Origin of the sequence: Pseudomonas sp. C9, from assembly GCF_002000165.1 — a bacterium.
Taxonomy (GTDB): Bacteria; Pseudomonadota; Gammaproteobacteria; order Pseudomonadales; family Pseudomonadaceae; genus Aquipseudomonas.
Window position 1 is genome coordinate 2014548 of sequence record NZ_MPAK01000001.1, and the last position, 115091, is coordinate 2129638.

General features: G+C 59.0%; 106 protein-coding genes and 2 pseudogenes (2 of these 108 cut by a window edge). 56 read left to right on the forward strand and 52 right to left on the reverse strand.

Annotation, left to right across the window (positions count from 1 at the left end; all coding sequences use genetic code 11):
* The 4 genes from rhlB to BMS17_RS09570 all read left to right on the forward strand — a co-directional run.
* Window positions 1–1151, forward strand: the 3' portion of a protein-coding gene (rhlB, locus tag BMS17_RS09555; RefSeq protein WP_077430831.1) for an ATP-dependent RNA helicase RhlB. The gene continues 337 nt to the left of window position 1, outside the view; the window shows 1151 of its 1488 coding nt (coding positions 338–1488); its start codon lies beyond the left edge, outside the window; the stop codon is at window positions 1149–1151.
* 138 nt (window positions 1152–1289) lie between these two features.
* Window positions 1290–2237: an ornithine cyclodeaminase family protein gene (locus BMS17_RS09560; RefSeq protein WP_077430832.1), complete on the forward strand. Its 948-nt coding sequence runs from the start codon at window positions 1290–1292 to the stop codon at window positions 2235–2237.
* Window positions 2238–2380: 143 nt separating this feature from the next.
* A complete protein-coding gene (locus BMS17_RS09565) occupies window positions 2381–3508 on the forward strand; it encodes an FAD-binding oxidoreductase (RefSeq protein WP_046028964.1) in 1128 nt (375 codons plus the stop codon).
* 89 nt (window positions 3509–3597) lie between these two features.
* Window positions 3598–4224 (forward strand): transcriptional regulator, encoded by a 627-nt coding sequence (locus tag BMS17_RS09570; protein WP_077430833.1) that lies wholly within the window; start codon window positions 3598–3600, stop codon window positions 4222–4224.
* A 124-nt stretch (window positions 4225–4348) separates the two neighbouring features.
* Here BMS17_RS09570 and BMS17_RS09575 read toward each other — a convergent pair whose 3' ends face one another.
* The 6 genes from BMS17_RS09575 to BMS17_RS09605 form a co-directional block, all read right to left on the reverse strand.
* Complete coding sequence (locus BMS17_RS09575) at window positions 4349–5125, reverse strand: ABC transporter substrate-binding protein (protein ID WP_077430834.1); 777 nt, start codon at window positions 5123–5125, stop codon at window positions 4349–4351.
* A gap of 306 nt (window positions 5126–5431) precedes the next feature.
* Window positions 5432–5884, reverse strand: a complete 453-nt coding sequence (gene moaE / locus BMS17_RS09585) for a molybdopterin synthase catalytic subunit MoaE (RefSeq protein ID WP_046028957.1) — start codon at window positions 5882–5884, stop codon at window positions 5432–5434.
* A 3-nt stretch (window positions 5885–5887) separates the two neighbouring features.
* Window positions 5888–6130, reverse strand: a complete 243-nt coding sequence (gene moaD, locus BMS17_RS09590) for a molybdopterin converting factor subunit 1 (protein ID WP_077430836.1) — start codon at window positions 6128–6130, stop codon at window positions 5888–5890.
* Window positions 6127–6600, reverse strand: a complete 474-nt coding sequence (gene moaC / locus BMS17_RS09595; RefSeq protein ID WP_077430837.1) for a cyclic pyranopterin monophosphate synthase MoaC — start codon at window positions 6598–6600, stop codon at window positions 6127–6129. The genes moaD and moaC overlap by 4 nt, the downstream gene beginning before the upstream one ends.
* 237 nt (window positions 6601–6837) lie before the next feature.
* On the reverse strand, window positions 6838–8232 hold the full coding sequence (locus BMS17_RS09600) for a PhoH family protein (RefSeq protein WP_046028950.1): 1395 nt from the start codon (window positions 8230–8232) through the stop codon (window positions 6838–6840).
* 335 nt (window positions 8233–8567) lie between these two features.
* Complete coding sequence (locus BMS17_RS09605; protein ID WP_077430838.1) at window positions 8568–9692, reverse strand: polysaccharide deacetylase family protein; 1125 nt, start codon at window positions 9690–9692, stop codon at window positions 8568–8570.
* Between the two features lie 212 nt (window positions 9693–9904).
* Between BMS17_RS09605 and yaaA the strand changes: the two genes are divergently transcribed.
* From yaaA to BMS17_RS09670, 13 genes and pseudogenes are all read left to right on the forward strand, one after another.
* On the forward strand, window positions 9905–10684 hold the full coding sequence (yaaA, locus tag BMS17_RS09610; protein ID WP_027924847.1) for a peroxide stress protein YaaA: 780 nt from the start codon (window positions 9905–9907) through the stop codon (window positions 10682–10684).
* Between the two features lie 825 nt (window positions 10685–11509).
* Window positions 11510–12826, forward strand: a complete 1317-nt coding sequence (locus BMS17_RS09615) for a nucleotide sugar dehydrogenase (RefSeq protein WP_046028946.1) — start codon at window positions 11510–11512, stop codon at window positions 12824–12826.
* Between the two features lie 151 nt (window positions 12827–12977).
* Complete coding sequence (gene alg8, locus BMS17_RS09620) at window positions 12978–14459, forward strand: mannuronan synthase (protein WP_077430839.1); 1482 nt, start codon at window positions 12978–12980, stop codon at window positions 14457–14459.
* Between the two features lie 36 nt (window positions 14460–14495).
* On the forward strand, window positions 14496–15665 hold the full coding sequence (locus BMS17_RS09625; RefSeq protein ID WP_046028942.1) for an alginate biosynthesis protein Alg44: 1170 nt from the start codon (window positions 14496–14498) through the stop codon (window positions 15663–15665).
* 9 nt (window positions 15666–15674) lie between these two features.
* The gene (gene algK, locus BMS17_RS09630; protein WP_077430840.1) at window positions 15675–17186 is read left to right on the forward strand and encodes an alginate biosynthesis TPR repeat lipoprotein AlgK; all 1512 of its coding nucleotides are present in this window, start codon (window positions 15675–15677) and stop codon (window positions 17184–17186) included.
* On the forward strand, window positions 17183–18670 hold the full coding sequence (locus BMS17_RS09635; protein ID WP_077430841.1) for an alginate export family protein: 1488 nt from the start codon (window positions 17183–17185) through the stop codon (window positions 18668–18670). Before algK ends, BMS17_RS09635 begins: the two co-directional genes overlap by 4 nt.
* 26 nt (window positions 18671–18696) lie before the next feature.
* Window positions 18697–20286: a mannuronan 5-epimerase AlgG gene (gene algG, locus BMS17_RS09640; protein ID WP_077430842.1), complete on the forward strand. Its 1590-nt coding sequence runs from the start codon at window positions 18697–18699 to the stop codon at window positions 20284–20286.
* A gap of 10 nt (window positions 20287–20296) precedes the next feature.
* Window positions 20297–21745, forward strand: coding sequence for an alginate O-acetyltransferase (locus tag BMS17_RS09645; RefSeq protein WP_077430843.1), 1449 nt, complete (start codon window positions 20297–20299; stop codon window positions 21743–21745).
* Between the two features lie 8 nt (window positions 21746–21753).
* On the forward strand, window positions 21754–22878 hold the full coding sequence (locus BMS17_RS09650; protein WP_077430844.1) for a mannuronate-specific alginate lyase: 1125 nt from the start codon (window positions 21754–21756) through the stop codon (window positions 22876–22878).
* A 210-nt stretch (window positions 22879–23088) separates the two neighbouring features.
* Window positions 23089–24654 (forward strand): MBOAT family protein, encoded by a 1566-nt coding sequence (locus tag BMS17_RS09655; protein WP_077430845.1) that lies wholly within the window; start codon window positions 23089–23091, stop codon window positions 24652–24654.
* Window positions 24655–24665: 11 nt separating this feature from the next.
* Window positions 24666–25784 (forward strand): annotated as a pseudogene (locus BMS17_RS09660) (alginate O-acetyltransferase); the annotation flags it as partial.
* 215 nt (window positions 25785–25999) lie between these two features.
* Window positions 26000–26656 (forward strand): alginate O-acetyltransferase AlgF, encoded by a 657-nt coding sequence (locus BMS17_RS09665; RefSeq protein WP_046028929.1) that lies wholly within the window; start codon window positions 26000–26002, stop codon window positions 26654–26656.
* Between the two features lie 255 nt (window positions 26657–26911).
* Window positions 26912–28363: a mannose-1-phosphate guanylyltransferase/mannose-6-phosphate isomerase gene (locus tag BMS17_RS09670; RefSeq protein ID WP_077430846.1), complete on the forward strand. Its 1452-nt coding sequence runs from the start codon at window positions 26912–26914 to the stop codon at window positions 28361–28363.
* Between the two features lie 93 nt (window positions 28364–28456).
* Here the strand turns inward: BMS17_RS09670 and BMS17_RS09675 are convergent, their stop codons facing one another.
* Window positions 28457–31198 carry an RHS repeat domain-containing protein gene (locus BMS17_RS09675; RefSeq protein WP_077430847.1) on the reverse strand — a complete coding sequence of 914 codons (2742 nt, stop codon included), beginning with the start codon at window positions 31196–31198 and terminating at the stop codon, window positions 28457–28459.
* A gap of 166 nt (window positions 31199–31364) precedes the next feature.
* On the opposite strand from BMS17_RS09675, the gene BMS17_RS09680 reads away from it, so the two are divergent.
* The 3 genes from BMS17_RS09680 to BMS17_RS09690 all read left to right on the forward strand — a co-directional run bounded on the left by BMS17_RS09680 (window position 31365) and on the right by BMS17_RS09690 (window position 33200).
* On the forward strand, window positions 31365–31829 hold the full coding sequence (locus tag BMS17_RS09680; protein ID WP_046028924.1) for a hypothetical protein: 465 nt from the start codon (window positions 31365–31367) through the stop codon (window positions 31827–31829).
* Between the two features lie 29 nt (window positions 31830–31858).
* Entirely contained in the window at window positions 31859–32683 is an 825-nt protein-coding gene (locus tag BMS17_RS09685; protein WP_077430848.1) for an SDR family oxidoreductase, read from the forward strand.
* Window positions 32684–32801: 118 nt separating this feature from the next.
* Window positions 32802–33200 (forward strand): DUF4440 domain-containing protein, encoded by a 399-nt coding sequence (locus BMS17_RS09690; RefSeq protein ID WP_077430849.1) that lies wholly within the window; start codon window positions 32802–32804, stop codon window positions 33198–33200.
* 143 nt (window positions 33201–33343) lie between these two features.
* On the opposite strand, the gene BMS17_RS09695 is transcribed toward BMS17_RS09690, so the two are convergent.
* The 4 genes from BMS17_RS09695 to BMS17_RS09710 form a co-directional block, all read right to left on the reverse strand.
* A complete protein-coding gene (locus BMS17_RS09695; RefSeq protein ID WP_046028920.1) occupies window positions 33344–34192 on the reverse strand; it encodes an HlyD family secretion protein in 849 nt (282 codons plus the stop codon).
* Between the two features lie 25 nt (window positions 34193–34217).
* On the reverse strand, window positions 34218–34418 hold the full coding sequence (locus BMS17_RS09700) for a DUF1656 domain-containing protein (protein ID WP_077430850.1): 201 nt from the start codon (window positions 34416–34418) through the stop codon (window positions 34218–34220).
* On the reverse strand, window positions 34408–36600 hold the full coding sequence (locus BMS17_RS09705; protein ID WP_046028910.1) for an FUSC family protein: 2193 nt from the start codon (window positions 36598–36600) through the stop codon (window positions 34408–34410). The genes BMS17_RS09700 and BMS17_RS09705 overlap by 11 nt, the downstream gene beginning before the upstream one ends.
* Before the next feature lie 139 nt (window positions 36601–36739).
* Window positions 36740–38251: an efflux transporter outer membrane subunit gene (locus tag BMS17_RS09710; RefSeq protein WP_077430851.1), complete on the reverse strand. Its 1512-nt coding sequence runs from the start codon at window positions 38249–38251 to the stop codon at window positions 36740–36742.
* Between the two features lie 272 nt (window positions 38252–38523).
* On the opposite strand from BMS17_RS09710, the gene BMS17_RS09715 reads away from it, so the two are divergent.
* The 3 genes from BMS17_RS09715 to BMS17_RS09725 all read left to right on the forward strand — a co-directional run bounded on the left by BMS17_RS09715 (window position 38524) and on the right by BMS17_RS09725 (window position 42751).
* Window positions 38524–39492, forward strand: coding sequence for a LysR family transcriptional regulator (locus BMS17_RS09715; RefSeq protein WP_077430852.1), 969 nt, complete (start codon window positions 38524–38526; stop codon window positions 39490–39492).
* Window positions 39493–39829: 337 nt separating this feature from the next.
* Window positions 39830–40207, forward strand: coding sequence for a DUF6124 family protein (locus BMS17_RS09720; RefSeq protein ID WP_077430853.1), 378 nt, complete (start codon window positions 39830–39832; stop codon window positions 40205–40207).
* A 1569-nt stretch (window positions 40208–41776) separates the two neighbouring features.
* Window positions 41777–42751: a D-glycerate dehydrogenase gene (locus BMS17_RS09725; protein WP_077430854.1), complete on the forward strand. Its 975-nt coding sequence runs from the start codon at window positions 41777–41779 to the stop codon at window positions 42749–42751.
* Window positions 42752–42791: 40 nt separating this feature from the next.
* Here the strand turns inward: BMS17_RS09725 and BMS17_RS09730 are convergent, their stop codons facing one another.
* Window positions 42792–43694 (reverse strand): DMT family transporter, encoded by a 903-nt coding sequence (locus BMS17_RS09730; RefSeq protein WP_046026751.1) that lies wholly within the window; start codon window positions 43692–43694, stop codon window positions 42792–42794.
* A 138-nt stretch (window positions 43695–43832) separates the two neighbouring features.
* Between BMS17_RS09730 and BMS17_RS09735 the strand changes: the two genes are divergently transcribed.
* Entirely contained in the window at window positions 43833–44708 is an 876-nt protein-coding gene (locus BMS17_RS09735; RefSeq protein WP_046026753.1) for an AraC family transcriptional regulator, read from the forward strand.
* A 144-nt stretch (window positions 44709–44852) separates the two neighbouring features.
* Here BMS17_RS09735 and BMS17_RS09740 read toward each other — a convergent pair whose 3' ends face one another.
* The 5 genes from BMS17_RS09740 to BMS17_RS09760 all read right to left on the reverse strand — a co-directional run bounded on the left by BMS17_RS09740 (window position 44853) and on the right by BMS17_RS09760 (window position 50996).
* Entirely contained in the window at window positions 44853–47282 is a 2430-nt protein-coding gene (locus BMS17_RS09740) for a TonB-dependent receptor (protein WP_077430855.1), read from the reverse strand.
* A 237-nt stretch (window positions 47283–47519) separates the two neighbouring features.
* Window positions 47520–48509: a FecR family protein gene (locus BMS17_RS09745; RefSeq protein WP_077430856.1), complete on the reverse strand. Its 990-nt coding sequence runs from the start codon at window positions 48507–48509 to the stop codon at window positions 47520–47522.
* Window positions 48506–49069: an RNA polymerase sigma factor gene (locus BMS17_RS09750; protein WP_046026757.1), complete on the reverse strand. Its 564-nt coding sequence runs from the start codon at window positions 49067–49069 to the stop codon at window positions 48506–48508. The genes BMS17_RS09745 and BMS17_RS09750 overlap by 4 nt, the downstream gene beginning before the upstream one ends.
* Before the next feature lie 357 nt (window positions 49070–49426).
* Window positions 49427–49834, reverse strand: coding sequence for an HPF/RaiA family ribosome-associated protein (locus tag BMS17_RS09755; protein WP_046026758.1), 408 nt, complete (start codon window positions 49832–49834; stop codon window positions 49427–49429).
* Window positions 49835–50048: 214 nt separating this feature from the next.
* Window positions 50049–50996, reverse strand: coding sequence for a LysR substrate-binding domain-containing protein (locus tag BMS17_RS09760; protein ID WP_046026759.1), 948 nt, complete (start codon window positions 50994–50996; stop codon window positions 50049–50051).
* A 135-nt stretch (window positions 50997–51131) separates the two neighbouring features.
* Here BMS17_RS09760 and BMS17_RS09765 point away from each other — a divergent pair, with 135 nt between their 5' ends.
* Together BMS17_RS09765 and BMS17_RS09770 are read left to right on the forward strand one after the other, a co-directional pair.
* On the forward strand, window positions 51132–52508 hold the full coding sequence (locus BMS17_RS09765) for an L-serine ammonia-lyase (RefSeq protein WP_077430857.1): 1377 nt from the start codon (window positions 51132–51134) through the stop codon (window positions 52506–52508).
* Between the two features lie 417 nt (window positions 52509–52925).
* A complete protein-coding gene (locus BMS17_RS09770; RefSeq protein WP_046026761.1) occupies window positions 52926–53243 on the forward strand; it encodes a DUF3509 domain-containing protein in 318 nt (105 codons plus the stop codon).
* Here BMS17_RS09770 and BMS17_RS09775 read toward each other — a convergent pair.
* On the reverse strand, window positions 53240–53740 hold the full coding sequence (locus tag BMS17_RS09775; RefSeq protein WP_046026762.1) for a phosphate-starvation-inducible protein PsiE: 501 nt from the start codon (window positions 53738–53740) through the stop codon (window positions 53240–53242). The two genes, BMS17_RS09770 and BMS17_RS09775, sit on opposite strands and share 4 nt — an antisense overlap.
* 366 nt (window positions 53741–54106) lie before the next feature.
* On the opposite strand from BMS17_RS09775, the pseudogene BMS17_RS09780 reads away from it, so the two are divergent.
* Window positions 54107–54361, forward strand: a pseudogene (locus BMS17_RS09780) (YebG family protein); the annotation flags it as partial.
* A gap of 169 nt (window positions 54362–54530) precedes the next feature.
* Here the strand turns inward: BMS17_RS09780 and BMS17_RS09785 are convergent.
* Window positions 54531–55550, reverse strand: coding sequence for a Glu/Leu/Phe/Val dehydrogenase dimerization domain-containing protein (locus BMS17_RS09785; RefSeq protein ID WP_046026764.1), 1020 nt, complete (start codon window positions 55548–55550; stop codon window positions 54531–54533).
* A gap of 183 nt (window positions 55551–55733) precedes the next feature.
* Between BMS17_RS09785 and BMS17_RS09790 the strand changes: the two genes are divergently transcribed.
* Entirely contained in the window at window positions 55734–56537 is an 804-nt protein-coding gene (locus tag BMS17_RS09790) for a SirB1 family protein (protein ID WP_046026765.1), read from the forward strand.
* A gap of 112 nt (window positions 56538–56649) precedes the next feature.
* On the opposite strand, the gene maiA is transcribed toward BMS17_RS09790, so the two are convergent.
* Genes maiA through hmgA form a run of 3 tightly spaced genes read right to left on the reverse strand, consistent with a single transcriptional unit; the run spans window position 56650 to window position 59910 of the window.
* Complete coding sequence (gene maiA / locus BMS17_RS09795) at window positions 56650–57285, reverse strand: maleylacetoacetate isomerase (RefSeq protein WP_046026766.1); 636 nt, start codon at window positions 57283–57285, stop codon at window positions 56650–56652.
* A 12-nt stretch (window positions 57286–57297) separates the two neighbouring features.
* The gene (gene fahA / locus BMS17_RS09800; protein WP_077430858.1) at window positions 57298–58602 is read right to left on the reverse strand and encodes a fumarylacetoacetase; all 1305 of its coding nucleotides are present in this window, start codon (window positions 58600–58602) and stop codon (window positions 57298–57300) included.
* Between the two features lie 3 nt (window positions 58603–58605).
* Entirely contained in the window at window positions 58606–59910 is a 1305-nt protein-coding gene (hmgA, locus tag BMS17_RS09805) for a homogentisate 1,2-dioxygenase (RefSeq protein ID WP_077430859.1), read from the reverse strand.
* Window positions 59911–60074: 164 nt separating this feature from the next.
* On the opposite strand from hmgA, the gene BMS17_RS09810 reads away from it, so the two are divergent.
* The gene (locus tag BMS17_RS09810; RefSeq protein WP_046026769.1) at window positions 60075–60875 is read left to right on the forward strand and encodes an IclR family transcriptional regulator; all 801 of its coding nucleotides are present in this window, start codon (window positions 60075–60077) and stop codon (window positions 60873–60875) included.
* Between the two features lie 17 nt (window positions 60876–60892).
* Here BMS17_RS09810 and BMS17_RS09815 read toward each other — a convergent pair whose 3' ends face one another.
* From BMS17_RS09815 to BMS17_RS09830, 4 genes are all read right to left on the reverse strand, one after another.
* Window positions 60893–63310, reverse strand: a complete 2418-nt coding sequence (locus BMS17_RS09815) for a dermonecrotic toxin domain-containing protein (RefSeq protein ID WP_046026771.1) — start codon at window positions 63308–63310, stop codon at window positions 60893–60895.
* A gap of 192 nt (window positions 63311–63502) precedes the next feature.
* On the reverse strand, window positions 63503–66061 hold the full coding sequence (locus tag BMS17_RS09820; protein WP_077430860.1) for a LuxR C-terminal-related transcriptional regulator: 2559 nt from the start codon (window positions 66059–66061) through the stop codon (window positions 63503–63505).
* A 140-nt stretch (window positions 66062–66201) separates the two neighbouring features.
* A complete protein-coding gene (locus BMS17_RS09825) occupies window positions 66202–67569 on the reverse strand; it encodes a DUF1329 domain-containing protein (RefSeq protein ID WP_077430861.1) in 1368 nt (455 codons plus the stop codon).
* 24 nt (window positions 67570–67593) lie between these two features.
* Complete coding sequence (locus tag BMS17_RS09830) at window positions 67594–69387, reverse strand: DUF1302 domain-containing protein (RefSeq protein WP_077430862.1); 1794 nt, start codon at window positions 69385–69387, stop codon at window positions 67594–67596.
* 702 nt (window positions 69388–70089) lie between these two features.
* On the opposite strand from BMS17_RS09830, the gene BMS17_RS09840 reads away from it, so the two are divergent.
* Entirely contained in the window at window positions 70090–71145 is a 1056-nt protein-coding gene (locus tag BMS17_RS09840; RefSeq protein WP_077430863.1) for a hypothetical protein, read from the forward strand.
* A gap of 196 nt (window positions 71146–71341) precedes the next feature.
* Window positions 71342–71602 (forward strand): immunity protein, encoded by a 261-nt coding sequence (locus tag BMS17_RS09850; RefSeq protein WP_256577163.1) that lies wholly within the window; start codon window positions 71342–71344, stop codon window positions 71600–71602.
* Between the two features lie 43 nt (window positions 71603–71645).
* Here the strand turns inward: BMS17_RS09850 and BMS17_RS09855 are convergent, their stop codons facing one another.
* From BMS17_RS09855 to BMS17_RS09870, 4 genes are all read right to left on the reverse strand, one after another.
* Window positions 71646–72557, reverse strand: coding sequence for an SDR family oxidoreductase (locus tag BMS17_RS09855; protein ID WP_046026776.1), 912 nt, complete (start codon window positions 72555–72557; stop codon window positions 71646–71648).
* A 112-nt stretch (window positions 72558–72669) separates the two neighbouring features.
* Window positions 72670–73572, reverse strand: coding sequence for an alpha/beta fold hydrolase (locus BMS17_RS09860; RefSeq protein ID WP_077430865.1), 903 nt, complete (start codon window positions 73570–73572; stop codon window positions 72670–72672).
* Window positions 73572–74354, reverse strand: coding sequence for a class II aldolase/adducin family protein (locus tag BMS17_RS09865; RefSeq protein ID WP_046026778.1), 783 nt, complete (start codon window positions 74352–74354; stop codon window positions 73572–73574). The genes BMS17_RS09860 and BMS17_RS09865 overlap by 1 nt, the downstream gene beginning before the upstream one ends.
* A 204-nt stretch (window positions 74355–74558) precedes the next feature.
* Entirely contained in the window at window positions 74559–75011 is a 453-nt protein-coding gene (locus BMS17_RS09870) for a flavodoxin (protein ID WP_077430866.1), read from the reverse strand.
* A gap of 100 nt (window positions 75012–75111) precedes the next feature.
* Between BMS17_RS09870 and BMS17_RS09875 the strand changes: the two genes are divergently transcribed.
* Both BMS17_RS09875 and BMS17_RS09880 read left to right on the forward strand, forming a co-directional pair.
* Window positions 75112–75588, forward strand: coding sequence for a PAS domain-containing protein (locus BMS17_RS09875; protein WP_077430867.1), 477 nt, complete (start codon window positions 75112–75114; stop codon window positions 75586–75588).
* A gap of 54 nt (window positions 75589–75642) precedes the next feature.
* On the forward strand, window positions 75643–76248 hold the full coding sequence (locus tag BMS17_RS09880) for a hypothetical protein (protein ID WP_046026781.1): 606 nt from the start codon (window positions 75643–75645) through the stop codon (window positions 76246–76248).
* A 3-nt stretch (window positions 76249–76251) separates the two neighbouring features.
* Here the strand turns inward: BMS17_RS09880 and BMS17_RS09885 are convergent, their stop codons facing one another.
* On the reverse strand, window positions 76252–77211 hold the full coding sequence (locus BMS17_RS09885; protein WP_046026782.1) for a MerR family transcriptional regulator: 960 nt from the start codon (window positions 77209–77211) through the stop codon (window positions 76252–76254).
* 211 nt (window positions 77212–77422) lie between these two features.
* Between BMS17_RS09885 and BMS17_RS09890 the strand changes: the two genes are divergently transcribed.
* The 7 genes from BMS17_RS09890 (at window position 77423) to BMS17_RS09920 (ending at window position 81872) form a co-directional block, all read left to right on the forward strand.
* A complete protein-coding gene (locus tag BMS17_RS09890; RefSeq protein WP_046026783.1) occupies window positions 77423–77992 on the forward strand; it encodes an antibiotic biosynthesis monooxygenase in 570 nt (189 codons plus the stop codon).
* Between the two features lie 72 nt (window positions 77993–78064).
* Window positions 78065–78775 (forward strand): dihydromonapterin reductase, encoded by a 711-nt coding sequence (gene folM, locus BMS17_RS09895; RefSeq protein ID WP_046026784.1) that lies wholly within the window; start codon window positions 78065–78067, stop codon window positions 78773–78775.
* 21 nt (window positions 78776–78796) lie between these two features.
* The gene (folE, locus tag BMS17_RS09900; protein ID WP_046026785.1) at window positions 78797–79360 is read left to right on the forward strand and encodes a GTP cyclohydrolase I FolE; all 564 of its coding nucleotides are present in this window, start codon (window positions 78797–78799) and stop codon (window positions 79358–79360) included.
* Window positions 79360–79731 (forward strand): dihydroneopterin triphosphate 2'-epimerase, encoded by a 372-nt coding sequence (folX, locus tag BMS17_RS09905; RefSeq protein ID WP_046026786.1) that lies wholly within the window; start codon window positions 79360–79362, stop codon window positions 79729–79731. The genes folE and folX overlap by 1 nt, the downstream gene beginning before the upstream one ends.
* Window positions 79732–79798: 67 nt before the next feature.
* Window positions 79799–80095, forward strand: a complete 297-nt coding sequence (locus BMS17_RS09910) for a DUF1244 domain-containing protein (RefSeq protein WP_046026787.1) — start codon at window positions 79799–79801, stop codon at window positions 80093–80095.
* Window positions 80088–80426, forward strand: coding sequence for a HopJ type III effector protein (locus BMS17_RS09915; protein ID WP_007944631.1), 339 nt, complete (start codon window positions 80088–80090; stop codon window positions 80424–80426). The genes BMS17_RS09910 and BMS17_RS09915 overlap by 8 nt, the downstream gene beginning before the upstream one ends.
* Window positions 80427–80621: 195 nt before the next feature.
* The gene (locus BMS17_RS09920) at window positions 80622–81872 is read left to right on the forward strand and encodes an aspartate aminotransferase family protein (RefSeq protein ID WP_046026788.1); all 1251 of its coding nucleotides are present in this window, start codon (window positions 80622–80624) and stop codon (window positions 81870–81872) included.
* A 176-nt stretch (window positions 81873–82048) separates the two neighbouring features.
* Here the strand turns inward: BMS17_RS09920 and trxB are convergent, their stop codons facing one another.
* Window positions 82049–83011: a thioredoxin-disulfide reductase gene (trxB, locus tag BMS17_RS09925; protein ID WP_046026789.1), complete on the reverse strand. Its 963-nt coding sequence runs from the start codon at window positions 83009–83011 to the stop codon at window positions 82049–82051.
* Window positions 83012–83324: 313 nt separating this feature from the next.
* Here trxB and cysZ point away from each other — a divergent pair, with 313 nt between their 5' ends.
* Together cysZ and BMS17_RS09935 are read left to right on the forward strand one after the other, a co-directional pair.
* Complete coding sequence (gene cysZ, locus BMS17_RS09930; protein WP_077430868.1) at window positions 83325–84077, forward strand: sulfate transporter CysZ; 753 nt, start codon at window positions 83325–83327, stop codon at window positions 84075–84077.
* Between the two features lie 40 nt (window positions 84078–84117).
* Window positions 84118–85317 carry a glycosyltransferase family 1 protein gene (locus tag BMS17_RS09935; RefSeq protein WP_077430869.1) on the forward strand — a complete coding sequence of 400 codons (1200 nt, stop codon included), beginning with the start codon at window positions 84118–84120 and terminating at the stop codon, window positions 85315–85317.
* A 113-nt stretch (window positions 85318–85430) separates the two neighbouring features.
* Here BMS17_RS09935 and BMS17_RS09940 read toward each other — a convergent pair whose 3' ends face one another.
* The 3 genes from BMS17_RS09940 to BMS17_RS09950 form a co-directional block, all read right to left on the reverse strand.
* Window positions 85431–86534, reverse strand: a complete 1104-nt coding sequence (locus BMS17_RS09940) for an NADH:flavin oxidoreductase (protein ID WP_046026792.1) — start codon at window positions 86532–86534, stop codon at window positions 85431–85433.
* A 154-nt stretch (window positions 86535–86688) separates the two neighbouring features.
* Complete coding sequence (locus BMS17_RS09945) at window positions 86689–87171, reverse strand: glutathione peroxidase (protein ID WP_046026793.1); 483 nt, start codon at window positions 87169–87171, stop codon at window positions 86689–86691.
* Window positions 87172–87293: 122 nt separating this feature from the next.
* On the reverse strand, window positions 87294–87779 hold the full coding sequence (locus tag BMS17_RS09950) for a peptidylprolyl isomerase (protein ID WP_008150718.1): 486 nt from the start codon (window positions 87777–87779) through the stop codon (window positions 87294–87296).
* On the opposite strand from BMS17_RS09950, the gene BMS17_RS09955 reads away from it, so the two are divergent.
* Genes BMS17_RS09955 through BMS17_RS09965 form a run of 3 tightly spaced genes read left to right on the forward strand, consistent with a single transcriptional unit; the run spans window position 87748 to window position 91149 of the window.
* Window positions 87748–88086, forward strand: a complete 339-nt coding sequence (locus BMS17_RS09955) for a DUF3565 domain-containing protein (RefSeq protein ID WP_046026862.1) — start codon at window positions 87748–87750, stop codon at window positions 88084–88086. The two genes, BMS17_RS09950 and BMS17_RS09955, sit on opposite strands and share 32 nt — an antisense overlap.
* A gap of 60 nt (window positions 88087–88146) precedes the next feature.
* Window positions 88147–90246 (forward strand): phosphate acetyltransferase, encoded by a 2100-nt coding sequence (gene pta, locus BMS17_RS09960; protein WP_046026794.1) that lies wholly within the window; start codon window positions 88147–88149, stop codon window positions 90244–90246.
* Window positions 90247–91149 (forward strand): acyltransferase, encoded by a 903-nt coding sequence (locus BMS17_RS09965; protein WP_046026795.1) that lies wholly within the window; start codon window positions 90247–90249, stop codon window positions 91147–91149.
* A gap of 180 nt (window positions 91150–91329) precedes the next feature.
* On the opposite strand, the gene cysN is transcribed toward BMS17_RS09965, so the two are convergent.
* From cysN to BMS17_RS09980, 3 genes are all read right to left on the reverse strand, one after another.
* A complete protein-coding gene (gene cysN, locus BMS17_RS09970; RefSeq protein WP_077430870.1) occupies window positions 91330–93228 on the reverse strand; it encodes a sulfate adenylyltransferase subunit CysN in 1899 nt (632 codons plus the stop codon).
* A gap of 9 nt (window positions 93229–93237) precedes the next feature.
* Window positions 93238–94155 (reverse strand): sulfate adenylyltransferase subunit CysD, encoded by a 918-nt coding sequence (gene cysD / locus BMS17_RS09975; protein WP_077430871.1) that lies wholly within the window; start codon window positions 94153–94155, stop codon window positions 93238–93240.
* A gap of 233 nt (window positions 94156–94388) precedes the next feature.
* Window positions 94389–95147: a Nif3-like dinuclear metal center hexameric protein gene (locus BMS17_RS09980; protein ID WP_046026802.1), complete on the reverse strand. Its 759-nt coding sequence runs from the start codon at window positions 95145–95147 to the stop codon at window positions 94389–94391.
* 102 nt (window positions 95148–95249) lie between these two features.
* Here BMS17_RS09980 and algW point away from each other — a divergent pair, with 102 nt between their 5' ends.
* Window positions 95250–96410, forward strand: coding sequence for a Do family serine endopeptidase AlgW (algW, locus tag BMS17_RS09985; RefSeq protein ID WP_046026804.1), 1161 nt, complete (start codon window positions 95250–95252; stop codon window positions 96408–96410).
* A gap of 125 nt (window positions 96411–96535) precedes the next feature.
* Here algW and hisC read toward each other — a convergent pair whose 3' ends face one another.
* The 10 genes from hisC to BMS17_RS10035 all read right to left on the reverse strand — a co-directional run bounded on the left by hisC (window position 96536) and on the right by BMS17_RS10035 (window position 104474).
* A complete protein-coding gene (gene hisC / locus BMS17_RS09990) occupies window positions 96536–97588 on the reverse strand; it encodes a histidinol-phosphate transaminase (protein ID WP_077430872.1) in 1053 nt (350 codons plus the stop codon).
* 2 nt (window positions 97589–97590) lie between these two features.
* A complete protein-coding gene (gene hisD / locus BMS17_RS09995; RefSeq protein WP_046026807.1) occupies window positions 97591–98916 on the reverse strand; it encodes a histidinol dehydrogenase in 1326 nt (441 codons plus the stop codon).
* Window positions 98917–99042: 126 nt separating this feature from the next.
* Window positions 99043–99678, reverse strand: a complete 636-nt coding sequence (hisG, locus tag BMS17_RS10000; RefSeq protein WP_007942738.1) for an ATP phosphoribosyltransferase — start codon at window positions 99676–99678, stop codon at window positions 99043–99045.
* Window positions 99679–99804: 126 nt separating this feature from the next.
* On the reverse strand, window positions 99805–101070 hold the full coding sequence (gene murA / locus BMS17_RS10005; protein ID WP_046026811.1) for a UDP-N-acetylglucosamine 1-carboxyvinyltransferase: 1266 nt from the start codon (window positions 101068–101070) through the stop codon (window positions 99805–99807).
* 22 nt (window positions 101071–101092) lie between these two features.
* On the reverse strand, window positions 101093–101332 hold the full coding sequence (locus BMS17_RS10010; protein WP_007912386.1) for a BolA family protein: 240 nt from the start codon (window positions 101330–101332) through the stop codon (window positions 101093–101095).
* A 113-nt stretch (window positions 101333–101445) separates the two neighbouring features.
* Window positions 101446–101751, reverse strand: a complete 306-nt coding sequence (locus tag BMS17_RS10015) for a lipid asymmetry maintenance protein MlaB (protein ID WP_046026812.1) — start codon at window positions 101749–101751, stop codon at window positions 101446–101448.
* Window positions 101748–102389 (reverse strand): phospholipid-binding protein MlaC, encoded by a 642-nt coding sequence (locus BMS17_RS10020; RefSeq protein WP_046026813.1) that lies wholly within the window; start codon window positions 102387–102389, stop codon window positions 101748–101750. The genes BMS17_RS10015 and BMS17_RS10020 overlap by 4 nt, the downstream gene beginning before the upstream one ends.
* An 11-nt stretch (window positions 102390–102400) precedes the next feature.
* Window positions 102401–102868 (reverse strand): outer membrane lipid asymmetry maintenance protein MlaD, encoded by a 468-nt coding sequence (gene mlaD / locus BMS17_RS10025; RefSeq protein WP_046026814.1) that lies wholly within the window; start codon window positions 102866–102868, stop codon window positions 102401–102403.
* Window positions 102868–103665, reverse strand: coding sequence for a lipid asymmetry maintenance ABC transporter permease subunit MlaE (gene mlaE / locus BMS17_RS10030; protein ID WP_046026815.1), 798 nt, complete (start codon window positions 103663–103665; stop codon window positions 102868–102870). Before mlaE ends, mlaD begins: the two co-directional genes overlap by 1 nt.
* Complete coding sequence (locus BMS17_RS10035; protein ID WP_046026816.1) at window positions 103665–104474, reverse strand: ATP-binding cassette domain-containing protein; 810 nt, start codon at window positions 104472–104474, stop codon at window positions 103665–103667. The genes mlaE and BMS17_RS10035 overlap by 1 nt, the downstream gene beginning before the upstream one ends.
* A gap of 266 nt (window positions 104475–104740) precedes the next feature.
* Between BMS17_RS10035 and BMS17_RS10040 the strand changes: the two genes are divergently transcribed.
* The 10 genes from BMS17_RS10040 to BMS17_RS10085 all read left to right on the forward strand — a co-directional run bounded on the left by BMS17_RS10040 (window position 104741) and on the right by BMS17_RS10085 (window position 111770).
* Window positions 104741–105715 (forward strand): KpsF/GutQ family sugar-phosphate isomerase, encoded by a 975-nt coding sequence (locus BMS17_RS10040; RefSeq protein WP_007942750.1) that lies wholly within the window; start codon window positions 104741–104743, stop codon window positions 105713–105715.
* Window positions 105715–106239, forward strand: a complete 525-nt coding sequence (locus BMS17_RS10045) for an HAD family hydrolase (protein ID WP_077430873.1) — start codon at window positions 105715–105717, stop codon at window positions 106237–106239. The genes BMS17_RS10040 and BMS17_RS10045 overlap by 1 nt, the downstream gene beginning before the upstream one ends.
* Window positions 106240–106246: 7 nt before the next feature.
* Window positions 106247–106819, forward strand: coding sequence for an LPS export ABC transporter periplasmic protein LptC (gene lptC, locus BMS17_RS10050; protein ID WP_046026818.1), 573 nt, complete (start codon window positions 106247–106249; stop codon window positions 106817–106819).
* Complete coding sequence (gene lptA / locus BMS17_RS10055; protein WP_046026819.1) at window positions 106806–107354, forward strand: lipopolysaccharide transport periplasmic protein LptA; 549 nt, start codon at window positions 106806–106808, stop codon at window positions 107352–107354. Before lptC ends, lptA begins: the two co-directional genes overlap by 14 nt.
* The gene (gene lptB / locus BMS17_RS10060) at window positions 107354–108079 is read left to right on the forward strand and encodes an LPS export ABC transporter ATP-binding protein (protein ID WP_027924532.1); all 726 of its coding nucleotides are present in this window, start codon (window positions 107354–107356) and stop codon (window positions 108077–108079) included. The genes lptA and lptB overlap by 1 nt, the downstream gene beginning before the upstream one ends.
* A gap of 186 nt (window positions 108080–108265) precedes the next feature.
* Window positions 108266–109759, forward strand: coding sequence for an RNA polymerase factor sigma-54 (locus BMS17_RS10065; protein ID WP_046026820.1), 1494 nt, complete (start codon window positions 108266–108268; stop codon window positions 109757–109759).
* 74 nt (window positions 109760–109833) lie between these two features.
* Entirely contained in the window at window positions 109834–110142 is a 309-nt protein-coding gene (gene hpf, locus BMS17_RS10070; protein ID WP_046026821.1) for a ribosome hibernation-promoting factor, HPF/YfiA family, read from the forward strand.
* Window positions 110143–110154: 12 nt separating this feature from the next.
* The gene (ptsN, locus tag BMS17_RS10075) at window positions 110155–110619 is read left to right on the forward strand and encodes a PTS IIA-like nitrogen regulatory protein PtsN (protein WP_046026822.1); all 465 of its coding nucleotides are present in this window, start codon (window positions 110155–110157) and stop codon (window positions 110617–110619) included.
* Between the two features lie 2 nt (window positions 110620–110621).
* On the forward strand, window positions 110622–111479 hold the full coding sequence (gene rapZ, locus BMS17_RS10080) for an RNase adapter RapZ (protein WP_046026823.1): 858 nt from the start codon (window positions 110622–110624) through the stop codon (window positions 111477–111479).
* 15 nt (window positions 111480–111494) lie between these two features.
* A complete protein-coding gene (locus tag BMS17_RS10085; RefSeq protein ID WP_046026824.1) occupies window positions 111495–111770 on the forward strand; it encodes an HPr family phosphocarrier protein in 276 nt (91 codons plus the stop codon).
* A 47-nt stretch (window positions 111771–111817) separates the two neighbouring features.
* Here BMS17_RS10085 and BMS17_RS10090 read toward each other — a convergent pair whose 3' ends face one another.
* The 4 genes in view from BMS17_RS10090 to BMS17_RS10105 are tightly spaced (at most 30 nt apart) and all read right to left on the reverse strand, a layout consistent with a single transcriptional unit that may run on beyond the window.
* Window positions 111818–112711, reverse strand: coding sequence for a ZIP family metal transporter (locus BMS17_RS10090; protein WP_077430874.1), 894 nt, complete (start codon window positions 112709–112711; stop codon window positions 111818–111820).
* 30 nt (window positions 112712–112741) lie between these two features.
* Window positions 112742–113353 (reverse strand): superoxide dismutase, encoded by a 612-nt coding sequence (locus BMS17_RS10095; protein ID WP_077430875.1) that lies wholly within the window; start codon window positions 113351–113353, stop codon window positions 112742–112744.
* Between the two features lies 1 nt (window position 113354).
* Window positions 113355–113783, reverse strand: coding sequence for a hypothetical protein (locus tag BMS17_RS10100; RefSeq protein WP_046026827.1), 429 nt, complete (start codon window positions 113781–113783; stop codon window positions 113355–113357).
* 27 nt (window positions 113784–113810) lie between these two features.
* Window positions 113811–115091: the 3' portion of an aspartate ammonia-lyase gene (locus tag BMS17_RS10105; protein ID WP_046026828.1), read on the reverse strand. The gene runs 96 nt beyond the window's last position; only the last 1281 of its 1377 coding nucleotides appear in the window; its start codon lies off the right edge, out of view — the gene reads right to left on this strand; the stop codon is at window positions 113811–113813.

Consider the following 115091-nt stretch of genomic DNA (forward strand, 5'->3'; position numbering starts at 1 on the left):
TCGCCCCGGAACTGATGCACGCCATCCAGGACCTTGGCTTTCCGTACTGCACGCCCATTCAGGCGCAGGTGCTTGGCTTTACCCTGGCGGGCAAAGACGCCATCGGTCGCGCCCAGACCGGCACCGGCAAAACCGCGGCGTTCCTGATTTCGATCATCACCCAACTGCTGCAAACCCCGCCGCCGAAAGAGCGCTACATGGGTGAGCCGCGGGCGCTGATCATTGCGCCAACCCGCGAACTGGTGGTGCAGATCGCCAAAGACGCAGCGGACCTGACCAAATACACCGGCCTCAACGTCATGACGTTTGTCGGTGGCATGGACTTCGACAAGCAACTCAAGCACCTCGAAGCCCGCCACTGCGACATCCTCGTCGCCACCCCGGGCCGCTTGCTCGACTTCAACCAGCGCGGCGACGTGCACCTGGACATGGTCGAAGTCATGGTGCTGGACGAAGCCGACCGCATGCTCGACATGGGTTTCATCCCGCAAGTGCGTCAAATCATTCGCCAGACGCCGCCGAAGAACGAGCGTCAAACGCTGCTGTTCTCCGCAACCTTTACCGAAGACGTGATGAACCTCGCCAAGCAATGGACCACCGACCCGTCGATCGTCGAGATCGAAGCGCAGAATGTGGCCAGCGAAAACGTAGAGCAGCACATCTACGCCGTTGCCGGTGCCGACAAATACAAATTGCTCTACAACCTGGTCAACGACAACGGTTGGGAGCGGGTGATGGTCTTCGCCAACCGCAAGGATGAAGTGCGACGCATTGAAGAGCGCCTGGTGCGTGATGGCGTCAACGCCGCGCAACTGTCTGGCGATGTACCGCAGCACAAGCGCATCAAGACCCTGGAAGGTTTCCGCGAAGGCAAGATCCGCGTTCTGGTCGCCACTGATGTGGCCGGTCGCGGCATTCACATCGACGGCATCAGCCACGTGATCAACTTCACCCTGCCGGAAGTCCCGGACGACTACGTGCACCGCATCGGCCGTACCGGTCGGGCGGGCGCTGATGGCGTGTCCATCAGTTTTGCCGGGGAGGACGACTCCTACCAGTTACCGTCCATCGAGGCGCTGCTGGGTCGCAAGATCAGCTGTGAAACACCACCGACGCATCTGTTGCGGGCGGTTGAGCGCAAGCGCCCATAACCGGGCACTTGAAGAAAGAGGCGCAGCCGGCAACGGACTGCGCTTTTTTTTCGTCTGGTTTTTTCAACAGGAGCTTGCCCGATACAACTAAAAGTCCATAATGGACAAATTAGTTTAGTTCAGTGTCCGGAGCCGACCATGTCCAGTACGCCTTATGTGATCACCCAGCCTCAGGCTCGCGAGCTGCTGGCCAGGGTCGATGTGCCGCAAATCCTGCGCAAGCTGTTCCGCGACCTGGCTGCCGGGCAAGCGGTGCAACCGGCACAGCAACTGGTGGAATTCCCTCAGGGCGCGGGCGATTTCATCAACTACCTCGGCGTACTGGCGCAAGACGGTGTCTACGGGGTTAAAACCTCACCGTACATCGTCCGCGAACAAGGCCCGCTGGTGACCGCGTGGACCCTGCTGATGTCGATGCAGACCGGCCAGCCGCTACTCCTTTGCGATGCCGGTGAATTGACCACCGCACGCACGGCCGCCACCACCGCCGTGGCGGTCGATGCACTCGCCCCTTTAAAGGCTCGGCGTCTGGCGATCATCGGCAGCGGCAAAGTTGCCCAGGCACACCTGCACTACGTCAAAGACCTGCGCGACTGGCAGAGCATCACGCTGTATTCGCCAAGTCTGAGCGACAAGCAACCCGAAGTATTGGCGCACCTCAACAGTCTCGACCCACGCCTGGTCATCGTCGACAGTCGCGAAGCGGCCACCGGGGACGCCGACGTGATCATGCTGTGCACCTCGTCCGCAGGGCCGGTGATCGACCCGTCAAGCTTGAGTAAACCGGCGCTGATCACCTCCATCAGCACCAATGCCCCACGCGCCCACGAAGTCCCGCCGCAGAGCCTCAATGACATGCAGGTGTTCTGCGACTACCGTGTGACCACACCAGGGTCGGCCGGCGAAATGCTGATTGCCGGCGAGCAACATGGCTGGGACAAGCAGGCGATTGTCGGCGACTTGCCTGACTTGCTGAGCGAAAAGGTACAGCGTCCTGATTACAGCCGGCATGTGTTCTTCCGCTCCATCGGCCTGGGCCTGGAAGACATCGCGCTGGCCAATGCCATTTACCAATTGCAGCGCTAACACCTGACCCTGTGGGAGCGGGCTTGCCCGCGATGCAGACGCCGCACGCTGCCAGGCACACGCGGTGATGCAATCGCGGGCAAGCCCGGCTCCCACAGGTTTCCTCTATTTCAATGGCATTTGCGCCCCATCAGGAGACGTTCATGAGCCAGGCAGACTTCATCATCATCGGCGGCGGGATTGCCGGGGCTTCCACCGGTTTTTGGCTCTCGCAGCAAGCCAGGGTGATTGTGCTCGAACGCGAATCGCACCCGGCCTATCACTCCACCGGACGTTCCGCTGCGCTGTACACCGCCGCCTACGGCACTCCCCAGGTTCGCGCACTGACCCAGGCCAGCCGCGACTTCTTCGACGCACCACCGCCCGGTTTCTGCGAACACCCATTATTGACACCACGGGGCGAGATGACCGTGGATTTCACCGGCGATCCCACTGAATTGAACAATCAATACCTCAGCGCCAAAGCCACCGTACCTGAGATGCAACTGCTCAGCGCCGACGAAGCCTGCGCGCGACTGCCGATTCTGCGCCGGGAAAAAGTCCATGGCGCGATCTACGACCCCACCGCCAGCGACATCGACACCGACGCCCTGCATCAGGGGTACTTGCGCGGCATTCGACGCAACAAAGGCGAAGTCCTGACCGACACCGAAGTGCTAGGCCTGGCCCGGAACGCCGAAGGGATGTGGCAGGTAACCACTAACGGCCAGACCTTCAGCGCCCCCGTCATCATCAATGCCGCCGGTGCCTGGGCCGACAAAATCGGTGCACTGGCCGGCGCCCGGCCGCTGGGCCTGCAACCGAAACGACGTGCCGCTTTCATCTTCGCCGGCCCCGACGGCGTGGACATCCACCATTGGCCGATGCTGGTCAGCCTCGATGAATCGTTCTACATGAAACCCGACGCGGGGATGTTCCTCGGTTCGCCCGCCAATGCCGACCCGGTAGAGCCGCACGACGTGCAGCCCGAGGAGTTGGACATCGCGATGGGCATCTACCAGATCGAAGAAGCCACCACCTTGACCATTCGCCGTCCGACCCGCACCTGGGCTGGCCTGCGCAGCTTCGTACCCGACGGTGATTTGCTCTCCGGCTTCGACCCGACAGTGCCAGGGCTGTTCTGGGTCGCTGCACAAGGCGGTTATGGCATTCAGACGTCACCCGCCATGGGCCAGGCCAGCGCAGCATTGGTGCGCGGCGAAGCCTTGCCGGAGCCACTCAGCCGTTTCGGGCTGGACGCCGGCATGCTCTCCCCCGCTCGCCTGGGCTGATCACCTGCTCAGGTGACGTGTCGACACGATTGCGGCAAACTTCACGCGCCCTTTTTGCAGGGCGCTGACGCTGCCTGGAGCTCCACTGTATGAACGCACCTGAAAAAGACCCGGCGCTGGACAATTACCGAGCGATCGCCGATGCCATCGCCACGCTGTTTTTTCCTCATGCCGAGGTGGTGCTGCATGACCTGCGCACGCAAAAGATCGACTACATCGCCAACAATCTGTCAAAACGCGAAATCGGCGATGACGCCGCGCTGGAGGACATGCTCAGCGACGATGTCAGCGAAACCAACATCGGCCCTTACGAAAAGCTTAATTGGGACGGTCAGAAGATTCGCAGTTTGAGCACGGTATTGCGCGACGCTGAAGGTCACCCGATCGCGGTGCTGTGCGTCAACCTGAACATCTCGCTGTTCGAAAATGCAAAAGCGGCGCTCGATCTATTCCTGTCGCCGACCAAATTGATCCCGCAACCGGATTCACTGTTTCGAGATGACTGGCAGGAGCGGATCAATACCTTCCTGCACGCCTGGCTGCGCGAACGTCAGTTGAGCCTTAACCTGCTGACGCGCGATCACAAACGCGAACTGGTGCTGGCGCTGCACGCCGAAGGCGCCTTCAAGGGCAAGAGTGCTTCGAACTATGTGGCCAATGTGCTGAACATGGGACGGGCGACGGTTTACAAGCATTTGAAGGAATTGAAGGGCTGAAGATTTGCAGTGATTGCTCCGGCCCAATCGCGGGCAAGCCCGCTCCCACAATGTTCGAGTCGTGCACAACATACATGTGCATCACTGAACCTGTGGGAGCGGGCTCGCCCGCGAAAGCGATTGATCAGTCGCCGTAGATATCGGACTTGAAGTACTTGTCGGAAATCTTCTGATATTCGCCACTGGCACGAATACCATCAATGGCAGTGTTCAGCTCACTGACCAGTTCACCATTGCCCTTGCGCACCGCGATCCCCGCACCCTCGCCAACGTATTTCGGGTCCTTCAACTCTGGCCCGACAAACGCATAGCCTTTGCCGCGCGGCATCATCAGGAAGTCATTGAGGGGAATGGTGTCGGCAAAAATGGCATCGAGACGACCGGCGGCCAGGTCCATGTAGATTTCTTCGTTGTTGCCATAGCGCTTGACGTTGATGCCCTTGGGTTCAAACACCTCGGTGGCATATCGGTCGGTGGTGGTTGCCCGCTGCACGCCGACAGTCTTGCCCTTGAGGCTGGCGTACTGGTCATCCACTACAGCGCCGTCCTTCATGACCAGACGCGAGGAAGTGAAGTAATACTTGTGGGTGAAATCCACCGACTTCTTGCGGTCTTCGTTAATGGTCATGGACGACAGGGCCATGTCGATTTTCTTCACCTTCAGAGAAGGAATCAGACCGTCGAACTCACCTTCGACCCACACACATTTGACCTTCATCTGCGCGCACAGGGCATTACCGATGTCGTAGTCGAAACCGACGATCTCGCCTTTGTCGGTTTTGGAAGCGAACGGCGGATAGGCGGCTTCGATACCGATGCGCAGGGTTTTATCAGCGGCGAACAGCGAGCTGCACGCCAACAGGCTCAGCGCCAGACCGGTAATGAGGGGGAGTTTCTTCATGTTCGTTCTCTCGCAGGTTGTTGTTGGTTTGGCAAGACAGAGGAAAGAGCTGAAACAGGGAAATATCTTTTTTGTACTTATATTTCCATACTGGACTTTAATGTACAAATCGTCAATCGGGCGCGCGCACCTCGCACCGGCCGATGGTCGGGAGGCGAGTCAGCGAGAATTCCGGTGTTATTGATGACGCCATCGCGGGCAAGCCCGCTCCCACAGTTTCTGTGTCGTACGCAAACTTTGCGCTCACTGAACATCATTGTGGGAGCGGGCTTGCCCGCGATGACTGACGGGGGAACGCTGCGGGATCTACTGCTTCCAGCGATCCGCCGCCGCATGATCGCTGTCACGCCCTTCCACCCAACGCGGGCCGTCGCTGGTGTTTTCCTTTTTCCAGAACGGCGCGCGGGTTTTCAGGTAATCCATGACAAAGGCACAGGCATCGAAGGCGGCCTGACGATGGGCGCTGGCGGCACCAACGAAGACGATCGGCTCCCCCGGCTCCAGGGCACCGATGCGGTGCAACACTTCCAGCTTCAACAGCGGCCAGCGTTGCTCGGCTTCGATGGCAATTTTGCCAAGCGCTTTTTCGGTCATGCCCGGGTAGTGTTCAAGAAACATCCCGGCCACATCGAGGCCGTCATTAAAGTCGCGCACGTAGCCGACAAAACTCACCACCGCGCCCACGCCCACATTGGCAGCATGCATGGCGTTGACTTCGGCACCCGGATCGAACGGCGCAGGCTGCACGCGAATCGCCATGGCTCAGCCCCCGGTCACGGTCGGAAAAAACGCCACTTCATCGCCATCGCTGACAGGTTCGTCGAGCTGGCACAGGTCTTCGTTGCGGGCGCACATCAAGTTCTGCTCGCTCAATACATCGGCGCCGTCACGTTGGGCCAGCAGCGCGCGCACGTCATCAACCGTAGCGAAATCGCCTTGAACCCTTACCGAGTCCACACCGAGCGCTTCACGGTAACGAGCAAAAAACTTCACGGTGACGTTCATGATGGATCCGCCTGGAAATGACCGCTCTTGCCGCCGACCTTCTCCAGCAGTCGCACGCTTTCGATGGTCATGCCGCGATCCACAGCCTTGCACATGTCATAGATAGTCAGGGCTGCCACGCTGGCGGCGGTCAGCGCTTCCATCTCGACGCCGGTCTGCCCGGACAATTTGCAGCGCGCAACGATGCGCACGGTATCGTCGCCTTCGGCACTGAGTTCGACTTTGACCCCAGTCAGCATCAGCGGATGGCACAGAGGAATCAGATCGCTGGTTTTCTTCGCCGCCTGAATGCCGGCAATACGCGCCACGGCAAACACATCCCCTTTGGGATGACCGCCACTGACGATCATCTGCAACGTTTCGGGCAGCATGCGCACCAGCGCTTGGGCCGTCGCTTCACGGAACGTCACGGCTTTTTCGGTGACGTCGACCATGTTGGCGCGACCTTGGGAATCGAGATGAGTCAGCACAGGGTTACTCCTGATCAGGAGCGTCGATTGTAAACCTGCGGGTCAATTTTCCGCACGTTTGATTGCAAGATCATATTGAACCCTGTGGGAGCGTGGCTTGCCCGCGATGGGATCAACGCGTTATGCCTGAGGCACCGCGGTGTCTGCATCGCGGGCAAGCCACGCTCCCACAGGGTTTGCATTCATCCATAAAAAAACCGGGCGACCTTCGGGGGCCGCCCGGTTTGGGTTGAGCAGTTACAAATGCGACTCTGCGTATTCGGCCAGAATCGAACGAGGCACCCCTTGCAGGGTGATGTGCACACCGTTGGGGAAGTCTTTGAAGCGTTCGGTCAGGTAGGTCAGCCCGGAGCTGGTCGCGGACAGGTAAGGGGTGTCGATTTGCGCCAGGTTGCCCAGGCACACCACTTTGGAACCGGCGCCGGCACGGGTGATGATGGTTTTCATCTGGTGCGGCGTCAGGTTCTGGCATTCATCGATCAAAATCAGGCTCTGCTGGAAGCTGCGACCTCGGATGTAGTTGAGGGATTTGAACTGCAACGGCACTTTGCTGAGGATGTAGTCGACACTGCCATGGGTGTTTTCGTCATCCATGTGCAAGGCTTCGAGGTTGTCGGTGATAGCGCCCAGCCATGGCTCCATTTTTTCCGCTTCGGTGCCGGGCAGGAAGCCGATCTCCTGGTCCAGGCCCTGCACGCTACGAGTGGCAATGATTCGGCGATAGCGTTTGCTGACCATGGTCTGCTCGATCGCCGCCGCCAGCGCGAGGATGGTTTTACCCGAACCGGCTGCACCGGACAGGTTGACCAGGTGGATATCAGGATCGAGCAAGGCATACAGCGCCAGGCTCTGATAGATGTCACGCGGTTTCAGGCCCCAAGCTTCCTGATGCAGCAGCGGTTCCTGGTGCAGGTCGAGGATCAGCAAACGGTCTTCTGCAATTTCCTTGATCCAGCCGACAAACCCCTGCTCATCAATGATGAACTCGTTGATGTGCACCGCCGGCAGGTTGTCGATCAACTGCACCTCGTGCCAGGTGCGGCCATGGTCCTGACGGGTTTCAACCTTGCTCACACGGTCCCAGAAAGAGCCGGTCATGTTGTGGTAGCCGTTGGGCAGCAATGAAACGTCGTCAACCAGTTGGTCGGTGCTGTAGTCCTCGGCCGCGATCCCGCACGCCCGGGCCTTGAGGCGCATGTTGATGTCTTTGGTGACCAGCACGACAGGCAGCTTGGGCGAGCGCGCGTGCAGATCGATCAACTGGTTGATGATGATGTTGTCGTTCAGGTGCTCGGGCAGAATGATATTCGGCTCGGTGCGCTTGCTCATCAGAATTGACAGCAAACCCTTGGGCCCACTTTTGCCGCGCTGGATCGGTACACCAAGCTCTACGTCTTCAGGACTGGCATCGCCCAGCGTCTTGTCGATCAGGCGAATCGCCTGACGGCATTCCGCAGCCACGCTGTGATGCCCGCTCTTGAGCTTGTCCAGCTCTTCAAGGACGGTCATCGGGATGGCGACGTGGTGTTCTTCGAAATTGAGTAGCGCGTTTGGATCGTGAATCAATACGTTGGTATCGAGTACATAAAGGATTGGCTGGTTGGAAGAAGAGCTACGTCCGTGATCATCCATACTCGGTCACCTTTGTGGGAGCCAGTAGACGCAATACCTGGGCGGTGCTGCGCCTCGAAGTGGCCGCCGAATCTCACCTGCGGAGAATCAAGTGACTGCAAACAAACGGGTCTTGGAAGACGCCACCTGTGTTGCAGGTTTCGGCGGTCTGTCTTCGTAATACTCCAAAACATGTGACAGAAAAAAGCACTTTGACGTTTTTTTGAAGTTTATTTTTCAGAATGACCAATAGCACTTGGCGGACTGCCACCACCCGTTTAAAGTCGGAAGTCCGCCTGCTGCGAAACCCCTCAAAAAACCGCCTTTAGCCCAATGTTTACGGGCACTTTCCATTTTCAGCGAAACGCGTCCTGACAATCCTCCCAACCGATCCCGCTTTGCGCCGTTTGCGTAAGGAGCCAGGGCATCGCCGTTTTCACCGCGTCCTGCTTCACATTGAAATTGATCACGCCGTGGCGCCACAGCAGCATCAGCGTCAGCACGCGCTGCGCACTGGGGTTGCCCTTGAGCTTGCCCGCCCCGTCCTGTGCATCGATATCCCATAACGCCACCTGCAAGCCCTGGGCGTTGAAGAAGTCTTCGGCATCGGAGCGACGTTGACCGTCGGGCGGACGAAACAGTGGCACATAGTTTTCCGGCATTTTGCTTTTGACCAACTCGACGCTGCGTCGCACCGAATCCTGCCAATCCTGCCAGTGGCTGTGGGAGCGGAACTCCCAGCCCTGCACACCGATGCATTGCTGCGAGTACATCGCTTGCAGGCCCGCCACCGAGCGCTCGGCCAGACGCGCCTGAATATCCTTGCCGAGGACGAAGAACGTACCGCTCATGTTCGATTTTCGCAGGTACTCGGCGACCCAGCCGGTGTTGTCGGGGGCGACGTTGGCCGCGCTGTCGAAGGTCAGCAAAAACAACCGGTCATGCATCGCATCGCCGTTGCGCTCGTAGTCGCCAAAACGATCGACTTCACTGCTGGTCTGCGGAAACAGAGCAGCCTTGCGCAGTTGCTCGTCCAGGTACTGTGCGTGGAACAAACGGCTCGGCTCGGCCCACTTGATGTAGTAGCTCTCGTCGCTGACCTGGAATTTGGCCGCTTGCCCGCGCAGGGTTTCCATGTCCTCGACCAGGAAACAGAACGAAGCATCCTGATCACAGCTTTGCTGGGCGAAGTTGTAGTTGGTCAGCAGGCGCTGCCACAGACGCTGGCGCAGTTGGTTGACCGCTTCCAGATTGATCTTGCGCAACCCCAGGCGCTGGGCCAGTGCCGGCTCATCCAGCGATTCGCTGGCCAGCAGCACCCGCGAAAACATGAGGATTTCGGCCCGCGACGCTACGTCGAACAGGGTCGGGCTGGTGAGCTTTTCAGGCCAGGTGCTGCGATCAAACGTCGCCAGATCGCCCGGCGCCGCCAAGGCACCAAAGCTCAACAGCCAGGCTGAAAAAATAAAAACGATACGCAATGGGATGTCTCCATAACAAAACCCGCGCCGCACTATATATCGAGACGATCAAAAGAGCGCAGCCTCGCGTTGCTCGACAGCGGCTACACCTTGATTGATCGTTCCCACGCAGAGCGTGGGAACGATCACCGTCCGGCACCTATCACGTTGATAGCTGGAGTCATCCGGCTCTACCCCCTAGAATCGCGCCCACGATTAAAGGAGACGACTTCATGCTGATGGTGATTTCCCCCGCCAAGACCCTCGATTACGAAACACCGCCGGCAACCCAGCGCTTTACCCAGCCGCAGTACCTCGATCATTCCCAGGAATTGATCATGCAGCTGCGCGATCTGACACCGGCGCAAATCAGCGAGTTGATGCACGTCTCCGACAAGATCGGCGGGCTCAACGCCGCGCGTTTCGGAAGCTGGACGCCAGCGTTTACCCCGGAAAACGCCAAGCAAGCGTTGCTGGCTTTTAAAGGCGACGTGTACACCGGCCTGAATGCACAAACCTTCAGCGAAGCCGATTTCGACTACGCCCAACAGCATCTGCGCATGTTGTCCGGCCTGTATGGCCTGCTGCGTCCTCTGGATCTGATGCAACCGTATCGGCTGGAGATGGGCACCAAACTGGCCAATGCCCGTGGCAAGGACCTGTATGCCTTCTGGGGGACGCGAATCAGCGAATGGCTGAACGAAGCCTTGGCCGATCAAGGTGATGACGTGCTGCTGAACCTGGCGTCCAACGAGTACTTCTCGGCCGTCAAACGCAACGCCCTGAACGCACGCATCATCAATACCGACTTCAAGGACCTGAAGAACGGCCAGTACAAGATCATCAGTTTCTACGCGAAAAAAGCCCGCGGCATGATGAGCCGCTTCGTCATTGAAGAGCGCATCAACAACCCTGCCGACCTCAAGCAATTTGACGTTCAGGGTTACCGCTACAGCGCCGAGCAGTCCAAACCGGACAACCTGGTGTTCCTGCGCGATCACGCTCCCGAATAGAACCACTCGACGACGCACGACATCCATAACCTCGTCGTGCGCCGACGGCCGATCGTCCAACAATCCCCTCCCGAACAGTCGTTTTATTGGCGTCAAAAATACATCACCTCGTTTTTTAACTTTAGTTTCACTCGACTTCGAACTTTTTTTTCAGTAGTGGCACTGAAAATTTTTATCGGTAGTGGCATAAAACTATCGAACTCGGTTATCACCCTATGTATCAAGGGTGAAACAGCAAGTGCCATCACAATGAAAGTAGTGCCATCTTTCTCAATATTTCAAGAAATTTCAGATTCCGCGATGAGTGGGCTGGAACTATGTCCAAATGCGTCGCTCATACCACCGGTAACGATTATCAACGTGCTTGTACGAGATAACTTACGCAGACAAGCGATTCACGTAGCGAAGTTGTCACATTAACTTCTGAACATGAGTCACTTATTTGGACAACACACAAAGGACAGGAGATACGCATCATAAATATCCCCTGCACGGCCAAGGCAGCGCCCCTATAAACGTGCTCACCTGAGCACCCAACCGCTTGATTTACGGGCTTTTTGCCTGGTATTGAGCGCGCAAGACCTTTGCACAAGCGTCCTCAGGCCAGAGGATCGGCTGCATAACAGGGCACGTCATAATAATAAGGCCTAGTTACGCACATCTTGAGTGCACTTATTTAGACACTCGGAACTTATGTATGCCTGCACACGGCATTGTGTCGCCTGCACGGCGAACTTTCGAGCGCACTATGACCGCTGAACACCATTAACTCCGGCCATCTAATGGCTCGTTGAATACAGTCTTGATAACAGTGAGGTAATTGCGATGCGCATCAGCATATTTGGTTTGGGTTACGTCGGCGCAGTGTGTGCCGGTTGCCTGTCTGCACGGGGCCATGACGTCGTTGGCGTCGATGTTGCCAAAGACAAAATCGATATGATCAACGCTGGTAAATCACCGATCGTTGAACCGGGCCTGGGCGAACTTCTGCGCAAGGGTATCGATACGGGCCGCCTGCGCGGCACCACCAACTTCGCCGAGGCGATTCGTGACACCGACTTGTCGATGATCTGCGTCGGTACGCCGAGCAAGAAAAACGGCGACCTGGAACTGAACTACATCGAAGCCGTGTGCCGCGAAATCGGTTTTGTCCTGCGCGACAAGACCACCCGCCACACCATCGTGGTTCGCAGCACCGTACTGCCGGGCACCGTGGCCAACGTCGTGATCCCGATCCTCGAAGATTGCTCCGGCAAAAAAGCCGGCGTTGACTTCGGCGTTGCAGTGAACCCTGAGTTCCTGCGTGAAAGCACCGCGATCGCCGACTACGACCTGCCGCCAATGACCGTTATCGGCGAGTTCGACAAAGCATCGGGCGACGTTCTGCAATCGCTGTACGAAGAACTCGACGCACCGATCATCCGCAAGGACATCGCCGTTGCCGAGATGATCAAGTACACCTGCAACGTGTGGCACGCCACCAAGGTCACCTTCGCCAACGAAATCGGCAACATCGCCAAGGCAGTCGGCGTCGATGGTCGTGAAGTGATGGAAGTGGTCTGCCAGGACAAAACCCTGAACCTGTCCCAGTACTACATGCGCCCAGGCTTCGCGTTCGGCGGCTCTTGCCTGCCAAAAGACGTGCGTGCCCTGACCTACCGCGCCGGTTCCCTGGACGTGGAAGCACCGCTGCTGAACTCGCTGATGCGCAGCAACGAATCCCAGGTGCAGAACGCCTTCGACATCGTTTCCAGCCACGACAAACGCAAAGTCGCCCTGCTGGGCCTGAGCTTCAAGGCCGGCACCGACGACCTGCGCGAAAGTCCGCTGGTGGATCTGGCAGAAATGCTGATCGGCAAGGGTTACGACCTGAGCATCTACGACAGCAACGTCGAATACGCCCGTGTCCACGGCGCGAACAAGGATTACATCGAGTCGAAAATCCCTCACGTCTCGTCCTTGCTCAACTCCGACTTCGACGACGTGATCAACAACTCCGACGTGATCATCCTCGGCAACCGTGACGAGAAATTCCGCGCCCTGGCGCAGAACGCCCCGCACGGCAAGCAAGTGGTCGACCTGGTGGGCTTCATGACCAAAGCCACCAGCGTCAGCGGTCGCACCGAAGGCATCTGCTGGTAATACGGAATCCCGTCTCTGACACCGCGCTTTCGCGGATGAAACACCTGTAGCAGCCCGGCTTGCCGGCGATGACGTACTTGAGATCGCCATCGCCGGCAAGCCGGACTCCTACAGGGGCGCGGGGCTTGTAACTGACTTTAGGATTCCGATTATGCACAGGCTAAAGCACGGCCTGCTTCAGGCCGCCGGTTGGCTGTTTTACCTAAGTTTACTGATGGGCATCGCCATGGCGTTGCCTGCGTCCACGTTCGACTCCGAGTCGAAGGACTTCATTTTCCTGATCGGCTTCATCGGGATCTGGCGCTACTCGATGGGTGCCACGCACTTTCTGCGCGGCATGCTGTTCCTGTACGTGGTCTACCCGCACCTGCGGCGCAAAGTGCGCAAGCTGGGCAAAGCGGCAGACCCTTCCCATGTATTTTTGATGGTCACCAGTTTCCGTATCGACGCGTTGACCACCGCGCAGGTCTACAACTCGGTGATCCGCGAAGCTATTGACTGCGGCTTGCCGACCACCGTGGTCTGCTCGATCGTGGAAATGTCCGATGAGTTGCTGGTCAAAAGCCTCTGGTCGCGGATGAACCCGCCCGCCCGGGTCAAGCTCGACTTCGTGCGCATTCCCGGCACCGGCAAGCGCGACGGCCTGGCCTACGGTTTCCGCGCCATCTCGCGCCACTTGCCGGACGACCGCGCCGTAGTGGCCGTGATCGACGGCGACACCGTGCTCGGCGAAGGCACGGTGCGCAAGACCGTGCCGTGGTTCCAGCTGTTCGGCAACGTCGGCGGCCTGACCACCAACGAGTTCTGCGAGGTGCGCGGCGGCTACATCATGAGCGAATGGCACAAGCTGCGTTTCGCCCAGCGCCACATCAACATGTGCTCGATGGCCCTGTCCAAGCGCGTATTGACCATGACCGGGCGCATGTCGGTGTTCCGTGCCACGGTGGTCACCAACCCGGAATTCATCGCCGACGTGGAAAGCGACTCGCTGCAACACTGGCGCCTGGGCCGTTTCAAGTTCCTTACCGGTGACGACAAGTCGAGCTGGTTCAGCCTGATGCGCCTGGGCTACGACACCTTCTACGTGCCGGACGCCGCGATCAACACCGTGGAACACCCGCCGGAAAAGAGCTTCATCAAGGCCAGCCGCAAGCTGATGTTCCGCTGGTACGGCAACAACCTGCGCCAGAACTCCCGCGCCCTGGGCCTGGGGATGAAACGCCTCGGCCTGTTCACGTCGGTGGTGCTGTTCGATCAGCGCGTGTCGATGTGGACGTCCTTGCTGGGCCTGACCGTGGCGCTGATTGCCAGTTTCAAATACGGCACTGCGTTCATCCTGGTTTACCTGCTGTGGATCGGCATTACCCGCCTGATCCTGGCCGTGCTGCTGTCCCTCTCCGGTCACCGGATCGGCCCGGCTTACCCGGCGATTCTCTATTACAACCAGATCGTCGGCGCGCTAGTGAAGATCTACGTGTTCTTCCGCCTCGACCAACAGTCCTGGACTCGCCAGCCCACTTCTCTGACCCGTGATCTCGCCAGCTTTCAACGTTGGTTCAACACCTGGTCGTCTCGGACCATGACCTTCTCCGCCGGCAGCATTTTTGTCGCCGTACTGCTGATGATGGTCTGACCGCCCCTCTATTGAATTAACCAGGAAATCGCCCCTATGAATACCGCCGTCAACGCCAATGTAGTGCATGAATCCGAAGCCCAGCGCCAACACGCCCGAGTGAAAATTCCGGCCAAGCTGCGTTTCTTCGGTCCAGACCGGACGCCGGTTGAAGCCCGCGTCATCGACCTCTCCGCCGGTGGCCTGGCGTTCAACGCCGGGCAATTGCCGCTCAAAGCCGGCGATGTGTACAAAGCCCGCCTGCAGTTCGTCATCGACAACCTCGGCCTGGCCATGGACGTCGAATTGCAGGTCCGCTCTTATGATCGCGAGACCGGTCGTACCGGATGCCAGTTCCAGAACCTGGAGCCGCGCGATATTTCCACCCTGCGTCACCTGATCACCTCTCACCTGGCCGGCGACATCGTCAGCATGGGTGAAATGCTGGCGACCCTGCAGCGCGACAACTTCACCAAGGCGCGCAAGGTCAAGGATGGCGGCCACGGCATGACCGCGTTCGGTCGTCTGCGTGCAGTGACCTTCAGCCTGGGGATTTTCATCGTCGGCGTGGCGGCGTTCGGCTTCATTTTCAAATCGGTGTACGGCATGTACTTCGTCAGCCACGCCCAGGCCGGCCTGGTCAGCGTGCCCGGCATGAACATCACCATGCCGCGTGACGGCACCGTGCAAAGCCTGATCAAAGCCGACGGCGTTGCCGCCAAGGGCGCACCACTGGCAACGTTCAGCACCAGCATGCTCGACGTGCTCAAAGGTCATCTGGACGAAGATCAACTGCAACCGGCCAAGGTTGAAGAACTGTTCGGCAAGCAAATGACCGGCACCCTGACCTCGCCGTGCGATTGCACCGTGGCGCAACAACTGGTTGCCAACGGTCAGTACGCCAGCAAGGGCGACGTGATCTTCCAGTTGGTGCCACGCAACAGCGAAGCCAACGTTGAAGCCCGCTTCTCCTATCGCCAGTTCCGCGACGTGCGCCCGGGCACCCCGGTCAGCTTCCAGATCGCCGGCGAAGACAAAACCCGCACCGGCAAAATCGTCAGCAGCACCAGCCTGAAAAGCGCTGACCTGTCATCCGACATCCGCGTACTGATCCAGCCTGACGAAGCCCTGGACAGCAGCCTCGCCGGTCGCCCGGTCGAAGTGAACAGCGATCGTGGCCCGAACCTGAACTGGCTGATTGACAAAGCCATGGCTGCCGGTCTTTAAATCGAGGACATGCCTGTGACTATCATCAGCCTCCTGAGAACACCGAGATTCCTGTGGGAGCGGGCTTGCCCGCGATGGGATCACTGCGGTGTTTCTGAAGAACCGCGTCAAGCGAATCGCGGGCAAGCCCGCTCCCACAGGGGTTATATGGTGTGCTCGCTGGCGCTGGCAGTCAGCCTGGCCGGTTGCGCCGGCCTGCCCGACCAGCGTCTGGCCAACGAAGCCCTCAAGCGCGGCGACACGGCGCTGGCTCAGCAGAACTACAAACAACTGGCCGACCTGGGCTACAGCGAGGCGCAAGTGGGCCTGGCCGATATCCAGGTCGACAGCCGTGACCCGGCGCAGATCAAGCAAGCCGAGGCGACTTATCGCGCCGCGGCCGACGTCTCGCCGCGCGCCCAGGCCCGCCTCGGTCGCCTGCTGGTGGCCAAACCCGGCTCCACCGAAGCCGAACAGCACGAAGCCGAAGGCCTGCTGAAAAAAGCCTCGGCTGCTGGCGAAGGTAATACGCTGATCCCGCTGGCCATGCTCTACCTGCAATACCCGCACAGTTTCCCGAACATCAACGCGCAGAAACAGATCAGCCAATGGCGCGCCGAAGGCAAACCGGAGGCGGGTCTGGCGCAAGTGCTGCTCTACCGCACTCAAGGCACCTACGACCAACATCTGGATGAAGTCGCCAGCATCTGCAAAGCCGCCCTGAACACCACCGACATCTGCTACGTCGAACTGGCCACGGTTTATCAGAAACAGGCCAAGCCCGAGCAACAGGCCGAGCTGATCAAGCAGATGCAAGCCGCACACGCCCGCGGCACCGTCTCCGCGCAGCGGGTGGACAGCGTCGCCCGTGTACTCGCGGACCCGACCCTGGGCAAAACCGACGAGAAAACCGCGCAGTCTCTGCTCGAACCCATCGCCCCGGGCTACCCGGCGTCGTGGGTCACCCTTGCGCAATTGCTCTATGACTTCCCCGAACTGGGCGATCTCGACCAGATGATGAAGTACCTGGACAACGGTCGCGCCGCCGACCAGCCGCGCGCCGAACTGTTGCTGGGCAAGCTCTACTACGAAGGCAAAATGGTCCCGGCCGACGCCAAGGTCGCCGAAGAACATTTCCAGAAAGCCGTCGGCCGCGAAGTCGCCGCCGATTACTACCTCGGCCAGATCTACCGCCGTGGCTACCTGGGCAAAGTCTATTCGCAGAAGGCCCTGGATCACTTGCTGACCGCTGCTCGCAATGGTCAGAACAGCGCCGACTTTGCCATCGCCCAGCTGTTTTCCCAAGGCAAGGGCACCCGGCCCGACCCGCTGAACGCTTATGTCTTCAGCCAATTGGCCAAGGCTCAGAACACCCCGCAAGCCACTGAGCTTGCGCAAACACTCGAAGCACAACTGCCGCCTGCCCAGCTCGCCGAGGCCCAACGCCTGTTGAAACAAGAACAGGCCGTTCGCGGGTCCTTGAGCCAGAACACGCTGGAACTGCATGCCCTGCAAGAAGAAGACGGCGAGGAATCCCTATGAAGTTGAATCCATTCATGAAGGCCGGCATCGGCCTCACGTTCGCGCTGATCTGGTCTTGCCCGACACTGGCCGCGATCACTGAAACCAAAAACTTCGGCCTCGAAGTGAAAGTCACCGGCCAGTCCGAAGACGACAGCGACCTGGGCACCCAGAGCGGTGGCGACGTCAACGGCGTCGGCCTCGACCTGCGTCCGTGGATCTATGGCGAGAGCGGCGCGTGGAGCGCCTACGCCATGGGCCAGGCCGTGACCGCCACTGACATCATCGAGACGGATACCTTGCAAGGGACCGCCGGCGACGGCACCACGCCGACCACCAACGATGATCGCAAGACCAAGAAAAACTACCTGGCGATGCGCGAATTCTGGGTCGGTTACAGCGGCCTCACGCCGTATCCGGGCGAGATGCTCAAGTTCGGTCGCCAACGTCTGCACAATGCTGACGGCCAATGGCGCGACACCAACATCGAAGCCCTGAACTGGACCTTCGACACCACCCTGTTGCGCGCCAACGTCGGTGTCGCCGAACGCTTCAGCGAGTACCGCACCGACCTCACGGAACTGGCCCCCAAAGACAAGGATCGCCTGCACGTCTACGCCGACGCGGAGTATCAGTGGACGCCGGGCAACTGGGTCGGCATTCGCGGTCATCACACCCACGATGACGGCAAGCTCGACTACCCGCAACCGGGTGTACCCACCGATTCGCTGGACAAAAAACAGAACGGCGACATCAGCTGGCTGGGCCTGACCGCCGACAGCGACGCCTACAACTGGCGCAACACCAACACCGTCAATTACTGGGGCAGCATCACCGGCATGAGCGGCGACACCGACACGGTCAACCCGCTGAACGCCAACGGTACGCCTCCGGCCGAAGCCAAGCGCGGTCAAGACCTCAATGGCTGGGCCACGGATGTCGGCGTGCGTCTGCGCCTCGATCCGCAATGGCAAGTCGGTGCCGCCTATGCCCGCGCCAGTGCCGAGTACGAACAGAACGGCCTGGAAAGCAACCGCTCGAACTACACCGGTACCCGTTCGCGGGTTCACCGTTTCGGCGAAGCCTTCCGCGGTGAAATGCAGAACATGCAGACCGCGACCCTGTTCGGTTCGTGGATGCTCAACGACGAATACGACGCCAGCCTGATCTACCACAAGTTCTGGCGCGTCGACGGCAACAAGCCGATCGGCAGCAACGGCATCAACGCGGTCGAGAACAACACCGACGACCCTACCGGCGCGATTCTCTCCACCACTTCCCTGCCGCTGAACGATGGCGAAAAAGACCTCGGTCAGGAAATGGACCTGGTCGTGACCAAGTACTTCAAGCAAGGCCTGTTGCCGGCGGCGTTGAGCCAGTCGATCGACGAGCCTTCGGCACTCGTGCGTTTCCGTGGTGGTGTGTTCAAGCCGGGTGATGCGTACGGCAAGGAAGTCGATTCGTACATGCATCGCGCGTTTATCGACGTGATCTGGCGCTTCTGATGCGAACCGCGAAGGGAGTGCCCGACATGAACAATTCGAAGCGAGGTTCGCTCACCTTGCTGGCCAGCGCGATGTTGCTGGCCAGTGCGGCTGCCTTCGCCAATGTGGAGCCGGTCACACCCGTCCAGAAAGGACACCCGGCGACCCTTGCCAAAGGTTTGCAACAAGCCAAGACCTACACCGTCAGCAGCGCGCCGACCGCGCCGCTGGAACTGGCCAAACCAAAACTGCCGGACCTGTCCGGTTACACCGCCGAAGCCATTGCCGCGAAGATCGTGCGCAGCAAGGCCGGCAAAATCAGCGTGCGCCGGATGATGCAGGAAGACGCCCTGAAGGACTTCATCGGCGGTGACAACAAGATGGCCGAGTGGGTGGTGCGCCAGCACGGTATCCCGCAGGCAATCTTCGTCGACGACGGCTACATGAACCTCAAGGACCTGGCGAAGAAACTGCCCAAGCAGTACTTCAGCGAAACCTCGCCGGGTGTGTTCCTGGCGAAGTTGCCGATCGTGGTCGGCCGTCACGGCATTCTTGAAATCGACAAGCAGACCCAGGAATTGCGCCTGTCGCAAGAAGCCGGTTCGTTCCTGGTCAACGACGGCCAGCTGTTTGTGCGTGACACCAAAATCACTGGCTGGCGCGAAAAGGACAACGGCCCGGCGACGTTCACTTCGCCGAAGGAATTCCGTCCGTTCCTGCTGTCCTGGGGCGGCACCGAGACCTACATCGCCAACAGCAAGATCGCCAGCTTCGGCTACGCCAACAGTAAGTCCTATGGCGTGAGTATTTCCCAATACACGCCGAACATGGCCAAGGTCCTTAAGCGCCCTGAACCGACCGGCTGGATCGTCGGTTCCGAGTTCTCGGACATGTGGTACGGCTTCTACTGCTACGAGACCCGCGACTTCGTGGTCAAGGGCAACACCTACAAAGACAACATCGTCTACGGCATCGACCCGCACGACCGTTCCCACGGTCTGATCATTGCCGACAACACCGTCTACGGGACCAAGAAGAAGCACGGGATCATTATTTCCCGTGAGGTCAACGACAGCTTCATTTTCAACAACCGCAGCTACGACAACCACCTCTCGGGGCTGGTGATCGACCGTAACAGCGTGAATAACCTGATTGCCTACAACGAGATCTACAAGAACCACACCGACGGCATCACCCTCTACGAGAGTGCCGACAACCTGATCTACGGCAACAAGGTAATCAGCAACAAACGCCACGGCATCCGCATTCGTAACAGCGTGAACATTCGCCTCTACGAAAACCTGTCCATGGCCAACGGCCTGACCGGCGTCTACGGCCACATCAAAGACCTGAGCGACACCGATCGGGACATCAAGCTCGACCCGTTCGACGCCCAGGTGTCCTTGATCGTGGTCGGCGGTGAACTGGCCGGCAACGGCAGCGGCCCGCTGTCCATCGACTCGCCGTTGAGCGTCGAGTTGTATCGCGTGTCCATGCTCTCTCCGACCAAAGCCAGCGGCATCAGCTTCAGCGGCATTCTCGGCGAGCGTCAGGATGAAATTCTCGACCTGCTGGTGCGCCAGCAGAAAGCCGTGCTGATCGACCCTGTCGAACGCCAGACCGAAATGCGGGACTGAGGATTATTTTATGCACCCACACTTGATCAAATTACTCAGCCTGTCGGCCCTGACCGCCGGCATTCTCGCGGCCAGCGGCGGTGTTCGCGCCGATGAAGCCCAGGCACCAAAATTCACGGCTGATCCGTGCTGCAACCTGTGCCCCGAAGCCCATGACGCGAAGAATTACACCACGCGTTATCAACAAAACTTCACCACCCTGGTGCAGGCTCAGGGCGACTGGCTGTTCCGTACGCAAGAAGACTTGCGCACCGAATTCGACACCACCCCCGCCGGCTACAAACGCATGAAAGAGCTGCACGATGCGTTCAAGAGCAAAGGCGTTGAACTGGTCGTCGTCTACCAGCCGACCCGTGGCCTGGTGAACCGCAACAAGCTCAACCCGGAAGAAAAAGCCAAGTACGATTTCGACAAGGCGCTGAAGAACTACAAGGGCATGCTCGGTCGTTTCGCCGCCATGGGTTACGTGGTGCCGGACCTTTCGCCGCTGACCAACGAATCACTGCCCGATACCTTGCCGGCCCACGATTTCTACTTCCGCGGCGACCAGCACTGGACACCGTATGGCGCCCAGCGCACGGCGAAAATCGTCGCCGAAAAGGTCAAGCAGATTCCGGCCTTCGCCGGCATTCCCAAGCGTGAATTCGAGACCCACAGGTCGGGTCGCATGGGCAAGACCGGAACGTTACACAACATGGCCGGTCAACTTTGTGGCACCAGCTACGCGATCCAGTACATGGATCAGTTCACCACCGAGCCCAAGGGCGAAGCCGCCGACGGCGACCTGTTCAGTGATGCCGGCAACCCGGAAATTACCCTGGTCGGCACCAGTCACAGTGGCAAGAACTACAACTTCGCCGGTTTCCTCGAAGAGGCCATCGGCGCCGACATCCTCAACGTGGCGTTCCCTGGCGGTGGCCTGGAAGGTTCGATGCTGCAATACCTGGGCAGCGAAGAGTTCCAGACCAAGCCGCCGAAAATCCTGATCTGGGAATTCTCGCCGCTCTATCGCCTCGACCAGGAAACCATCTACCGCCAGATGATGGCGCTGCTGGACAACGGTTGCGAAGGCAAGGATGCACAGATGTCCGGTAGTGCCACGCTGAAACCGGGCAAGAACGAATTGATGGTCAACAGCAAGAACCTGAACCTGCAAAACAGCAGTCACCAGGTCGACATCCGCTTCGCCGATCCATCGGTGAAAACCCTGCACGCCACCCTCTGGTACATGAACGGTCGCCACGAGGACATCAAGATCGATAAACCGGAAACCTCCGACACCGACGGGCGTTTCGCCTTTGAGTTGCGCACGGACGAAGACTGGGCCTCGCAGAACTTGCTGGCCGTTGAAGTCCAAGGCCCTGAAGCCGGTGCCGCACCACAAAAAGTCGAAGCGAAAATCTGCAAACGCAACGTGTTCCCGAGTGCCGAGCAGCGTACTGCTTCGGTCGGGCAATGAGGTCTGCTATGCGAAATCCGAAATTGAAGAATCTGTTGGCACCGACGCTGTTGAGCCTGGCGATGTTCGCCGGTGCCACCCAAGCCGCCGCGCCCCTGCGTCCGCCCCAGGGTTACTTCGCGCCGATTGAGAAAGTCAAAACCGGCGACAGCAGCGAAGGGTGTGATGCGATGCCGACGCCGTACACCGGCTCACTGCAATTTCGCAGCAAGTACGAAGGCTCGGACAAGGCCCGCGCGACCCTGAACGAGCAATCGGAAAAGGCCTTCCGTGACAGCACCGCCGACATCACCAAAATCGAACGCGGCACCAGCAAGCGTGTGATGCAGTTCATGCGTGACGGTCGCCCGGAACAACTGGAATGCACACTCAACTGGCTCACCGCCTGGGCCAAGGCCGATGCCTTGATGTCCAAGGACTTCAACCACACCGGCAAGTCCATGCGCAAATGGGCGCTGGGCAGCATGGCGTCGTCGTACATTCGCCTGAAGTTCTCCGACTCGAATCCGCTGGCCAACCATCAGCAAGAGTCGCAGTTGATCGAAGCCTGGTTCAGCAAAATGGCCGATCAGGTGGTCAGCGACTGGGACAACCTGCCGCTCGAACAAACCAACAACCACTCGTACTGGGCGGCCTGGTCGGTGATGGCAACGTCCGTCGCCACCAACCGTCGCGACCTGTTCGATTGGGCGGTCAAGGAATACAAGGTCGGCGCCAATCAGGTCGACGCCCAAGGCTTCCTGCCGAATGAACTCAAGCGCCAGCAACGCGCCCTCGCCTACCACAACTATGCCCTGCCGCCACTGGCGATGATCGCCAGTTTCGCTCAGGTCAACGGTGTGGACTTGCGCCAGGAAAACAACGGCGCACTGAAACGCCTGGGTGATCAAGTGCTGGCCGGGGTGAAAGACCCGGACATCTTCGAGAAGAAGAACGGCAAGGAACAGGACATGACCGATCTGAAGATCGACTCGAAATTCGCCTGGCTTGAACCGTTCTGCACGCTCTACACCTGCGCGCCGGATGCGCTGAAGAAGAAGCACGGGATGCAGCCGTTCAAGTCCTTCCGCCTCGGCGGCGACCTGACCAAGGTCTACGACCCGGCCAATGAAAAAGGCAACAAGGGTTCTTGAAGACAGACATAAAACCTGTGGGAGCGGGCTTGCCCGCGATAGCGGTGGGTCAATCGACATCAATTTGAATGTCAGACCCAATCGCGGGCAAGCCCGCTCCCACAGAGTTAATTGTCAGCGGTGAGATGTGAGTTACGCCCCCCGGATTTTCGTGGGGGGTTTGGGGGGGCCGTTGGCCCTTGACTGTTGGTTAAACATGGAGAGATCAGGATGGTATTTTCATCCAATGTGTTCCTGTTTCTGTTCTTGCCGATCTTTCTCGGCTTGTACTACTTGAGCGGAATACGCTATCGCAACCTGCTGCTGCTGATCGCCAGTTACGTGTTCTATGCCTGGTGGCGCGTGGACTTCCTGGCGCTGTTCGCCGCCGTCACGCTGTGGAATTACTGGATCGGCCTGAAAGTCGGTGCCGCCGGCGTGCGCACCAAACCGGCCCAACGCTGGCTGCTGCTCGGCGTGGCCGTCGACCTGTGCATCCTTGGCTACTTCAAGTACGCCAACTTCGGCGTCGACAGCATCAACGCGATGATGACGTCGGTCGGTCTGTCGCCGTTCATCCTGACCCACGTGCTGCTGCCGATCGGGATCTCGTTCTACATTTTCGAGTCCATCAGCTACATCATCGACGTCTACCGTGGCGACACCCCGGCGACCCGCAACCTGATCGACTTCGCGGCGTTCGTGGCGATTTTCCCGCACCTGATTGCCGGCCCGGTATTGCGCTTTCGTGACCTCGCCGACCAATTCAACAACCGCACCCACACCCTGGACAAGTTCTCCGAGGGCTGCACGCGGTTCATGCAGGGTTTCATCAAGAAAGTCTTCATCGCCGACACCCTCGCGGTGGTGGCCGACCATTGCTTCGCCTTGCAAAACCCGACCACGGGCGATGCCTGGCTCGGGGCGCTGGCCTACACCGCGCAACTGTATTTCGACTTCTCCGGCTACAGCGACATGGCCATCGGCCTGGGCTTGATGATGGGTTTCCGCTTCATGGAAAACTTCAAGCAGCCGTACATCAGCCAGTCGATCACCGAGTTCTGGCGGCGCTGGCACATCAGCCTCTCCACCTGGCTGCGTGACTACCTGTACATCACGCTGGGCGGTAATCGCAAAGGCACGTTGATGACCTATCGCAACCTGTTCCTGACCATGCTGCTCGGTGGTCTGTGGCACGGCGCGAACATCACCTACATCGTCTGGGGTGCGTGGCACGGCATGTGGCTGGCGATTGAAAAAGCCCTGGGCCTGAACACTTCGCCGCGCAGCATCAACCCGATTCGCTGGGCCCTGACTTTCCTGCTGGTGGTGATGGGCTGGGTGATCTTCCGCGCGGAGAACCTGCACGTTGCCGGCCGCATGTATGGCGCGATGTTCAGCTTCGGCGACTGGTCGCTGTCGGAACTCAACCAGGCCAGCCTCACCGGCCTGCAAGTGGCAACACTGGTGGTGGCCTACGTGACGCTGGCGTTCTTCGGCATCCGTGATTTCTACACCAACCAGCCGCCGGTCAAGACCAAGCCTGCCGTCAACATCGACGCCGATGGTCCTGCCGCAGCCACACCGGGAATGATCAAAGCCGTACCGGGCGACAACCCGGCCAGCATCCATGAACCGGGTTACAACTTCGGCGTTGATGCGACCGTGCAACCGGCCTACTGGACCGCTGACTGGTCGCGTTACGTGATGCGTGCGCTGGTACTGCTGCTGTTCATTGCCTCGATCCTCAAACTCTCGGCGCAAAGTTTCTCGCCGTTCCTTTACTTCCAGTTCTGAGGGATCTGACCATGACCCGCTCATTACGCATTTTCTACATTGCCCTGTTCCTGCTGACCTTGTTGGCACTGGGCCTGTGGTCCACGCGCAGCTTCTTCGGCTTCAGCACCAACGCCGACGCGACGGTGCTCAACGGTCGCTGGACCAAAGCCGTGGAGACGCACTACGACGACGAGTTCCCGATCAAGCGCCTGGGCACCAACCTCTGGGCCGCGCTGGATTTCAAACTGTTCAACGAAGGTCGTCCGGGCGTGGTGCTCGGTCGCGATCAGTGGTTGTACAGCGATGAAGAGTTCCACCCGGTCGTCAACGAAGAGCTGAACCTGCAAGGCAACTACGCACTGGTCGAAGGCGTGCGCCAGACCCTCAAGGCCAAAGGCGTGCAACTGGTGATGGCGGTGGTGCCGGCCAAGGTGCGCTTGTACCCGGAACACGTGGGTGAGGTGAAACCGGCCAGCATCCACGCCAACCTCTACAAGGATTTCCACCAGCGCCTGGCCGCCGACCGGATTCCTGCGCCGGACCTGCTCGGCCCGCTGCAACAGGCAAAACAGAACGGCCAGCAAGTGTTCTTGCGCACCGACACCCACTGGACCCCGGAAGGCGCCGAGATCGCCGCCAACCGTCTGGCCAGGACCATTGCCGACAAATACCCGTTGAGCGGCGAGCCGCAAAACTTCGTCACCCAAGCGGCAGAGAACATCACGCACAAGGGTGACTTGCGCCTGTTCCTGCCACTGGACCCGCTGTTCGAAAACCTGATGCCGGCGCCGGAGCCTTTGCAAAAGCGCAACACCGTGGCCGCTGAAGATCAACCGGCCGGTGACGACGCCCTGTTCGCCAACACCGAAGTGCCGGTGGCCCTGATCGGCACCAGCTACAGCGCCAACCCGAACTGGAACTTCGTCGGTGCGCTAAAACAAGCGCTGCACAGCGACGTGGTCAATTACGCCGAAGACGGTCACGGCCCGATTCTGCCGATGCTCAGCTACCTGAAAAGCGATGCTTTCAAGAACAGCCCGCCACAGGTGCTGATCTGGGAGTTTCCTGAACGCTATCTGCCTGTGAACAACGAAATCGGTGACGCCGACCCGCAGTGGGTCGCAGAGCTCAAAGAAGCCGGCGCTCGAACCGGGCTGGGTGGAAGCGTCGCGAGCGAAGGCAAGACAAGGCAAAAACAGGCGAGGACGCGGAGTTTACGGGCTGTAAATGAGCAGTCCGAGCCTGTTTTTAACGCCGGATTGCCGAGCGCAGCAGCTTCCACCCAGTCCGGCCAACAAAACGTAGCTGCAAACACTACATCCGAGACGCCCGACCGGGCGCAAAACTGAAAGAGAGGTACACCATGACTTTCACTACGACTACTCCTCGCCGTCTCGCCAAGACCTTTGCTCTCGTCGCTGGCATGAGCGTGCTGTCCATGTCCGCCTTCGCCGGCGACGCCGCGCTTTACGGTCCAACTGCACCGAAAGGTTCGACCTTCGTGCGCATCTACAACGCCAGCAACGCCGAAGTCAGCGCCACCGTCGGCAGCACCAGCCTGAGCGACGTTGCGCCGCTGTCCAGCACTGACTTCAGCTTCATGCCGGGCGGCGATTACAGCGCCAAGGTCGGCAGCCAGACCCTGCCGGTGAAACTGGCCGGTGATCACTATTACACCCTGGTCAACAACGCCAGCGGCGCGCCGCAGCTGATCGAAGAGCCGCCGTTCAAGAACAAGCAGAAGTCCCTGGTGCGCGTACAGAACCTGAGTGACAAACCCCTGACCCTGAAGACCGCCGACGGCAAGACCGATGTGGTGCCGAACGTGGCCGCCAAGGGCCGTGGCGAGCGTGAGATCAACCCGGTGAAAGTCAGCCTGGCGCTGTTTGAAGGCGACAAGAAAGTCGGCGACGTCAAACCGGTTGCCCTGGAACGCGGTGAAGCCGCCGTGCTGTACGTCACCGGCACCGGCAGCAGCCTGTCGCCAGTCTGGGTAAAACGCCCCGTCTCGACGCGCTAACACATTCATCAGGACGGAGATCCCCCTGTAGCAGCTGGCGAAGCCTGCGTCCGACTGCGCAGCAGTCGCAATCCAGACAACTCGGTTTTTCTGAATGACCGCGTTGAACGGATTGCGACGGCTGCGCCGCCGAACGCAGCCTCGCAGGCTCGGCAGCTGCTACATCGGTGAAACGGCCTGGTTACGGAATAAAAACAAGAGTGAAACGACAGAACGTTCGTAGCTCTAACCAATCGATTTTAAAGGAGTAACAACATGATTCCGGTGATCTTGTCAGGTGGTAGCGGCTCACGTCTTTGGCCGCTTTCGCGTAAACAGTTTCCCAAGCAATTCCTCGCCCTGACCGGCGAACACACGCTGTTCCAGCAAACCCTGGAACGCCTGGTGTTCGAAGGCATGGACACGCCGATTGTGGTCTGCAACAAGGACCACCGCTTCATCGTCAACGAACAGTTGAGCAACCGCAAACTGGAAGCCCAGCGCATCCTGATGGAGCCGTTCGGTCGCAACACCGCGCCGGCCGTAGCCCTGACCGCGATGATGCTGGTCAATGAAGGTCGTGACGAGCTGATGCTGGTGCTGCCGGCCGACCACGTGCTGGAAGACCAGAAAGCCCTGCAACGCGCCCTGGCCCTGGCCACCGTTGCAGCTGAAAACGGCGAAATGGTGCTGTTCGGCGTACCGGCCACCAAACCGGAAACCGGCTACGGCTACATCAAGTCGACCAACGATTCGCTGTTGCCGGAAGGCGTCAGCCGCGTCTCGCACTTCGTCGAAAAACCCGACGTGAAACGCGCCACCGAGTTCGTCGAGTCCGGCGGTTATTTCTGGAACAGCGGCATGTTCCTGTTCCGTGCCAGCCGCTTCCTCGAAGAACTGAAGAAGCACGACCCGGACATCTATGACACCTGCCTGCTGACCCTTGAACGCAGCGAGCAAGATGCCGACACCATCACCCTCGACGAAGCCACCTTCGCCTGCTGCCCGGACAATTCCATCGACTACTCGGTGATGGAAAAAACCCAGCGCGCCTGCGTGGTGCCGTTGACCGCCGGCTGGAGCGATGTCGGTTGCTGGTCGTCGCTGTGGGAAGTGAACGAAAAAGACGCCAACGGCAACGTCACCAAAGGCGACGTGGTCATTCAGGACAGCAAAAACTGCATGATTCACGGCAACGGCAAACTGGTGTCGGTGATCGGCCTGGAAAACATTGTGGTGGTCGAAACCAAAGACGCCATGATGATTGCGCACAAGGACAAGGTCCAAGGCGTCAAACAGATGGTCAACACCCTCAACGAACAGGGCCGCAGCGAAACCCAGAACCACTGCGAAGTCTATCGTCCGTGGGGTTCCTACGACTCGGTGGACATGGGCGGGCGTTTCCAGGTCAAGCACATCTCGGTCAAACCGGGCGCATGCCTGTCGCTGCAAATGCACCACCACCGTGCCGAACACTGGATCGTGGTCAGCGGCACCGCTGAAGTGACCTGCGACGAAAACGTGTTCCTGCTGTGCGAGAACCAGTCGACCTACATCCCGATTGCCTCAGTCCACCGTTTGCGCAACCCGGGCAAGATTCCACTCGAGATCATCGAAGTGCAATCGGGCAGCTATTTGGGTGAAGACGATATCGAGCGCTTTGAAGATATCTACGGTCGGTCGACACCGGTCGAGCGCGGCGTATCGGTGAAAACCATCGCGCAGTAGGCATCAAGTAAAACAAGAAGCCCTCGCCCACCCCGCTGCGTTCCCTATCCGCAGCGGGTTGGGCGGGGGCTTTTTACATCGAGGTAATCAAGGTCAAAAGGTCTCCCATTGATTGCTCCTCGCCTTCCTGAAAGCAACGATGTTGGCGCTTGGAATCGGGGTAATAAAGGTCATTTCCACGGTCATGGGTGGAATCATCGCCACGAATTCCGACTGATCAAGGGTTTCGCCACTCATCAACAATCGGGCATCCAGTCGTCCTTTTGGAGTGAATTTGAAGGGTGCACCAAGGCCCAGCGTCTGTTCATTGACGGCTCGCTCACTCATATCCGGAACTTCCATCTGATACAGGTACGCTCTTGTGTCGCCATATCCTCCGGAGTCCTCATCCATGCCAGTGGACACGTACCCAGGAACAGGACTTCGAACGTGCTCCTGGGCCTGAGTGTTCATTCCTTTTTTCACTATTGCCTGTTTGAACTCATTTTTTATGGCAGGCCCTCTGTTATCTCGCGGGAAAAAACCACCGGCTGCACGAATTTTTGTGGGGCTACGATCGTCCCCCCGAAAGGCGACGACGCTGCCCGATGAAGTCAGCGTCAACTGATGGGTACCTACGGCCATTGAGTTGCCGGCATTGAAAGATTGAGGTACCAGGGGCGTACTCGCCGCCGGTAACACAACCGGCGATGGTGGCCTGACGGGCACGACTGAAATTTGCGAAGTCTGGCCGTTTTGCGGTGAACTCGGCCGAGCCGAAACGGGCCGGGGTGGAACAACGGGCTTAACCCTAACGGATGCAAGTGAAGGTGGCCGTGGAGGAATTGGCGGGCGGGCACGAGCCAAGCCTTCCTCCTTCTTGTTGGGCCCGGGTGCGAGGCCATCGACATCAGCCAACCCTATCGGGTTGTTTCGAACCATCCGGAATAGATTCAAACCATCGATAGTCAATGCAGGATCAGGATTCAGCCAACGCTGTAACCACGGCACGTAATACCGAAACCCATAGTAATAAAGCCCCGTCGCATCCCTCTCCTTGCCCGAATACCGAATGGTTTTATAGTCGACGTCAATTACATCCGGGCCGGCATACCACGCAGTCTCGCCGAAGGGATAAAAAACTTCCCGACTGATAATTCGAGCGTCATCGGCCAGTTCTACGGTGCAGGACTTCAGGTGATCAACCAAGGCGTACCGGATCTGATCATTGACGCCGGACGGTGGAGCGCTTTCCCAATGCAACACCCGAACGGTATTGAGCCCGGCCTGTGCGGTGATGATTTGCAGCACCTCCCCGGTGCCACTGTCGGTGCGAAGTTCCAGCCCTGGCAAGTAACGCACCTCAGCCCTCAGAGTCCGGCCACTTGTCTGCAACGAGCGAATTTTGCGCACCCGCTGGCCACCGCCGTCATAGAAATAGCGCTCAGAGTCATTTCCCCCGGCGTCACGTTCCACCGGGCTGACCGACTGCAATTGATTGCGCAGGTCCCAGGTTAAAAATCGCCCCATGTCCAGTTCCAGCAAATTGCCGTTGGCGTCGAATGCCGCAGCAATGTCGTCCTCGGTCGGTGGCACGCCATTGCGCCAAGGCAGGCAACGATTGCTGTAGAGGGCAGCCGTCAGTTCACGTCCTGGACTTTGTACTCCGACATGCACCAGCTTCAGTAAATTGCCGCTTTCGTCATAGCGGTAGGTTTGCTGGTAATTGCCGAGCGCCGCAGGATCGTTGCGCCCGATGGATTCCGGCCCTTGGTTAAGGGCGCCTGCCTCCCAGCCAGATGCGACGATCAATTGATAAAGGCTGTCGTAGACAAACCGACTGATCGGTTCGATGCGTTGATTGTTGAAGTACCGAACCGGCAGCGCCTTGTCTTCAATGCTCAGTACATTGCCCACCCGGTCATAGGTGTAGGACAGGTGTTGCAGCAGGCCGGTGCGATCGCTGTGTGCCCACCGCTCGATCAGTCGCCCGTCTTGCGGGGAATACGTGAGAACAGTCTGTACGTCGTTACCCGCCACTTCGCGAGTGATCTGCCCGTCAGCGTTGTACTCGATGTCACTCACCAGGGTTTGCCAGGTGGGCAAGCCTGCGAGCTTCAAGGCACTTTGGCGTAGCCGACCATCAAGGGTGAAGCCGAAGGCCTGACTGTTCTGCCGGGCATCGACCGACGCCAGCACATTGCCCAACGGACCAAACCGCCACGTCGAGACCGCGCCATCGCCCGCTTCCAACCATTCATTGCGTTCAGCAATCGGCTGCGGCCAATCTGGAGCAACGGCGTCCTCGGTAAAGTGTTGAATGTGCCTTATGCATAGGCCAGTGACTCCAAACGATTCAAACAATACCGTGCCCCCGGGGCCATCCTGCCGAATGAGCTGGCCAGACCGGTTGTGACCCTGACCGGGCCGAGCATATTCCAGGCGCTGCGCACAACGTCGTGGCGCTGTAGCGAGGTGCTCAAACTCCGCCACGGGACGCAGCAAGTCGTCGTATTCAATCTGGCGTCGAGTGCCACGACTGTCCCAGCTTTGCAGCACCTCATTGGCGAGGCCGAGAAGTTTGATCTGCAAGCCCGCATCCACGCTGAGCGTCGATACAGCAACACCGGACAATGAGTGCACCTTCACTAGATTGGCGGGCGCCAGCGGGTTTTCTATCTGTAGCAACCAAAGCCTTGGGTCCCACTGTTTGACGGCGAACCCCGTGGCATTGTGGAGGGTGCGGTTAATGCGGGCCTGCGTCGGCTCGCCAGCCACCTCGCGCCAATAATCAATTGAACGGATCGGCAGCGCTCGCGGGTCGACGACGGACACTGTGGGGGTTTTGTAGTGCATGCCGGCGCGTCCTTGTAAGCCAGTGATCAGCTAATCGCTTATGGCGCGAGCCGGCTACTGTCAGAAATTACAGTTCCGACCAATGGCACCAGCGCTTGATCCACGAATGTCCATTCGCGCAGCCCTTCGGTAGGATGGAGGCCATGAGTTCAAGGAGCGTACACACATGTTCATAGGCGTCCTGCTGGTCATCACCTGGCTGATCCTGCTGCTGCGCTACCCGTCCAAGGCGTTTCCAGTGTCCGTGGCAGCCGCCGTCGGTTTGGGCCTGGTAGCCACGTGGGTAGTCTGGCTGGACAACCGCGAGATCAAGCAACTGGCGCGACTGGAATTGCGCATCGCCTACGCCCCCGATCAATGCCCGGCAGATCGCCCCTTGCAGCTGAAAATGAACAACGGCAACGACGTGCCGCTGACCGAATTGCGCTGGCGCATCGCGGCGTATGCGCCGGGTGACACGGTCAATCTGGCTGACAATCAATACGAAGCCCCCCGTTATCGCGGCCCCGGCGAACTGCAAGCCGGCGCCAACTGGGAAGACTGTTTGCCACTGCCGCCGCTGCGTCCTGGCTACCGCCCGCAAACCCTGGAGTTTCGCGCCGAGCGATTGCAGGGTAGTTTCTCCGATTAATCCCCTTTTTTCTGCACAAGGACCGCGCCATGCCCGTTGCGTTGATTACCGGTTGCTCCAGCGGCATTGGCCGCGCCCTCGCCGACGTGTTCAAAAACGCCGGCTACAAAGTCTGGGCCAGTGCCCGCAAGGCTGAAGACGTCGCGGCCCTGGCCACCGCCGGTTTTACCGCCGTGCGGCTGGACGTCAACGACGGCGCGGCACTCGAACAGCTGAGCGAGCGCATCAACCAGCAACATGGCGGCCTCGATGTACTGATCAACAACGCCGGTTTCGGCGCGATGGGGCCGCTGCTCGACGGCGGTGTGCCGGCGATGCAGCGCCAGTTCGAAACCAATGTGTTTGCCATCGTCGGTGTCACCCGCGCACTGTTCCCGGTGTTGCGTCGCGCCAAGGGCCTGGTGGTGAACATCGGCAGCGTTTCAGGAATCCTGGTCACGCCGTTCGCGGGCGCCTACTGCGCGTCGAAAGCCGCCGTTCATGCGTTGAGCGATGCGCTGCGCATGGAATTGGCGCCGTTCGGTGTGCGCGTGATGGAGGTCCAGCCGGGCGCCATCGAATCCAGCTTCGCCAAAAATGCCGGCCACGAGGCGGAACAGTTAATCACCGAACAATCGCCGTGGTTTCCATTGCGCGAAGGCATTCGCGCACGGGCCAAGGCATCGCAGGACAATCCAACACCGGCCAGGGCATTTGCCGATGGGGTGCTCAAGGCTGTGCAACAGAGCAAACCACCGCGCCTGATTCGCTTGGGCAATGGCAGCCGGGCGTTGCCGTTGCTGGCGGGGTTGCTGCCCAAGGGCTTGCTGGAAGCGGGATTGATGAAGCGGTTTGGGTTGCGCGGGCAACTCTGAGACCGAGTCGACACCATCGCGGGCAAGCCCGCTCCCACAGTTGAATCGCCCCCCCCTGTGGGAGCGAGCTTGCTCGCGATGGCGTCAGAACTAACACAGAAAAAATTCAGGAAACACGATGACCGATTACACCCACTACTTCGACGAAGTCATCCAGGCCCACATCGCCATCGAACAATGGCTGGCCGAAGAACAAGACCCGTCTGCGCTGGAACACTTGCTGACCCGGTTTTCACCGCAGTTTTCCATGGTCTCGCCGTTGGGCCGGGTGCTGGATTTCGAGTCGTTGAGGGAGTTGTTTCAACTGGCGGGCGGCAAGAAACTCGGGTTCAGGATTCAGCTTAGTGAATTGCGCGGTGTCGCCCTGCATGACGGTGGCGCGACCGTGAGTTATCGCGAGCAGCAGACCGATGCCACCGGGCTGCACTCTGATCGGCGTTCGACGGTGGTGTTTGAGAAAGACGCTGATGGCAGGCTGATCTGGCGGCACTTGCATGAGACGTTTTGCAAGGGCTGAGATCGCGTCGCTCCATTCGCGAGCAAGCCCGCTCCCACAGGGAATTTGCGCCGTTCACTGAATCTGCGTCCGACTCGGTCAATGTGGGAGCGGCGGTGCGACGATTCGACTTGCCCGCGAAGGCAGGCGATGCGGTCCAACGACTAGTTAACCACCACCGTGCACGTAATCCCCGCCGCCAACAGCACCCCGTCCGGCACTTCATCAATGTGAATCCGCACCGGCACCCGCTGTGCCAGGCGCACCCAGTTGAAGGTCGGGTTCACATCGGCAATCAGCTCGCGACTCTCCGGGTTGTCGCGGTCATAGATACCGCGAGAAATACTCTCCACGTGCCCTTTCAGCACTTCACCGCTCATCAACTGCATGTCGGCCTTATCGCCCACGCGAACGTGCGGCAACTTGGTTTCTTCGAAAAAGCCGTACACCCAGAACGAGTTCATATCGACCACGGCCATTTTCGCTTCGCCGATGCGCGCGTAGTCGCCGCGATGCACGTTGAGGTTGGTCACGTAGCCGTCCACCGCTGCCCGCACTTCGGTGCGCTTGAGGTTGAGTTCGGCGGCTTCGAGTTGTGCCTGCGCGTGTTGATAATCGGCCAGTGCCGAGTCGGCGATATTGCTGGCGTCGTCGCGGTTTTCCTTGGAGATCACCAGGTTGTCCATGTCGGCGCGGCGATGGGCATTGACCTTGCGCATCTCCCAGGTCGACTTGCGTGAAGCAACCAGCGACTGCGCCTGCTTGACCGCGATGCGATAGTGCTCGGGGTCGATCTGCATCAGCAAATCGCCCTTCTTCACTAACTGGTTGTCGCGCACCGGCACGTCCACCACTTCACCGGTGACGTCGGCGGCGACGTTGATGATGTCGGCGCGCACCCGGCCATCGCGGGTCCAGGGGGTGTTCATGTAGTGCTCCCACAAGGTCCGGCCGATCCATAGCGCGAGGGCTAGCACCAGCAAGGTGGCGAGCAGGCTGAAAAGCTTTTTCATCAGGGCCTTCTTCAGTGATAGAGAGTCAACGGTAGACAGTCAGCGCCAGGGCGCCAAACAGACAGGTAAACAGGCTCAGGCGCAGCAGCGCCGGGTGCCAGAAGAAGCGGTACAGATCGAACCCGGACAAGAATCGGTCCAGCGCCCAGGCCATTGCCGCCGCGATGAAAAACATCAGGGTCATGGTCGGCATGTACACGCCGTGGAAGGCGATCTCACGAGGCATGTTCAAGTCCTTTGGGCTCGGTTTTCGTGAAGCCCGCGAGCGGTGACTGCGGGTCCAGCAACGACGTACGAATGAAGTGCAGGTAACTCTTCACCCGGCGTAGGGCCGAGGTGTCGAAGTGCGGAGCGAAAGGCTCATCCGTGGCTTGTACGCGACTGATCGCATGGTCGACCGCGATCAGGCTGCGCTCCAGGTTGCTCTGGCTCGGTTGCAAGAACAGCCGCATCAGCGAACGGCCCATCACCCGGATGGCCTGGCGCCACGGCTGCGTTTCGGCGTAGGCCGGGTGCACCGGCAGAATCGCCTGTTCCTTGCGCAATTCGATGATCGCGTGCCCCACCTCCAGCACCACGAACATCCAGCGCAACAAGTCGCTTTGGACTTGCGGCTGACCCGCCGCAAGGCCGTAAGCCTGGTGCAGCAAGTCTCGTGTACGGCTTTCAAAACTCGACGCCAGCCCCTTGAGTTTGCCGCTGATGGCGTACACCACTTGCCCGCGCAAATCCTGCTCCAGCCGACGCCACAACCAGCGGCTGTTAGGCGGCAAAATGATTGCCCCGGCGGCCGCGCATACCAGCATGCCGAGCACCATGGCGATGTAATCGTTGATGAAGGTGTACGGGTTGTAGACCGTGAGGTTGTCCGGCACTGAACCGGTGCTGAAGAAGATCAACAAACCGAGGCCGACACCAGCGTATTGCGGCCGCGACGTGAGGAACGAACCGAGCACGATCACCGGTGCGAGCATCACGCACAGCAACGGAAAACCATCGATCCACGGGAAGATGAAAAACATCTCGACGAAGCCGATCAACGCCCCGAGCAGCGTCCCGCACGCCATCTGAAACGCCATGCGCTTAGGGTTGGGTGTCGCCGCAGAAAGCCCCACGGTAGCGGCGGCTATCAGGGTCATGGTCGCGCCACTCGGCCAGGCCGTGGCCACCCAGTAACTGCCGAGCACCACCAGAATGAACGCCGCGCGAATCCCCGAAGCAGCGGACGCCATCCAGTTGGTTTGCGGGGTGAACGGCTCATCCCATTGCTCCCGCTCATGGCTGTGTTCAGCCAGCGAGGCGTGGGTCTGTGCATAACTGTGCAGGTCATCGACGAAGCGGTAGAGCAACTCGTACGCGGTGTGGAAATCCAGCAACTCGGCGTCGCTCGGCCGGGTCTCCTGAAAGTGCGAACGCAAGCTGCGAACCCGGGCCGGCAAACCCTCTTTGTAAGCGCTCAACTCGGCGACCAGGCGGGCCGCGTCCGCATGGGTCAAGGCCCGGCCACTGAAGCCGTCGAGCACTTCCGCCAAGTCCTGCAACCCCGGTTTGATCGCCGCGACCACGGGGTCGGCACCACTGCTGCGCAAGCGTTCGAGCAACTGATGCAAGGCGTTGAATCGCGTGGTGATGCCCATGAACTCGCTGTTCAAGCGATTGAGCCGTCCGTTGCGTCGACGCATGTGCGGGTCTTCAAACACGGTGACGCTGCGCAGCCCTTCCAGCCCGACCGCCTCGGCGATGAAGCGCACGTTGCTGGCCTCAAAAGCCTCCCGTTGACTGCGACCGCGCAAGCCATCGGTGACGAACAAGGCGAACACGCCGAAGCGCTGATACAAAGCGTTGCGCATCGCGGCGCTGGCGGTTTGCGGCAGGATGGCGGCGCTGACCAGCGTCGAGCAGAGAATCCCGAGGGAGATCTCCAACACTCGCCAGACTGCCGCCATGAAGGCGCCGTCCGGGTGTGCCAAGGCAGGCAAACCGACCATTGCGGCGGTGTACCCGGCGAGCACAAAACCGTAGGCGCGAAAGTTGCGATACCGCGCCGCGCCGGCCGAGCAAATGCCGACCCAAATCGCCAGCGAGCCGAGGAACAGCTCAGTGTTCTGCGCGAACAAGGCGATCAGCGCGACCATCACCGCCGACCCGGTCAACGTGCCGAGAAAGCGGTAAAAACTCTTGGCGAACACCTGACCGCTCTGCGGCTGCATCACGATAAACACCGTGATCATCGCCGTGCGCGGCTGCGGCAATTCCAGGCGCATCGCCAGCCACAGCGTCAGGAATGCGGCGAACAGCACCTTGAAAATGTAGACCCAGGTCACGCCATCACTGCGCGCCCAGTCAAAGAAACCCCGGCGCCATTCAAGGGAATACAGCCAGCGCAAAGGTGCGGGCAAGGGCGTCATGAAATCCTGCTCAGTGAGATTCGATTAAGACGCAGAACCTGTGGGAGCGAGCTTGCTCGCGATGGCGGAGTGTCAGGCGACACATGCATTGACTGACACGGCCTCATCGCGAGCAAGCTCGCTCCCACAGGGTCCGTGTTCAATTTGTGAGGCTCTGAAGCAGGGCCGGGGTTTTCGGGGCCTGGGTTTGTTCGGTGGTTGGCACATCATTGCCCGCCCCCAATCCTCCACCGAGCGCCGTCACCAGTTCTGCATGAGCACTCAACCGCGCCGCCTGAACCTGTTGCTGAACCTGTTGCTGTTTGAACAACAGCGTCTGGGCATTGAGCACGTTGAGGTAATCGGTGAGCCCGCGCTGGTAGGCGATCATCGCGATGTCATAGGTCTGCTGCGCGGTGGCTACCGACTCGGCGGCGAAGGCCTGCTGCTTGTCCATGGACTCGCGGCGGATCAACTGGTCAGAGATGTTTTTCAGCGCATTGACCAGCGTCTGGTTGTACTTGGCCACGGCGATGTCATACCCGGCCGAGGCTTCACCCAACTCCGAACGCAAACGCCCGCCATCGAAAATCGGCAACGAAATCGCCGGGCCGACGCTGTAGTTGAGTTTCTTGCCGGTCAAAAACTCCAGCGCCCCGCCGCCCGTGGCCATGTAGCCGAGGCTGCCGACCAAATCGACGTTGGGATAAAAACCGGCGTGCGCGACATCAATGCCCCGCGCTTGCGCGGCCACTTGCCAGCGACTGGCGACCACATCCGGGCGTTGACCAAGCAATTGCGCGGGTAACGCCGACGGCAATTTCAGCGCCATGCCCAACGACAATGTCGGCCGCTGCAATTGCGCACCCGCCCCCGGACCGGAGCCAGCCAATGCCGCGAGCTGGTTGCGGCTGAGGGCGATTTCTTCGTCCAGCGCATCAATCTGCCGATGGGTTTCCGGCAGCGGCGTTTGCGCCTGGCTGACTTCGAAATGCGTGCCGATGCCACCGTTCAGGCGCTTTTGCGCGAGGTCGAGAATCTGTTGTTGCTGTTTCAGCGTCGCTTCGACGATGTCGCGCTGCGCGTAATGCAGCGACAGTTCGATGTAGGCACGCACGATGTTGTTCTGCAATTCGAGCTGCGCCAGGCGCGCTTCGGCGGCGCTCATGTGCGCCATGTCCACGGCGCGTTCCGTGGCATTGCTTTCGCGACCCCAGAGGTCCAGCGCATAGCTGAAACCCAGGGCGGCGTTGTTATCCCAAGTGGTGGTGTTGGCCAGCTCACCCGGCCCGTAGAACTGATCGGTCGGCCAGTTGTGGCGCTTGAGGGTGGATTCGCCATTGATCTGCAACGACTCGGCGGACTCGGCAATGCCGGCCATCGATTTAGCCTGACGCACACGTGCGGCGGCCATGGCCATGGTCGGGCTGCCTTGCACGGCGCGGTCGATCCAGCGGTTCAGTTGCGGGTCGCCATAAGCCTGCCACCATTGTGCGGTGGGCCAGTGCGCGTCTTGTGCGGCGCTCTGGATGGCTGCGTCGGTGGCCAATGAATCGGCCTCCAGTGCCTTGCCCTGCGGGGCAATCCCTGCGGTACCGATGCAGCCACTGATTGCCAGGGTTAAAGCCAAAACACTGAGCGGCTGAAGCGCTCTGCTGATGCGACGCGGCACTGCTGCGATTTCCTGAAAGAGGGGAGGTACGAGTTCCTGTAGGAGCCGGGCTTGCCCGCGATGGCATCACCGCGGTGGGTCTGGATGACCGCGGTGATGCCATCGCGGGCAAGCCCGGCTCCTACAGTGGCGCAATTCTAGGGGTGGGTCTGGTTGGCGATAAGCTGGGATTCTTGTGAATCTTTGTTACCGTTAACGCGATAATCCCTTTGTCGGGGTCTCAGCCCCTGAAACTTCGTGTCACAATTTGCCATCGAACCCGAGAGCACCCCATGGACACTTTGCAAAACATGCGCGCCTTCAGTTACGTGGCCGAGGCCGGCAGCTTCACCGCCGCCGCCATGCAACTGGACACCACCACGGCCAACGTCTCGCGCGCGGTCTCCAACCTGGAAGCCCACCTGCAAACCCGCTTGCTCAACCGCACCACCCGCCGCATCGCCCTGACCGAAGCCGGCAAGCGCTACTTGTTGCGCTGCGAGCAAATCCTGGCCTACGTCGAAGAAGCCGAAGCCGAGGCCAGCGACGCCCATGCGCGGCCGGCCGGGCAGCTCAAGGTGCACACCATGACCGGCATCGGTCAGCACTTCGTGATCGACGCCATCGCCCGCTATCGCAAGACCCACCCGGACGTCACCTTCGACCTGACCATGGCCAACCGCGTGCCGGACCTGCTCGACGAGGGCTACGACGTGTCCATCGTGCTGGCCAGCGAACTGCCGGACTCGGGTTTTGTGTCCCAGCGCCTGGGTATCACCTACAGCATCGTCTGCGCCTCGCCGGCCTATGTGAAAGCCAACGGCTGCGCGCAAAAGCCCAGCGACTTGCTCAACCACATGTGCCTGCGCCTGGTAAGCCCGGTGATCCCGCTGGAGAAATGGGCCTTCGACGGCCCGGATGGCCAGGAAATGGTGACCATCAACAGCTCACCGTTTTTGGTGAACTCGGCGGATGCGATGAAGACCGCAATCACCAGCGGCATGGGCGTTGGCGTGTTGCCGGTGTACGCGGCGATTGAAGGGCTGCGCAACGGCTCGCTGGTGCGGGTGATGCCCAAGTACCGGTCGCAGGAGCTGAACCTGTACGCAATCTACCCGTCGCGCCAGTATCTGGATGCGAAGATCAAGACGTGGGTTGAGTACTTGCGCGGGTCGTTGCCGGAGATTCTGGCGGCGCATCAGGCGGAACTGGCGGCATATGAATTGAGCGGGAGCCTGGCTGGCGCCCGGGTGGCGAACTGATTTCACGGTCCTACAGACGCGGAGAATTTGGGGAAGGTTTCCGACGGGTTCTGTCGGTTGTTGGGTCAGACGGGAAATGGGTAGGCTTTGTGGGTCGCTGCCAAATCAGCGATCAGGTCTGGAAAACCTGGCGAACACTGACCACACCCCATGGCATACTGCGGCGCTTTTTTCTGCACGCAAATCCTTGTTATGGCGGCTGTGCGCGGGAGACCTTCGGGTCTACCGGTTTTTGGTGGGTGTACCGGTTTTTCCAGTCCGCGCATGGCTGCCACCCCTTTCGTCTGGAAAACGAAAGATGGCAGTTCCACTTCATCTGCCAATGAGTAACTTCCGCATGATCAAAGAAACACCGAACCCTCCGGAAACCGACGACGTTTCCCCCTACGAATCCATCGATTCGAAAAAACTCAACGAAGCCGCCGAACGCGCGTTGAATCACTACCTCAATCCCGCCGCCCTCAAATCACCCGCGACTCGCAAGCCCAGCACAATGTTCGTGCTTGCGCCCAATATCAAAGACGAGGACTTGCTGGCCCACACTTGTGAATCGTTGGCCCAGGCCAGTGTGATGGCCGGCGATTTTGCCGCCTATCTGGAAGGCCCGCATCGCAACACCGCCATGGCGATTCAGCAGATCGTCATGCTGGCGGAACTGGCAGCGAACCGGATGATGGATAACCTCGAAATCCCCAAACCCACGCCACACCGCTAATCTCCGGGCAGAAACCAATCCTCCCTGTAGGAGTGAGCCTGCTCGCGATGACGGTGTGTCAGTCGACTTCAATGTTGAATGTGAGTCCGCCATCGCTGGCAAGCCATGCTCCTACAGGGAATGGGTACATCTGGAAGAGATTGGTCGGCTGTCAGGCCGCCATCGCTGGCAAGCCATGCTCCTACAGGGACTGGGTGCATCTGGAAGAGACTGGTTGGCTGTCAGGCCGCCATCGCTGGCAAGCCAAGCTCCTACAGGGAATGGGGACATCTGGAAGAGATTGGTTGGCTGTCAGGCCGCCATCGCTGGCAAGCCATGCTCCTACAGGGACTGGGTACATCTGGAAGAGATTGGTCGGCTGTCAGGCCGCCATCGCTGGCAAGCCATGCTCCTACAGGGACTGGGTACATCTGGAAGAGACTGGTTGGCTGTCAGGCCGCCATCGCTGGCAATCCTAGTTCCTACAGGGAATGGGGACATCTGGAAGAGATTGGTTGGCTGTCAGGCCGCCATCGCTGGCAAGCCATGCTTCTACAGGGAATGGGTACATCTGGAAGAGATTGGTTGGCTGTCAGGCCGCCATCGCGAGCAGGCTCGCTCCTACAATTGGACCGGGGCCGTCTGTTAGAGACTGGTTGGCTGTCAGGCCGCCATCGCTGGCAAGCCAAGCTCCTACAGGGAATGGGTACATCTGGAAGAGATTGGTCGGCTGTCAGGCCGCCATCGCTGGCAAGCCAAGCTCCTACAGGGAATGGGGACATCTGGAAGAGATTGGTCGGCTGTCAGGCCGCCATCGCTGGCAAGCCAAGCTCCTACAGGGAATGGGTACATCTGGAAGAGATTGGTCGGCTGTCAGGCCGCCATCGCTGGCAAGCCAAGCTCCTACAGGGAATGAGTACACCGGCCGCTTCTCACCACTCAACAGGCCGAGCGTTAGCTCGCCTACCGCTTTTGATCTTGATCCACCCGCCCCTTCGGGAGGCTGAGTGGAGGTGTTCATCCGGGGAGTGGCGCGCAGCGCCGTTCGACGCAGTCGAACACGCTGCATGTAGGTCGAAGCGAAGCCGACCGGAGGGCAGTGTCCCCGGAGGGATACCGGAGCGAAGGAACGCCGAGCCCCAGCGAGGGGCCGGACGCTCGGGGCGAGCCTTTTTTTGCTTACTTTTTTTTGGCGTTTGAAAAANGCTGAGTGGAGGTGTTCATCCGGGGAGTGGCGCGCAGCGCCGTTCGACGCAGTCGAACACGCTGCATGTAGGTCGAAGCGAAGCCGACCGGAGGGCAGTGTCCCCGGAGGGATACCGGAGCGAAGGAACGCCGAGCCCCAGCGAGGGGCCGGACGCTCGGGGCGAGCCTTTTTTTGCTTACTTTTTTTTGGCGTTTGAAAAAAAAGTGAGTCGCCGTAAGGGCGAAACCCTAAGTGGCCGTTACCGCAGCAACGGATATGTACACAACCCACAAGAACATGGTCGGCCCAAAGGCCGCCAAGTTCAAAAGCTCACAACCACGAAAAAGAATGTTAGCGTGCTTGGCATTCTCCAAGCCAAACCAAGCCCGACGAGCCCACCTCCCATGAAAAAGACCGTCCTCGCCTTCAGCCGCATCACCCCCGAAATGGTCGAACACCTCAAGCAAGACTTCGAAGTCATCGTGCCAAACCCGAAAAACGGCGACATCAACGCCCAATTCAACGAAGCCCTGCCCCACGCCCACGGCCTGATCGGCGTCGGCCGCAAACTCGGTCGCGCACAACTCGAAACCGCCGCCAAACTCGAAGTCGTCTCCAGCGTCTCAGTCGGCTACGACAACTACGACCTCGCCTACTTCAACGAACGCGGGATCATGCTCACCAACACCCCCGACGTCCTCACCGAAAGCACCGCCGACCTCGCCTTCACCCTGCTCATGAGCAGCGCCCGCCGCGTCGCCGAACTGGACGCCTGGACCAAGGCCGGCCAATGGCAAGCCACCGTCGGCGCACCACTGTTCGGCACCGACGTGCACGGCAAAACCCTGGGCATCGTCGGCATGGGCAACATCGGCGCGGCCATTGCCCGTCGCGGTCGCCTGGGGTTCAACATGCCGATCCTCTACAGCGGCAACAGCCGCAAGACAGACCTGGAACAACAACTCGGCGCCCAGTTCCGCACGCTGGATCAACTGCTGGCCGAAGCCGATTTCGTTTGCCTGGTGGTGCCACTCAGCGAAAAAACCAAACACCTGATCAGCCACCGCGAACTGGCACTGATGAAACCCGGCGCCATCCTGGTGAACATCTCACGCGGCCCGGTCGTGGACGAACCAGCCCTGATCGAAGCGCTGCAAAACAACCGCATTCGCGGCGCCGGTCTGGACGTCTACGAAAAAGAACCGCTGGCCGAGTCGCCGTTGTTCCAACTGAAAAACGCCGTGACATTGCCGCACATCGGCTCGGCCACCCACGAAACCCGTGAAGCCATGGCCAACCGCGCCCTGGCCAACCTGCGCAGCGCGCTGTTGGGCGAGCGGCCGCAAGACCTGGTCAACCCGCAAGTCTGGAAAGGCTGACGAAAAACGGGCAGACGTGTCCAAACGTCTGCCCGTACGATCAAGCCAGTTTTCCACTTCCCCCCAGCATCGGTGCCTTGGGTTTACGAAATACCAGCACGTTGCCCAGCATCACCAGCACCAACCCCACCAGCGCCGGCGCGGTCCATTGGTAGCCTTCGGCAAACGCCGACACATTCAGCGCCACCACCGGAAACAACACGGTGCAATACGCCGCGCGCTCCGGGCCCATGCGCCCGACCAGCGTCAGGTAAGCGGTGAAACCGATCACCGAACCCGGGATCACCAGGTACAGCAGCGAACCGATGTAGCGCGCGTTCCATTCCATGTCGAACGGAATGCCTTTGACCAGGCACCACACCGACAGCATCGCCGCACCATAGGCCATACCCCAGGCGTTGGTCGTCAGCGGTTTCAATCCGGCCTTCTGCTGCAAACTCGACAGCATGTTGCCAGCCGAGAAGCACAAGGTCCCGAGCAAGGCCAGGCCCAGGCCGAGCAGCGTTTCCGGGCTGGCGGTATGCCCGGCCAGTTCCGGCCAGAACAACAGGCCAAGCCCGAACAAACCCAGTGCCCCGCCCATCAACACATTGCGAGCGATTTTTTGACCGAAAAACACCCGCGCATTCAGCGCATTCCACAGGGTGGCGGTGGAAAACACCACGGCAACCAAACCACTGGGAATCCACTGGCTGGCCGTCAGGAAGCACATGAAATTGACGCAAAACAGGCACAGCCCCTGCGCCAGACAGATCAAATGCCCACGCCGGTTCATCACTTGCAGACGTCGACTCAGCAGCAACATCGCGAACAGCACCAACGCCGCGAGGCCGAAGCGATAGACGATCGACACCGGAATCGCCACCACGCCCAGTTGCCATTTCAAGGCAATCCAGGTGGTGCCCCAGATCAGCACGGTCAGCAAGTACAACGACAGGTTCATGGCAAACACTCCTCAATAGAGGTTCAGTGTCCCGCGCCCGCTCGCCCCGCACTTGCATAAACTTGCGCTTTTGTCGGCGCAGAGGCTGGCAGGCCAACGTCTACGGAGTAGGATGCAAGGCGTTGGAGAGAACCGATCATGCCCGCACTGGAAACACTGCAAGTCTTTCAAGCCCTCAACCGCTCGCCCAATGCTCGCCTTGAGCACAGCGCCGAGCTCGGTGACGGCATGGCTGCAGCCTTGTGGAGCAACCATCACGACGCGCAGGATTACGAAGCGCCGAGTCATCACACGTTGTCGTGCTACATCGCCGGCGGCACCGGCACGTTTCGCCGCGACCAACCCGGCACCAAGGGCGGCCCCGACAAGTTGTGCATTCTGCCCGCCGAGCATCAATCCGGTTGGGTGATCAACGGCGACATTCGCCTGGCCCACGTGTATTTCAGCCCCGAACAATTCGCCCTCGGCTGCGTCACGCTGCTGGACCGTGAACCGCGCGAACTGCAATTGCGCGAAGGCACTTTTCTCGACGATCCGGCGCAAGCCCGGCGCTTTCGGCAGATGCTCACCCTCAACTGGAACGAACCCGGCGAACGCGTGCTGACCAGCAGCCTGGCCCACGAAATGCTCAGCCACGTGTTGCTCGGCCAGGTTGGAATGCGTGAGGGCTTGCGGCTCAAGGGTGGACTGGCCGCGCATCAGCGGCGGCAGTTGGTGGGGTTCATCGACAACCAGTTGGCGGAGGCCATCAGCCTTGGGCAATTGGCCGCGCTGTGCGCGTTATCGGAATACCATTTTGCGCGGATGTTCAGAGAAAGCTTCGGCTTGCCGCCGCATCAATATGTGTTGGCGCGAAGACTGAGCCGGGCAAGGGAGTTGCTGCGCTCGACGTCGCAGCCGTTGGGGGAGATTGCATTGGCCTGCGGGTTTGCCAGCGCCAGTCATTTCACCAATCGGTTTCGGCAGGCATTGGGTGGGACGCCTGGGGACTATCGCCAGGCGTTTTTGCGCTAAGGCCCAAGACTGTCGCTGCCTCTCAGGACGCCATCGCGGGCAAGCCCGGCTCCTACAGGAATAGGTGTCGAAGCGCACTCCTGTGAACGACACTATTCCTGTGGGAGCCGGGCTTGCCCGCGATGAACGATGACGCGGTCTCGGTCAGAACTCCAAAGTGCTGGAAAACAACACCTGCCGCGAATCGCCCATCGACACAAAGAACCGGCTCGCCGCCGAGGTGTAGTAAGTGCGGTCAAACATGTTCTTCACGTTGAGCTGGAACTTGACCTTCTGCCCTTCGACCTTGGTGTCGTACGTGGCAAACGCATCGGCCACGGTGTAGGCCGGCAGGTCGAAGTCGTTGACGGCGTTACCCGCCCGCTCGCCGACATATCGCGCACCCGCGCCGACGCGCAACTGATCGCCACCGACGATGGTGCCGAAGTCGTAGACCGCCGACAGCGAGCCGCTGTTCTTGGCGACGTTTTGCAGTTGCTTGCCTTTGTAGTCCGGGTCTTCGGTGACTTCGGCATCGGTGTAGGCGTAGCTGCCGATCATGCTCCAGCGGTCCGTGAGCTGGCCGGTCAAATCCACTTCCAGGCCTCGGGAACGCACTTCGCCGGCAGCACTGTAAATCGTCACCGGGCCTTCGGCGTTGGCCACCAGTACGTTGCGTTTCTTGATGTCGAACAGCGCGATATCAGCCGTGATGCGGCCCGGCATGTCGAGTTTGGCCCCAACCTCCCAGGACTTGGCTTCTTCCGGCGCAATGCTGCCGTCGAGCACGGTGCTGCTGCCGCTCAACGGCGCGATGGTGGAGTTGGGTTTGAACGATTCGGTGTAGCTGCCGTAGAACGACAGTTCGTCGGTGTAGCGGTACACCAGGCCCGCACGCGGCACCCATTTCTGGCCGTTGTTGTCCGTGTTGGCCTTGAACGGCACACCTTTGCCGGCGTACTGGTCGTATTCCTGGAAGCGCCCGCCCGCGACGAAAATCCATTGGTCGGTGAGGTGGATCGAGTCCTGAAGGAAGATCGAGTTGCTGCGCAATTCATCGGTTTGATTACTGTCGGCCGCACTGACGGTGGTGCCCGGCACTTCAAGGCCGTAGATCGGGTCGACGTAGCTGAAGATACTCCGGCTTTTCTGGCGGATCAGGTCTTCGCGGTAAATCTTGCGGTACTCGTCATCGAGGCCGAACACCAGGTCGTGTTTCATCCCGGCCCATTCGACATTGCCTTCGAGGCCGACGGTGGTGAAACGGTCGGTGCTGATGGCGTTTTGCGTGCCGTCCATGCTGCGGGTCAACGTGCCTTTGTCGGTGTCGATGGCGGTCACGCGCACCTGGCTGGCGTCGTAGGTTTCACGGTTCCAGCTGTAGCCGAAGTGAGCTTTCCAGTTGTCGTTGAGCTCGTGATCGGCCTCGAAGTGGTAAAGGTCCGAACGGCCTTCCATGTTGTTGAACGGCTCGTCGAGGCGCAGGTTGCGCGAGATGTCCAACGGATGATTGGTGTTCGGATCGATGACTGTGCCACGGTCAAACGGGGTCAGAAACTCACGGTGTTCATAGGAGAACAACAGCGTGGTGCTTTCGCCGAACCAGGCCAGCGACGGCGCGATCATCGACTCGCGGTGGGTGCCGAAATTGCGCCAGTAATCTTCGTCTTCGTGGTCCAGCACCATACGGTAAGCGAGGCCGGACGTACCCAGTGCGCCGGTGCTGTCGAGAGTGCCACCGCTGCCGTTCTTGCCATCGTCGTAGGTCGAACCGCGCAGAGTCAGGGCGTTGTACTGTTCCAGTTGCGGCTTCTTGCTGACCATGTTGACCACGCCGCCCGGGTCCTGGATGCCGTACAGCAAGGACGCCGGCCCCTTGAGCACTTCGACGCGTTCGACACTCTCACTCAGGCCACGCCCCTGCACGATCGGCATGCCGTCGCGCATGATCGAGCCGTTGCGGTTGTCACCGAAACCACGCGTCATCACCGAGTCCTGGGTGCTCGCCAGTGTGTTGCCCTGGGTGATGCCGCTGACGTTGGCCAGCGCGTCATCCAGATTGCGCGGCACCTGATCGCGAATGACTTGGGCCGGGACCACATTGACGGTCTGCGGGACTTCCTGGAGCAAGGCCGAAGAACGCATCACCGAACTGGTGGGCGGCGGCTGATAACTCATGGATTGATCGGCCACCGAGGTGATGGTGGTGGCGCCCAGGTTCAGGGTGCCCGCCGTCGGCACGGGCTCAAGGATCAGGGTGTTGGGGTCGGTACGGCGGAAGGTCAGTCCCGAACCGCTGAGCAAACGCTGCAGGGCTTGTTCGGCGCTCAACGGGCCGTTGATCGCCGGGGCGGTGACGCCGTAGGGCGCTTCATCGGTGTAGACCACACTGATGCCGGTCACCCGGCTGAAGTCGCTCAGGGCCTGGGGCAGCGGTTTGGCGGCAATGGCGAAGTTGAACGGCGCCCGCTGTTGCGTGCTGCCCGTGTCAGCGGCCGAGGCGATGCTCAAGGGCAGCAACGCCAGCGCCAACATACTCAGTGCCGAGGCACCCAACCACTGTTTGACCCAACCCGATTTTGCCCTGGACTTCATTGCTCGATAGACCTGTGTAGAACCGCAACGGATGCGAATGACTCGCAGTTTCAGTCACTACACGGATGGGGCTTGGTTTTACCTCATCAAAATGTTGAAAATAATTTTTGTTCTGAAAGATGCGGTGTCTGATCGGTCCTCATCGCGGGCAAGCCCGGCTCCTACAGGGATCGGGTTCCTTCATGAGAATGCGGTCAAGTGTGGGAGCCGGGCTTGCCCGCGATGGGGCCAGCAGCTTTAACGCAAAATAATCAGCTGCCCCAACACGCTGTGCTGCTCAAACCCCAACACCCCTTGCAACGAACTCAACACGACCTGCGGATCCCTGCTCGGAAAGCTGCCACTGATTCGCCGCGCCGCCAGTTCATCATTGAGCAACACGATCCGCCCCGGGAAGTAACGCCCCAAATCCTGCACCACCTCGGCCAGCGTCGCCTTGTAGTAATTGAGCCAACCCTGGCGCCAGGCCAATTGCGCTTCGCTGTCCACCGCATGGGATTGTTGCGTTGCGCCGTTGCCATAGGCCACTTGCTGGCCGGCGGTGAGGATTTGCTGCTCCGCGTGCTTGTCCGCAGTCACGCCCACCCGTCCGGACAACACCGTGACTTGCGCCCCCTGCGGTTGCAGGCGCACTTCAAACTGCGTGCCCAGCACTCGCGCCTGCCCCTGTTCGGCATCGACCACAAACGGGTCGCCGGTGTGCGTCACGCTGAAAAATCCGGCGCCGCGTCGCAGCTGGACGCGCCGTTCACCGCGACTGAAATCCACGGCAATGGCGCTGTCGGCATCCAGCGTGACTTGCGATTGATCGGCCAGTGTCACGGTGCGAATTTCGCCCGGTGCCGAGACATAATCGGCGCCCAGATCATCGACCCAACGCATCGGCTGCCAACCGGCCCCTACGCCGATCATCAGCACCAGACACGCCGCCATGGCCAGCGCACCCGACCAGCGCCGCACGCTGTTGCGAGGCGATTGATTCATCGCATTGAGATAACCCTGCAAGGCCAATGCATCTTCATCGGCCAGCGTTCGCGCCGGCGCTTCGCTCAACTCCCACACGACTTGCGCCTGTGCATAAGCCTCGGCGTGGGCAGGATCAGCCTGCAGCCAGTGACTGAACGCAAGTTGATCGCCACTGCTGGGCTGGTCGTGCAACAAGCTCAGCCAAGCGTAGGCGGCCTGCTCCTGAGCGGGCGTCGGGGTGACGCGTTCGGGCTGATTCACGGTGCTTTCCCTGGCGTGCGCATGGGCGATTCCTGCAGGCTGGCCTTGCAGGCATCGAGGGCGCGCATCATATGTTTTTCCACGGCGCTTTGGGACAAGCCCATGGCCTTGGCGATTTCGGCGTATTTGCGACCGTGGATGCGGTTGAGCAGGAAGATCTGCCGCGTGCGCTCCGGCAAGGCACGCAAGGCCGCTTCGACGTGACGCAAATCATTACCGGCTTCCAGCGCGGCTTGCGGTTCGCTGCCGTGGCTGTCTGGCGCCTCCGGCATCCAGCCTTCGTTGACCCGCACCCGCGTGCCTTCGCTGCGCAAATGGTCAATGGCGATGTTGCCGGCGCAGCGCAGCAAGTAAGTGCTGAGCTCTTCGACTTGTACCAGCGGCCGCCGCCAGAAACGCAGGAACAAGTCTTGCACCAGGTCCGCAGCCGTCGCCCGACAGCCCACGCGCCGGTTCACCAAGGCTTCCATCTGCGAACGCTGGGAAAGGAACACCTGCAGGAAATGCGCGCGCGCCCCGCGATGTTCTTCGTCGTGTGGTTCGGGTGGGAGGGTGATCATCGGCTCAGCTCTGCACAAACGTGGTGACGATAGAGGCACCAACGAGGGCGAGATATTAATGATAAATATTCTCATACGCAAAGAGACCCGATTGCCAGATCCCGTTTTACCGAGGAGGCATGAACCTGTTTCTGATGGTTCCCACACCTGCATGGGAATGCAGCTTGAGACGCTCCTCGTCCCAACAGCGGACGCAGAGCGTCCATCGAGGCGTTCCCACGCAGAGCGTGGGAACGATCAGTATCTGCGTGGGAACGATCAGTATCTGCGTGGGAACGATCAGAAATCAGTGCTCAAACAAAAACGGGCCTGCAATCGCAGGCCCGTTTTTTGGGGAGGGTAAAAGTGAATCAGGCTTCAGCCGTTTTGCGCTGCCTGTTCGTTCTCGAGAAATTCGTCTTCCAGCAGCGCATCGGCTGCGTTTCTCTCGAACGGCACCACCACGGCACGTGGTTTGCCTCGCAGTTTGCCGAACAGGTGCTCTAGCGCGTGTTCGAGTTTTTCGGCTGCACCGTCGATCGCCAGTTCCAGATTGGCGGCTTTATGGGTGACAGAAATCGGTTGGTGGCCTTTTGGCCTCGCTTCCAGTTGGCAGCGTATGTCGTGCGGTCCGGGCTTCTCGCCGTTTTCGTCCCGCAGGTGAACCTCGACGCGGGTCAGGTCCTCTTCATATCGTTCGAGCGTGCTCTCAATGGTCGTACGTACCCACTCCTCCAGTCGTTTACTGCCTTGAATATGGTTATCGCTATTGACTTGGATTTGCATAGTTCTTCCCTTATTTCAGCTAGCTCGCGAGAGGCCGGTCAGCTAAGCCCTTGGGCGTCATCACCGTGACCTCTTAACTACACAATCGGTCTGTACGCTGAACAATTCAACCCCTTAAAAAAGATAAATATCTAATCGCAAAAAAAGCCGGACAACGGCTAAAAGCGCTGCTAAGGTCGGGAGTTGGGTCGCTTCACTTCTTTGTCACAATTACTCACATCTGCTGCTCCGCCAGCGGGTGCACACTTCGAAATATTCCCGCCTCCTCCACCAGCCAGTCATGCACCGCCCGCACGCCCGGATGGCTCAATGCGCCCGGCGCATACAGCAGCATATAGCGCTTGTGATTGGGCACCGTCAGCCCGAACGGCACGATCAATGTCCCTCGCTCCAACTCATCGTTGAGCAGCGTACGCCGCGCAATCGCCACGCCCATCCCGGCGATGGCGGCTTCGATGGTCAGGTGATTGCGATTGAAGGTGTGCCCGCGCCGCACGTCCGCGCCCTCGAAGCCGATGGCATTGAGGTAGAACTCCCATTCCGCGTATTCGTAGCTGCCGCGCCAGGCGGTGATGTCGTGCAGCAACGGGAAATGCATCAGGTCCGCCGGGCCATGCAGCGGTGGCCGCCCTCGCAACAGGCTGGGGGCACAGACCGGAAAGATCTGTTCGTCGAGCAAGGCTGTGGATAACAGGCCGGGGTAGCTGCCATCGTTCAGGTCGATGGCCAGATCGAAATCCCCCTCGTGCAGCGGCACGCTGCTGTCCTCGGCCACCAGGCGCAATTGAATGTCCGGAAAGCGCTGCTGCAAACGTGGCAGGCGCGGGGTCAGCCATTTACTCAGGAATGACGGAATCGAGCGTAACCGCAAAGTGCCGCTGATCATTCCGGCGTCCAGACGGCGTAATTCGGCATCGATGCTGCCGTACGCCTCGTTGACCGTAATGGCCAGACGCTGGCCTTCTGCACTCAGTTCCACACCGCGAGCGCGACGATGAAACAGGCGAAAACCCAAGCGTTCTTCTAGCTGCCGAATTTGCTGACTGACCGCCCCCGGCGTGATGTGCAGTTCTTCGGCGCAACGGGTGAACGACAAGTGCCGCGCAGCACAGGAAAACACGTGCAGCCAGACGTAGGTCTGGGCATGCAATTGACGACTCATCGTTTAGTCCTGCTAAAGGCTGTCTTAGGAAGTTTCGTTGGTCACGATGGACCGAGGGAGTCAGTATCGCCGAGATTGCGCTTGTCCTACAAAAATGGCAGCGATTTCTCCTCCATTACTTGTATAGGCTTTAGCATGGCTATCAGTGTTTTCGATCTCTTCAAAGTCGGCATCGGTCCGTCCAGCTCCCACACCGTCGGCCCGATGCGCGCCGCCGCGACCTTCGCCCAGACACTGATTGACCACGGTTTGCTGGACGCCGTGCGCCGGGTAGAAATCCGCCTGTATGGTTCGCTGTCCGCCACCGGCGTCGGCCACGCCACCGACCGGGCCTGCGTTATGGGCTTGATGGGTGAATGGCCGGACAGCATTGATCCGGGCAGCATCGACAGCCGAATCAACACGCTGCTCGAAACCGGTGAACTCGCGCTGGCCGGCAAAAGAACCATCGCCTTCAACTGGCAGCACGATCTCTTGTTGCTCGATGAGAGCCTGCCCTATCACCCCAATGCCATGTCTCTGACAGCCTTCGGCGAAACCGGCGAATTGTCGGAGCAAACGTATTACTCCATTGGCGGCGGTTTTATCATCGAAGCGGCGCAAGCCGAGTCCGGCATCGCCCCTGCCAGCGATGTGGTGCTGCCGTATGATTTTTCCAGCGCCGCCGAACTGCTCAGACTCTGCAACCAGCACGGCCTGCGTGTTTCCGAATTGATGATGGCCAACGAATTGGCCTGGCGCAGCGAAGCCGAGATCCGCCAGGGTCTACTGCACATCTGGTCGGTGATGCGTGAGTGCGTCGAGCAAGGTTTACGCCACGAAGGCATCCTGCCAGGTGGCCTGAATGTGCCACGTCGTGCCGCGAAACTGCACCGCAGTCTGTTGGAAATCGGCAAACCGAATGTCATCACGTCCACCCTGTCGGCCATGGAGTGGGTCAACCTGTTTGCCCTCGCCGTAAACGAAGAAAACGCCGCAGGCGGGCGCATGGTCACGGCACCGACCAACGGCGCGGCGGGGATTATTCCAGCTGTGCTTCATTACTACATGAAGTTCAACCCGGACGCGTCGGACGATGACGTAGTCGCGTTCTTTCTGGGCGCGGCGGCGGTCGGGATTCTGTGCAAGAAAAACGCCTCGATCTCCGGCGCTGAAGTCGGTTGCCAGGGCGAAGTCGGTTCCGCCTGCGCGATGGCCGCTGCCGGCCTGGCCGACGTGCTCGGTGCCACCCCGGAGCAACTGGAAAACGCCGCCGAAATCGGCCTGGAACACAACCTTGGCCTGACCTGCGACCCGGTCGGCGGCCTGGTGCAAGTGCCGTGCATCGAGCGCAATGCGATTGCCGCCGTGAAAGCGATCAACGCCACACAAATGGCCCTGCGCGGCGACGGTAAACACTTCATTTCCCTGGACCGGGTCATCCGCACCATGCGCGATACCGGCGCCGACATGCATGACAAGTACAAAGAGACTTCACGGGGCGGCCTGGCGGTGAGCTGGGTAGAGTGCTGATTGCACTGTCTGCGGTCATCGCTTCATTTATGCCCTGAAACGGGCAGGCGCAATAGCACTTCGTAGCAGCTGGCGCAGCCTGCGTTCGGCTGCGCAGCAGTCGTGAAATAAGACGATGCGGTATTTCAGCAAGACCGCACACTCAGGTTTTACGACTGCTTCGCAGCCGAACGCAGGCTGCGCCAGCTGCTACAGAGAACGGTGTGGTTTAGTGAGCTTGGATGAGCCAGGACGTCCGTCGCTTTTTTGCCGAGATAGTTGTTCGACAACTTTGTGCGGCATGCCCCTTGCTACGTCACCGATGAGGCAAATGGACTTTTGAAACCTCAGCGAGCGATCTGCCGATGGTCTGGTGGTGCGAACCAACCCGGACATGGCCGGTCAACAACTGCACGTTCAATCAAGCGGTGACGCATCATGGACAACCCCTTTCAGGTCATTACCGATGCCTTTGCACCGGATTACCAGATCAACCTGAGCATTCAGGGTCTGGACGGCAGCATCATGCTGACCCTTTCCAACGCGGGCCGCGTGGTCGCCAAACGCATGATCAGCGCCGACCAGCGCAATGACCCCAAACGCCTCAAACGCCTCGTGCAAAGCATCCAGTTCGGCATTGCCATCGAACAGGGCCACAGTGCCATGGCCATCCTCGAAGCCATGACCGACGGCGACGATCACACGCTGCCGCCGCCCTACATCAATGGCCAGCCCCGACACGCGGTCCGGCTCTAAAGCTCGCCCTTTTCCACTTCCGGATGCTCACCGGACCCCACACCGATCTTGCGTTGCGGGTGTTCGATTTTCACCGAAGGAAACTGCGACGAAGCGTAACGCACCACCAGGATCGAAAACGCCAGCAGCAAAATCCCGCCGCACAGGTAGATGATCCCCAGGTCCGGCGGGTTGTGGTGCGAGACGTTGGAAATCAGCAAGCGCGTCAGCGCGGTGATCGCCACGTAGATCAGGAAACGCACCGGCATGTGGTTGGTCTTGAAATAAATCCCGACCATCGCACCCAGTTCCAGGTAGATGAACAGCAGCAAGATGTCATCGATCTTGATGTGCCCTGCTTCGATCATCCCCATAAACTCCATCACCGCGGCATACGCGGTCACCGCACCGATGGCGAACAGCGCCAGGTAATGGAAGGTTTCGACGAACAGGTTGCCCAGGGATTCGGCCAGTTGGTGCACGTTCTGCCGCAGGTTTTCGGCCCAGTTGATTTTCACGATGATGCTTCCTTAGCTCGGTTCGAGCGGATGATGCGCGATTGACGTGACGGTTGTTCTGCATGCAGAAAAAAGGCCAGCCGCTCTCGGTGAGAAGATGATGAGTTGTTGCTGGACACTTTTGTGGTGAATTCACTGACGCCATCGCGAGCAAGCTCGCTCCCACAGGGGATCTGTGGTGTTCACAAAACCACTGTGTGCGAGCTTGCTCGCGATTGGGGACTACACGGTTCACCTGACAAACGCCAATTTCGGTCTACATTAAAAAGCCACTACCCAAAGCGCAGGGATTCGCTTATCCTTTTCGCTGTATATAAATACAGTGGTCGAAACAGACAACTATTGTGAAGGCATGTGAGGTGGTGAATGGCCGTCGAAGTGGTATACCGCAGCAGCCGAGATCTGGAGCGCTTGTTCATGGATAAAGCCGAAGCTGACCGTCATGACAAAATGCTCGAACTGGCTGAATTGCTGGCTGAAGTGTTGCAAAAAGCCGTTCCGTCCCTGACCGAGCAGCAAGTGGAAGAAGCCGGGATCTACATGGCGAAGAATCGCGATGTATTTGCCAAGGCGTTCAAGAGCCAGCCGGATGCCTTGTCCGAGCTGCTGAATGCTCCAGCTGAAGTCGTTGAAACGGCCGAAGCCGTCGAAGTGGCTGTTGAAGCGGCCGACGCTGCGCCGACCAAGCCAGCCAAAGCGGCCAAGGCACCGAAGTAAGCAACACACGAATTGAATAGGCCCTGAGTCGAATGACTCAGGGCCTTTTTCATGTCTTGGGCAATAGCAGAATTCAGCGGTACAACACTTTCTCCGCCAGTTCGTCCGCCACTCGCGCAGGCGAGCGTTTTTCCGCCTGGGCATGGGCGAAGACTTCGGTCAGCCGTGAAGCAATTTTCGACAGGTGCGCGGTGATGGTCGTCAGCTCTTCGCCACGGTGCTTGAGCGAAACGTAGATCAGCCCGCCCGAATTGATCACGTAGTCCGGCGCATACAGGATGCCGCGTCGCTCCAGTTGATCGGCGACTTCCAGGTGCGTCAGTTGATTGTTGGCAGAGCCGGCCACCGCCGAGCAGCGCAGTTGTGTCACGGAGTGGCTGTTGAGCACGCCGCCCAGGCCACACGGCGCGAGGATGTCACACGGTGTGCTGAGCAGTGCGTCGTTGGCAATCGGGTGCGCGCCCAATTGTTCCATCGCCAGTTGCACCTTACCGTGATCGATATCGCTGACCAGCAGTTCAGCGCCTGCCGCATGCAGTTGTTCAGCGAGCGCATAACCGACATTGCCCAACCCTTGGATGGCCACACGCAGGCCCTCCAGATTATCGCTGCCCAGACGGGCCATCGCGGTCGCTCGAATGCCGGTGAACACGCCCATGGCGGCATGCGGTGCAGGGTCGCCCGCTGACGTAGTGCTGGTGACGTGTTGGGTTTGCTGGGCGATGCAATCCATGTCGGCGACTGAAGTGCCACTGTCGATAGCCGTGATATAGCGGCCGTCGAGCTGGTCGATGCAGCGCCCGAAAGCTTCGAACAATGCACCGCGATTTTCCACATGGGCCGGGCGAACAATCACCGCCACGCCGCCGCCCTGGGCCAGACCGGCCAGCGCAGCTTTGTAACTCATGCCTTGTGCCAGGCGTATGGCATCCTCGACCGCCGATTCGTCGCTGGGGTAGGCAAGGTAACGACAACCGCCCAGGGCAGGTCCCAGCCGGCTGTTATGAATGGCAATCACCGCCTTCAACCCGGTGACCGGGTCGACGCTCAGATGCAGCGATTCAAGGCGAGTGCTTTGCATGAGAGCGAACATCGTGGGGCTCCCGAATCACTTCTTGTAGTCGCCAGTATAGGCTTGCGCCCAAAAATTGCAGAAGCGCACCGGAATAAGCAGCGCTACTTTGCAGGCTTTCGGACATAACCTGAAACCGCATGTGTGCAGCACTGGACGAATGCCGGAGACGGGGCTAAAACGAGGCATCCGCCGGAGATTTTGATGACGCCCCGACAATGCTTCTTCGATTGCCTGCAACGTTCACCGCCCGCGCTGTTCGAGGCAGGGCTGTGGATGGCGGTCGAGCACGATGCCGGGCTGGCCCCCGAGGCAGTGCTGGCCGACCTCAACGACCTGACACAGCAGGTCAGCCAGGGTTTGCCGATGTTGCCGGTCGCCGAACTGGCCCAGCCGTTGTTGCGACGGATGAATGACCTGGGGTTCGCCCAGGACGACTTCACTCCGTTACGCCCTCAAGTCGCCTTGCTCAATAAAGTGCTGGAGCTGCGACGTGGCCAGCCGCTGTCCCTTGGGCTGATTGCACTGGAGTTGGCCAAACGACTGGAAATCCCGCTGGTGGGCGTCAACTTCCCCGGGCACTTCCTGTTGCGGGTTCCCGGTGCAGATCATCTGCTCGACCCTTGTGGCGGGCGCCGGTTATACCCCAACGACTGCCGTGAACTGCTGCATCGTCAGTACGGCCCGAACATGAAACTCAGCGCTGACCATTTACTGACGGCTGACCCGGTGCAGATGATGCAGCGCCTGTCGCGAAACCTGCGTCAGCTGCACCTGTCCCACGATGACTACATCGGTGCCCTGATCGACGCCGAACGCGTACTGGAACTGGGCAACGCCAACGCCGCCGACTACCTGGCCAGGGCCAGCCTCTATCAACGGCTGGACTGTCCGAATGCCGAGCGATTTGATCTGGAGCATGCGCTGTTGCTCAGCGACGACCCGATCCAGCGAATTCGCCTGACGGAACGGCTGGGGCATTTGCCACCCAACTCGATAGTCCACTGAACCCCTGTGGGAACGGGCTTGCTCGCGAAAGCGGTGTGTCAGCCAAGTAGATGTCGACTGACACGACGCCTTCGCGAGCAAGCCCGCTCCCACATTTTTATGGGGTGAAGCTTTATGGGGTATCAGGCTGGTTGGCCGGGTGGGCCTTGATGAACGCTGGATGGGTGGCTGCCAGTGCCGCTACTCGGCGAATTCGTGGATACGCTTCGAGGGAAATATTGAATCGCTCGGCCGCGTACAGCTGGGGGATCAGATAGACATCCGCCAATCCCGGTTCGTCGCCAAAGCAATAACCCTTCTCACCGATCAACTGCTCCACCGTCGCCAGCCCCTGGCTGATCCAGTGCCCGATCCACTCCACCACTTGCGGCTCGTCATGACCCAATTGGCGCAGCTTGTTGAGCACGCTGACGTTATGCAATGGATGCACGTCGCAACCAATCACCGCCGCCACACCGCGCTCATGGGCGCGGGCGGCAAGGTCTTTGGACAGCAGCGGCACCTGTGGATAACGTTCTTCCAGGTACTCGATGATCGCTGGCGACTGAATCAACAGATCGCCTTCGTCCGTGCGCAGAGCCGGCACCCGCCCCTGCGGGTTGATGCCCAGGTAAGGCGGCTGCCGATGTTCGCCACCTTGCGGTGCAATCAGGTTGATCGGCAGCGCCTGGTAGTCCAGGCCCTTGAGCGCCAATGCGATTCGCACCCGAAAAGACGAGGTCGAACGGTAGTAGGTATAGAGTTCCATGACCCGATCCTCTTAGCGCGCCGACAGCACTTTGCCGCGGCATTCGCCGAAACCGATAGAGGCAAAACCTTCACGGCTGCAACGGGCACGCAGGATGATTTCGTCGCCGTCTTCCAGGAATTTACGCACCTCGCCCGACGCCAGTTCGATCGGCTTTTTACCGCCCTCGGTGATTTCCAGCAGGCTGCCGAACTGACCGCTTTCGGGACCGGACAAGGTGCCCGAGCCGAACAGGTCACCGGCCTGCAACTGGCAACCATTGACGCTGTGGTGCGCGACCATTTGCGCCACGGTCCAGTACATGTGTTGGGTGTTGCTGAGCGTCAGGCGATGGGCCGGCAACTTCTGCTCGCGCAGGCCTTCGGTGAGCAGTAGCACTTCGAGTTCGATGTCGAAACCGCCAACGGCTTGATCGCGCTTGTCGAACAGGTACGGCAGCGGCTGCGGATCGCCTTCAGGGCGCGCAGCTTGCGGACGACGGAACGGCTCCAGCGCTTCGGCCGTCACCACCCACGGTGAAATGCTGGTGATAAAGCTTTTCGACAGGAACGGCCCCAACGGCTGGTATTCCCACGCTTGAATGTCACGCGCCGACCAATCGTTGAGCAAGCAGAAACCGGCGATGTGATCAGCGGCATCACCGATGGCGATCGAGTCGCCCATCTCGTTGCCTTGGCCAATCCAGATGCCCAGTTCCAGTTCGTAGTCCAGACGCGCGCACGGACCAAATGTCGGCTCGGTCTGACCGGCCGGCAAGGTCTGGCCTTTCGGACGGCGAACGTCAGTACCGGACGGACGAATGGTCGAAGCGCGGCCGTGATAACCGATGGGGACGTACTTGTAGTTCGGCAGCAGCGGGTTATCGGGGCGGAACAGTTTGCCGACGTTTTGCGCGTGCTCGATACCGACGTAGAAGTCGGTGTAATCGTTGATTTTAGCTGGCAGGTGCATCTCGCAATTCGCCGCCAAGGGCAGCAGTTTTGCGCCTTGGGCTTCGATTTTTCCGTGCAGGGTGCTGCCTTCGGTGAACAGTTCCAGCAGACGTTGGCGCAAGGTAACGCGAGCGTCGCGACCCAGTTCGAAAAACGCATTCAGTTGACCGCCACGGGTCGCTTCGACGGCCGCTTTCGCAGCACCATCGAACAGCCCGGCCTCCAGCGCCGCCTCCAGATCAAAAATATGCTCGCCGATCGCCACACCGCTGCGCGGGGCTGAACCGTTCACGCTGAACACACCCAACGGCAGGTTTTGCAGCGGGAAATCGGTGTGGCCGTTGGCGGAGGCAACCCAGCTACGAGTGATGGAAGTCTGAGTCATGGGTTATCTCCGGGTCGGGTCGAAAGTGGCAGGCAGCGTGGCCCAGCAGGCATCGTAGTTTGTTTGCAGTTGCGGGCAATCCAGGGCGAAACGGCTCGGGCGCAATACCTGGCTGGTCTCGAACATGAAGGCCATGGTGTTGTCGATTTTCGCTGGCGCCAGTTCCGCATTGATCGCCTTGGTGCAGGTTTCACCGTCGGGACCGTGTGCACTCATGCAGCTGTGCAAGGACGCACCGCCGGGCACAAAGCCTTCGGCCTTGGCATCGTATTCGCCTTTGATCAGCCCCATGAACTCGTTCATCAGATTGCGGTGGAACCACGGTGGACGGAAGGTTTTCTCGGCGACCATCCAGCGTGGCGGGAAGATCACGAAGTCCAGGTTGGCCAGGCCATGCACGCTGGTCGGCGACGTCAGGACGGTGAAAATCGAAGGGTCCGGGTGATCGAAACTGACCGTGCCGATGGTATTGAAACGGCGCAGGTCATATTTGTATGGCACGTTATTGCCATGCCAGGCGACGACGTTGAGCGGTGAATGATCCAGCTCGCAGCCCCACAATTGACCGAGGAATTTCTGCACCAGCGTGGTCGGCTGCTTGAGATTTTCGTAATGCGCAACCGGCGTCAGGAAGTCCCGCGGGTTGGCCAGGCCATTGCTGCCGATCGGCCCCAGGTCCGGCAGACGCAACGGCGCGCCGTGGTTCTCGGCGATGTAACCGCGCGCTTGCGGGTCGAGCAGTTCGACGCGAAATTTCAGCCCACGTGGCAATACGGCGATTTCCAGTGGTTCCAGATCCAGCACGCCGAGCTCGGTAGCAATTCGCAAGCGCCCCTGCTCCGGCACCAGCAGCAGTTCGCCGTCAGCGTTGAAGAAAACGCGCTCCATGGAGCGGTTGGCGCGGTAGCTAAGGATGCTGATCCCGGTCGGTTTTTCCGCGCCCGAGTTGGCGGCCATGCTCACCAGCCCATCGATGAAATCGGTCGGCTCGGTGGGGATGTCCAACGGGTTCCAGCGCAGGCGGTTGGGCGTCACTTCACCCAATGGGCCGCCGGCCAGTTGCCGATCCAGTTTGACGAACGCCGGGTGATTGGCCGATGGCTGAATGCGGTACATCCATGTGCGCCGCGCTTCACTGCGAGCCATGGTAAACGCGGTGCCGGAGAACAATTCGGTGTAGAGGCCATAGGGGGCTTTTTGCGGGGAATTCTGGCCGACGGGCAGTGCGCCGGGCAACGCTTCACTGCTGAACTCGTTGCCGAAGCCTGACTGGTAAGCCAGCGCTGGCGCGGTTGAATCAGGGTTCATGGAGCCTCCTGAACAGGGAGTAGGCAGTGGCCTGTCGCTCTGTTGCAGAGGTTCGGCACGCCTGGGTTATTTTTATCGTAATTTGATTACGCATAACGTAATTTGATTGGTATTGACCGTCAAGCTATAAAGACGCCCATTCGTCCCGGGATCAGACCGCCTCCATGGAAACGCCGCGCAACAACGACAAGCAGAAAGTCCGCTCGGCCGAGGTCGGCACCGACATCCTCAAGGCCTTGGCACAGTTGTCGCCATCGACCTCGCTGTCGCGCCTGGCCGAACACGTGCAGATGCCGGCGAGCAAGGTCCATCGCTATCTGCAGGCGCTGATCGCCAGCGGCTTTGCCGAGCAGAACACCGCCACCAACCACTACGGCCTCGGGCGTGAAGCCTTGCGCGTCGGTCTTGCCGCACTCAACAGTATGGATGTGCTGAAAGTCGCTGCCCTGCCGTTGGCCGAACTGCGCGATGAACTGAACGAAACCTGCTTTTTGGCGGTGTGGGGCAATCAGGGTGCGACCGTGGTTCACATCGAACCGGCGGTGCGCGCGGTGACGGTGGTGACGCAGTTGGGTTCGGTGTTGCCATTGCTCAGTTCATCCACCGGTTTGGTGTTCGGCGCGTTTCTGCCAAAGCGTGAAACCGTCGACTTGCGCGAGCAGGAACTGCAAACCGCCAACGTTCATACGCTGGCGGACGATCAGGCCTACACGGCATTGTGCGAACAGATCCGCGAGCGCGGTCTGCATCATGTGCACGGGTTGCTGATGCCCGGTGTCGATGCGTTGTCAGCGCCGGTATTCAATGCCGTCGGGAATGTTGCAGCCGTCATGACCATTGTCGGCCCGACGTCGTTGTTCCACGCAGACGAAAACGGCCCGGCGGCGCAGCGATTGCTGGCGGCGACGCGGGCCGTGAGTTGGCGGATGGGGTATGAGCCAGGCAGTCAAGCAACGACTCCCTGACTCAACGGGCTAATGCATTAACGCACGAGCGTTTGACTGGCTTCCTCTCCACGTTCGCTCAACACGTCCTGAACGATTTCCAGAAATATTTCGTGGGGGACTTTCTGACCCGTTGCCTCAGAAACCAAATCGGCCAGTTTTTTTGCGTCCTTGGCAAAATCGATCAGCGTTTTCTGCGTGGTTGTAATCGCCTGCCTGCCCAGTTCTTTGTATTTGCCATAACCCAATGTGGCCAGATCAATCAGGGCATCCTTGAAATGGCCAATGGCTTTGCGGTCATCGCCATCGTGATAAGCCTGGGCTCCGTCCAGAATATTCTTGGTGATCTGTATGGCGCTGACCACCAGGCCCAGCGGCGGAATAACCAGGCTGACAATTTGAGCCGCCAGAATCACGGCGTTGTACGTCAAACCTGTAATGATCTCAGCCAGACTGGTGGTCTGCGCATCCACATCACTGATGACGCGCAGGATCATTTGATCGTAGGACCTGGAAAAGTCGCGAACACGACTACCCACTTGCAGTTCAGGTGGGTTCACACTGCGCGTCGATGCCTCCAGTTCGTCGAAGTAATTGCTGACGGCACGTTGATCGGTGTAGTGAACTCGCCGAGTGTAGTACTCGCGTAATCCGTTGAAACGAACCGATGCATCGAAGTTCCTCAGCGGACGAAACCATAAGCCATCCGGGGCTTGCGGGGTGTACAACCAATCCTCGTTTTTACCTCCGCTCATGCGTCGAAAAACATAGACCCCTTCTACGGGACGGCGACGCCCCAGATGCAACTGGTACACGCTGTCTTGCATGACGGGATAGTCGCCTATTGGATTTGGAATCTGCGGATTGGCAAAAGTCAGACTATGCACAATATTCAGCAAATGAGAACGTACCTCGTAGTTCATTCGCCCCTGGAAGTATTCGGACAATATGGCCCGCTGCATCTCTGCAATCTGGCGCTGATAGTGGACACCGCGTCGAAATGCATAGGATTTATCGGCCGGGCTCAAATAAACCAACTTCAGCATATCAATGTATTTTTCACCCGGTCGCAACGACCGCGACCAACTGGCCAGCTCCAGAATATTAAGAGTCTTGACCGGCGGGTGTGCCGAATTCAACGTGAATCTTGGATACCTGTCCGGCAGCGGATTTTCACTTTCATGCGCATAAAAAGCTTTCTCGGCGACAATAATAGAAGTGAGGGACGCTTTCTCCGTCGGACTGAATTCAATCATGATCAAATCGGGATCGATTATCACATTTTCTCCACGACGCCTTAATGCTTGCTCCGCGGTATGCTTTATTAAGTCATAGGTAAACTTATTATAAGAAATCAACGCATGATCACGCGCCTCAATCGTGTAGAGCGCCTTGAGTTCCGTATTGAGTCGTGCAAACCGTTCGCGCTGAGAGCGCTCTACATTACGATAATTTTGTGGCGCCAGTTCCGCTACCTCAAAAGCCTCCCAGCGAATATATTCGGAGACCACTCCAACGAGTGGTTGACCTGCTTTAGGCGCATCCAACTCGACCAGTCTTACAGCGTCATCTGTCCAGTGCCGTTTGTTCTGCACCAGATCGCGAAAGAACTGTTGAGCCGTTTCCCGATAACGACTACCGACATGCACATCAATGAAACCGGACGATTTTTCTGCCCACTTGCGCACTTTAGCGCCCATTTCCACCAGGGAATTGAACGGGTACCAGACCTGTCCATCGGGCGTGTCGAGTGCATACAAGAGGCTCGGTCCGTCGGGGTGTGCTCGTTCGCTGATAACGAACATTTCCTTCATCGGGGCGCCGGAACCTGGGAGAACAACGCCACGAACAAAAAGACTCGGGTCGCCCTGAAGGTAACGTGTTACCCATTCCTGGTGCCGACGATGCAAATTGATCTCGACACTCGCGCAAAAAAGCGTGAACTCGATTTGCCTAGCCAGACGCTCCTGCATGGCTTGGTTTATTTCGGCAGGCATTCCCTGGATCATCATCAGGCAGTATTCGGAACGCATATCCACGGAAGCGAACCAGCTTTCAAGCCGCAGCGGCATCAACCCGGTCGTGTTTCCACCTTCAAAACTCATCTCATGGAATTTTTTTTCGTGCGCACCGAAAATCGCGAGTTCCGTCAGTGTTCTTCGATCTTTCTGGATGATCTCGCGACCGCCGACTGTAAAAGCATGCGAGGTAGTAACCACGATTGAGTCAGGGTCCTGGCTGACTCCCGTCGCGCTGTCCAGCCACGCACGAACACGCTGATTGGCGTAAGCCTTGAGCGAGACCCGAGGCCCCATTAATTCGTTAAGTTGTTTCTCACTCTCGATCAACGCTGCCTCAAGCACCAGAAACCGCTGAACATACTCGTCACGGTAACTTTCTTGCCACATCTTCAGCCGCGCGTCTCTTTGGCTTATCAGGTTGTTTATTAAGCTCACCAGGTCATCCTTACTGGTAACGACAATGACAACACGCCATTCATCGACCTATAAAAACTAACCTCAAGCGTTAAAACCAAACACCCAAAAGTTCTTTCATCCTATGTAAGAAACAAAACCAATTAAATCAATAAATAAACAGACAACTATAAAGACAACATAGATTGCGCAACACTGTAACAAGCGAAAGATCTACTTCCAGCCCAACAATCCGAGCCTCTCAGCCTTCGCCACTGCTTGAGTTCTACGCTCAACATTCAACTTTCCGTGAATTCGCCTAGCATGAGTCTTTACAGTATGTAACGAGATAAACAATTGCTCGGCAATCTGTTGATTCGAATTACCTTGAGCAATTAACTTGAGCACCTCTACTTCACGCTGACTAAGGGGGTTTACTTCACCCACTTGCGTGAAAGCTTGCGGCCCGTCTCTCGCAACCTCCAACGCCAGGAAAAGATCAGGTTTGCGCAATTGCAACTCGTGCAGCGCCTGGCGCAGTCCATGACGCTCGGACAGATCCTGCCCTTTGCGTAACGACTCTTGAGCCGCTGCCGTGTCTGCGTTCAACCACTCGACTTGCGCAATGGCGAACATCAGTTCGATTTCCAGTACCGGCAACGCGCAACGTTGCGATTGTTCGATGGCTTGTGCCAGATGAATGAGCGGGTCAATGGCCTGGCCGAGATCGACCTTTGCCAGCAGCAATAAATAGTCGATTCTGGCAATCAGCATCAACGTCGAGGGAGGTGCCTGCCGCGCCTGCGGGCCACGGTAGTGGCGCAGTACCCGCGTAAGCGCCTCATGGGCCAGATCAGCGCGTCCCTGCTGTAGCCAGAAATGGCTGCTGACCTGCAACAGAGCTCCCCGGTAAACGGTATCCGGACATTGCCGCTGCTGCATCAGGCGCTCAGCCTCGCGCAGATGAACGAACGCCTGGGCATAGTCTCGCCGGTTCGCCGCCAACTGGGCCAAACCGATATAGCCGTACAGCACCCGTTTGTCATGGTTACGCAAACAGATCTGTAAACCGTTTTCAAAATATTCAAAAGCTTGTGCATCAAGCCCCTGGCACAACATCAAGCGGCCACGATGCAGGGCTATCCGCCCCAACAATGGCTCGGCGATACGCTGCTCCGCTAGCAGGTCGTGAACGTTCTCGAGCAGGTTGGCGGCGCGCCGGGGAGCGCCACGCAACTCCAGCAGTTGCGCATGATCGAGCTCCAGCACCCCCTCAAACACCAGTGACCCTTGTGCTCGCGCAAGGCACAGCGCTTCGCGGTTCAAGGCTTGAGCGACATCGAGTTCGCCCCTCAACAGAGCTTGTTGCGTCAATCCCGACAGACACATCAGGCGCACGGTCCACAGCTCGGCGCCGAGGTGGGCCAAGGCCTCTTGCAAGTGCTCGCAAGAGCGGCTCATCAGGCCCTGCAAATGCATCAACCAGCCTTGTTGTGCTTGCCAGCGTGCAATCAGTTGCCGCTGTTGCCAGGCCGACGGTTGAGGGGCAAATCGCGATAGATGCTCGATGCACTCGGCGGCCAGATCGAATCTGCCGGCAAACAACAACGCGGCGGTAAACAACCCGACCAATTGCGGCGAGCCGAGCGTCAGTTCGTCGCCGTGCTGCTCATGCAAACGCAGCAACAGGACCACTGTCTGCTCCTCGAATAGATGCTCGAAACTGAAGTGCTGCAGCAGGCTGACCGCGACTTCGAATTCTTCGGCCAGCAAGGCCTGCTCGAAGGCGGCTTTCCAGTCCTGTTCAGCCGTGAACCATTGGCAGGCACGTCGATGCCAGGAACGACCGGCCGGCCATTGCTCATTGCGTATCGTGTGAGTGAGCGGAGCGAAAATTTGCAGCCAGTCTGCCGAGTCCTGCCAAGGCTCGATAAAGCAGCCCAGTTCCTGCAACACCTTCAGGTACGCGCAGCCTTCACCGGCCCCAAACAGGTGATCGCAAAGGCTTGCATTGAAACGTGGCAAATGCGCCAGGACCCGCCAGACCTCCGCCAATTCCGGGGTCAGCACAGCGAACAACTCGTGCTCCAGGTAATCAAGCAACGTGTCCGTTTGCCCTTGAAGTGTGTTGTTGCGCGACCAATCACATTTTTGCAGCAGCGCAATCCGTACGCCCGCACACCAGCCGCCACTGCGCTGGATGATTTTACTGGCGGCGTTGTTGGCGTCTGCCTGCGGCAGATGGCGCAACAGTGCGGCGATCTCGGTTTGATTGAAGGCCAGCGTCGAGTGCTCACATTCATACAATTCGTCATCGAGCAGCAACCGCGGCCAGTTGCATTGCGGGCGCCGACGAGCGCCCATCCACCAGGTCAACATCGGGCTGCTGACCGCCAGCATGCGATCCAGCAACAAGTCCAGTTCGGGGTTCGGGACGCGGCAATAGTCGTCGAGAAACAGCCAGGTCGGCGTCTGCAATCGCGCCAGTTGCCCCAGCAATTCAGTTTCGCCTGACGAGGCCAGCCCCAGCGTCTCGGCCAGACGTTGTCGAAAATCAGCGGTGCTCATTGCCACGCCAGACAACGGCAACCAACACACACGACACTGCGGCGGTGCCTGCAACAGGCATTCGGCGAGCAGTGCGGTCTTGCCACTGCCCGCTGGTGCGCAGAGCAATTTCACCCGCGCCGTGGAGGCCAGCAGCGGCTCGGTCAAACGCTCACGCGACAGATGATGGGAGGACAGTCTGGGCAAAAATCCAGAACGGTCCAGACACGGAGTCATGGCGGTCATTGCGGCGTGCCTTTTTATAATTGTCCGCCAACCCTAGACCTGTCCAAGCCGCTTGTTGAGAAGTATTCAGCACGCTGATTGGCGCCCATAAAAAAGGCGACCAAGCGGTCGCCTTTTGTCCTGCGAAGGTATCAGCTCCGTTACCGAACCCCTTCGGCACGCAACGCCGAGGGAGTGAAGTCGTTAACCTTGGCTTCAAAGGCAAACTCAAAACTGTGTTTCTCTTCGTTCTTCATGCCCAGTGCAATGTACCGGCCGGCAATGATGTCGTAGAGCGCTTCCAGCGTGTAGGCCTGGGCCTGGTGATCGTAGTAATACTGAGCGTGACCCTCCGCCACTCGCCACAGTTGCCCGCGACCGTCGTAGTGATCCACCAGCGCCACTTGCCAGCTATCTTCGTCGATGTACATGTGGCGCTTGGCGTAGATGTGGCGCTCGCTCGGCTTGACCGTGCCGATCACTTCCCAGACGCGGTGCAGTTCATATCGGGTCAGGTCCTGGTTAATGTGGCCGGCCTTGACGATGTCGTCGTACTTGAGGCTCGGCGAATCCAGTTTGTAGCTGTTGTAAGGGATGTACATCTCCTTCTTGCCGACCAGTTTCCAGTCGTAGCGATCGGGTGCGCCGGAGAACATGTCGTAGTTGTCGGAGGTACGCAGACCATCAGCAGCGGTGCCCGGGCCGTCATAGGCCACTTGCGGGGCACGACGCACACGGCGCTGGCCGGCGTTGTAGATCCACGCCAGACGCGGCTCTTTCACCTGATCGAGGGTTTCGTGCACCAACAGTACGTTACCGGCCAGGCGTGCCGGTGCGGTCACCGACTGTTTGAAGAAAGTCAGCACGTTGGCGGCTTTGTCCGCGTCCATGTCCTTCATCAGTTGCGGGACGGCGATTTCTTCCTCGAAGCGGATCGGCGTGTAGCTGCCGTTGGTTTGCGGGGTCACCTGGGTGATGATGCGTTTGAGGTTGCCGCCGTGGTAACGGGTGATGTGGTTCCACAACACTTCGACGCCATTCTTGGGAATCGGGAATGCGTAGTAACGGTTGCCGGTGAAACCCGCCAACCCGTTACCGTCATTGATGGTGCTCACGCTCAGTGCACTGCGCTTGGCTGACTCGTAGATCTCTGGCGGCACGGCCACAGTGCGGTGGGTCGGGTAGACCGGAATCTTGTAGGTTTCCGGGTAGCGTTTGAACATCGCCACCTGGCCTTCCGACAACTTGTCCTTGTACTTGTCGACCGTTGCGGGGGTGATTACAAACAGTGGTTTTTCGTTGCCGAACGGGTCAGCCAGAAAACCTTTGCTGTCCACCGCACCGGCGTTTTTCGGGATGCCGCCGGTCCAGGCCGGAATAGAGCCGTCAGCGTTGCCGGCCTTCTCGGCACCCAGCGGCGTGAGGCTGGTGCCCAGTTTGTTGGCTTCTTCCGGCGACACCGCCGCCATCACGTTGACAGCCAGCAAGCTCAGGGCCAGGGCGCCACATTGCAGAATCATCTTGCGCATTGAAATCATCCTTTCTCAGCCAGATCAGAAGTTCACGCCGAAGCTCAGCGCCACGAAGTCGCGGTCTTCGAGGACGTTGAAGTCACCACCAAAAAAGTCGGTGTAGCTCAGGCTCGCGGTATAGGTGTTGCGGTAGTCGGCATCGACACCGACGCTGACCGCCTTGGCGCCTTCGTTGAACAGCCCGTTGGGGCCGTAGCCGGCGACATCGTGCGACCAGGACAGGTTGGGTTTGAGGTTGATCCCGGCGAACACGTCGGCGTAATCAAGGATTGCCCGCGCGCGGTAGCCCCAGGAGGTCGAAGTGACAAACCCGTCAGTTTCGCCACCAAAACCGTATTGCCCGTAGACCGAATCACGGCCGTAACGCAAGTGACTGCGTCCCTCCAGGCCACCGACATGAACCACCGCCGCTTCGCCGACCACGGTGAGCCGCTGAGCCCCCAGTACCTGATCGAAGAACTGCGTCAGCGAGCTCTGGATTTGCGTGACTTCCTTGCGACGGTAGCCTTTGTTGTCGGCACCGGGCGTCGAGACGATCGGCGATGCCAGACCACCGGCAATCGGGTTGAGCATCGCCAGTGTCAGGTCGTTGGTGTTGACCTGTACGGGCGCGTTCGGGCGATAGCTGATCTCGCCACTCCACGCGGTACCGGTGGACAACGTGGTGGAGAAACTCGCGCCATAAAGACGAATGTCCTCCGGATAATCGAGGTAATACTGACCGTGTCCCAGCATCACACTTTGCGCCAGCCCCGAGCCGCTGCCAGGTGCCAGCCGGTTGGCGGCGGCGACCATGCCCGGCAGGCTGGCCAGTGTCGATGCGCCTGCGGTGACGGTGCCCACCGTCGGTGAGCGGCTGTGGTAGTTCATGAAATACAGGCCGTACTCGGTGTCATCACCGAGCCAGCGCAATGCCGTACCCCACTGCCCGGAATCCCGCGCATCGCGGTCGCCGCCACGGGGAACGACCACACCTTCGCGAGTCACCAGAATCGGTTGGCCGAACGCAGCGGCCAGCGGTGCCAACGGGGCAATCGCGGGATTGCCGACGGTGTAATTGTTGTTGCAACCATCGGCCGCCACGTCGACCGCGAAGAACGTGCCGCAGTTGTCGAGAACGGTCTGGTCCCACTCCAGTTGGTAGAAACCTTCGACCGAGAGCTGATCCGTCAGGCCTTGGGAAACGTACAACATGTTTACCGGGATCAGGCCTTCCTTGATCTCGGCGCCCGGACGACGAAACGCAGAAACGTCGATCGGGTTGATGCTGTTGATCGAGTTGCCGATGAAGGTACTTTCCCCCCAACTGACCACTTGCTTGCCGGCGCGCACGCTGCCTGGGCGGTCGACAATGTTGTAGTTGTGATAAACGAAGGCGTCGAGAATTTGCCCGCCGGAAGACTTGGCGCCTTCCTTGCGACCTTTGTTGCTGATCGGCTTGAAGTCACGGTCTTCATCTTCCAGTTCGAAGTCGTACCAGTACTTGCCTCGAACGAACACACCGGTGTCGCCGTATTTCAGTTCGAGGTCGTGAATCCCTTTGAAGATTTTGGAAAAGGTTTCACCCTTGCTGAAGTTCAGCCGCCCGTCATCACCGGTCGATGACTGCCCGGTCCCGCCGTTCACGGTGCCGACCAAAGACTTGTCGGCATCGCGCATGCCCCAACTCGCGCCGATGGACAGCGAGGAGTCAAACGTCCCCTCGATCTCCCCAATGTTGAATGAAACAGCCTGCGCCTGGGCACAGCAACCCAAGGCCACCGCAGCGGCCAGCGCTTGCGGCGTGAAGATGGCGCGCATTGTTGTTTTTGTCATGCGTCTTCCCCGGTGAGTGACAGAAGGCCCCACCCTACTGCCGCAACCCGAGAGCGATAAGCGCACCAAGGAGGTATTCGGGATGTACCTCTAAAGGATGAATGGCCCGCAGGGACGCGGGTTTGCGCAGGGTATGGATGGGCTGGATGGCGGGTTATCAGTCAGATGCATGCGACCACGTAGCCGCCATGAAAATCCAGGACTGTTGCTGGGGCTGCAACACTGCATGTCGCGAATCGCTATTTTTCCTTTTAGGTCAGGGGCTTATTCTTGCCGGGCTTTCAGGGGCAACCCGCTGAAGCACGAATCCAGATGAATCGATGCTTATCGATTGATCGCCCTGTGTACACAGACGTTGTTTTGTAGCTCCTGATCCAACGTCTTATTTGGCCGCTGCGTTTGCAGCGGCCTTTTTTATGTCTGTTGAAAAGCCGATCGTCCTGTTCTACGAGAAACATCCGAAAGCCACATGGGAAATTTCTTCTTGTACAGAAGTATTCCGACTCGCTTGCTTTAGCCTGCCGAAACTTCACTCAATCTCACACACACTTACTTACAGCCCAATCAGAATCATGCACCAAAGTTTTGCTGTAACTTGAAACAAGTCGACCGTAAGCCGACAAACGGAAATCAGTACAAACCGAATATTTTCACCACCCCATCAATCCCCCATTCAACAAGCACGTTCAAAAGGATATGAATATGCAAAAACCCCCAACATGGGAGTTGACCGAAGCTGTTCACACGACTGCAATTGCCCCTTTACACATGCGCATCGTCCCTGCTACTTCATCAGTCATTCCCCACAGCGGCACGTTTGGCCATCACAACCCCCAACATATTGTAATTGCGAACTCAGATAAAATAGAAACCACCAAAAAGTCGATTGAACAAGCACATCAAACCCGCGCTCATCAACTACCACAAACCATCGAACATGAACTCGCCACCACAAGACTGGAGTTCTCCAATCAACCTCTTTCTCCAGTAGACGCGATCATTCGTGAACTAGGTGTTCGTAACACTCTTCTGCATCGAAAGACCACTGACCTCCATCAAAAAACCAATCTCGCCAATCAGTTTTATGGCGGTGATCCGTTAGGCCGAAACTTGGTTGAGTTCTATCAAAAAGCAACTACCATGGAACAACGGGTCATGCCCAGCGGTATTGCAATGAACACCTGGGCGGCCTCATACGCTGCTGCATACGAGGCCAGGCTACTCGCGCAATCCATTCAGATACTGAACCAGCAACACGTGCAGGTACTTAATTGGCTGGCTGCAGTACAAGCTAATGACCAAACGCAAGCGGCGGCGGCAGAAGCCCAACGAGTAGCTGCCGAAAGCACCAGGATCGTAGCCGAACAGCAACGCCTGAAAGCAATAGCTGATGCAGCACGTCGGGAACAAGAACAAGTCTGGTTGCGCGAACAGGCTCGGCTTGCAGCACTGGCGGAAACCGAACAGTTAGCTATCGAGCAAGCTAGAAAGGCTGCCGATAAGGCGCGCGCCGCGCAACTTAAGGAGCAGGCCCAGGCTCAAGAAAATGCACGAATCGCAACATTTATAACAGCGTTGGCCGAGGCGCAAGCAAATGCACAAGCTGCCGCAGAGCATTTCGCAGCCGAACAGGCTCGTCTACAAGATGAAATGGAGCAACGAATCGAGCAGATACAAAAGAAAGGCAGAGCCTGGAGATTCGCTGGAAAGTCACTGACACGGATCTGCGCTACTACACTCATGAGATACGAGAACTAGATCGTTACAGGGCATTCGGATATAGCGACAGCGCATCCCCTTCCGACGAGTCTCAAATATGGAACAATTCACATACGGCTACTCTTGAGGACTACAAGCTAGGAAGCGAACTGTCACTTTTGTATAACGAAGAAGCAATTGCAGCAATGAATGCACAAGACCAAAGAGAGTACGAAAAAGACATGAGGAGTTTCGAATGATGAACACTGTCGAACAAATCATCAAAAACGAATCGGTAGAAGATGTAGTTTCGTTTTTCGCACTTTTCAGATCTGCCCAAGACGTCGACAGAATGTATAGTCGCCACCGTCAGGAGATAGTTTTAAACGGCGAACTGGTAAACACTTACAACTCGCTTTTCAGCAATGGCGTACTGATTAGCGACAAAAATGGAAAAACCGTTAAGGGACCTAACTGGAAGACCCCAAAATTTATGACCGAAAATAAATACTCTTAACAAGCGATTCAGCCACCAAGCCTGAGCTTGGTGGCTCCACGAATTAAAGCGAATACTTCTGCAAATTCCCCATCATTTCCTTCAGCGCCTCAATATTGTCCTTCGGATGCGCCGCGCCCTCGAAATCACAAATCTGCTCCCACTGCGCCGCCACATCTTCCGGAGAGAAACCCACTCGCGGATCAAAACCCGCACCCAGGCTGCGTTCCCAGCGCACCTTGCCCATCCAGCCGCCACCCACTTCAAACAACCCGGAAGTCTCCTTGCAGTTTTCACTGGCCAGATACACCACCAGCGGGCTGACCAATTCCGGTTTGAGTTGCTCGAACACTTGCGGCGGGATCAGGCCTTCGGTCATGCGCGTGCCGCCGGTAGGCGCGATGGCGTTGACGAGGATGTTGTTCTTGCGACCTTCGATGGCGAGAGTTCGCGTCAGGCCGTACAGGCCGAGTTTGGCCATGCCGTAGTTGGACTGGCCGAAGTTGCCGTAGATGCCCGAGGTCGACGCAGTGAAGATCACGCGGCCATAGTTTTGCTCGCGCATGTGCGGCCAGGCGGCGCGGGTGACTTTGTAGGCGCCTTCGACGTGGACGCGGTAAACCAGGTCCCAGTCGGCGTCGTCCATTTTGTGGAAGGTCTTGTCGCGCAGGATCCCGGCATTGTTGACCACCACATCGATACGGCCAAAAACGTCGAGCGCGTGCTGGACGATTTTGTCGCCGTCGGTAACGGAGTCATGGTTGGCTTCGGCGGTACCGCCCGCCTCGCGAATTTCGGCAACCACGCGGTCTGCCGCCGACGCATTGGCGCCTTCCCCTTGCGCCGAACCGCCGAGATCGTTGACCAGCACTTTGGCGCCCTGTTTGGCAAACAGCAGCGCGTGTGCCCGGCCCAAGCCGCCGCCAGCGCCGGTAACGATCACGACTTTATCTTCGAAGCGCACAGACTCATTCATTGGAAAACTCCAGCAGGCCAAGGGGACAATGAGTCCGAGTGTCAGGCACGGCGCTGCTGGTCACAATAAACAGGGGTGAGGCTGAATGGTGCTCGATAAGGCAGGGGGATAATCAGGACCACGCGACCCTGCGCGGCGGCAAAATCAGCCGATCGCGAAACTCCAGGTAATGCTTGAGCACTTGCGTCGGCGCCTCGGTCTGCGGGTAATGGCCAATCTCGGCCAGCAGGACCGTGTCCGGATTGGGGATCAGCTCCCGATAGCGTGTGACCATGTGCGCGCCGGAAATCGGATCGGCCTCGCCATCAATGACGCGCAGCGGTACTTCACCGCGTTGCATGGCCGCGACCCAACGCTCGCGCTGGACACGCCGCTCTGGAATATAGGCGATAAGCTTGTGCATGATCCGCGGGCCGTGATTGCTCTCGACCAAGCTCCAGAAGTCATCCATTTCACTTTCAGTTGGCCGGGTCATCCGCCCGAAAATCTGCCGAAAACTCTTCACCAGCGCATCTCGCGTGAACGCGCGGCCAATCATCCAGCCCAAAGGGCTGAGCAACAGTTTTTGCGCCAGCAGCGGGCGATGGGTTTCGGGAAACAGGCCGCCATTGAGGAACACACAACTGGCAATGTGAATGCCGGTTTCGTAATGCCGGGCCAACAGTTCCTGCGCCACGCTGTCGCCATAGTCGTGGGCCAACACATGCACGGGCTGCGTAACGCTCAAATGCGCCAGCAATGCCTGCTGCAAGTCGGCCTGTTCGAGCAGGCTGTATTCGTGATCCACCGGTTTGGACGAGTCGCCAAAGCCGAGCATGTCGCACGCAATCACCCGATAGCGCTGCGCCAGTGGCTGCCAGAGGTAATGCCAGTCCCAACTGGCGGTCGGGAAGCCATGAATGAGCAACAGCGGCTCACCCTGCCCCGCCGTCCAGTAGCGGATAGTCTGACCACGAAAGATGAACGTCTGGCCGCGTTTGCGCCAGACACACAGGGGGATCTCGGCGAGTGGCATTAGAGTTTATAACCCGGGTCTTGTTGATCGAGTTTGCGTAGCAGCGCCGGCCAGGCCAGCGCGCCACCCATCCCTTGAGCACTTTTGGTAACACCGGCAATCATCGCCTTGGCACCCGCCAGAATCTGCGGTTCGATGGCGATCAATTCGGCACCGCCGTTTTGTGCCAGCACCTGGATATCGCAGGCGCGCTGGAAGGTAAACATCATCAGGAACGTGTCGGCGATGGTGCTGCCACAGGTCAGCAGACCGTGGTTGTGCAGCATCAGGAAATTGTTTTCACCGAGGTCGGCTTGCAGGCGCGCTTTCTCTTCATGGTTCAGCGCAACGCCTTCATAAGCGTGATAAGCCAGGCTGGACAGCACAAACAGGGACTGCTGACTGATCGGCAAAATGCCCTGCTTCTGCGCCGACACCGCCACGCCGGCTGCCGTGTGGGTGTGCAGCACGCAGACCACATCGTGGCGAACTTCATGCACGGCGCTGTGAATGGTGTAACCGGCCGGATTGATCTCGTAAGGACTGTCCATCAGTTTGTTGCCGGCTTGATCGACCTTCACCAGACTTGATGCAGTGATCTCATGGAACATCAGTCCAAACGGGTTGATCAGAAAGTCTTCAGTGCCCGGCACCTTGGCCGAGATGTGCGTAAAGATCAGGTCGTCCCAGCCATGGGCGGCGACCAAACGATAACAGGCGGCCAGATCGACGCGGGTTTGCCATTCGGCGGCGCTGACCTTATCTCTGACACTGTGGGGCGACTGGACGGGGGCAACATTCACGGCAAGACCTCCTGTTCTTATTGTTGTGCTGTCGTTACACCAGTCTAGTCAGCCCCCGGGCTTCGTGTAGTTGCATTGGCAGCCAGCTTGATGGCCGTGCGAGTCAGTGACGCAATGAGCTTGGATCCATGTCAAAGGACCGACGCTGGTAACCGTGTAGCAACAGATTCGGCGATTTCGCCAGAACCCTGACGGGCCTCGTTTTCACTGCAGAACGCTGACCAATTCCGCCAGCCACGGCTCGGCGTCGGTTTCCGGGGTCACCGTTTCGCTGGCGTCCAGACGTAGCATCGGCAGCACTTCGCGCAGCCCCAGTTCACTGAACAATTCACGCATCTGCTCGCCGCCGCCGCAGAAGGTGTCGCCATAGCTCGCATCGCCCAGGCCGATGACCGCGCCCGGCAGACCGCGCCATGCTGCGGGCAATTGATCGCGAATCATCGAATACAACGGTTGCAGGTTGTCCGGCAATTCACCCATGCCGGTGGTCGAGGTCACCGCCAGAAACGCTTGCGGTTCGAAAGCCAGGACATCGGCCAGTGACGCACGCGGGTTGTGCAGGGTTTCGAAACCGGCGGTTTTCAAAATATTCGCGGCGTGACGGGCGACTTCTTCAGCCGTGCCGTAGACCGAGCCGGAAAGGATGGCGACTTTCATCAATCTGATCCTGAAACTGAGTGAAAGACCGGATATTAACAGCACGACCTGTATTGTTCTTTTAGAATGCAGGCTCAATCAAACCGGAAAGGATTCTCCGATGATCAATGCTCAACTGCTGCAAATGGCAATCAACGCTTCCAACGACGGCATCGTGATTGCAGAAAAGGAAGGCGACCAGGACAACATCCTGATTTACGTCAACCCGGCGTTCGAACACCTGACGGGGTACACCAGCGAAGAGATCCTCTACCAGGATTGCCGTTTCCTGCAGTCAGGCGATCGGGATCAGCAAGCGCTTCCAACCATTCGCGAGGCGCTGAGCACGAAAGGCTCCTGCCGGGAAATCCTCAGGAACTACCGCAAGGACGGCACGCCCTTCTGGAACGAACTGTCGCTTTCGACGGTGAAAGATCCGGGCAATGGGCAGGTTTATTTTGTCGGGGTGCAAAAAGACGTCACGATTCAAGTCAAAGCGCAGCAGCGTGTTGCACAGCTGGAAACACAGCTGGCCGAGGCACTCGCCGAACTTGCTGCGCTGAAAGCGACGAACGGTGCAAACAAAACTTCGAATTAGTGGTCATTAACTACAATCACCAATGACTTTGTAACTACTACTTTCGAGCAAGCCATGCAACGTGACGCACTCCTGACCCAGGATGAACTGGACTTCATCCAGACCATGCAACACAACCCGCAACTCAATGTGCGGGATGCGACGTCGAGCTTGCTCGTTAATGGTGGATCGCAGATCCGTGATTTGCTCACGCGCCTCGCGGCTCATGAGCAAGTCACCATCCAGGCCAATTTCGAAAATCAGCAAATGACCTTTCCGCTGCATCTGGTGGAAGACGAGTTTCATGCGCTGCATTTGCGTTTGGGTGTACCGAGCATTTACGAAGACGGGCCGATGGTCCGACCCTGGCGCCTGGTGCTCGATGAGCCGGTGGCGCTGGAGAATGCCAAAGGCCAGCCCGGCACGATGTATGTGCACGAAGTCTCTTGCAAAGGGGTTTTGCTGGAAGTTCGCAACAAGACCAAACCACCCAAGCACTTCGCCTTGTGGTTCAGCCCTTCAGGCTATGAACGGATTGCGTTGCGCGGCACGTTTGAGCGTGAAACCGAGCACGGTTTCTATGCCTATGAACTGGGCCAGTCCGACAAAGATGAAACCGAGCGCCTGCGCCAGTTCATCCTTCAGCAGCATCGCCTGACACACCCTGCGTTGCATGTCTGAATCTCAGGTATCGAGGTTGCCCGCCAGGAACTGTTTCAGACGCTGGCGCATCACCGCGCCTTCATTACCCAGACAGCCAATCGACGAACCGGCCAGGCTTTCCTGAGCCAGTTCCGACGTATCCCCGGCAAGAAACAACTGGCAATCCAGGCTCATCGCCAGACGATTGAGCCGTCGTGGCAGATCAGTTGAAGGCACGTGATTGGAAAAAAGCACCAGCGCTTGCGGTTTTAGCTGCTGGCATACCAGCGGCAACTCATCGAATGGCTGACCAATCGTCAGCAGCCGAACCCCCATTTCATTACTGCTCACGAACAGAGCGGCCACCAACAACTCTAGTTCTCGGCACTGACCTGCTAATGCACTGACGATCACCCGCCGGGGTTGCGCGTTACGCATCAGCAGCAAACGTTGCAATACGCGAACTCGCAGAAACCCATCAAAAAACAGCCATTCGCTGGTGCAACCGAATTGATCCTGGCGTTGTAACAACAACTTCCAGAGCGGCATCAGAATGTCCTGAAAAACGACTGCCTGGGAGTAGGTGGAAAAAATCTGCCCGTAGACTTGATCCAGTTGAACATCATCAAAGGAACTCACCGCCGCTTGGACCTGTTGCTGCCAATGGGCGTAATCGGCCTGAACGACTTCCTTGGGGATGAACTGCGCCAGTGCCTTGGGAGGTTCGGTCCTGGCCAGAATCTTGCCAACCTTGCTGACCGCGACACCGCGGTCAATCCAGCCAAGGATGCTGCGAACCCTCTCGACATCGACCATCGAGTACAGTCGATGCCCACTTTCGGTGCGGGTGGGCTGAATCAGGCCATAACGTCGTTCCCATGCCCGCAGCGTGACGGGATTGATGCCCGTCAGGCGCGCCACCTCACGAATGGGAAACAGCTCTTCGCGATTGATGGAAGGATCTGCCTCAGTGGCAGGAGGAGCGTCAGTCAGGACAGGCATTGGATGATGTACGTCCGGCGCGCAAAATTGGATCCCATTCTAACTCCATTACCCCCTCCATGTTCAACACATGCAAACCATGAAAGTCTCTGGTGTATTGGTCAGATTCAGGAATAATCCTTGCTTGTCTCAAGACGCAGTCCGACACCCTGGTGCTGCGTCTGGCGAAACGCCTATCCGGTGTAACGCAAATGCCCTACGGAGATACAAAATGTCTACCTCCCCCGTCACGCTGATGGTGGCGCGTCGCGTCGCCGATGGCCGTTATCAGGACCTGATTGCCTGGCTGCGCGAAGGCGAACAACTGGCCACCGATTTTCCCGGTTATCTCGGCTCGGGCGTGCTCGCTCCGCCAGCCGGTGATGATGAGTTCCAGATTATCTTCCGCTTTGCCGATGAGCAGACCCTGCACACCTGGGAGCATTCCGCCTCGCGTACTGCATGGCTAGGCCGTGGCAGCGATTTGTTCGCCCATCCAACCGAGCATCGGGTCAGCGGCATTGAAGGCTGGTTCGGCGCGGTCGGTCAGCGCCCGCCACGCTGGAAACAGGCAGCGGCGATCTGGTTGGCATTCTTTCCGGTGTCCTTGTTGTTCAACTTTGTACTGGGGCCTTTGTTGAGCGAACTGAGCCTGCTGCCGCGGGTTTTCATCAGTACGTTGTGCCTGACGCCGTTGATGGTCTACTTCTTCATTCCCTTGTCGACCCGCCTGTTGGCCAACTGGCTGAACACCACACCGACACGGCCGTTGCCCGCCCAGCCGTCCACGCAAAACCGCTAAGCTCACTACCACAATAGGTGCATGCCTCCCGTCGCTGGTATAGTTTTGCTCTTACCGCGACGCGAGCCGTTCATGACCCCTTCCGCAGCCCCAATCCTCATCACCGGTGCCGGCCAGCGTGTCGGCCTGCATTGTGCGCAGCGTTTGATTGAAGACGGCCATCGGGTGATCTTCAGCTACCGCAGTGAGCGCCCCGGTGTCCAGGCATTGCGTGATCTGGGCGCCATCGCGGTGTTTGCCGACTTCTCCACTGAAGCCGGGATCCTCGCGTTCATCAGCGACCTGAAAACCCATACCGACAGCCTGCGGGCGATTGTCCACAATGCTTCCGAATGGCTGGCCGAAACGCCGGACACCGAGGCCGAAGCCTTCAGCCGCATGTTCAGCGTGCACATGCTTGCGCCCTACCTGATCAACCTGCACTGTGCCGACTTGCTGCAACGCTCAACTCCGGCAGACATTGTGCACATCAGCGATGACGTGACCCGCAAGGGCAGTAGCAAGCACATCGGTTACTGCGCCAGCAAAGCCGGGCTCGACAGCCTTACCCTGTCCTTCGCCGCGAAATATGCGCCGACAATCAAGGTCAACGGTATCGCCCCCGCCCTGCTAATGTTCAATCCCGAGGACGACGCGGCCTATCGCGCCAAGGCGCTGGCCAAATCCGTCCTGGGCATTGAGCCCGGCAGCGAAGTGATCTACCAGAGCCTGCGCTACTTGCTCGACAACCCGTATGTCACCGGCACCACCCTGACCGTCAACGGCGGACGGCACATCAAATAAGAGGCCTCGCGAGGATATTTCATGACGTTATCCCTGTCCCAGAGCTATCGCGAGATCCTCATCGGTCTCGGTGAAAACCCGGATCGCGAAGGCCTGATCGACACGCCGGCGCGTGCGGCAAAAGCCATGCGCTACCTCTGCCATGGCTACGAACAAAGTGTCGAAGAAATCGTCAACGGGGCGCTGTTCGCCTCCGACAATGATGAAATGGTCATCGTCGACAACATCGAGTTGTACTCGCTCTGCGAGCATCACATGCTGCCCTTCATCGGCAAGGCCCATGTGGCTTATATTCCTACGGGCAAGGTGTTGGGCCTGTCGAAAATTGCGCGACTGGTGGACATGTTTGCCCGGCGCCTGCAAATCCAGGAAAACCTTACCCGGCAAATCGCCGAAGCAGTACAACAGGTGACCAATGCCGCCGGTGTTGCGGTGGTCATCGAAGCGCGACACATGTGCATGATGATGCGCGGCGTCGAGAAACAGAATTCGACCATGAACACCTCAGTGATGCTCGGCGCCTTCCGCGAGTCGAGCAATACCCGCCAGGAGTTCCTGCAATTGATTGGACGGAGCAAGTCGTAATGCCACAACTTCAACCAGGTATGGCGCGCATCCGGGTCAAGGACCTGTGCCTGCGGACCTACATCGGAATCAACGAGGATGAAATCCTCAACAAGCAGGATGTGTTGATCAACCTGACCATCCTGTATGCGGCCCAGGAAGCGGTGCGCGACAACGATATCGATCACGCGCTGAACTACCGCACCATCACCAAGGCGATCATTGCCCACGTGGAGGGCAATCGTTTCGCCTTGCTCGAACGGCTCACCCAGGAACTGCTGGACCTGGTAATGACCAACGAATCGGTGCTGTACGCCGAGGTTGAAGTCGACAAGCCTCATGCACTGCGATTCGCCGAATCAGTGTCGATTACCCTGGCGGCGAGCCGCTGAGTGCGTCTGGCGCATTGGCCGTCAGACTTTTATCATCCGCGCCACGATTTGACCGACAGAGCTCGCCATGAACGATCAACAACGCCTGGAACTTGAAGCCGCCGCCTTTCGCCGGCTGGTGGCCCATCTGGACAGCCGCAAGGATGTACAGAACATCGACCTGATGAACCTCTCCGGTTTCTGCCGCAACTGCCTGTCCAAGTGGTACAAGGCCGCCGCCGACGAACGCCAGATCGACGTCAGCCTCGATGACGCCCGCGAAGTGGTCTACGGCATGCCGTACGCCGAATGGAAAGCCCGATACCAGCAAGAAGCCAACGCCGAACAACAGGCGGCGTTTGCCAAAGGAAAACCCAATGAGTGATTTGAACACCCTGCGCGCCAGCCTCAAGAGCGGCGAACACGTTTTTGCCGACACCCTGGCGTTCATCGCCGCCGGTTACGACTATCAACCGCAGGCTTTCAACAACGGTGGTGTGGAAAACGCGGCCGGTCAGAATGAAGGTTCGTGCAAGACCCTGGGTCTGGCGCTGCTGGAAGGTCTGAGCGATGAAGAAGCGCTGCTGGCGTTCGGCGAGCATTACCGTTCGGTGGTCGCAACGCCTGATGGCAGTGATCACGGCAATATCCGCGCATTGATTGCCCATGGGCTGGCCGGGGTGAAGTTCACTCAACAGCCGCTCACTCGCCGCTAAACGCTTTTTCTGTAGGAGCAAAGCTTGCTCGCGATGGCGATCACAGAGACGCCATCGCCGGCAAGCCGCGCTCCTACAAGAGCCACAACACATCCCGACTTTTAAGATTGACCCGGCAACTTTATTTCGTTTGCCGGGCAGCGCTGCTCACGGCTTAGATAAAAAGAAGCATCCCTTCTTCAGAGTCGGTCATCCATGAGCAGCGAATCCATCAGCCGGTCGATCAACATCGTTCATCCTGTCACGCTCAGCCACGGCAAAAATGCCGAGGTCTGGGACACCGATGGCAAACGCTACATCGACTTCGTCGGCGGCATCGGCGTACTCAACCTCGGCCATTGCCACCCGCGCATCGTCGACGCCATTCGCGAGCAAGCCACCCGGCTGACCCACTACGCCTTCAACGCAGCACCGCATGTGCCTTACATCAAACTGATGGATCGCCTGACTGCGTTCATTCCCGTGGACTATCCGGTCAGCGGCATGCTCACCAACAGCGGCGCGGAAGCGGCGGAAAACGCCCTGAAGATCGTTCGCGGCGCCACCGGCCGCACCGCCGTGATCGCGTTCGACGGCGCCTTCCACGGCCGCACGCTGGCCACCCTGAACCTCAACGGCAAGGTCGCGCCCTACAAACAGAAAGTCGGCGTATTGCCGGGGCCGGTGTATCACCTGCCCTTCCCGAGCCAGGACAACGGCGTGACCTGCGCCGAAGCCTTGAAGGCCATGGACCGCCTGTTCAGCGTCGAAATCGACATTGATGACGTGGCGTGTTTTATCGTTGAACCGGTACAGGGCGAAGCGGGCTTCCTGGCGATGGACGTGGAGTTCGCCCAGTCGCTGCGACGGTTGTGTGATGAAAAAGGCATTGTGCTGATCGCCGACGAAATCCAGTCAGGCTTTGGTCGCACCGGCCAGCGTTTTGCGTTCTCGCGGCTGGGCATCGAACCGGACCTGATTCTGCTGGGCAAAAGCATCGCCGGTGGCGTACCACTGGGTGCGGTGGTTGGGCGCAAGGCATTGCTCGACACCTTGCCCAAGGGCGGACTGGGCGGCACCTATTCGGGAAACCCCATCGCCTGCGCCGCCGCGCTGGCGACCCTGGATGAGATGACCGACACACAGTTGCAAGCCTGGGGGGCGCAGCAGGAAGAAGCGATTGTCAGCCGCTACAAAGCTTGGTGCGACAGCAAATTTTCACCGTATCTGGGTCGTTTGACCGGTGTTGGCGCGATGCGCGGAATTGAACTGGCTCATGCCGATGGCACACCGGCACCCGCCCAGTTGACGCAACTGCTGGCGTTGGCGCGAGACGCCGGTTTGCTGCTGATGCCCAGCGGCAAGTCGCGCCATATCATTCGACTGTTGGCGCCATTGACCACCGAAGCGGCGGTGCTGGAGGAAGGCCTGGATATTCTTGAAGCGTGCCTGAACAAATTGGCCTGAACCCAAAATCCCTGTGGGAGCGAGCTTGCTCGCGATGGCGGAGTGTCAGTCAACATCAATGCTGAATGATTAACTGCTATCGCGAGCAGGCTCACTCCTACAGGTTCTTTGATTGGTCACTGAATCGCGGGCATAAAAAAACCGGCTGCGAAGCCGGTTTTTTCATTTCAACGATCTCAGAACTTGGCGTTCTGCAGGTCGTCCAGGTAACGCTCGGTGTCCAGAGCGGCCATGCAGCCAGCGCCGGCCGAGGTGATGGCCTGACGGTAAACGTGGTCAGCCACGTCACCGGCGGCGAAGATACCTTCGATGCTGGTCGCTGTTGCGTTGCCTTCACGGCCGCCTTGCACCACCAGGTAGCCGTCTTTCAACGTCAGCTGACCTTCGAACAACGAGGTGTTCGGGGTATGGCCGATGGCGATGAACACGCCGTCGACTGTCAGTTCGTCGAAGCTGCCATCGTTGTTCTTCAGGCGTGCACCGGTGACGCCCATGTTGTCGCCCAGTACTTCGTCCAGGTTCGCGTTCAGCTTCAGGATGATCTTGCCTTCGGCAACCCGGGCATTGAGCTTGTCGATCAGGATCTTCTCGGCGCGGAAGGTTTCACGACGGTGGATCAGGGTCACTGTGCTGGCGATGTTGGCCAGGTACAGCGCTTCTTCAACCGCGGTGTTGCCACCGCCGACCACAGCCACCGGCTTGTTGCGATAGAAGAAACCATCGCAGGTCGCGCAGGCCGAAACGCCTTTGCCCATGAACGCTTCTTCGGACGGCAGGCCCAGGTAGCGAGCGCTGGCACCGGTGGCGATGATCAGGGCGTCGCAGGTGTACTTTGCGCTGTCGCCGATCAGGGTGTAAGGCTTGGAAGCAAAGTCCACGGCATTGATGTGATCGAAAACGATCTCGGTCTCAAAGCGCTCGGCGTGTTCTTTCATGCGTTCCATCAGCGCCGGGCCGGTCAGGCCGTGGACGTCGCCCGGCCAGTTGTCGACTTCGGTGGTGGTGGTCAGTTGACCACCGGCCTGCATGCCGGTGATCAGCAGTGGCTTGAGGTTGGCACGGGCGGCGTAGACCGCAGCGCTGTAACCGGCAGGGCCGGAACCGAGAATAATCACTCGCGAATGACGGACTTCAGACATGACCTGCTCCTGTTGACCGGCCCTGAACATCAGGCGCGGAACGCCGGGTTGCCGGCGGGAATAAAAAAAGGACCGTGGTTACCTTGGGGAAGGCTTGAGTTCGACAGTCCTGCAAAAAGATTGGGTGCAGCGTATCGAGGGGGCGAAGATTAAGGAAATACGGTTTAACAATCCAGCTCATAGGTGGTCTCTATCCCACCGCAGCGACTATATAAACGTCTTTGTTACAGTGAATGTCGATTCAGCGACCGCGCTTTCCCCCTTCCGACAAAGCCGGTAAGGTCGGCGCGTTTCCCTCTGCCCGGAGCACGTTATGCCCGCACCCGCCCTGTCCGGCCCGCAATACCTGCGCGAAGGCCTCAAGCTGGTCCTGAGCCCCAGCCTGCGTTTGTTTGTCTTGTTGCCGCTGGCAATCAACCTGGTGCTGTTCGTCGGATTGATTTATCTGGCCGGCCATCAGTTCAGTCTGTGGGTCGATACGCTGATGCCGACCCTGCCCGACTGGCTGAGTTTTCTCAGCTACATCCTCTGGCCGATTTTTGTGGTGCTGGTGGTGTTGATGGTGTTCTTCACCTTCACCATGCTCGCCAACGTCATCGCCGCGCCGTTCAATGGCTTCCTTGCGGAGAAAGTCGAAGTGGTGGTGCGTGGCACCGACGACTTCCCGACTTTCAGCTGGGGCGAACTGATCGCAATGATCCCGCGCACCCTCTCCCGGGAAATGCGCAAACTCGGCTACTTCCTGCCACGGGCAATCGGGCTGTTTATCCTGTCCTTCATCCCGGTGGTGAACATCATTGCAGCACCGCTGTGGCTACTGTTCGGGGTGTGGATGATGGCGATCCAGTACATCGACTACCCGGCGGATAACCACAAACTCGGCTGGAATGAAATGCTCGCCTGGCTGCGGCAGAAGCGCTGGCAGAGCATGAGTTTCGGCGGCAGCGTGTATCTGGTGCTGCTGATCCCTGTGGTGAACATTTTGATGATGCCGGCCGCCGTGGCCGGGGCGACGCTGTTCTGGGTGCGTGAGCGCGGGGCGGAAAATCTGGTGGCCCAGCGCTGACCGAGTCACAAATCCATCATCAAAGCGCCACAATGACGACATGGCCTCAGCCGACACTGAGGTCATGACGACAGCTCTGCATATCACTCTGATCACCGAAACATTCCCTCCGGAAATCAACGGCGTGGCCAACACCCTTGGCCGTTTGTGCGACGGTTTGCGCGCGCGCGGGCACCAGGTGGAATTGGTGCGGCCTCGCCAGGGGGGGGATCAGCAGTTGAGCAGTGACGATGATTTGCTGTTGTGTCGAGGCTGGCCGCTGCCGGGCTATCCCGGCTTGCAATGGGGCCAGTCGTCGATGCATAAACTGTTGAGGCGCTGGACGCGTCATCGCCCCGACGTGCTGTACATCGCCACCGAAGGGCCTCTGGGCTTGTCCGCATTACGCGCAGCACGGCGATTGGGGATTTCGGTGGTGAGCGGCTTTCACACCAACTTTCAGCAGTACTCCAGCCAATACGGGCTCGGGTTGTTGACTCGTTTGCTGACGCACTACCTGCGCTGGTTTCACAACCGCTCGACCCTGACCCTGGTGCCGAGCCCCAGTCAGCGACTGGAACTTGAACGCCGACATTTCGAGCGTCTGGCCTTGCTTTCCCGGGGTGTCGACAGCCAATTGTTTCATCCGAGCAAAAGGCAGGTATCGCTGCGCGAACAGTGGAGCTTGGCCGAGGATGACATTGCGGTCATTCATGTCGGGCGCTTGGCTCCCGAGAAAAACCTGGGCTTGCTCAAACGCAGTTTCGACTCGCTGAAAGCCACTTATCCACAGCGCAACATACGCTTGATCGTCATCGGCGACGGCCCACAACGAGCGGCGCTGGAGCAGGACCTTCCCGAGGCGGTTTTCTGTGGCTCACAACGCGGTGAGGCGCTGGCCAGTCATTACGCATCGGGGGACGTATTTCTGTTTCCAAGCATGACCGAAACCTTTGGCAATGTGGTGCTTGAAGCATTGGCGTCGGGATTGGGCGTGGTGGCGTACGACCAGGCGGCAGCGGCGCAGCATATCCGCCATGGCTACAACGGCGTGCTGGCGATGCCGGGGGATGAAGAAGCCTTTTGTGATGCTGCGGCGTGGTTGCTGGAAGAGCGCGAAACCTTGCGGTGTGTGCGGCTCAATGCGCGCCAGCATGCGAGTCGCCAGGGCTGGGCCGCGATTATCGAGCAGTTTGAAGGGCAGTTGCGCGGGGCTTGCATGCAGGGGCAACCCCTGCCCGATGCAGCGTTTTTGCCTTAAAAGCATCGCGGGCAAGCCTTGCTCCTACGGTGTTGTGTCGATTCACACATTTGTATTCGACAAAGAACCGTAGGAGCAAGGCTTACCCGCGATAGCGTCAGTGCGGTCGCCGCTTAAACCAGCGACATCAATGCCTCGCGACTGAACGGCAGGATGTCTTCTTCACGACCGTCGCGTACTTTCTGCGCCCAGTCCGGGTCGACCAACAACGCGCGCCCCACGGCCACCAGGTCGAATTCGTCGTTGTTCAAACGCTCCAGCAGCTTTTCCAGACTGGCCGGTTGAGCGATCTTGTCGGTGTTGACCATGAACTGCAGGAACTCGCCGTCCAGGCCAACGCTGCCCACGGTGATGGTCGGCTTGCCCGTGAGTTTGCGGGTCCAGCCGGCCAGGTTCAGCTCGGAACCGTCGAATTCCGGCTCCCAGAAACGGCGCGTCGAGCAGTGGAAAATGTCCACGCCAGCGTCGGACAATGGCTTGAGGAACTCACCCAACGCTTGCGGGGTTTGCACCAGGCGCGCGGTGTAATCCTGCTGTTTCCACTGCGAGAAGCGGAAGATGATCGGGAAACCTTCGCCGACCGCTGCACGCACAGCCTGAATCAGCTCGATGGCAAACCGTGAACGGTTGGCCAGGCTACCGCCGTATTCGTCGGTGCGCTGGTTGCTGCCTTCCCAGAAGAACTGGTCCACGAGATAGCCGTGGGCGCCATGGATTTCCACGCCGTCCATGCCAATGCTCTGGGCATCTTTGGCCGCTTGAGCGAACGCGGCGATCACGTCCTGGATATCTTGTTTAGTCATGCCGTGAACCACGACCTGACCGTCCTTCAATTTTTCCGATGGGCCGTAACCCGGGACGCTGGCGTCCGGCTCAGTGCCAATACGACGCACACTGCCGACATGCCACAGTTGCGGAACGATCTTGCCGCCTTCGGCGTGGACCGCATCGACCACTTTCTTCCAGCCGGCCAATGCAGCATCGCCGTAGAAATGCGGCACATTGGGGTAGCCGTTCGACGCCTTGTGGCCGACGGTCGTGCCTTCGGTGATGATCAGACCCACGCCGGCCGCAGCACGACGACGGTAGTATTCGATCACTTTGGAATTGGGTACGCCACCCGGCGAAAACGAACGGGTCATCGGCGCCATGACAACGCGGGTCGGCAGCTCAAGGGTGCCGAGGTGGAACGGTTTGAACAAGGCTTTGACGGACATGGGGCACTCCACGAAAACGATATCGACGGGACGTAATTTTATGACGACGATAATATGCGGAGTTGCCAGCGATGCACAGCACTATTGATTTGGGTGATTAAGGGTCAAAAGGCAGGCATAAAAAAACGCAGCCGAGGCTGCGTTTCTTGTGAGTTCAGCTCAACGCTTTTTCGATCGCATGAACGATTGTCGGATCATCCGGCGCCGTGCGCGGGGAAAACCGCGCCAGCACACGACCGTCCTTGCCCAGCAGGAATTTTTCGAAGTTCCAGGTAATGTCACCCGGGAATTCCGCACCCTCGCCCGCCAGCAGGCGATACAACTGATGACGCTCATGACCGTTGACTTCCAGCTTGCTGGACAACGGAAAAGTCACGCCATAGTTGAGGCTGCAAAACTCCTGGATCTCTTGCTCGGAACCCGGTTCCTGCCCGGCAAACTGGTTGCACGGCAGACCCAGAACGCTGAAACCTTTGGCTTTGAACTGCTGATAAAGGTTTTCCAGCGCCGCGTACTGGGGGGTCAAGCCACATTTGGAGGCGACGTTGACCACCAGCACGACTTGCCCCTTGAAGGGCGCCAGCGGTAGGTCTTGTCCATCCAGGGCTGTCAACTTAAGGTCGTGAAAAGCACTCATGACGAACTCCAAATTCCCGTGTTCTTCTCGAAACAGCCACTTGGCAATGCCGCCAAGGACAGCCGCGGACTAAAAAGGCGCCCTAGGGCGCCTCTCCAGTACTCTGAGCTTAGCGCAGAAAATCAGTGGTGATGGCCACCTTCGCCATGGACGTGACCATGAGCGATTTCTTCTTGGCTGGCATCACGGATGTCGATGATCTTGACCTGGAAATTCAGGCGCTGACCGGCCAACGGGTGGTTGCCGTCAACGGTGACGTCGTCGCCGTCCAGATCGCGAATGGTGACGATCTGCATCTGGCCGTCCGGAGCGGAAGCGTGGAACTGCATGCCCACTTCCAGTTCATCAACGCCTTCGAACATGCTGCGGCTCAGGGTGCTGACCAGTTCGGCAGCGTATTCGCCGTAAGCATCTTCAGGTTCAACGGCTACGGTCAGCTCGTCGCCAACGGTTTTGCCTTCCAGAGCCTTTTCCAGGCCCGGGATGATGTTGCCTGCGCCTTGCAGGTAGACCAGCGGCGCGCCGCCGGCGGAGCTGTCGATGACCTCACCAGCGTCGTTGGTCAGGGTATAGTCGATGGAGACAGCCTTATTGGCGGCGATCAGCATGGGGCGAGACCTTTTGCATAAGAATGATGAAAGGCCAAGTTTAGCGAAGCAATCGCGCGAAAGCGAACACAACCCGGACGGAAGGTTCGCGGCGCAGGGCGTAACGGTCACAGGTTTCCATCAAGATGAGGACGGGCATTGGGTGGCCGAGCTTTCCTGCGGCCACACCCAGCACCTGCGTCACCAGCCGCCGTGGCAATCGCGTGCCTGGGTGCTGGACCCCGCGCAACGTATTGAAAAAATAGGCCAGCCCTTTGATTGCGGTTGGTGCGCACAAGGCTCGGTTAGCGATAACCTTGGCGACTGAATTGCGGCAGATCGTCAGATATAGATGATCGCCATTGCCATGCACCCTTAGAGAATTCGCATGCAAACTTTTTTTATCGCGCCCACCGACTTTGGTGTGGGTCTGACGTCTATCAGCCTTGGGCTGGTGCGCACGCTTGAGCGTGCCGGTCTCAAGGTCGGCTTTTTCAAACCGATTGCCCAGCCCCATCCGGGTGATACCGGGCCGGAACGCTCCACCGAACTGGTAGCGCGCACCCACGGTTTGAAGCCACCGCAACCGCTGGGCCTGGCGCATGTCGAGCGCATGCTCGGCGATGGTCAACTCGATGAGTTGCTCGAAGAAATCATCACCCTCTACCAGCAAGCCGCTGTCGGCAAAGACGTGCTGATCGTCGAAGGCATGGTCCCGACCCGCAGCGCCAGCTACGCCGCACGGGTGAATCTGCACCTGGCGAAAAGCCTCGACGCCGATGTGATCCTGGTCTCGGCACCGGAAAACGAAGTGCTGACCGAGCTCTCCGGGCGCGTGGAATTGCAGGCGCAATTGTTCGGCGGCCCAAAAGACCCGAAAGTCCTCGGCGTGATCCTCAACAAGGTCAAGACCGACGAAAGCATGGATGTCTTCGCCACGCGCTTGAAAGAACACTCGCCATTGCTGCGCAGCGGTGATTTCCGCCTGTTGGGGTGCATCCCGTACCAGCCGGAATTGAACGCCCCGCGCACCCGCGATGTGGCTGATCTGATGGGCGCGCAGATTCTCAATGCCGGTGACTACGAAACCCGGCGCATGACCAAAATCATCATCTGCGCCCGCACCATGCGCAACACCGTGGAACTGCTCAAGCCCGGCGTGCTGGTGGTCACCCCCGGCGACCGCGATGACATCATCCTGGCCGTCAGCCTCGCGGCCATGAACGGCGTACCGTTGGCCGGCCTGCTGCTGACCAGCGACACCCTGCCCGACCCGCGCATCATGGACCTGTGCCGTGGCGCCTTGCAGGCGGGGTTGCCGGTGTTGTCGGTGAGCACCGGCTCCTACGACACCGCCAACCAGCTCAATGGCTTGAACAAGGAAATTCCTATCGATGACCGCGAGCGTGCGGAGATCATCACCGACTTCGTCGCCAGCCACCTCGACGCCAACTGGTTGCACCAGCGCTGCGGTACCCCGCGTGAGATGCGCCTGTCGCCCGCCGTGTTCCGCTATCAATTGATCCAGCGCGCCCAGGCTGCCAACAAGCGCATCGTGTTGCCGGAAGGCAGCGAGCCGCTGACCGTGCAAGCGGCGGCGATCTGTCAGGCGCGTGGCATTGCCCGTTGCGTGTTGCTGGCCAAACCAGCGGACGTCGAAGCCGTCGCTCGCGCCCAAGGCATCGAGCTGCCACCCGGGCTGGAGATTCTCGACCCGGACCTGATCCGCGAGCGCTATGTCGAGCCGATGGTTGCCCTGCGCAAAAGCAAAAGCCTCAACGCACCGATGGCCGAGCAGCAACTGGAAGACACTGTTGTGATCGGCACCATGATGCTGGCGCTGGATGAAGTCGACGGTCTCGTGTCCGGTGTCATCCACTCCACCGCCAATACCATCCGACCGGCCCTTCAACTGATCAAAACCGCGCCGGGCTGCACGCTGGTGTCGTCGGTGTTCTTCATGCTGTTCCCTGAAGAAGTGCTGGTCTACGGCGACTGCGTGATGAACCCGCACCCGAGCGCCATCGAACTGGCCGAGATCGCCCTGCAAAGCGCCGACTCGGCGGCCGCGTTCGGCATCACCCCGCGCGTGGCGATGATCAGCTACTCCAGCGGTGAATCGGCCAGCGGCGAAGAAGTCGAGAAAGTGCGCGAAGCAACGTTGCTCGCCCACGAGCAGCAAAACTCGCTGTTGATCGACGGCCCTCTGCAATACGACGCCGCCGCCAACGAAACGGTGGCCCGACAACTGGCCCCCAACAGTCAGGTCGCCGGTCGCGCCACAGTGTTCGTGTTCCCCGACCTCAACACCGGCAACACCACCCACAAAGCCGTGCAGCGCAGCGCCGATTGCGTCAGCCTCGGCCCGATGTTGCAAGGCTTGCGCAAACCGGTGAACGACCTGCCGCGCGGTGCGCAAGTCGACGACATCGTCTACACCATCGCGTTGACCGCGATCCAGGCTGCCAACCGACCTATGGATGTTTAAATGCTGGATTTCCTGCCTGCCGCCGTGCGCGGCGTGATTGCATCGTTGTTGTTGGCACTGAACACGATTTTGCTCTGCTCCTTTCTGTTCTGCGTGGCACTCGTCAAGGTTTTGCCGTTTGCCTTCACGCAGCGGATTGCGGGCTGGTTGATGAGCCATACCCATGAAGCCTGGATCAGCCTCAACAAAGGCTGGATGAATCTGGTCCGCCGCACGCGCTGGCACCTCAGCGGCCTGCAAGGTCTGGACTATCAACATTCCTACCTGATCACCAGTAACCACCAGAGCTGGGTCGACATTCTGGTGCTGCAATACGTGCTCAACCGTCGTATCCAACCGCTGAAGTTCTTTCTCAAGCAGGAGCTGATCTGGGTGCCGGTGATTGGTCTGGCCTGGTGGGCGCTGGGCTTTCCATTCATGAAGCGCTACTCCAAGGCCTATCTGGAAAAGCACCCGGAGAAGAAAGGCAAAGACCTGGAAACCACCCGCAAGACGTGCGCGAAGTTTCGCAATAATCCGGTGGGGATTTTCAACTTTGTCGAAGGCACGCGCTTCACTGAAGCCAAACATGCGCAGCAGAAATCACCGTTTCGCTACCTGCTCAAACCCAAGGCCGGCGGCATTGCCTTTGTCCTGGACGCCATGGGCGAGCAACTCGAATCCATCGTCAATGTGACCATCCACTACCCGGCCGGACGTCCCGGTTTTTGGGACCTGTTGTGCGGGAACGTGGCGGACGTGGTGGTGCATTTTCAGGAACTGAAAATCCCGCCGCAGTACATTGGCAAGAATTACGATCAGGACGGCGATTACCGATTGCAGTTTCAGGGCTGGATCAATCAGTTGTGGCTGGACAAGGATGCGTTGCTGGAGCAGATGCATCGCGAGTATCCGGCCAAGTGAACCAGGTTCCGGAAGGGCCTCATCGCGGGCGAGCCATGCTCCTACAGTTTTTCGTCGTGCCATATGGCGCGGCCACCCGAAATCCGTAGGAGCAAGGCTTGCCCGCGATGGCGATCTTGGGGACACAAAAAAACCCGCCGATGATCACTCATCGGCGGGTTTCTTTTTTGCGTTTAGCGCTTAGATCGCGCCGCGCTGACGCAGCAGGTCCAGCACTTGCTTGACGCTTTCTTCCAGCGACAACGATTGGGTATCGACCACGAGGTCGGCATCCAGCGGCACGTCGTAAGGGAAGGAATCGCCCGGGATGTTGTCGCCAGCCGCCGCGTAAAGGCCTTGTGGATCACGCTCGGCACACACGGTCGGCGAGGCCTGGACGTAAATCGTCAGCAGACGCTCTTTGCCGATCAGTTCCTTGGCCTGTTCACGCCCTTCGGCACTTGGGGCAACGAACGCCGCCAGGGTCAGCAAACCGGCTTCGTTGAACTGACGCGCAACGTGCGCGGCACGACGCCAGTTCTCGGTACGCCCGGCGCGGTCCTGTGGCAGACCTTTGTTCAGGTCGTGACGCAGGTTCTGGCCATCGAGCACAAACACTGCACGGCCCAAGTCGAACAGCTTGCGTTCAACCGCGTAGGCCAGGGTGCTTTTGCCAGCGCCTGACAAGCCGCTGAACAACACGGTGGCCGGTTGCTGGCCGAAGCGCTGGGCGCGTTCTTCGGTGGCGACGTGTGCGAGTTTGCCGTGATGCGTGCTGCTGCCCGGCGCCACTGGCTGAGCGATGATCATGCCAGCGGCGACGGTGCCATTGGTCAAGCGATCAATGACGATGAACGAACCGGTGGTGCGGTTGCTCGCGTAACCGTCCAGCGCGATGGCCGCGTCGAGGCTGATCTTGACCCGACCGATCTCGTTCAGTTGCAAGGCACTGGCAGGGCCTTCTTCCAGGGTGTTCACGTCAACGCGGTTGACGATGCTGGTGATCGAACCCGGCACGTATGTCGTGGCGCGCTTGATGTCGTACTTCTTGCCCGGCAGCATTGGCTCTTCGGCCATCCACACCAGCATGGCGTCGAAGCCGTCAGTCACTTGCGGCAGGTTGTCGGCGTGTACCAACAGATCGCCGCGGGAGATGTCGATCTCGTCTTCCATGGTCAGCGTCACCGCTTGACCCGGACCTGCATGCTCCAGCTCACCTTCGAAAGTGACAATGGATTTCACGCGGCTGCTCTTGCCCGACGGCAGCACAACGACTTCGTCGCCCTTGTGCACAACGCCGCTGGCCAGGGTGCCGGCGAAACCACGGAAGTTCAGGTTCGGACGGTTGACGTACTGCACCGGGAAACGCAAATCGGTGTAGTTGCGATCGCTGGCGATCTCGACGGTTTCCAGAATTTCCATCAGCGACTGGCCGGTGTACCACGGCGAGCGCTCGGATTTGTTCACGACGTTGTCGCCCTTGAGGGCCGACATCGGCACGAAGGCCATGGTGGTCGGCTTGAAGGCGATGCCTTCAGCGAACTTCAGGTAATCGGCCTTGATCGACTCGAAGATGCTTTGGTCAAAGCCATTGATGTCCATCTTGTTGACGGCCACCACGATGTGTTTGATACCCAGCAACGAGGCGATGAAGCTGTGGCGACGGGTCTGGGTCTGCACACCGTAACGGGCGTCGATCAGGATGATCGCCAGGTCACAGGTGGACGCACCGGTGGCCATGTTGCGGGTGTACTGCTCATGGCCGGGGGTGTCGGCGATGATGAATTTGCGTTTGGCGGTGGAGAAATACCGGTAGGCGACATCGATGGTGATGCCTTGCTCGCGCTCGGCCTGCAGGCCGTCGACCAGCAATGCCAGGTCGATGTCATCGCCGGTGGTGCCAACTTTCTTCGAGTCGCGGGTAATGGCTTCCAGGTGATCTTCGTAGATCATCTTGGAGTCGTGCAGCAGGCGCCCGATCAGGGTGCTCTTGCCGTCGTCGACGTTGCCACAGGTCAGAAAGCGCAGCATTTCCTTGCGTTCGTGCTGGCCCAGGTAGGCGAGGATGTCCTCGCTGATCAAATCAGATACGTGCGACATGACAACCCCTTAGAAATAACCCTGACGTTTCTTTTCTTCCATCGAGCCTGCGCCATCGTGATCGATGACCCGGCCCTGGCGTTCGGAAGTTCGCGTCAGGAGCATTTCCTGAATGATGTCGGTCAGCGTGACAGCCTCGGACTCGACCGCACCGGTCAACGGGTAGTCGCCCAGCGTACGGAAACGGACCTTCTTCTTGACGATACGCGCCTTGTCTTCATCGCTCAGGTGATTGAGCAGGCGGTCGTCGTCGATCATGATCCAGGTGCCATTCATCTCGATGACGTCGCGCTCGGCGGCGAAATACAGCGGCACGATCGGGATGCCTTCGAGGTAGATGTACTGCCAGATGTCCAGTTCGGTCCAGTTCGACAACGGGAACACGCGAATCGATTCGCCCTTGTTGACGTTGCCGTTGTAGACGTTCCACAACTCTGGACGTTGGTTTTTCGGGTCCCAGCGGTGCTTGGTGTCGCGGAAGGAATACACGCGCTCTTTGGCACGGGACTTCTCTTCGTCACGACGGGCACCACCGAAAGCGGCGTCGAAACCGTACTTGTCGAGAGCCTGCTTGAGGCCTTCGGTTTTCATGATGTCGGTGTGCTTGGCACTGCCGTGGGTCAGCGGGTTGATGCCCTGCGCGACGCCATCGGGGTTAACGTGCACCAGCAGGTCAAGGCCGAGTTCTTCAACCATGCGGTCGCGGAACGCGTACATTTCCTTGAACTTCCACTGGGTGTCGACGTGCATCACCGGAAACGGAAGTTTGCCCGGGAAGAATGCCTTGCGCGCAAGGTGCAGCATCACGGCGGAGTCTTTACCGACGGAGTACAGCATCACCGGGTTATCGAACTCGGCGGCGACCTCGCGGATGATGTGGATGCTTTCGGCCTCCAGCTGTTTCAGATGCGTCAGTTTGTCGACCATGGCTACTCACGAAAACGATCTTATGGACGGCCAGCGGGCCGTGTTCGAGCGAGGAATCCTAGCACAGCGACCTCTTCTAATCAGGACGCCAACTAGATCGAAAGGGTATATGAATATACCCCCTCGTTTGGGCTGGTGAATGGCGATCTCCTGTAGGAGCACGGCTTGCCGGCGATGGCGTCCTTGAGATCGCTATCGCGGGCAAGCCTTGCTCCTACAAGGGAGGCAGGTCATCAGATGGGGTTGGGGCAATCGATGAAGATGTGTTCCAGCGCAAAGCGTCGCGCCAGATAGTCCCCCAGCGCCTGCACGCCATAACGCTCGGTGGCGTGATGGCCGGCGGCGATGAAGCTGATGTCGTTTTCCCGCGCGCTGTGGAACGTCTGCTCGGAGGCTTCGCCACTGAGGTACAGGTCGACACCGGCGAGCACCGCCTGATCGATGTACCCCTGGCCACCACCGGTGCACCAGCCAACCCGGCGAATCATCTCGCTACCTTCGATCAGCAGCGGCTCGCGGCCCATGACTTCCTGGACACGGCGGGCGAAATCACGCGGCGTCATCGGTTCACTCAACGAGCCGACCAGGCCGACGACTTTCAGATTATCCGGATCCAGCGGCCCTTCGACCGTAATGTCCAACTGCCTGGCCAATTGCACGTTATTGCCCACGTCCGGGTGCAGATCCAGCGGCAAATGGTAGGACAACAGGCTGATGTCGTGCTTGAGCAAGGTTTTCAACCGACGCTGCTTCATGCCGGTGATGCACGGGTTCTCGCCCTTCCAGAAATAGCCGTGATGCACCAGTACCAGGTCGGCCTGAGCTTCGACGGCGGCGTCCAGCAGCGCCTGGCTGGCGGTGACGCCGCTGACGATACGCATCACTTGCGGCCGGCCCTCGACCTGCAAACCGTTGGGGCAGTAATCCGCAATCTTGGCACTGGCGAGGTAACGGTCGGCTTCTTCAACCAGGGTGCTCAGGGCGACGGCCATAAAAGACTCCTAAATATCCCGTTCAGAGGCGTGCTCGGCCTCGTATAATGCGCGACATTATGGGCGGTCTCATACTGCCTGCAACCTTTCAGGACGTGCTTAATGCTCAAGGCGCTGCGTTTTTCCGGCTGGCCGCTGTTGGCTGGCGTGCTTATCGCTCTTTTGATAATTCAGCGTTACCCGCAGTGGGTCGGGCTTCCGAGCCTAGACGTGAATTTGCAGCAAGCACCGCAAACGACCGGCGTGCAACAGGGGCCGGTGTCCTATGCCGACGCCGTGGTCACCGCCGCGCCAGCCGTGGTCAACCTGTACACCACCAAAGTCATCAACAAACCCAATCATCCGCTGTTCGAAGACCCGCAGTTCCGCCGCTTCTTCGGTGATAACTCGCCCAAGCAAAAGCGCATGGAATCGAGCCTGGGCTCCGGTGTGATCATGAGCCCGGAAGGCTACATCCTGACCAATAACCACGTGACCACCGGTGCCGACCAGATTGTCGTGGCGCTCAAGGACGGTCGTGAAACCCTGGCCCGAGTGATCGGTAGCGATCCGGAAACCGATCTCGCGGTCTTGAAGATCGACCTCAAGTCCCTCCCGTCGATCACCATCGGTCGTTCCGACAACATCCGCATCGGCGACGTCTCGCTGGCCATCGGCAACCCGTTCGGTGTCGGCCAGACCGTAACCATGGGCATCATCAGCGCCACCGGGCGTAATCAGCTAGGCCTGAACAACTATGAAGACTTCATCCAGACCGACGCCGCCATCAACCCCGGCAACTCCGGCGGTGCGCTGGTGGATGCCAATGGCAACCTGACCGGCATCAACACCGCGATTTTCTCCAAGTCCGGCGGGTCGCAAGGCATCGGCTTCGCGATCCCGGTCAAACTGGCGATGGAAGTGATGAAGTCGATCATCGAACACGGCCAGGTGATTCGCGGCTGGCTCGGGATTGAAGTGCAGCCACTGACTCAGGAACTGGCCGAGTCGTTTGGTCTGTCGGGGCGTCCGGGGATTGTGGTCGCAGGGATTTTCCGTGACGGTCCGGCGCAGAAGGCCGGCCTGCAACTGGGTGACGTGATCCTCAGCATCGATGGTGAACCGGCCGGCGATGGTCGTCGGTCGATGAACCAGGTCGCTCGGATCAAACCGACCGACAAGGTCACGATTCAGGTGATGCGTAACGGCAAGGAACTCAAGTTGACCGCAGAAATCGGTCTGCGTCCGCCGCCAGCGCCGGTCAAAGAGAAAGAAGAAGAGTAAGTGATTGATCGTTCCCACGCTCTGCGTGGGAATGCCGCCATGGACGCTCTGCGTCCACTGTGACGCGGAGCGTCACGGGATACATTCCCACGCAGAGCGTGGGAACGATCAGTCAGAGGGGGCTTTTAGAGATCGCCGAGGCCGTCGATCAGCGCCTGATTCTGCTCCGGCGTACCAATCGAAATCCGCAGGAACTGCGCAATCCGCTCCTGCTTGAAGTGCCGGACAATCACGCCCTGCTCACGCAACTTCGCCGCGAGTCCTGCCGCATCATGCTGCGGGTGACGCGCGAAAATGAAGTTCGCCGCCGACGGCAGCACCTCAAATCCCTTCGCCTCCAACTGCCCGACTACCTTGTCGCGGCTGTCGATGACCAACCGGCACGTTTTGTCGAAGTACTCGCGATCCTCGAACGCCGCCGCAGCCCCCACAATCGCCAGTCGATCCAGCGGGTAGGAGTTGAAGCTGTTCTTGATCCGCTCAAGCGCTTCGATCAAATCCGGATGCCCCACCGCCAGGCCAACCCGCAGGCCGGCCAGGGAACGGGACTTGGACAGAGTCTGCGTCACCAGCAGGTTCGGATAACGATCCACCAGAGTGATCGCCGTTTCGCCACCGAAGTCGATGTAAGCCTCGTCTACGACGACCACCGAATCCGGGCTGGCCTTGAGGATTTGCTCCACCGCATCCAGCGCCAGCAGGCAGCCGGTCGGCGCATTCGGGTTAGGGAAAATGATCCCGCCGTTCGGCTTGGCGTAATCCGCCGGGTTGATCTGGAAGTGTTCGTCCAGCGGCACCGCGTCGAACTTGATGCCGTACAAGCCGCAATACACCGGATAGAAGCTGTAGCTGATATCCGGGAACAGCAGCGGTTGATCGTGTTGCAGCAAGCCGTGGAAAATGTGCGCCAGGACTTCATCGGAACCGTTGCCGAGGAATACCTGGTTGCTCTGCACCCCGTAGTACTTGGCCACGGCTTGTTTCAGCACATCGCTGTTCGGGTCCGGGTACAGACGCAGGTTGTCGTTCAGTTCGGTCTGCATCGCCGCCAAGGCTTTGGGTGATGGACCGTACGGGTTTTCGTTGGTGTTGAGCTTGACCAGCTTTGCCAGTTTCGGCTGCTCGCCCGGCACGTAAGGCACCAGATCCTTAACGAACGAGCTCCAGAATTTACTCATGTTCAGTTTCCCTTTTGCTCGTCGATGATGCGGTATTCGGCGCTACGGGCGTGGGCGGTCAGTGACTCGCCACGGGCCAGCACGGACGCGGTCTTGCCCAGTTCGGACGCCCCCTGCTCGGAGCAGAAGATGATCGACGAGCGTTTCTGGAAGTCATACACGCCCAACGGCGAGGAGAAGCGCGCGGTGCCGGAAGTCGGCAATACGTGGTTCGGACCGGCGCAGTAATCACCCAGGGCTTCGGACGTGTGACGGCCCATGAAAATCGCGCCGGCGTGACGGATCTTCGGCAACCAGGCCTGCGGATCTGCAACCGACAACTCCAGGTGTTCCGGCGCAATGCGGTTAGCCACTTCGATGGCTTGCTCCATGTCGCGCACCTGGATCAATGCACCACGGCCATTGATCGACGTTTCGATGATCTCGGCACGCTCCATGGTCGGCATCAATTTGCTGATGCTCGCGGCGACCTTGTCGAGGAATTCCGCGTCCGGGCTGACGAGAATGGCCTGGGCGTCTTCATCGTGTTCGGCCTGGGAGAACAGGTCCATGGCGATCCAGTCCGGATCGGTCTGGCCGTCGCACACCACAAGAATTTCGGACGGGCCGGCGATCATGTCGATACCGACCTGACCAAACACATGGCGCTTGGCGGTGGCGACATAGATGTTGCCGGGGCCGACCACTTTGTCGACTTTCGGCACGCTTTCGGTGCCGTAAGCCAGCGCGGCCACGGCTTGGGCACCGCCGATGGTGAACACCCGATCAACCCCGGCAATGCACGCCGCGGCCAGCACCAGTTCGTTGATTTCACCGCGCGGGGTCGGCACCACCATGACCACTTCGGTCACGCCAGCGACCTTGGCCGGAATCGCGTTCATCAACACCGAAGAGGGGTACGACGCCTTGCCGCCTGGAACATACAGACCGGCGCGATCCAGCGGCGTGACCTTCTGGCCCAGCACCGTGCCATCGGCTTCGGTGTAGCTCCAGGAATCCTGCTTCTGCTTCTCGTGGTAGCTGCGCACACGTGTAGCAGCTTTTTCCAGGGCTTCGCGCTGAGGCACGGTAATGCGCGTAAGCGCCAGTTCAAGACGTTCGCGCGGCAGGATCAAGTCCGCCATCGAGGCGACTTCCAGGCCGTCGAACTTCTGGGTGAACTCCACCAGCGCCGCATCGCCACGCTCGCGCACGGCTTTGATGATGTCCAGCACCCGCTGATTGACCGAGTCGTCAGACACACTTTCCCAGCTCAGCAGATGATCCAGATGATGCGCGAAATCCGGATCAGCAGCGTTCAGTCGGCGAATTGCAGTCGGTGCGGTCATAGCGAGAGCCTCATAGAATTGGCAAAAACTCAGGCGCCCTAACTTAGCAGTCGTTTCCGCTTGGGCACCTGAGAATTCTGGCTATGAGGCGGATAGACGGGCGCGACTTAACGTCGCGCAGGTAAATCAGCCGCGGTGTCGAGACTCCACTGCCTTGCGCAGGGTGTCGATCAACGCCTGGATTCGGGCGTGTTGCATTTTCATCGAAGCTTTGTTGACGATCAGCCGGGAGCTGATGTCGGCAATGAAATCCTGGGGTTCCAGGCCATTGGCACGCAGGGTGTTGCCGGTGTCGACCACGTCAATGATCTTGTCCGCCAGACCAATCAGCGGCGCCAGCTCCATCGAGCCGTACAGCTTGATGATGTCGACCTGGCGACCCTGCTCGGCGTAGTAACGCTTGGCAACGTTGACGAACTTGGTCGCCACCCGCAGGCGGCCCTTAGGCTCGACATCGCCGACACGGCCGGCAGTCATCAGCTTGCAGAGGGCAATTCGCAGGTCCAAAGGCTCGTACAAGCCCTGGCCGCCATATTCCATCAGCACATCTTTACCGGCGACACCGAGGTCCGCGGCACCATGTTCGACATACGTCGGCACGTCGGTGGCGCGCACGATCAGCAGACGTACGTCAGGCTGAGTCGTGGGGATGATCAGCTTGCGGCTCTTGTCCGGATTCTCGGTCGGCACGATGCCCGCTTCAGCCAGAAGCGGCAAAGTGTCGTCAAGGATGCGGCCCTTGGACAGTGCGATAGTCAACATGGGAAACGTCAGTCCTTATCAAGGTACTCATGTCCGGTCGCAAATGACGCCGGACACACATCGAGCCGGAAACCGGCTCGACTTCAACAATTCAACGGGCATGTCCTTATGCCCATGCAGCAGAAACTAGCCCGGTACGCGGCGGATCTTGGCGCCGAGCATTTGCAGTTTCTCTTCGATGCACTCGTAACCACGGTCGATGTGGTAGATGCGGTCGATCAGGGTGTCGCCTTCAGCGATCAGCGCCGAAATGACCAGGCTGGCCGAAGCACGCAGGTCGGTGGCCATGACTGGCGCGCCTTTGAGCTTCTCGGTACCGGTAACGATAGCCGTGTTGCCTTCGACCTGAATCTTGGCGCCCATGCGATGCAGTTCGTAAACGTGCATGAAGCGGTTTTCGAAGATCGTCTCGATCACGGCGCCCGTGCCTTCGGCAATGGCGTTGAGGGAGATGAACTGCGCTTGCATGTCGGTCGGGAACGCCGGGTACGGAGCGGTGCGCACGTTGACGGCTTTTGGCCGCTTGCCGTGCATGTTCAGTTCGATCCAGTCTTCGCCACAGGTGATTTCGGCACCCGCTTCACGGAGTTTTTCCAGAACGGCTTCAAGAATGGTCGGATCGGTATCCTTGACCTTCACACGGCCGCCGGTCACGGCAGCAGCGACCAGGTAAGTACCGGTTTCGATTCGGTCAGGCATCACTTTGTAAGTGGTGGTGTGCAGACGCTCGACGCCATCGATGGTGATGGTGTCGGTACCAGCGCCGGAAACCTTGGCACCCATGGCGTTCAGGAAGTTGGCCAGGTCGACCACTTCCGGCTCGCGCGCGGCGTTTGCCAACACACTGCGACCCTTGGCCAGGGCAGCGGCCATCATGATGTTTTCGGTACCGGTCACGCTGACGGTGTCGAAGAAGAAGTGCGCGCCGCGCAGGCCACCTTCAGGTGCCTTGGCCTTGATGTAGCCGCCTTCGACGTCGATGACCGCGCCCATCGCTTCCAGACCACGGATGTGCAGGTCCACTGGACGCGAACCGATGGCGCAACCGCCAGGCAGTGCGACTTCGGCTTCACCGAAACGGGCAACCATAGGGCCCAGTACCAGGATCGACGCACGCATGGTTTTAACCAGTTCGTACGGGGCGATCAGGGTCTTGATGGTGCGCGGGTCGATTTCGACGCTGAGCTTCTCGTCGATCACCGGCTCGATGCCCATGCGACCGAACAGCTCGATCATGGTGGTGATGTCGTGCAGGTGTGGCAAGTTGGCCACGGTAACCGGGCCATCACACAGCAGGGTTGCAGCCAGGATCGGCAGGGCCGAGTTCTTTGCCCCGGAGATGCGGATCTCGCCATCAAGACGAGGACCGCCAGTAATAATCAATTTATCCATAAGAATCTCGACGCCCTTGGGCTCAGGTGCGCTCGGCCCAGGCCGCGCTGCTGAAAAATTTCATAGTGACCGCATGGATGCTGCCATCGGTGATCCATGGGTTCAAATGGGCATAGATCTGCTGTTGACGCTTCACCGGGCTCAACGCCGCCAGTTCATCGCTAATCACGTTCAGCTGGAAATTGCAGCCTTCGCCCTCAACTTCTACCAACGTTCCGGGCAGCTTTCCTTCAAGGAAGCTCTTCACTTCTACGGCCTGCATGCTCAACCTCAATCGGCGCCCTGTGCGCGCGGGTCGGACATCATACAAAAAAGCCCCGCGCCTGCGAACCCCGCGAAGCAGGACTCTGACGGGGGGCTTCTTAATAGATGCGTTTAGGGATGCGCCAACAGCTCGGTCAATTCGCTGACCTGAGCGATTTCACGCATGTCTTCCGGCATCCCGCGGATGCTCAGCGCCTTGCCGGCGGCCTGCGCATCACGGATGAAGCACAGCAGCAGCGACAAGCCGACACTGCTGGACTTCAACACCGCCGAACAATCGACCACCACTTCGGTCGCGGTACTGGCTTTGATCAGCGCCTGTCCCTGCTTGCGCAAGTCGGGGCCGGTCAGGTAATCCAGCATGCCGCTGAGCCGAAGCTCGCCGGTTTCACTCATGCGAATGGCCGACACACTCATTGGTTAGTGGTCTCGGTCGATGCCTTGGCTTTGGCGACTTCCCCGGCCCAGTTGTTGATAGTCTTGTCCAGGTCGTTGCCATTTCGCTGCATCGCATCAGCGAACTGATCGCGGAACAGCTTGCCAATGTTGATGCCATTGATGATGACGTTACGCAGTTTCCACTCGCCGTTGATCTTTTCCAGCGTGTAAGACACCGGGTAGATCGCGCCGTTGTTGCCCTTGACCGTCATGCCAACACTGGTGCGGTCACCCGACTCGTCCTTGGCAGGATCGACGGTGATGCCCTGGTTGTTGTATTCGAGCAAAGCATTGCCATAAAACTGGAACAGGCCCTTCTTGAAGTTTTCTTCGAAGGTTTTCATCTGTGCCGGTGTGGCTTTGCGCGAGTACTTGACCGTCATGATGCTCTTGGAAATACCCTCGGCATCCACCACAGGTCCGACGATGGTGTTCAACGCCGTGTAGAAATCCTGCGGGTCCTGCTTGTACTTCTCTTTATTCGCCGACAGATCGGCAAGCATCCGGGTGGTGGTGTCCTGTACCAGATCGTGCGCGGAAGGCGCCGCCACGGCGTTAGCCACCAACGGCATCGCCGCGAGTAATACCAACAGGCCACGTCGCAAGGTAGAGATCATTCAAAAGCTCCTCATTTGGCGTCTTTACTAACGGTATTGAGCAGGAATTTACCGATCAGGTCTTCGAGTACCAGCGACGACTGGGTGTCATGGATGGTTCCACCATCCTTGAGCAAGGCTTCTTCGCCGCCCACGCTGATACCGATGTACTTCTCGCCCAACAGGCCAGCCGTCAGGATAGATGCAGTGGAGTCAGCCGGCAGGTTATCTACGCGCTTTTCCAGTTGCATGGTCACCCGACCGGTGAAGCTGTCGCGGTCCAGATCGATCGCCGTGACCTTGCCGATGGTCACACCGGCCATGGTCACTTTAGCTCTGACCGTCAAACCGGCGATATTGTCGAAGTATGCATAAAGTTTATACGTGTCGGTGCTCGGGCTCGGGGACAGGCCACTGACCCGCAAAGCCAGCAACAGCAAAGCCAGGATGCCAGCCAGCAAGAAAAGGCCGACACCGATTTCCAGGGTGCGGTTTTGCATCAGAAATCTCCAAACATCAAGGCGGTCAGAATAAAGTCCAGGCCGAGCACTGCCAAAGAGGCATACACCACGGTCTTGGTAGTGGCACGACTGATCCCCTCGGAAGTGGGCTCACAGTCATAGCCTTGGAATACGGCGATCCAGGTCACGACGAACGCGAAGACGACGCTTTTGATGATGCCATTGAGCACATCGTCAGTGAACGTCACGCTGTTTTGCATGTTCGACCAGTAGGAACCTTCATAGACGCCCAGCCAGTCGACGGCCACCCACGAACCACCCCAGATACCCACCACGCTGAAAATCATCGCCAGCACCGGCAGGGAAATGAAGCCGGCCCACAGGCGCGGGGCAACGATGTATTTGAGCGGGTCGACACCAATCATTTCCAGACTGGACAGCTGCTCGGTGGACTTCATGTTGCCGATTTCGGCCGTTAGCGCCGAACCGGCACGCCCGGCGAACAACAAGGCCGTCACGACCGGTCCCAACTCACGCAACAGCGTCAGCGCGACCATCTGCCCCACCGCCTGTTCCGAGCCGTAGCTGGACAGGATATTGAAGCCCTGCAGCGCGAGCACCATCCCGATGAACACCCCGGAGACCACAATGATCACCAGGGACATCACGCCAACGGAATGCAACTGCTTGATCAGCAGGCCAAAACCGCCGCCGATGCCACCGCGACCGAGCAAGGCATGAAACAGGAAAATCGTCGAACGTCCGAACACCGCCAGTGCGTCGATGGCAGAGTGGCCGAACCGGCGCACGCGTTCTATTAATGAAATCTTGCGCATCAACGCTTCCCCAGAAGATCTGCGCGGTAGTCCGTCGCTGGAAAGTGGTATGCAACAGGGCCGTCAGGTTCACCGGTCATGAATTGGCGGATCCGTGGTTCCTGGGAGTTCATCAGTTCCTCGGGAGTCCCCTGCCCCAATACCTGACCTTCGCCGACGACATAGATATAGTCGGCGATGCTCGCTGTCTCGGCCAGATCGTGGGACACCACGATACTGGTGATGCCCAGGGCATCGTTAAGCAGGCGGATCAGGCGCACCAGCACCCCCATGGCAATGGGATCCTGGCCGACAAATGGCTCGTCATACATGAGAATCTGCGGATCGAGAGCAATCGCACGGGCGAGCGCGACACGACGTTTCATGCCGCCGGACAATTCGTCTGGCATCAAGTCGATGGCGCCACGCAAGCCCACGGCCTGCAATTTAAGCAGGACGATGTCGCGGATCATTTCTTCGGGCAGCTGGGTATGAACGCGCAGTGGAAAGGCGACGTTCTCGAACACATCGAGATCGGTAAACAGGGCGCCGCTCTGGAACAGCACCCCCATGTGCTTGCGTGCATCGAACAGATCGCTGCGCGACAACTTCGGCAGGTTCTGGCCGTTAACCCAGACTTCACCTTTGGTGGGTCGCAACTGTGCGCCCATCAGCCGCAACAGCGTGGTTTTGCCACACCCGGAAGGCCCCATGATGCCGGTGACCTTGCCGCGCGGGATACGGATATCGACGTTATTGAAAATGCTGCGCGTTCCGCGCTTGAAGGTCAGTCCCTTCAGCTCGACCGCGTAGGCGTTATCGGCACTCATCTAAACTCCTTGCGATGCAGCCTCTCACTCGGACGCCTGGCTCTCTGACGAAAGCACATACCTCCCCGGGCAGGCCGAACTGGCGGCGAACTATATCACTGCAAAGGCCAAGCGCCAAAGGCCCAAGCCAGACCATCTTGTGGCAAAAAGCCTCGTTTAGAGGGTATTCGGCAAGCGGGAATGACAAAGCGTGACGAACTTGCGTGAGGGTTTTGATCATTACCGCTATAATCGCCGCCTTTTCATCAGGCTATACGATTTCTGACATGAGCCAATCCAGCGACCTGATTCAATCAGCACAACGCACCATCCGCCTCGAACTGGAAGCCGTAGAAGGCTTGCTGCCCCATATCGACGCTGATTTCGTACGCGCTTGCGAGATGATTCTGGCCAGCAAAGGCCGCGTGGTAGTGGTCGGCATGGGCAAATCAGGGCATATCGGCAACAAGATCGCCGCCACCCTGGCCAGCACCGGCACCACGGCTTTTTTCGTGCATCCGGCCGAAGCCAGCCATGGCGACATGGGCATGATCACGCGTGACGACATCATCCTGGCCCTGTCGAACTCCGGCTCCACCAACGAAATCGTCACCCTGCTGCCCCTGATCAAGCGTCTGGGCATCCAATTGATCAGCGTGACCGGCAACCCGGACTCACCGCTGGCCAAGGCTGCCGAGGTCAACCTCAATGTTCACGTCGAACACGAGGCCTGCCCGCTGAACCTGGCACCGACCTCCTCCACCACCGCCGCGCTGGTCATGGGCGATGCCCTGGCCGTTGCATTGCTGGAAGCTCGCGGCTTTACCGCTGAAGACTTCGCCTTTTCCCACCCGGGTGGCGCGCTGGGTCGACGTTTGCTGCTGAAAGTGGAAAATGTCATGCACGCCGGACAAGAGCTGCCACAGGTTCAACGCGGCACCTTGCTCAAGGACGCCTTGATGGAAATGACCCGCAAAGGCCTGGGCATGACCGTGATTCTGGAAGCGGACGGCAAGCTGGCCGGGATCTTCACCGACGGTGACTTGCGCCGCACGCTGGACCGCAGCATCGATATCCATAGCGCTACCATCGATCAGGTCATGACCGCCCACGGCAAGACTGCCCGCGCAGAGATGCTCGCCGCCGAAGCCCTGAAAATCATGGAAGACCACAAAATCAACGCGCTGGTCGTGGTCGACAGCGAAGACCGTCCGGTCGGCGCCTTGAACATGCACGACTTGCTGCGTGCGGGAGTAATGTAATGAGCTTGGACCTGCTTCAACGCGGCAAACAGATCAAGCTGGCAGTGTTCGACGTCGATGGCGTGCTGACCGACGGGCGCCTGTATTTCCTTGAAGACGGCAGTGAATTCAAGACGTTCAACACACTGGACGGCCAAGGCATCAAGATGTTGATGGCAGCCGGCGTGCAGACCGCTATCATTAGCGGTCGCAAGACCCCGGTCGTTGAGCGGCGCGCAAAGAATCTTGGCATTCCCCACCTGTACCAGGGTCGTGAAGACAAACTGGTGGTACTCGACGAACTGCTTGCCCAACTCAATCTAAGCTATGAACAAGTGGCCTACCTCGGCGACGACCTTCCAGACCTACCGGTGATTCGCCGCGTCGGCCTGGGCATGGCGGTCGCCAACGCAGCCAGCTTCGTGCGAGAACACGCCCACGGCATCACCCAGGCCCGTGGTGGCGAGGGTGCCGCTCGCGAATTCTGCGAATTGATCCTGCGTGCCCAGGGCCGCCTTGATGCGGCCAACGCTGCGTACCTGTGAGCCCATTATGCTAAGCAAAAAGTTTCGCAACATTCTGTTGTTCGGTTGCATTGCGGCGCTGTTCGCCGCAGTCGGCTACTGGAACATCAGCCCGGAACGCTTCCTCGACAAACCTGTGGTCAAGGTCGATGAAAGCGCGATCGACTATTACGCGCTCAACGCCCATAGCGTGCAGTTCCTGCCGGACGGCAAATTGCAATACGAAATGACGTCGGACAAGGTCGAACACCTGAAAGCGTCCGAAGTCACGCTACTGACCAATCCCGACCTGAACATGTTCCGCGGCACCCAGTTTCCCTGGCACGTCCAGAGCGATCACGGGGAGGTCAACCCTGACGGCACTCAGGTCGAGCTGATCGATTCGGTACGCATCACCCGTTTCGACGAAAAAAACCGCAGGACCCTGATTACCACCACCCGTATGACTGTGTTCCCGCAGCAACAATATGCGCAGACCGACCAACCCGTTAGAATCGACGGCGCTGGCGGTGTATCGACAGGCAACGGAATGAAAGCGTACTTGAAAGAAAGCAGGATACACCTGCTATCGAACGTAAGAGGACAGTATGAGGCTCGTTAAAACTCTCCCTATTTTGCTCAGTCTGGGCGCAGCACTGGGAAGCGTGAGCGCCTGGGCTCTGCCGACCGACCAATCCCAGCCTATCCGCATACAGGCCGACGACGCCCAACTGGACGACAAGAACGGTATCGCCACCTATACGGGCGACGTAATCATCACCCAGGGCACGATGAAGGTCACCGGCAACAAAGTGACCATGACCCGCACTCCGACTGGCGACATCGACGTGGTGACTTCAGTGGGCAACCTCGCTTACTTCGAACAACTGCAAACCCAGGGCGACACCAAGCCTGTTCAGGGCTGGGGCGTCACCATCCAGTACCACGCCTCGCAAAACCGTGTCGTGCTGATCGACAAGGCAAAAGTTGTCGACAAGGACAACAACGTCACCCAAGGCGAGAAGATCGTCTACGACACGGCCAAAAAGCTTGCGAGCGCTGGTCGCGCCACGGGCAGCAAGGTCACTGAGGCGCGCCCGCGTATCGACATGGTGATCCAGCCGAAGAAGAAAACCGACGAGCAAAAGGCCCAGTAATGGCAACTCTGAAAGCTCAGCATCTGGCCAAGAGCTACAAGAGCCGCCAGGTCGTGCGCGATGTCAGCCTGTCGATCGACAGCGGTCAAATCGTCGGCCTGCTGGGCCCTAACGGCGCCGGCAAGACCACCTGCTTCTACATGATTGTCGGCCTTGTACAGGCCGATCAAGGGCGCGTACTGATCGACGACCTGGACGTCAGCCACCAGCCCATGCACGGTCGTGCGAAAGCCGGTATCGGCTATCTGCCGCAAGAAGCGTCGATCTTCCGCAAACTCTCGGTGGCCGACAACATCATGGCGATCCTCGAGACCCGCAAGGAACTCGACAAGGCCGGACGTCGCAAAGAGCTGGAAAGCCTGCTGCAGGAATTCCATATCAGCCACATCCGCGACAACCTTGGCATGAGCCTGTCGGGTGGCGAACGCCGCCGTGTGGAAATTGCCCGGGCACTGGCGACTAACCCGAAATTCATCCTGCTCGACGAACCCTTCGCCGGCGTGGACCCGATTTCGGTCGGCGACATCAAACAGATTATCTACCACCTCAAGGCCAAGGGCATTGGCGTGCTGATCACGGACCACAACGTCCGTGAAACCCTGGATATCTGCGAAACCGCGTACATCGTCAACGATGGCCAACTGATCGCCGAGGGCGACTCTGCCACTATCCTTGCAAACGACCTGGTGAAAGAAGTCTATCTGGGCCATGAGTTCCGCCTGTAAGCATCGAGGTGTCTGGCTAGTCGACTGAGCTCCTGGCGCAATTAACACAGCAGTGTGTTTTTTATTGTTACGGCGCTCTAGGCAAACACTTCAGTTTCAGGCATATAATTTGCTTATGTTTGGCGCTCCGGCGCCCTGTAGTGGATGGCGCATGTGCGCCGGCGAATAAGGTGTTAAGCCCCTGCCATGAAACCATCGCTAGTCTTGAGAATGGGCCAGCAGCTGACGATGACACCGCAGCTGCAACAGGCCATCCGCCTGCTCCAATTGTCGACCCTGGACCTGCAACAGGAAATCCAGGAGGCTTTGGAGTCCAATCCGATGCTCGAACGCCAGGAAGAAGGCGACGACTTCGACAACGCCGATCCCTTGGCCGACAAAGCCGAGCAGCCACCCAACGCCGACATTCAGGAACCCTCCTATCAGGAAACCGCCCCCACGGTGGACAACCTCGAGGAAGGTGACTGGAACGAACGCATTCCCAATGAACTGCCGGTCGATACCGCATGGGAAGACGTTTACCAGACCAGCGCCAGCAGCTTGCCGAGCAACGATGACGACGAATGGGATTTCACCACTCGCACATCGGCCGGCGAGAGCCTGCAAAGCCACCTGTTGTGGCAACTGAACCTGGCACCGATGTCCGACACCGATCGCCTGATCGCCGTGACCCTGATCGACTGCATCAACAATCAGGGCTATCTGGATGAAACCCTCGAGGAAATCCTCGAAGCCTTCGATCCGGAACTGGACATCGAACTGGACGAAATCGAAGCCGTCCTGCACCGCATCCAGCAATTCGAGCCTGCCGGCATCGGCGCTCGCAACCTGGGCGAATGCCTGCTGCTGCAACTACGCCAGCTGCCAGCCAAGACGCCTTGGCTGGCCGAAGCCAAGCGTCTGGTCACTGACTACATCGATCTGCTGGGCAGCCGCGACTACAGCCAGTTGATGCGCCGCATGAAGCTCAAGGAAGACGAACTGCGCCAGGTCATCGAACTGGTCCAGAGCCTCAACCCGCGTCCCGGCTCGCAGATCGAATCCAGTGAAGCCGAATACGTCGTGCCTGACGTTATCGTGCGCAAGGATAACGAGCGCTGGCTGGTAGAGCTCAACCAGGAATCGGTGCCAAGGTTGCGGGTCAACGCGCAATACGCCGGGTTTGTCCGCCGTGCCGACACCAGCGCTGACAACACCTTCATGCGCAATCAGCTGCAAGAGGCCCGCTGGTTCATCAAGAGCCTGCAAAGCCGCAATGAAACCCTGATGAAAGTTGCCACCCAGATCGTCGAGCATCAGCGCGGTTTCCTGGAATACGGCGACGAAGCCATGAAGCCTTTGGTCCTGCATGACATTGCCGAAGCGGTGGGCATGCACGAATCGACGATTTCACGGGTGACCACGCAAAAATTCATGCATACCCCTCGGGGCATTTATGAGTTGAAATACTTTTTCTCCAGCCACGTAAGTACCTCCGAAGGCGGTGAATGCTCGTCCACAGCGATCCGCGCGATCATCAAAAAACTGGTTGCCGCGGAAAATCAGAAAAAGCCGTTGAGTGACAGCAAGATCGCTGGTTTACTGGAGGCACAAGGCATTCAGGTGGCTCGCCGCACCGTCGCCAAGTATCGCGAATCCCTGGGGATCGCGCCTTCGAGCGAACGTAAGCGGTTGATGTAGGGCCACGCCACAGCGTTCCAGTGGCAGGCATTTCTGCCTGCCGCTTTATGCACTGGCAACGAAGGAGAAGCTGTATGCAAGTCAACATCAGTGGACACCAACTGGAAGTGACCGAACCCCTGCGCACCTACATCGGCGAAAAACTCGAACGATTAGAGCGGCATTTCGACAAGATCACCAACGTGCAGGTCACGATGACCGTCGAGAAGCTGAAGCAGAAAATCGAAGCCACCCTGCATATTCCCGGCAATGAAGTGGTCGCCAACGCGGAACATACCGACATGTACGCAGCGATCGATTCACTGACCGACAAGCTGGATAAACAACTCAAAAAGCATAAGGAAAAGACCCAGAGCCTCCTCCAGGGTGCAACCGGTCGTTAACACTCCCAACCCATGATCCGACTTGAAAACATCCTGACCCCCGGCCGTTCCCTCGTGAACGTGCCGGGCGGCAGTAAAAAGAAAGCCCTCGAGCAAATTGCCAACCTGATCGCCCGGGAAGTGCCGGATCTGGAGATGCAAGATGTCTTCGAAGCATTGATCGCCCGTGAAAAACTCGGCTCGACCGGTTTTGGTAACGGCATCGCCATCCCCCATTGCCGTCTGAAGGGCTGCATCTCGCCCATCAGCGCCTTGATGCACCTTGACGCGCCCATCGACTTCGATGCCATCGACGGGGCCCCGGTTGACCTGCTGTTCGTACTGCTGGTCCCGGAAGCCGCCACCGATGCGCACCTTGAATTGCTTCGTCAAATAGCCAGCATGCTTGATCGCAAGGAAGTGCGGGAAAAACTGCGTAGTGCTCCGAGTAACGAAGCCTTGTATAAGGTTGTTCTGGAAGAGCAAAACGGTCAGTAATCATGCGCTTGATCATCGTCAGCGGCCGCTCCGGCTCGGGTAAAAGCACCGTACTCGATGTTCTCGAGGATAACGGCTACTACTGCATCGACAACCTGCCCGCCGGACTGTTGCCGGAACTGGCCGAGCGTGCGTTGATTCATACCGAATTGTCGCAACCACTGGTCGCCGTATCTATCGATGCGCGCAATCTGCCGAGCCATCTTTCGCGGTTTCCCGAGTTACTCGAGGAAGTCCGTAGCCGGCACATCAAATGCGATGTGCTGTACCTGGACGCCGACGTAGAAACCTTGCTCAAGCGGTTTTCCGAGACCCGCCGTCGTCACCCGCTGAGTACCGCCAATCGCTCGTTGGCTGAGGCGATCGAGGACGAAAGCAATCTGCTTGGCCCCATTGCCGACCTCGCTGATCTCAAAATCAACACCACCAACCTGAACCTGTATCAGCTACGCGACACCATCAAGCTGCGCCTGCTGAACCAGCCGGAAGCCGGCACTGCATTCCTGGTCGAGTCCTTCGGATTCAAGCGCGGCATGCCGGTGGACGCGGACCTGGTGTTCGATGTGCGCTGCCTGCCCAACCCTTACTGGAAGCCGGAACTGCGAGCGCAGTCCGGGCTTGATCAACCGGTGGCCGAGTACCTGGCGGCTCAACCGGACGTCGAAGAGATGTTCCAGGACATTTCCACCTACTTGCTCAAGTGGTTGCCGCGCTTTGCCGCCAGTAACCGGGCTTATGTCACCATCGCCATTGGCTGCACCGGCGGGCATCATCGCTCCGTCTACCTGACCGAACGTCTGGGCCAGGTCCTGCAACAATCCCTGAAGAACGTCCAGGTCCGCCACCGCGACCTCAGCTAAAGGATCCACATCGCGATGCCTGCTCTGGAAATTGAAATCATCAACAAGCTGGGCCTGCATGCCCGCGCTTCTGCAAAATTCGTTGGAGTGGCGGGTCAGTTCAAGGACTGCACGATCAGGGTAGGACGTGCCCCAGAATCCACGGTCGACGGTAAAAGCATCATGGCGATGATGATGCTCGCCGCCGGCAAGGGCACCACAATCCACCTGAGTACCGAAGGTGAGCAAGCGCAGGAAGCACTGGATGCGCTCGTGGCATTGATCAATAACTTCTTCGACGAAGGCGAGTAACACCTCGCCCTGTAGCAGCTGGCGAAACCTGCTGCTACAGCTCAGCGTTACGCCAGCGCCGTATCCATCACCATCATCAAACAAAATCCGATCAACAAGCCAAGGCTCGCGAGTTTGTCATGACCATTGCGTCGCGACTCCGGGATCACTTCGTGGGTCACCACCAACAGCATCGCCCCCGCCGCCAACGCCAATCCCAACGGCAACAACAGTTCGGCAAGGCTTACCAGCCACGCGCACAACAGCGCGAATACCGGCTCGACCAGGCCTGATCCCGCACCAATCAGAAATGCCTTGATCCTAAACATCCCTGCCCCAGCCAGCACCAACGCAATCACCAGCCCTTCCGGCACATCCTGCAGCGCGATGCCCATGGCCAGGCTGTCCGCGTCCGGCATGCCGCCGCCGGCAGAAACGCCGACGGCCATGCCTTCAGGGATGTTATGGGCAATGATGGCGAACACGAACAGCCAGATGCGTGGAGGAATCACCGGATGTTCAAGCGTGCCGATGAGCATTTCCGGTGAAGCGCTCGACACCTTGCGATCAACCAAATACAGACCAAACGCCCCGAGCATGATGCCGAAACAGATCAGTCCACTGGCTGACCACGGCGTCAGGCCGAGGCCTTCAGCGGCGGAAATGCCCGGCACGATCAGCGAAAACGCCGTCGCCGCCAGCATCACGCCGGCACCGAACCCCAGCAATGTGTCACTGAGCGCCTGGGGCATGCGCCGAATGACCAGCACCGGCACCGCACCGAGCGCGGTGCCGAGCGCGCAGATCGCACCGCCCTGCAACGCACGCGACAGTCTCGGCTCAAGGTCCAGCCAGGCGAGCCCTTGAGCCACCAGCAAGGCCATGCCTGCCATCAGTAATAGCGATCCCACAGCGTAACGAAACATCCGCCCACTTCCGATCGCCAGTGTTTCAGTGCCCATAGTCAGCCTTGGATTGTTTTTATAGAGGACTTAAACCAGCACGGCTTGATAGCGCGCAGCGACTTCGGGCCAATTGATGACGTTGTAGAACGCATTGATGTATTCCGGACGGCGGTTCTGATAGCGCAGGTAATAGGCGTGTTCCCACACATCCAGACCAAGAATCGGCGTATTGCCGTTCATCAGCGGACTGTCCTGGTTACCGCTGCTTTCCACCACCAGCGTTTTTTGTGGCGTGACACTCAGCCAGGCCCAACCACTGCCGAAACGGGTCAGCGCCGCTTTGGTGAACGCCTCTTTGAAACTGTCCAGACCACCCAGATGCTCATCGATCGCCTTGGCCAGTGCACCTTCGGGATTGCCGCCGCCGTGAGGTGCCATCACTTCCCAGAACAGCGAATGGTTCGCGTGGCCACCGCCCTGATTGATGACAGCGGCGCGCAGTGTTTCCGGCAGTTGCCGGACGCTGGCGACCAGCTTTTCAACTGACCACTCGGCGAACTCCGTGCCCTCAACCGCGGTGTTGAGGTTGTTGATGTAGGCCTGGTGGTGCTTGGTGTAATGGATTTCCATGGTCTGCGCATCGATGTGCGGTTCCAGGGCGTCATAGGCGTATGGCAAGGCAGGCAAGGTAAAAGCCATTTCAATGGACTCCATGATGTAAAGGCGCAGGCGCGACCGCCGGGCTGTGCAGCAAACGATGGGTGCGCGGATACTCGCCGTGCTCGCTGATGAAATTCAGCAGTTCGACATAGGTTTTGCTGCTTTGGCGCAGTGCGGCATCGCGCAGGGCCGGTGCCAGACGCGGATCCTGCAGGGTCTGCAACAACCGTTGGTGGATCGCACACAAATACTCGGCGCTCTCCTCCGGCTGGTTCAGCCGCAGATGCAGGTCCGCCAGGTTGTGGTGGGAAATCACGCAAGCCGCCACCGCTTCGTCGGCATCCGCCCAACGCTCAAACAACACTTGAGCCAGGGCCAGTGCCTGCAAGTAAGCCTCGCGGGCATCGACCAGTTCGCCCAGCATGAAACAGTGATTAGCCCTTTCGATCGTGCGTTTCCAGTGCTCCATGGTGAGCCTCCAAAGCGGTGGCAGTGATTACACGCCGCCTGCGGTTAGTTTTTCCGGGTCCAGCAAAACCTCAAGCTGGTTGCGGGTCATGTCGGTGTGTTCCAGTGCCACGTCGATAACCGGCCGACCTTGCTGATAAGCCTTCTTGGCAATCTCGGCGGCTTTTTGGTAACCAATGATCGGGTTGAGTGCGGTGACCAGTATCGGATTGCGCGACAGCGCTTCCTTGAGTCTGGCTTCGTTGACCTTGAAGCTGGAGATCGCTTTTTCACCCAGCAGATGGCTGGCGTTGGCCAGCAATTCAATGCTGCTGAGCAGGTTCTGGGCGATGATTGGCAGCATCACGTTCAGTTCGAAATTGCCTGACTGACCGGCGATGGTGATCACGGTGTCGTTGCCGATCACCTGAGCGGCGACCATCGCGGTGGCTTCCGGGATCACCGGGTTGACCTTGCCGGGCATGATCGACGAGCCCGGCTGCAAGGCTTCGAGTTCGATCTCCCCCAGACCGGCCAGCGGACCGGAATTCATCCAGCGCAGGTCGTTGGCAATTTTCATCAAGGACACCGCCGTCGCCTTGAGCTGCCCGGAGACCGCAACGGCCGTGTCCTGGGAGCCGATCAGCGCAAACAGATCGGTACCGGGCTTGAATGGGACGTGGGTCAGCTCGCTCAGTTGTTGACTGAAACGCGCGGCGAACTCGGGATGCGCGTTGATGCCGGTGCCCACCGCGGTGCCGCCCTGCGCCAGGGATTGCAGGCTTGGCAGCAGGTTTTGCAGATGGCCGATGTTGGCTTTGAGTTGCTGCGCCCATCCGTTGAGCACCTGGCTCATGCGCACCGGCATCGCGTCCATCAAATGGGTGCGACCGGTCTTGACGTGATGGTGAACGGTCTCAGCCTTGTGCTCGATCACCTGCACCAGGCGCAGCAGCGCCGGCAGCAGCTGTTCATGCAACGCCAGCGCCGCGCTGACATGGATCGTCGTCGGGATAATGTCGTTGCTGCTTTGGCCGCAATTGACATGATCGTTGGGGTTCACCGGCTCACCGAGTACGCGGCTGGCCAGGGTGGCGATCACTTCATTGGCATTCATGTTCGAGCTGGTGCCAGAGCCAGTCTGGAAGATGTCCACCGGGAAGTGCCGCATGAAATCGCCGGTGAGCAGACCCAATGCCGCCTCGACAATGGCAGCACCCTGAGCTTCGCTGATTTGCTTGAGCTCGACGTTGGCCCGGGCGGCGGCCGCTTTGGCCAGGATTAGCGCGCGGATGAACTGCACGGGCATCGGCTTGCCGCTGATCGGGAA

What these genes read in the sequence shown, in the direction of transcription:
- BMS17_RS09560 (WP_077430832.1), top strand. Translation starts at nt 1,290, where the DNA reads ATGTCCAGTACGCCTTATGTGATCACCCAGCCTCAGGCTCGCGAGCTG.
- BMS17_RS09565 (WP_046028964.1), top strand. Translation starts at nt 2,381, where the DNA reads ATGAGCCAGGCAGACTTCATCATCATCGGCGGCGGGATTGCCGGGGCT.
- BMS17_RS09570 (WP_077430833.1), top strand. Translation starts at nt 3,598, where the DNA reads ATGAACGCACCTGAAAAAGACCCGGCGCTGGACAATTACCGAGCGATC.
- BMS17_RS09575 (WP_077430834.1), bottom strand. Translation starts at nt 5,125, where the DNA reads ATGAAGAAACTCCCCCTCATTACCGGTCTGGCGCTGAGCCTGTTGGCG.
- moaE (WP_046028957.1), bottom strand. Translation starts at nt 5,884, where the DNA reads ATGGCGATTCGCGTGCAGCCTGCGCCGTTCGATCCGGGTGCCGAAGTC.
- moaD (WP_077430836.1), bottom strand. Translation starts at nt 6,130, where the DNA reads ATGAACGTCACCGTGAAGTTTTTTGCTCGTTACCGTGAAGCGCTCGGT.
- BMS17_RS09600 (WP_046028950.1), bottom strand. Translation starts at nt 8,232, where the DNA reads ATGGATGATCACGGACGTAGCTCTTCTTCCAACCAGCCAATCCTTTAT.
- yaaA (WP_027924847.1), top strand. Translation starts at nt 9,905, where the DNA reads ATGCTGATGGTGATTTCCCCCGCCAAGACCCTCGATTACGAAACACCG.
- BMS17_RS09615 (WP_046028946.1), top strand. Translation starts at nt 11,510, where the DNA reads ATGCGCATCAGCATATTTGGTTTGGGTTACGTCGGCGCAGTGTGTGCC.
- alg8 (WP_077430839.1), top strand. Translation starts at nt 12,978, where the DNA reads ATGCACAGGCTAAAGCACGGCCTGCTTCAGGCCGCCGGTTGGCTGTTT.
- BMS17_RS09625 (WP_046028942.1), top strand. Translation starts at nt 14,496, where the DNA reads ATGAATACCGCCGTCAACGCCAATGTAGTGCATGAATCCGAAGCCCAG.
- algK (WP_077430840.1), top strand. Translation starts at nt 15,675, where the DNA reads ATGCCTGTGACTATCATCAGCCTCCTGAGAACACCGAGATTCCTGTGG.
- BMS17_RS09635 (WP_077430841.1), top strand. Translation starts at nt 17,183, where the DNA reads ATGAAGTTGAATCCATTCATGAAGGCCGGCATCGGCCTCACGTTCGCG.
- algG (WP_077430842.1), top strand. Translation starts at nt 18,697, where the DNA reads ATGAACAATTCGAAGCGAGGTTCGCTCACCTTGCTGGCCAGCGCGATG.
- BMS17_RS09645 (WP_077430843.1), top strand. Translation starts at nt 20,297, where the DNA reads ATGCACCCACACTTGATCAAATTACTCAGCCTGTCGGCCCTGACCGCC.
- BMS17_RS09650 (WP_077430844.1), top strand. Translation starts at nt 21,754, where the DNA reads ATGCGAAATCCGAAATTGAAGAATCTGTTGGCACCGACGCTGTTGAGC.
- BMS17_RS09655 (WP_077430845.1), top strand. Translation starts at nt 23,089, where the DNA reads ATGGTATTTTCATCCAATGTGTTCCTGTTTCTGTTCTTGCCGATCTTT.
- BMS17_RS09665 (WP_046028929.1), top strand. Translation starts at nt 26,000, where the DNA reads ATGACTTTCACTACGACTACTCCTCGCCGTCTCGCCAAGACCTTTGCT.
- BMS17_RS09670 (WP_077430846.1), top strand. Translation starts at nt 26,912, where the DNA reads ATGATTCCGGTGATCTTGTCAGGTGGTAGCGGCTCACGTCTTTGGCCG.
- BMS17_RS09675 (WP_077430847.1), bottom strand. Translation starts at nt 31,198, where the DNA reads ATGCACTACAAAACCCCCACAGTGTCCGTCGTCGACCCGCGAGCGCTG.
- BMS17_RS09680 (WP_046028924.1), top strand. Translation starts at nt 31,365, where the DNA reads ATGTTCATAGGCGTCCTGCTGGTCATCACCTGGCTGATCCTGCTGCTG.
- BMS17_RS09685 (WP_077430848.1), top strand. Translation starts at nt 31,859, where the DNA reads ATGCCCGTTGCGTTGATTACCGGTTGCTCCAGCGGCATTGGCCGCGCC.
- BMS17_RS09690 (WP_077430849.1), top strand. Translation starts at nt 32,802, where the DNA reads ATGACCGATTACACCCACTACTTCGACGAAGTCATCCAGGCCCACATC.
- BMS17_RS09695 (WP_046028920.1), bottom strand. Translation starts at nt 34,192, where the DNA reads ATGAAAAAGCTTTTCAGCCTGCTCGCCACCTTGCTGGTGCTAGCCCTC.
- BMS17_RS09700 (WP_077430850.1), bottom strand. Translation starts at nt 34,418, where the DNA reads ATGCCTCGTGAGATCGCCTTCCACGGCGTGTACATGCCGACCATGACC.
- BMS17_RS09705 (WP_046028910.1), bottom strand. Translation starts at nt 36,600, where the DNA reads ATGACGCCCTTGCCCGCACCTTTGCGCTGGCTGTATTCCCTTGAATGG.
- BMS17_RS09715 (WP_077430852.1), top strand. Translation starts at nt 38,524, where the DNA reads ATGGACACTTTGCAAAACATGCGCGCCTTCAGTTACGTGGCCGAGGCC.
- BMS17_RS09720 (WP_077430853.1), top strand. Translation starts at nt 39,830, where the DNA reads ATGATCAAAGAAACACCGAACCCTCCGGAAACCGACGACGTTTCCCCC.
- BMS17_RS09725 (WP_077430854.1), top strand. Translation starts at nt 41,777, where the DNA reads ATGAAAAAGACCGTCCTCGCCTTCAGCCGCATCACCCCCGAAATGGTC.
- BMS17_RS09730 (WP_046026751.1), bottom strand. Translation starts at nt 43,694, where the DNA reads ATGAACCTGTCGTTGTACTTGCTGACCGTGCTGATCTGGGGCACCACC.
- BMS17_RS09735 (WP_046026753.1), top strand. Translation starts at nt 43,833, where the DNA reads ATGCCCGCACTGGAAACACTGCAAGTCTTTCAAGCCCTCAACCGCTCG.
- BMS17_RS09740 (WP_077430855.1), bottom strand. Translation starts at nt 47,282, where the DNA reads ATGAAGTCCAGGGCAAAATCGGGTTGGGTCAAACAGTGGTTGGGTGCC.
- BMS17_RS09750 (WP_046026757.1), bottom strand. Translation starts at nt 49,069, where the DNA reads ATGATCACCCTCCCACCCGAACCACACGACGAAGAACATCGCGGGGCG.
- BMS17_RS09755 (WP_046026758.1), bottom strand. Translation starts at nt 49,834, where the DNA reads ATGCAAATCCAAGTCAATAGCGATAACCATATTCAAGGCAGTAAACGA.
- BMS17_RS09760 (WP_046026759.1), bottom strand. Translation starts at nt 50,996, where the DNA reads ATGAGTCGTCAATTGCATGCCCAGACCTACGTCTGGCTGCACGTGTTT.
- BMS17_RS09765 (WP_077430857.1), top strand. Translation starts at nt 51,132, where the DNA reads ATGGCTATCAGTGTTTTCGATCTCTTCAAAGTCGGCATCGGTCCGTCC.
- BMS17_RS09770 (WP_046026761.1), top strand. Translation starts at nt 52,926, where the DNA reads ATGGACAACCCCTTTCAGGTCATTACCGATGCCTTTGCACCGGATTAC.
- BMS17_RS09785 (WP_046026764.1), bottom strand. Translation starts at nt 55,550, where the DNA reads ATGTTCGCTCTCATGCAAAGCACTCGCCTTGAATCGCTGCATCTGAGC.
- BMS17_RS09790 (WP_046026765.1), top strand. Translation starts at nt 55,734, where the DNA reads ATGACGCCCCGACAATGCTTCTTCGATTGCCTGCAACGTTCACCGCCC.
- maiA (WP_046026766.1), bottom strand. Translation starts at nt 57,285, where the DNA reads ATGGAACTCTATACCTACTACCGTTCGACCTCGTCTTTTCGGGTGCGA.
- fahA (WP_077430858.1), bottom strand. Translation starts at nt 58,602, where the DNA reads ATGACTCAGACTTCCATCACTCGTAGCTGGGTTGCCTCCGCCAACGGC.
- hmgA (WP_077430859.1), bottom strand. Translation starts at nt 59,910, where the DNA reads ATGAACCCTGATTCAACCGCGCCAGCGCTGGCTTACCAGTCAGGCTTC.
- BMS17_RS09810 (WP_046026769.1), top strand. Translation starts at nt 60,075, where the DNA reads ATGGAAACGCCGCGCAACAACGACAAGCAGAAAGTCCGCTCGGCCGAG.
- BMS17_RS09820 (WP_077430860.1), bottom strand. Translation starts at nt 66,061, where the DNA reads ATGACCGCCATGACTCCGTGTCTGGACCGTTCTGGATTTTTGCCCAGA.
- BMS17_RS09825 (WP_077430861.1), bottom strand. Translation starts at nt 67,569, where the DNA reads ATGCGCAAGATGATTCTGCAATGTGGCGCCCTGGCCCTGAGCTTGCTG.
- BMS17_RS09830 (WP_077430862.1), bottom strand. Translation starts at nt 69,387, where the DNA reads ATGACAAAAACAACAATGCGCGCCATCTTCACGCCGCAAGCGCTGGCC.
- BMS17_RS09840 (WP_077430863.1), top strand. Translation starts at nt 70,090, where the DNA reads ATGCAAAAACCCCCAACATGGGAGTTGACCGAAGCTGTTCACACGACT.
- BMS17_RS09850 (WP_256577163.1), top strand. Translation starts at nt 71,342, where the DNA reads ATGATGAACACTGTCGAACAAATCATCAAAAACGAATCGGTAGAAGAT.
- BMS17_RS09855 (WP_046026776.1), bottom strand. Translation starts at nt 72,557, where the DNA reads ATGAATGAGTCTGTGCGCTTCGAAGATAAAGTCGTGATCGTTACCGGC.
- BMS17_RS09860 (WP_077430865.1), bottom strand. Translation starts at nt 73,572, where the DNA reads ATGCCACTCGCCGAGATCCCCCTGTGTGTCTGGCGCAAACGCGGCCAG.
- BMS17_RS09870 (WP_077430866.1), bottom strand. Translation starts at nt 75,011, where the DNA reads ATGAAAGTCGCCATCCTTTCCGGCTCGGTCTACGGCACGGCTGAAGAA.
- BMS17_RS09875 (WP_077430867.1), top strand. Translation starts at nt 75,112, where the DNA reads ATGATCAATGCTCAACTGCTGCAAATGGCAATCAACGCTTCCAACGAC.
- BMS17_RS09880 (WP_046026781.1), top strand. Translation starts at nt 75,643, where the DNA reads ATGCAACGTGACGCACTCCTGACCCAGGATGAACTGGACTTCATCCAG.
- BMS17_RS09885 (WP_046026782.1), bottom strand. Translation starts at nt 77,211, where the DNA reads ATGCCTGTCCTGACTGACGCTCCTCCTGCCACTGAGGCAGATCCTTCC.
- BMS17_RS09890 (WP_046026783.1), top strand. Translation starts at nt 77,423, where the DNA reads ATGTCTACCTCCCCCGTCACGCTGATGGTGGCGCGTCGCGTCGCCGAT.
- folM (WP_046026784.1), top strand. Translation starts at nt 78,065, where the DNA reads ATGACCCCTTCCGCAGCCCCAATCCTCATCACCGGTGCCGGCCAGCGT.
- folE (WP_046026785.1), top strand. Translation starts at nt 78,797, where the DNA reads ATGACGTTATCCCTGTCCCAGAGCTATCGCGAGATCCTCATCGGTCTC.
- folX (WP_046026786.1), top strand. Translation starts at nt 79,360, where the DNA reads ATGCCACAACTTCAACCAGGTATGGCGCGCATCCGGGTCAAGGACCTG.
- BMS17_RS09910 (WP_046026787.1), top strand. Translation starts at nt 79,799, where the DNA reads ATGAACGATCAACAACGCCTGGAACTTGAAGCCGCCGCCTTTCGCCGG.
- BMS17_RS09915 (WP_007944631.1), top strand. Translation starts at nt 80,088, where the DNA reads ATGAGTGATTTGAACACCCTGCGCGCCAGCCTCAAGAGCGGCGAACAC.
- BMS17_RS09920 (WP_046026788.1), top strand. Translation starts at nt 80,622, where the DNA reads ATGAGCAGCGAATCCATCAGCCGGTCGATCAACATCGTTCATCCTGTC.
- trxB (WP_046026789.1), bottom strand. Translation starts at nt 83,011, where the DNA reads ATGTCTGAAGTCCGTCATTCGCGAGTGATTATTCTCGGTTCCGGCCCT.
- cysZ (WP_077430868.1), top strand. Translation starts at nt 83,325, where the DNA reads ATGCCCGCACCCGCCCTGTCCGGCCCGCAATACCTGCGCGAAGGCCTC.
- BMS17_RS09935 (WP_077430869.1), top strand. Translation starts at nt 84,118, where the DNA reads ATGGCCTCAGCCGACACTGAGGTCATGACGACAGCTCTGCATATCACT.
- BMS17_RS09940 (WP_046026792.1), bottom strand. Translation starts at nt 86,534, where the DNA reads ATGTCCGTCAAAGCCTTGTTCAAACCGTTCCACCTCGGCACCCTTGAG.
- BMS17_RS09945 (WP_046026793.1), bottom strand. Translation starts at nt 87,171, where the DNA reads ATGAGTGCTTTTCACGACCTTAAGTTGACAGCCCTGGATGGACAAGAC.
- BMS17_RS09955 (WP_046026862.1), top strand. Translation starts at nt 87,748, where the DNA reads ATGGAGACAGCCTTATTGGCGGCGATCAGCATGGGGCGAGACCTTTTG.
- BMS17_RS09950 (WP_008150718.1), bottom strand. Translation starts at nt 87,779, where the DNA reads ATGCTGATCGCCGCCAATAAGGCTGTCTCCATCGACTATACCCTGACC.
- pta (WP_046026794.1), top strand. Translation starts at nt 88,147, where the DNA reads ATGCAAACTTTTTTTATCGCGCCCACCGACTTTGGTGTGGGTCTGACG.
- BMS17_RS09965 (WP_046026795.1), top strand. Translation starts at nt 90,247, where the DNA reads ATGCTGGATTTCCTGCCTGCCGCCGTGCGCGGCGTGATTGCATCGTTG.
- cysN (WP_077430870.1), bottom strand. Translation starts at nt 93,228, where the DNA reads ATGTCGCACGTATCTGATTTGATCAGCGAGGACATCCTCGCCTACCTG.
- cysD (WP_077430871.1), bottom strand. Translation starts at nt 94,155, where the DNA reads ATGGTCGACAAACTGACGCATCTGAAACAGCTGGAGGCCGAAAGCATC.
- BMS17_RS09980 (WP_046026802.1), bottom strand. Translation starts at nt 95,147, where the DNA reads ATGGCCGTCGCCCTGAGCACCCTGGTTGAAGAAGCCGACCGTTACCTC.
- algW (WP_046026804.1), top strand. Translation starts at nt 95,250, where the DNA reads ATGCTCAAGGCGCTGCGTTTTTCCGGCTGGCCGCTGTTGGCTGGCGTG.
- hisC (WP_077430872.1), bottom strand. Translation starts at nt 97,588, where the DNA reads ATGAGTAAATTCTGGAGCTCGTTCGTTAAGGATCTGGTGCCTTACGTG.
- hisD (WP_046026807.1), bottom strand. Translation starts at nt 98,916, where the DNA reads ATGACCGCACCGACTGCAATTCGCCGACTGAACGCTGCTGATCCGGAT.
- hisG (WP_007942738.1), bottom strand. Translation starts at nt 99,678, where the DNA reads ATGTTGACTATCGCACTGTCCAAGGGCCGCATCCTTGACGACACTTTG.
- murA (WP_046026811.1), bottom strand. Translation starts at nt 101,070, where the DNA reads ATGGATAAATTGATTATTACTGGCGGTCCTCGTCTTGATGGCGAGATC.
- BMS17_RS10010 (WP_007912386.1), bottom strand. Translation starts at nt 101,332, where the DNA reads ATGCAGGCCGTAGAAGTGAAGAGCTTCCTTGAAGGAAAGCTGCCCGGA.
- BMS17_RS10015 (WP_046026812.1), bottom strand. Translation starts at nt 101,751, where the DNA reads ATGAGTGTGTCGGCCATTCGCATGAGTGAAACCGGCGAGCTTCGGCTC.
- BMS17_RS10020 (WP_046026813.1), bottom strand. Translation starts at nt 102,389, where the DNA reads ATGATCTCTACCTTGCGACGTGGCCTGTTGGTATTACTCGCGGCGATG.
- mlaD (WP_046026814.1), bottom strand. Translation starts at nt 102,868, where the DNA reads ATGCAAAACCGCACCCTGGAAATCGGTGTCGGCCTTTTCTTGCTGGCT.
- mlaE (WP_046026815.1), bottom strand. Translation starts at nt 103,665, where the DNA reads ATGCGCAAGATTTCATTAATAGAACGCGTGCGCCGGTTCGGCCACTCT.
- BMS17_RS10035 (WP_046026816.1), bottom strand. Translation starts at nt 104,474, where the DNA reads ATGAGTGCCGATAACGCCTACGCGGTCGAGCTGAAGGGACTGACCTTC.
- BMS17_RS10040 (WP_007942750.1), top strand. Translation starts at nt 104,741, where the DNA reads ATGAGCCAATCCAGCGACCTGATTCAATCAGCACAACGCACCATCCGC.
- BMS17_RS10045 (WP_077430873.1), top strand. Translation starts at nt 105,715, where the DNA reads ATGAGCTTGGACCTGCTTCAACGCGGCAAACAGATCAAGCTGGCAGTG.
- lptC (WP_046026818.1), top strand. Translation starts at nt 106,247, where the DNA reads ATGCTAAGCAAAAAGTTTCGCAACATTCTGTTGTTCGGTTGCATTGCG.
- lptA (WP_046026819.1), top strand. Translation starts at nt 106,806, where the DNA reads ATGAGGCTCGTTAAAACTCTCCCTATTTTGCTCAGTCTGGGCGCAGCA.
- lptB (WP_027924532.1), top strand. Translation starts at nt 107,354, where the DNA reads ATGGCAACTCTGAAAGCTCAGCATCTGGCCAAGAGCTACAAGAGCCGC.
- BMS17_RS10065 (WP_046026820.1), top strand. Translation starts at nt 108,266, where the DNA reads ATGAAACCATCGCTAGTCTTGAGAATGGGCCAGCAGCTGACGATGACA.
- hpf (WP_046026821.1), top strand. Translation starts at nt 109,834, where the DNA reads ATGCAAGTCAACATCAGTGGACACCAACTGGAAGTGACCGAACCCCTG.
- ptsN (WP_046026822.1), top strand. Translation starts at nt 110,155, where the DNA reads ATGATCCGACTTGAAAACATCCTGACCCCCGGCCGTTCCCTCGTGAAC.
- rapZ (WP_046026823.1), top strand. Translation starts at nt 110,622, where the DNA reads ATGCGCTTGATCATCGTCAGCGGCCGCTCCGGCTCGGGTAAAAGCACC.
- BMS17_RS10085 (WP_046026824.1), top strand. Translation starts at nt 111,495, where the DNA reads ATGCCTGCTCTGGAAATTGAAATCATCAACAAGCTGGGCCTGCATGCC.
- BMS17_RS10090 (WP_077430874.1), bottom strand. Translation starts at nt 112,711, where the DNA reads ATGGGCACTGAAACACTGGCGATCGGAAGTGGGCGGATGTTTCGTTAC.
- BMS17_RS10095 (WP_077430875.1), bottom strand. Translation starts at nt 113,353, where the DNA reads ATGGCTTTTACCTTGCCTGCCTTGCCATACGCCTATGACGCCCTGGAA.
- BMS17_RS10100 (WP_046026827.1), bottom strand. Translation starts at nt 113,783, where the DNA reads ATGGAGCACTGGAAACGCACGATCGAAAGGGCTAATCACTGTTTCATG.